Consider the following 111,350-nt stretch of genomic DNA (forward strand, 5'->3'; position numbering starts at 1 on the left):
TGGCGCAAATGCGTGAGCACCGACAACCCGTCCATGCCCGGCAGCAGGATGTCCATCAACACCACGTCGAAGCGCTGATCGCGGGCCATTTGCAGGCCCTGCTGGCCATTCTGGCACCAGGTCACCTGGAAGCCACAGAGGCCCAATTGCTCATGGACATAGGCGCCAAGCACAGGATCGTCTTCAATCGCCAGGATACTGGGTAAGCCAAGTGCTGCGGGATTCATTAGCGTCTGCAAGTCATTCTCAATGACTGATTATTCAAGATTGCCCCCCCATGAGCAACCGCCGCCGGGCGTCCGGCGGCCCAAGGTTTGCCTCAGGTCATTAATTTTGCAAGATTCCCCGCCGCGCAAATGGCTACACTGCGCAGGTGGCGCGGGCCGGATGCCTGCGTGGAATTCGACAACAGTGTGGTAGCAGGAGAGTGGCGTGCTTAAAAGAATGGGGATAAAAGGCCGCGTACTGTTGCTGACCTTATTGCCTACCAGCCTGATGGCGTTGCTGCTGGGCGGGTACTTCACCTGGATGCAGCTTTCGGAGTTGCAGTCGCAGTTGCTGCAACGCGGCGAGATGATCGCCGAGCAACTGGCGCCGCTGGTGGCCCCGGCCCTCGGCACCAGGAACACCGACCTGCTGGAACGCATCGCCACCCAGTCCCTGGAACAAACCGATGTGCGCGCCGTGTCGTTCCTCGGGCCCGACCGCACGCCCCTGGCCCACGCCGGGCCGACCATGCTCAACCAGCCGCCCATCGGCAACAGTTCGCACCTGTTGCAGCGCACCGGCAATGACGCCACCCGTTATCTGCTGCCGGTGTTCGGCCGCCATCGCAACCTCGCCGGTGAACTGATCCCGGATGAATCCGACCGCCTGCTGGGCTGGGTCGAGCTGGAACTGTCCCACAACGGCATGTTGCTGCGTGGCTACCGCAGCCTGTTCGCGAGCCTGCTGCTGATCGCCATCGGCCTGATCTGTACCGCTGCCCTCGCCTTGCGCATCAGCCGTACGATCAACTCACCGATCGGCCTGATCAAACAGGCCGTCGCGCAACTCAAGGACGGCAATCTGGAAACCCGCTTGCCACCCCTGGGTAGCCAGGAGCTGGATCACCTGGCCTCGGGCATCAACCGCATGGCCGAGACCCTGCAAAACGCCCAGGAAGAATTGCAACACAGCATCGACCAGGCCACCGAAGACGTGCGGCAAAACCTCGAAACCATCGAGATCCAGAACATCGAGTTGGACCTGGCCCGCAAGGAAGCCCTGGAAGCCAGCCGCATCAAGTCGGAGTTTCTGGCCAACATGAGCCATGAGATCCGCACGCCGTTGAACGGCATCCTTGGTTTCACCCATTTGTTGCAGAAAAGCGAACTGTCACCGCGCCAACTGGATTACCTGGGCACCATCGAAAAATCCGCCGACAACCTGCTGGGCATCATCAACGAAATCCTCGACTTCTCGAAAATCGAGGCCGGCAAGCTGGTGCTCGACAGCATCCCGTTCAACCTGCGGGACTTGCTGCAAGACACCCTGACCATCCTCGCCCCGGCCGCCCACGCCAAACAGCTGGAGCTGGTGAGCCTGGTCTACCGCGACACGCCGCTCGCCTTGGTGGGTGACCCGCTGCGGCTCAAGCAGATCCTCACGAACCTGGTGAGCAACGCGATCAAGTTCACCCGCGAAGGCACCATCGTTGCCCGCGCCATGATTGAAGACGAACAGGAAGACAGCGTACAACTGCGCATCAGCGTGCAGGACACCGGCATCGGCCTGTCGAACCAGGATGTGCGGGCGCTGTTCCAGGCGTTCAGCCAGGCGGACAATTCGCTGTCACGCCAACCCGGCGGTACCGGCCTTGGGCTGGTGATTTCCAAGCGCCTGATCGAACAGATGGGCGGTGAGATTGGCGTCGACAGCACGCCCGGAGAAGGCTCGGAATTCTGGATCAGCCTGAACCTGCCGAAAACCCGTGACGATATCGAAGACCTGCCCTCCGCGCCGCTGCTGGGCCGGCGCGTGGCGGTGCTGGAAAACCACGAGCTGGCGCGCCAGGCCCTGCAACATCAGCTGGAAGACTGCGGCCTGGAAGTCACCCCGTTCAACAGCCTGGAAAGCCTGACCAACGGCATCACCAGCGCCCACCAGACCGAACAGGCGATTGACCTGGCCGTGCTGGGCATCACCGCCAACGACATTCCGCCGGAGCGTTTGAACCAACACCTGTGGGACCTCGAACACCTGGGCTGCAAGGTACTGGTGTTGTGCCCGACCACCGAACAGCTGCTGTTCAACCCCTCGGTGCCCAACCCCAACAGCCAGTTGCAGGCCAAGCCCGCGTGCACCCGCAAACTGCGTCGCGCCCTGGCCGACCTGATCAGCCCGCGCCCGCTGCGCAGCGAACCCGGCGAGCCCCTGTCCAGCCGCGCGCCGCGGGTGCTGTGTGTCGACGACAACCCGGCCAACCTGCTGCTGGTGCAAACCCTGCTGGAAGACATGGGCGCCAAGGTCCAGGCGGTGGAAAGCGGTTACTCGGCCATCGAGGCAGTGAAGCAGGAAGCCTTCGACCTGGTGCTGATGGACGTGCAGATGCCGGGGATGGACGGTCGCCAGAGCACCGAGGCAATCCGCACGTGGGAAAGCGAACGCCATGGCACACCGCTGCCCATCGTCGCGCTGACGGCCCATGCGATGGCCAACGAAAAACGCGCCCTGCTGCAAAGCGGCATGGATGATTACCTGACCAAACCCATCAGCGAACGGCAACTGGCCCAGGTGGTGTTGAAATGGACCGGGCTGGCCCTGCGCAACCAGGGCCCGGAACGCGGCACCGAAAGTTTCGGGCATGCCACGCAATTGCCGGTGCTGGACCATGAAGAAGGTTTGCGCCTGGCGGCCGGCAAGGCGGATCTGGCGGCAGACATGCTCGCGATGCTGCTGGCCTCGCTGGAAGCGGACCGTGAAGCGATTCGCGTCGCCCGTGACGCCAATGACCGCAACGCCCTGATCGAACGGGTGCACCGCCTGCACGGCGCCACCCGGTATTGCGGCGTGCCGCAACTGCGTGCGGCCTGCCAACGGGCCGAGACCCTGCTCAAGCAGGACGACGCCAAGGCCATGCCGGCCCTGGATGAACTGGACATGGCGATTGCCCGGCTGGCCAGCGAGGCGCGGGTCAGCGCGTAAACTTTCGGGGCAATGTGACGAGGGAGGCTTGCTGTGGCGAGGGAGCTTCCTCACCACAGACAAGCCCCCTCGCCACAAAAGCAGCTTTCCATCATCAAGAAGGAATATTTGATGCGCATCATCCTCTTCAGCAGCCAGACCTACGACCGCGACAGCTTTCTCGCCCAACCGCTGCCCGAAGGCATGCAGTTGCAATTCCAGCCGGCCCGGCTGAACCTCGACACCGTGGCCCTGGCCGAACACCACGAAGTGGTCTGCGCCTTTATCAACGATGACCTCAGCGCTCCGGTGCTGGAGCAGTTGGCCAGCGGCGGCACCCGCCTGATCGCCCTGCGTTCCGCCGGTTACAACCATGTCGACCTGCCCGCCGCCAAGCGCCTGGGCCTGACCATCGTGCGGGTGCCGGCCTACTCGCCCCATGCGGTGGCCGAACATGCGGTCGCGTTGATCCTGGCCCTCAATCGCCGCCTGCACCGCGCCTACAACCGCACCCGCGACGGTGACTTCAGCCTGCACGGCCTGACCGGGTTCGACCTGGTGGGCAAGACCGTCGGCGTGGTCGGCACCGGGCAGATCGGCGCCACATTCGCCAAGATCATGGCCGGGTTCGGCTGCCGGCTGCTGGCGTACGATCCCTACCCCAATCCGCAGGTCGAAGCCCTTGGCGCCCGGTATGTGAGCCTGCCGCAGTTGCTGGGCGAGTCACAGGTCATCAGCCTGCATTGCCCGCTGACGGCGGACAGCAAACACCTGATCAACGCCCAAAGCCTCGCCCATATGCAGCCCGGCGCGATGCTCATCAACACCGGGCGCGGCGGCCTGGTGGACACCCCGGCGCTGATCGACGCACTCAAGGACGGCCAGCTCGGCTATCTGGGGCTGGATGTGTATGAAGAAGAGGCCCAGCTGTTTTTCGAAGACCGCTCGGACCTGCCCCTGCAAGACGACGTATTGGCGCGCCTGCTGACCTTCCCCAATGTGATCATCACCGCGCATCAGGCCTTCCTGACCCGCGAGGCGCTGGGGGCGATTGCCGACACCACCCTGGCCAACATCGCGGCGTGGGCTGGCGGGCAGGCGCAAAACCTCGTCGAAGGATGATCAGCGGTCACATAGCCGCGCCATGATGGGTAGCGGCGCATGATAGGATGCCGCGCCTATTTGGAGGATCCATGGCCGAACACGATTTCCGCTTCAGCTTGCTGAGCCCGCAACACACCCTGATCGAATGCCGCGCCCTGGTGCCGGGCCGTTATCAAGTCACCGGCAACGGTGGCTCGATCAAGAACGGCGACGTTCTGATCGTCACCCTGCGCGGCAGCAAAACCCTGTCGATGCGCCTGACCGTCGAAGGCGATGCGCGCTACTCCATCCGCCCGGCGGGCCAGTGGGTCGCCATGGCCCAGGGGCCGAAATTCGGCGAACTGGAGATTCACACCTGGAAGGTCAACTGCGACAGCTGCGACAACGTGCTGGAGTTTGAATTCGCGGTGGAAACCAAGCTGACCAAGGAACCGCTGCAACCGGCCGCCACTGCACGGGTTACCGAGTTGGGCTGGGCCACCCTGGGTGACAAGCACCGCTGCCCGAAATGCCAGCAGGCCGCGCAATGAAAGCCCTGCTGATGCTGGCCGTGCTGGGTGCAGGCCTTGCGGGCTGCGCCAGCGACGAGGTCAAGCTCAAGCAGGATCACAGCTACGTGGTGGAATGGATCGGTGAGCGGCCGCTGATGGATTACGCCCACCTGACCGTGACCCTCGGCGCCGATGGCCGGGCCTACGGCAATGGTGGCTGCAACCATTGGTTTGCGCCCTACACCCTGGACGGCGACAAGCTGAGCTTCGGCAAGGTCGGCAGCACCCGCAAACTCTGCGCCGAAGCGCTGATGGAGCAGGAGCACCGCTTCTTCCAGGCCCTGCAGGGCGTGCAGCGCTGGGACATTTCGCCGATCGAACAGACCCGCTTCTGGCCGGCGGATGGCAAGCCGTTGCGGTTGTGGCTGGAAGAAGGCTGATCTGTAAGGCGCAGCAGGTCTAAATGTGGGAGCGGGCTTGCTCGCGAAAGCGGTGGATCAGTCGATGTATCCGGTGACTGTCACACCGCATTCGCGAGCAAGCCCGCTCCCACATTTTTTATCCGCGCAACGCCTTGAGCTTGGCCAACACCCCTTCCGCCGTCTGCTCACCCATCAGTTGCTCGCGCACCTTGCCCTTGTCATCGATGATGTAGGTCACCGGCAGGGCTTCACTGCGGGGAATGTCGAAGATCCCGTCCGGGTTCTGCGCCAGTACGGTGAACTTGATGCCCAGCTTCTCGCTGGCGCTCTTGAGCTCTTCACCCTGGACGTTGTCGAAATTTACCCCGAACACCCCCACCGACTGGCCCTTGAGCTGTTCGGCCAAGGCGTTGAGTTCCGGGATTTCGGTACGGCAAGGGCCACACCATTCGGCCCAGTAGTTAACCACCAGCCATTGCTTGTCCAGGCGCTCGGCGGCCACTTTCTGACCATATTGGTCAACGCCATAATCATTGCCACAGCCGCTGAGCAGCAGTGTGCCGATGATTGCCAATGCGCCTAACAGTCGCCTCGTCATGGGGTAATCCTTCGTAAAAATGAACGTTGGCTGCGGCCTATCGCCTCTCATGGTTTAAGGACGCGGCGCAGCGCGGGTAGAATACCCGCCACCTTACGCAAGATGCGACCCGCACATGACCGATCTGACGCTTTATCACAACCCGCGCTGCTCGAAATCCCGCGGTGCGCTCGAACTGCTGGAAGCCCGTGGCCTCACACCGACGGTGGTGCGCTACCTGGAAACCCCGCTCGACGCCGCGCAATTGCAGGCCCTGCTGGGCAAGCTGAACATCAGCGCGCGGCAACTGCTGCGTACCGGCGAGGACGAATATAAAACCCTCAACCTGGCTGACACCAGCCTCAGCGAAGCACAGTTGATCGCTGCCATCGCCGCTCATCCGAAACTGATGGAGCGTCCGATCCTCGCCACCGCCGACAAGGCCGTGATCGGCCGCCCACCGGAGAACATCCTGGAGCTGGTTTCGTGAGTGCGCCGTATGTGCTGGTGTTGTATTACAGCCGCAACGGTTCAGTCAGCGAAATGGCCCGGCAGATTGCCCGGGGCATCGAGCAAGCCGGGCTTGAGGCGCGGCTGCGCACCGTGCCGGCCATCTCCAGTGAATGCGAGGCCGTGGCGCCGGACATTCCGGTCGACGGCCCGCTGTACTGCAGCCTCGACGACCTGAAGAACTGCGCAGGCCTGGCGCTGGGCAGCCCGACCCGTTTCGGCAACATGGCCGCGCCGCTCAAGTACTTTCTCGACGGCACCAGCAACCTGTGGCTGACCGGCGCCCTGGTCGGCAAGCCGGCGGGTGTGTTCACCTCCACCGCCAGCCTGCACGGCGGCCAGGAGACCACGCTGATGTCGATGCTGCTGCCGCTGCTGCACCACGGCATGCTGATCACCGGACTGCCCTACAGTGAACAGGCGCTGCTCGACACCAAGGGCGGCGGTACGCCTTATGGCGCCAGCCACCATTCCGGTGCCGACGGCAAGCGTGCGCTGGATCAACACGAGATCGCCCTGTGCCGCGCCCTCGGCCTGCGCCTGGCGAAGACCGCTGCGCTGCTGGAGAACGGCCGTGGCCAGGAAGCCTAAGGTACTGCCGCCCCAGGCATGGCTGGAGCCACGGGTCAAGGCGATGCGGGCGTTGAGCCTGCTGGCGTTCCTGGGATTGGTGGGGCTGCTGTGTGCCTACTACCTGGCGTTCGCCGATCTGCATGGCGCGCGGCCGTGGGTGATTCTGCTGATCGAGTTGGTGCCGCTGCTGTTGCTGGCGCCGGGGATGATCCTGGGCAGCGCGCGCGGGCATTCATGGATGTGCTTTGTGGTGAACCTGTATTTCATCAAGGGCGCGCTGGCGGCCTATGACCCGAATCGGCAGTGGTTTGGTGTGCTCGAGATGCTGGCGAGCCTGGCGGTGTTCTGCACGGCGTTGATGTATGTGCGGTACCGGCATCAGCTAAATCGGCGGTTGGCGGGGGAAGGATTGCCTGTCTGATGCTTTTGTAGTGCCTGACCTGCCGCTATCGCAGGCAAGCCAGCTCCCACAGAGGAATGCATTCCAAGTGTGGGAGCTGGCTTGCCTGCGATGGCATCAACCCGGTATCAATGATTCACGGTGTAAGCCAGCATCATCGACAACTGGCACATCGGCCGCCCGCTCTCGGCATGCCACTGGTTGAATGCGCCCTGCACCGTGGCCAGGTCCCGCAGGCTGGTGGGCACCTTGTCGACGATCTTCTGCGCATTCAGCGCCGCCACCACGTCATAGCTCGGCACGAACGTGTCCTTGCCCACCATCCGTAAAAAGCGTGGCGCCGACAGCCCGCCCAACTGGTGGCCGTGCTTGCTCAGGTACTTCCACAGGCCGACGATATCGGTCACCGGCCAGTCGGCAATAAACCCGCCGAAGCTGCCTTTTTCCTTCTCGATATCCAGAATCATCTGCGCATTGCGCGGCACGCTCTTGAGCTTGCCCAGGTGACGGATGATGCGCGTGTCCTGCATCAGCCGCTCCAGGTGCTCGGCGCCCATGAGTACGACTTTTTCCGGGTCAAACCCAAAGAACACCTGCTCGAAGGCCGGCCACTTGGCGTCCACCACGCTGTGCTTCAGGCCGGCACGAAACACCCGCAGCGACAGGGTCGACAGGTAGCGGTCATCGCTGATCTTGCGCAGTTTCGCCGGGGTCAGGGGCACAGGCAGGTGGGCTTCCAGCTCGGCCGCCGAACCAAACCGGTTCAGACAATATTCGTGCAGCCACTTGTAATCGCGCATGCCCTCTCCTAAGGATTGAAATGAAAACGGCGCCCAGGAGCGCCGTCTGTCAGAGCGGTGAAAACACTCAGAGGTTCACTACGTTGACGAAGCGCGACGCCGCACTTTCGTCGATACGCAGGCTGGTGAAGTCGAACAGGTTACGGTCGGCCAACTGCGACGGCTGCACGTTCTGCAAGCTGCGGAAGATGCTGTCGACGCGGCCCGGGGTCTTGCGGTCCCAATCCTGGAGCATGTCCTTGACCACCTGGCGCTGCAGGTTTTCCTGGGAGCCGCAGAGGTTGCACGGGATGATCGGGAATTGCTTGAGGTCGGAGTAGGCCTGGATGTCCTTCTCATGGCAGTACGCCAGTGGGCGGATCACCACGTTGCGCCCGTCATCGGCCCGCAGCTTGGGCGGCATGGCCTTGAGGCTGCCGTTGAAGAACATGTTGAGGAAGAAGGTTTCGACGATGTCATCGCGGTGATGACCGAGGGCCATCTTGGTCGCGCCGATTTCGTCGGCAAACGTATAGAGCGTGCCACGGCGCAGGCGCGAGCACAGCGAGCAGGTGGTCTTGCCTTCCGGGACCAGCTCCTTGACCACCGAATAGGTGTCTTTCTCGACGATGTGGTACTCGATCCCCAATTCCTTGAGGTAGGCCGGCAGTACATGCTCGGGAAAACCCGGCTGCTTCTGGTCCATGTTCACGGCAACGATGTCGAACTTGATCGGCGCGACCTTTTGCAGGTGCATCAGCACGTCGAGCATGGTGTAGCTGTCCTTGCCGCCGGACAGGCAGACCATGACCTTGTCGCCCTCTTCGATCATATTGAAATCGGCGACTGCCTCGCCGGCCAGGCGACGCAGGCGTTTTTGCAGTTTGTTCTGGTTGACCGTAAGAGTGCCCATGGCGCTTGGATCCGCGAAAGGTGTGTGACGAAAAGCCGGGTATTTTACCGGGATGGACGACCGAGTTCCAATGTGGGAGCGGGCTTGCTCGCGAACGCGAAGTGTCATTCGCCAGGTGTTTAGCTGACCCACCGCATTCGCGAGCAAGCCCGCTCCCACAGTTGACCGCATTCCAATCAACAGACCCCGCCGCGATTAAGCCCAATGTTTACAGCGCAATTTGCTCTAAAGCCCCACACTTTTTCCGGTCATCACTTCCTATACTGCGACATAAGGTCGCACATATATCCAGACCTTTCAGGCCTATTGGCCCGTGGGCGCTCCGCTGGGGGGCGATGGTAATAACGACAGGAGTGACTGGCATGATCCATCACGTCGTGGGACTTTTCACCCACCCCGATCAGGAATGGCGGGAAATTCGTGGCGATAAAGAAGAAAGCATCGGCCACATGTACCTCACCCACACGCTGATTCTCGCGGCCATCCCCGCTGTCTCAGCCTTTATCGGTACCACTCAGGTGGGTTGGGTTATCGGCAGCCGCGCCCCGGTGATGCTGACGGTGGAAAGCGCGTTGTGGATGACCCTCATGTCCTACGCGGCGATGCTCGGCGGCGTGGCGGTGATGGGCGCGTTCATTCACTGGATGGCCCGCACCTATGACGCCAACCCCAGCATGGCGCGCTGCGTGGCGTTTGCCACCTACACCGCGACACCGCTGTTTATCGGCGGGCTGGCGGCGCTGTACCCGCATATGTGGCTGGGCATGGTGGTGGGCACGGCGGCCATTTGCTACACGGTGTATCTGCTGTACGTGGGGCTGCCGACCTTCATGAACATCCACCCGGACGAGGGCTTCCTGTTTTCCAGCTCGGTACTGGCGGTAGGCCTGGTGGTGCTGGTGGCGATCATGGCCTTTACCGTGATCGTCTGGGGGCTGGGCGTAGGCCCGATCTACACCAACTGACGCGGTTTACCCGCAGGAAAAGCCACCGCAAGGTGGCTTTGTGCGTTATGCATGACCATTCGGCGCCTGACAGATTCGGATACACCCTTGTTTGCGGCATACTGGACGTCTCTGGAGATATGTACAGCATGCCCGAGCAACTCAATACCCGCGTCGAAGATTGTTTCCTGCAAGCCGAATCCTTTTTCAAACGAAGCTTCAAACGCCCCCAGGTCAGCCTCAAGCTGCGGGGCCAGAAGGCCGGTGTCGCGCATTTGCACGAGAACCTGCTGCGCTTCAACCCGCAGCTCTACCGTGAAAACAGCCAACACTTCCTTAAACAGACAGTCGCCCATGAAGTGGCCCACCTGATTGCCCACCAATTGTTCGGCGAGCGCATCCAGCCCCATGGCGAGGAATGGCAGTTGATCATGCGTGGGGTTTACGAACTGCCGCCGGACCGCTGCCACACCTATGAAATCCAGCGGCGGCGCGTCACGCGGTATATCTACCGCTGTCCGTGTGCCGACAGTGACTTCCCGTTTTCGCCCCAGCGTCACGGGTTGGTGGCCCAGGGGCGGCGGTATTTGTGCCGCAGGTGTCGGCAGACTTTGGTGTTTACCGGGGAAACCCGCGTCGAGTGAGGTTTGTGGTGCTTGTATGGCCCTCTTCGCGAGCAAGCCCGCTCCCACATTTGATCGCATTCCAACGATGGAACTCGGTTGAATGTGGGAGCGGGCTTGCTCGCGAAGGGGCCGGCCCAGGCGCTACTGAATCACCTTGGCACGCCGCAAATCATCTATCTGCTGAGCACTGAATCCCAACTCCGCCAACACCTCATCGCTGTGAGCGCCCAATGCCGCCCCGATATGCCTGGCCGCCGGCAAGCCCTCGGAAAACTTCAGCGGGCAGGCCATTTGCGCCTGGCTGGAACCATCGCCCCGCGGCACCTGGCTGACCAGCTCCCGGGCTTTCAACTGCGGGTGTTCAACGGCCTCGCTCAGATTCAGCACCGGCTCGACACACGCATCAATCCCGGCAAACAGCTCACACAGCTCATCAAAGCTGCGTTTCTCGAACTCGACCTGCAGCGCCAGCTTGAGGGCTTTCTGCTGCTCGGGTTTGGGCGATAGGCCCATTGCCGCCAATTCAGGGCAGCCAAGCGCCGTACACAACTGCTGCATAAACGCCGGCTCCAGACTGCCCACCGACAACCAGCGTCCTTCCCGCGATCGGTAATAGTCATAGAAACTGCCGCCATTGAGCACCTGGTTCTCCCATGCCGGCTCCACGCCGCACGCCAGGTAACCGGCACCGGCCATGGCATTCAGGCTGAAGGCGCAGTCGGTCATGCTCACGTCCAGGTATTGCCCCACCCCACTGTGCTGCCGGGCAATCACCGCCGCCAGCAAACCGATCACCGCGTGCAACGAGCCGCCCCCCACATCCGCCAACTGCACACCCAAGGGCAACGGCCCGCTGTCCTGGCGCCCGGTGTAGCTGGCAATGCCTGCCAGGGCCAGATAATTGATGTCATGGCCGGCGCGATCCTTGTAGGGGCCGGTCTGGCCGTAGCCGGTGATGGAGACGTAGATCAGCTTTGGGTTGATCGCCTTCAACGCCTCGTAACCCAGGCCCAGGCGCTCCATGACCCCGGGACGGAATTGCTCGAGGACGATGTCGTAGTCCGCCACCAGTTGCCGCACGATCGCCACCGCCTCGGCCTGTTTGAGGTCCAGGGCCAGGCTGCGTTTGTTGCGGTTCAGATAGGCATGGCTGGCCGACACGCCCTGGTCATGGGGCGGCAGTACTCGCAGCAGGTCCATCCGTGTGGGGGATTCGATGCGCAACACCTCGGCGCCCATGTCGGCCAGCAGCAACGAGGCGAACGGCCCCGGCAGCAAGGTGGAGAAATCCAGTACTTTGAGGGACGCCAAGGGACCTGACATGCGGACTCCGATTCCGATTCGATTGGCCACAGAGTAGGCAAACCCGGCGGCCGGCGGCAATCACATAAACCATCATCCGAAGTGACTGATGCTTCCCGAAGGCATAAAAAAACCCATCCGAAGATGGGTTTTTCACAAACGCTGCAGCCTTACTTGACGGCAGTTGGAGCCGGGCCTTCGGCCACGCCCAGGTCGTCTTCTTCACGGGTGTCGGAGATACCGCGACCACCGGAAGCCAGTTCGACTTTCAGCTTGTCTTCGTCCAGTTCCTTGACCCACTTGGCCACAACCAGGGTTGCAACAGCGTTGCCAACCAGGTTGGTCAGTGCGCGGGCTTCGGACATGAAGCGGTCGATACCCAGGATCAGCGCCAGGCCGGCAACCGGCAGGTGGCCAACAGCCGACAGGGTAGCGGCCAGTACGATGAAGCCACTACCGGTCACGCCAGCAGCGCCCTTGGACGACAGCAGCAGTACCAGCAACAGGGTGATCTGGTGGGTGATGTCCATGTGGGTGTCAGTCGCCTGGGCGATGAACACGGCAGCCATGGTCAGGTAGATCGAAGTACCGTCCAGGTTGAAGGAGTAGCCAGTCGGGATAACCAGGCCGACTACCGACTTCTTGGCGCCCAGGCGTTCCATCTTGATCAGCATGCGTGGCAGTGCGGATTCGGACGAGGAAGTACCCAGTACGATCAGCAGTTCTTCACGGATGTAGCGGATCAGTTTCAGGACGCTGAAGCCGTGTGCGCGGCAGATGGCGCCCAATACCAGCACCACGAACAGGATGCAGGTGATGTAGAAGCAGATCATCAGCTGACCGAGCTGCACCAGCGAACCTACGCCGTAGGCACCGATGGTGAACGCCATGGCGCCCAGGGCACCGAGTGGCGCGAGCTTCATGATCATGTTGATGATGTTGAACATCACGTGGGCGAAACGATCGATGAAGTCCAGCACCGGCTTGCCGTAGGCACCCAGGCGGTGCAGGGCGAAACCGAAGATCACCGAGAACATCAGCACTTGCAGGATGTCACCGGTAGCGAACGCGCCAACGATGGTGTTCGGGATCACGTTCAGCAGGAAGCCAACGATGCTCTGGTCGGCACCGGCAGTCACGTAGGCCGCGACTTTGGAGGCGTCCAGGGTAGCCACGTCGATATGCATGCCGGCGCCCGGTTGCACGACGTTGACCACGACCAGGCCGATCAGCAGGGCGATGGTGGAGACAATTTCGAAGTACAGCAGCGCGTAGCCGCCGGTCTTGCCGACCGATTTCATGCTTTGCATGCCAGCGATGCCGCTGACAACGGTGCAGAAGATGATCGGGGCGATGACCATTTTGATCAGCTTGATAAAGCCGTCACCCAGTGGCTTGAGGGCCACGCCGGTCTGCGGGTAGAAGTGACCGAGCAAAATACCGATAACGATTGCAACGATCACCTGGAAATACAGGGATTTGTACAGTGGCTGACGAGTCGTCATTGCAAAGTTCCTCAATCGTCCCGTGTGGCAAATATCCGCCATTGCCCACGACACTTGAATTGCGAACCCTCCTGCACTGGAGGGATTTGTTGTTTGAGAGCCTGCTCGAGGCGGTCTCCCTGCGCTCTGTATCGCAAGCGTCGTGCCACTTCTGCTGAAACCCCCTGAAGGCCTTTAGACATCAGCGCTCGGGCGATTTCCAGCTTAAGGTTATGCCTACAGACAGTGGCGGATTTCCGCCTGCTCGCCTGATCTCGTCCTACAATTTGGCGGATATCCGCCTTGTTGCACCCGCCCGGGGTGGCTAACATCCGCCACTCAATGGACGAGGCCCCTCATGCGTGAACGAACCATCGCCAGTCACTACGCCCGAGCCGCTCTCGGCGGTGCTCGCCGGGCCGGCTACGATTATTCGGGCCTGCTGCAGCAGGTCGGCATCACTGCGGAACTGCTGAGCGAGCCCCGCGCCCGCATCGCCCCCGAGCAATTCACCCAGTTGTTGCAAATGCTGTGGCTGGCGCTGGATGACGAATACCTGGGCTTCGCCGAAGGCCCGAGCAAGCGCGGCACTTTCGCCATGATGTGCCACGCGCTGATTCACTGCCGCACCCTGGAGAAGGCTCTGGAACGCGGCTTATTATTTTATAGCCTATTCCCGCAGGGTCCGCGCTGGCGTCTGACACGTGAAGGAGAAATGGCCCGCCTGAGCCTGGACGATTCGCAGCTCTGGGACCCGGATCACTTCCTCAGCGAATGCCTGCTGGTGATCTGGCATCGCCTCGGCAGTTGGCTGATTGGCCAGCGCATCCGCCTGCACCAGGCCACCTTCAGCTACCCGACGCCGCCCCACGCCGGTGAGTACGACTTGCTGTTCCCCTGCCCACAGGTATTCGCGGCGCCCACCAGCAGCCTGGTGTTCCCCAGCCGCTACCTGAGCCTGCCGTTGTTGCAGGACGAGCGCACCCTCAAGCATTTCCTCGAACGCTCCCCGGCCGACCTGCTGTCGCGGCCGGATGAAGGCGACAGCCTGAGCAGCCAGTTGCGCCGCCTATTGAGCCGCGACCGCACGCCCTGGCCCGACCTCGAAGCCGTCGCCCAGCACCTGCATATCAGCCCGCAGACCCTGCGTCGGCATTTGCGGGAGGAAGGCACCAGCTTTCAGGCGCTCAAGGATGAGTTGCGCCGGGACATTGCGATCTATCATTTGGGGCGGGCGGATTTGTCGTTGCAGGAGATCGCCGAGCAGCTGGGGTTTTCCGAACCGTCGGCGTTTCATCGGGCGTTCAAGAAGTGGACCGGGTTGACGCCGGGGGCCTATAGAGCACAAGAAACCTAGGTGTGTATTGATGCGACTGGCCTCTTCGCGAGCAAGCCCGCTCCCACATTTGACCGAGTTCCACCTTGGGAATGCCATCGAATGTGGGAGCGGGCTTGCTCGCGAAGAGGCCGGCACAGCCAATAAAGATCAAACAGCCGGGAAGTGGATCTTGAACGCAGCCCCACCCAGCGGTGAATCCCCAAGGGTCAGCCGGGCGCCATAGCTTTCAATGATGTCCTTGACCACCGCCAGGCCAATCCCCTGCCCCGGATGCTGGCGGTCGAGCCGCTCGCCCCGCTGCAGGATGCGCGCACGCTGGTCCGGCGGCACGCCGGGGCCATCGTCTTCGATGCACAACTCGGTGCCCTCCAGGCTTTCCTGCAAGGTGATGCGCACTTCGCTCAGGCACAGGCGGTAGGCGTTCTCCAGCAGGTTGCCGAGCAGTTCCAGCAAGGCGCCCTTCTCGATCGGCACGTCGCATTCGTCCGGCAGTTCAAAGGCGACCTTCACGCCCTTATCGCGATAAACCTTGTCCAGCGTGTCGCACAGGCTTTGCAGCACCGGCTCCAGCCGCACCTGGTGGCGCACCAGGCCGCTTTTACGCAGGCTGGCGCGCTGCAATTGGTAGCTGATCTGCTGGCTCATGCGTTCGATCTGCGATTGCAGTACCCAGGCCTGGTCCCGATCTTCGGGGCGCTGGGCCATGTCTTCACTCACGCCTTGCAACACCGCCAACGGGGTTTTCAGGCTGTGGGCCAGGTCATCCAGGGAATCGCGGTAACGGGTGCGTTGCTCCCGCTCGCTGTGGAGCAACCGGTTCAGGGAGCCGGTCAGGCGCAGCAGCTCGCGCGGGTGTTGCTCGCTGAGGCTTTCCCGGGTACCGCCTTCGATTTCATCCAGTTCCTGGCTCAGCCGGCGCAGCGCCTGCAGGCCCCAGGTCAGGCCCAGCCACAACAGGGTCAGCAGCACCAGCAAGGCGGCGCCGAAGCCCAGGTAGAGGTTTTCCCGCAGGCCTTCGAGGGTCAGTTGGTATTCACGCACCGGTTGCAGGGCGACGATACTGAACGCCGCGCTCTTGCCGCCCAGCAGCTTGACCTCGACGTCATAGACAAAAAATTCCTGGCCGTTGGCCTCGCGGATCCGCGCAAATTCGTTACCGCGCCCGTCATAGCGCGGCTTGTAGTTGATGTTTTCTTCCTGGGTGGCGCGCGACCGCCAGACCAGATGGCCTTCGCGGTCATAGATGTAGCCCAGCAGGCGGCTGTCGGTGAGGTTGAAACGCTCGTCCGGCAGCTGCGCGGGCATCAGCAGGCGATTGTTTTCAACCCGGGCAGCCGAAATCAGCGTGGTGACATCCGACGCCAGGCGCTGCTCGATGGAGTCCTGCAGGGCCAGGCTGAAGGCGCCCTGCATGGCCGGCAACAAGGCCAGCATAAACAGCACGGCCAGGATGGTGGCCGCGAGCATCAAACGTACACGTAGCGAGCGAATCAACGGCAGCGCTCATTGAACAGGTAGCCCAGGCCACGCACGGTGTCGATCGGCTTGAAACCCGCCGGGCCTTCCAGCTTGCGGCGCAGGCGGCCCACCAGCACTTCGATTACGTTCGGATCACGCTCGTCGTCATCGGGGTAGAGCTGTTCCATCAGGCGGTCCTTGGCGACCACTTGCTGGTGATGCCGCATCAGGTATTCGAGGATGCGGTATTCGTAGGCGGTCAGCGCCAGTGGCTGTTCGTCGAGGGACGCCTGCTTGCGATTGAGGTCCAGCAGCAACGGCCCGGCGACGATGGTGGATTGGGTGAAACCGCTGGAGCGGCGCAACAGTGCGTTCATCCGCGCTTCCAGCTCTTCGAACTGGAACGGCTTGACCACGTAGTCGTCGGCACCTGCTGCCAGGCCTTCAACCTTGTCCTGCCAGTTGCCACGGGCGGTCAGGATCAGGATCGGGAAGGTCTTGGCCTGGGCGCGCAATTGGCGGATCAGGTCCAGGCCGCCCATGCCGGGCAGGCCCAAATCGATGATCGCCAGGTCGTGGTTGAATTGCCCGGTCTGGTACAGCGCCTCTTCGGCATTGGCGACGGCCTCGACCACGTGACCGCTGTCGGTAAGGCGGGTCAACAGGTGATGGCGCAGCAACGCCTCATCTTCGACAACCAGCAATTTCATAAAGCTCTCCAAGGCAAATCAACTTTCCAACTGGGGTATATCATAGCGGCCCTGCAGGTCTTGCTGGCGCAATTTACTGCCGTTGAAGTGACCTGACAGGTTTTCGTTGCCCACGCGATAGTCTGACTGCGGGGTGTGCTGGCCCAGGGACTGGCCCCATGGAGCCGCCTGTTCACCGGCATCCTCGAAGCTCACCCGCTGGAGAAGGCTGTAGGGCTTTTTGCTCTTCTCCTTGGAGAAACCCGCGAAACTCGAATCAGAGGCCTGGACGCCAGCGGTGGCGCTGAGCATGGTTAAGGCCAACATCAGCTTCTTGATCGCAGTCATGGTGCTACCTCATACGCTTGGGCTTTGGGTACGGGGCCAGACTACGCAGACGCCCCTGAACTCCCCCTGAACACTCTCTGAACCTGGGCTGAACCGAGGCCGGCTACTGTGTAAAGAGTTATTTACGTATCCCCGGCCGCAGGCTATCCAGCGGCCCTGCAACTCGGCAAAATACCCGGCATGAATTCCCTACCCGCCTGCTGCACCCCACTTGACGCCCATTGGCCGTTGCCCGATGCCTTGCCCGGCACGGTCTTGCTGAGCACCCGTTTTGACCCGGCCCTGCTGGCCATCGGCGATTTCCAGCGCAGCGCCGTGCCGCCACCCGCGAGCATCCAGCGTTCGGTGGCCAAGCGGCAGGCGGAGTTCTTGGCCGGTCGCCTGTGCGCCCGCGCGGCCCTGCAACAGCTGGACGGGCTGGATTGCGTGCCGGCGATCGGCGAGGACCGCGCGCCGGTCTGGCCCGCGCACATCAGCGGTTCGATCACCCACAGCACCGGCCATGCAGCGGCCATCGTCGCCCACAAGTCACAGTGGCGCGGGCTGGGGATGGACCTGGAGAACCTGCTGACCCTGGAGCGGGCGGAACGCCTGGCCGGGGAGATCCTCACACCGGATGAATTGCTGCGCATGGCCGCCGGGCCGCGGGAGCAGGTTGCGCAACTGGTGACGCTGACGTTTTCGGCGAAAGAGAGCCTGTTCAAGGCGCTCTACCCGATCGTGCAGAAGCGCTTTTATTTTGAGCATGCCGAGTTGCTGGAGTGGTCGGATACCGGCCATGCGCGGCTGCGGTTGCTGACGGACTTGTCCGCAGAATGGTGCCATGGTAAGGAACTGGAGGCGCAGTTTGCGGTGGATGAGGGGCAGTTGTTGAGCCTGGTGGCCGTCCAGGCCTAGACCTTCTCCTGATCCCGTGGCCAACTCAGGCTGAAACACGCGCCACCCAGATTGTTGCTCTTGCTGATCAACGCCCGGCCGCCGTGCCAATAGATGATCCGCCGCACAATGGATAACCCCAGGCCGTGCCCACCCGACGCGCGGGTCCGGCTATCATCCAGGCGCAGGAACGGCGTGAAAATCCGCTCCCAGGCACTTTCCGGTACGCCCGGCCCGTCGTCTTCCACGTCGATGCGGCAACGCACCTGGCCCACCTGGTAACTGATCAGCACCTGCCCCTGGGCGTGGCGCATGGCGTTGCTCACCAGGTTTTGCAGGGCACGGTGCAGGTAACGCGGCTCGGCCTCCACCCATGCATCGTCCCAATGCGCCGAGGACAGGCAGATGCCCCGCGCCACGTTGATTTCCGGGCGCAGCGGTGACAGTTCATCAATTACCTGATCCAGCAACGCATTGAGGTCGACCCGCTGGAAATTCAGTGCCGGCGCCCCCTGTTCCAGCCGCGCGTAGGTGAGCATTTCGTCCACCAGGCCATCGAGGTCCTGGATGTCGCTGTCCATGCCCTCCATATACTTGCGCCGCGCTTCAGGCGTGGCCGCGTCGCCGATCATCTCCAGGCCGAACCGCAGGCGCGCCACCGGGGTGCGCAGTTCATGGGACACCGCCCGCACCAGTTCGCGCTGGATCGCCAACAGGCGTTGCAGGTGCTCGGCCATGCCATTGAACGCTGCCGCCAGGCGCCCCACCGAATCGGCGCCGCGGGCCGGCACCCGCACTTCCAGGCTGCCTTTGGCAATGCGCGTGGCGGCGGCTTCCAGGCCACTCAAGCGCCGCTCCAGCTGGCGCACCAATAAATAGACGATCAAGCCGATCAAGGTCAGGCTGATCAGCGCAATCAGGATCAGCCATTGCGCCGGGTACGGATTCATCTGATACAGCGGGCCGATTTCCAGGACCCACGGCGTGCCGACCATGCCGGCAAATACCCGGATCGAATCCCCACCCTTGCCCAGGGCCATCACGGTATCGCCTTCGGACACGCGGCGGCGCTGGTCTTCGTCCATATCAGCCTGATTGAGCATCACCAGGTGCATCTCGAAACCAAAGCCCTTGGCTTCCTTCAGGTCTGCGAGTTTCTGCGGTTGCTCCGCCACCGGGAAACGCACCAGCTCATCGGCCAGCAGGTAAATCGTCGCGCGGGCCAGTTGTTCGCTGATTTGCTGCACTTCACCGGTCAGCAACAGTTGCTCCTGGTCACTGACCAAGCGCAGCACCCTGGCCGCGTGAGGCCCGGTTTGCTCCACCAACACCTGGCCGCGTTGCAGACGGCTACGCTGGGTCAGGTCCAGGTGCGCCTCCGCCACGGTCTGCAATTGCAGCGGGATACCCAGCAAGCGCTCCCACACTGCCAGGGCGCGGCGGCGCTCGATGGCACTCATGGGTTGCAGGTTGTCGCCCATCAGCGCGAAGGTGCCGTGGGCCAGGCGCTCGCGGTACTGGCCGCTGCGCACTTCATTGAGCAGGTGCAAGGCCAGTACGCCAAGCAACGCCACCAGAATCAGCGCCGCGCACATGCCGCCGTAGATGCGCAGGAAGATTGAGTTCACGGCGTCAGGTCAGCCGCGGCTTCGGGGACGAACAGATAGCCTTTGCTGCGAATGGTCTTGATCAGGCGTGGGTGGATCGGGTCGTCGCCGATTTTCGGGCGGATGCGCGAGATGCGCACGTCGATGGAGCGGTCCTGGCCGTCATAGCCAATGCCGCGCAAGGCGGTGAAGATTTCTTCCCGGGACAGGATCCGCCCGGCATTCGCCACCAGCAACCACAGCAGGTCGAATTCGGCGCTGGTCAGTTCGATGCCGCCCTCATGCAGCCAGGCTTCACGCAGGGCGTTGTCCACCACCAGCGGGCCGAATTGCAGGCGCCGCTGTTTTTCGGGGAGTGCCGGCTCGACGCTTTCGCTGCGCCGCAGCAGGGCCTGGATGCGTGCCAGCAACAGGCGTGGACGCACGGGTTTGCACACGTAATCGTCGGCACCCATGTCCAGGCCCAGCACCTGGTCCATGTCGTCGGTGCGCGCGGTCAGCATCAGGATCACCCCGTCGTAGCGCTCGCGCACCTTGCGGCAAATGCTCAGGCCGTCTTCACCGGGCAACATCAGGTCGAGGATCACCAGGTCCGGCTGCTCGGCGATGATCCGCGCCGCCGCGAGGGCGCCATTGCCTTCCACCGACACCCGCAAGCCGTTGCTCTCCAGGTAGTCACGGGTCAACTCGGCCAGTCGCTCGTCGTCCTCGACAATCAATACCTGCCAGGCTTCTTGCTCCATGCGTTACCTCGGTTCTAATTATTGTAGGGGCGGGTTTGCCCGAGAAAACTCGAGGGCGCCGCGTTTATTCAGGTTTCCAGCGTCATCGTTGACGTCCTTCGCGGGCAAGCCCTCTCCTACAGTTGTCATGTAGGCGAGGCATAAACTGTATGGATAACCGCCGATTGTAGCAACGGGCCGGCCCTCTGCCACAAGCGCGCAAATGGGTTCGGACATCGTGTTTTTTTGTGATAGGGTTCGCGCCCGCAAAAATCCAACCGGTTGTTTTTACCTCGGAATATTCGGTGACAAACGGCGCAATCCAGCAGTACTGCGGCCTACACGGCCATTCCACGTTTCATACACATTTTACCCACAGCGTTATCCACAGGTAGTCCGTTGCTAAGCCCTCCAAAACGCATTATCTTGTAGGTCGTCGCCAAAAAAACCCTACATGTAGGGTTTTCAGCGAAAAGACCAAACACAAATCAGACAAGAAACTCAAGCTCTTTCTTGCTCCTGTTTGGTGAACTTAAGCCTTTTTCAGAAGACCAAACCGCGCACGCGGATGGCAGCCGTTTTCTGCCCCGATCAGGCGAAAACGGTACGGGTGTTGCAGTACGAAACTGTCACCCACCAGGAATACGGTAAAGAGCCCCAAGGCTTGTAACCGAAGACTTCGGCATGGAAGCGGCGCGAACAGCTCCCTTCCTCCTGTCCCGAAGTTGTTATGCCAGGCCCGTGGCCTGTTGTAAGTGCTTCAGGACGGAACGGTGGGCACCGTGATGGTGCCCAAATAAATATAGAATGTGGAGACAACCCCCCATGCAAACCGACACAACTCGCGAGAACCCGCAGGGCTCCGTGCCGCAGGCCGCTGATTCGAACCTGGATCTGTCCGCCACCGCGCCCGGCCAATTGCGTGTGATCAAGCGTAACGGCACTGTCGTTCCTTACACCGATGACAAAATCACCGTCGCGATCACCAAAGCGTTTCTTGCAGTTGAAGGCGGCACCGCTGCTGCCTCGTCGCGCATCCACGACACCGTTGCCCGCCTGACCGAACAGGTCACCGCAACCTTCAAGCGTCGCATGCCATCGGGCGGCACCATTCACATCGAAGAAATCCAGGACCAGGTCGAACTGGCCCTGATGCGTGCCGGCGAGCAGAAAGTCGCCCGCGACTACGTGATCTACCGTGACTCGCGCGCCAAGGAACGTGCCGTACGTTCCCCGGCCGAAGAAGCTGCCGTACAAGCTCACCCGTCGATCCGCATCACCCTGGCCGACGGTACGTTTGCACCGCTGGACCTGGGCCGCCTGAACACCATCATCACCGAGGCCTGCGAAGGCCTGGAAGAAGTCGATGGCGACCTGATCCAGCGCGAAACCCTGAAGAACCTGTACGACGGCGTGGCCCTGACCGACGTCAACACCGCACTGGTGATGACCGCCCGTACCCTGGTCGAGCGTGAGCCGAACTACTCGTTCGTCACCGCGCGCCTGCTGATGGACACCCTGCGTGCCGAAGGCCTGGGCTTCCTGAAAGTCGCCGACAGCGCCACCCACCACGAGATGGCCGACCTGTACGCCAAGGCCCTGCCGGCCTACATCGCCAAGGGTATCGAATTCGAATTGCTGAACCCGATTCTGGCCACCTTCGACCTGGAAAAACTCGGCAAGGCGATCAACCACGAGCGCGACCAGCAGTTCACTTACCTGGGCCTGCAAACCCTGTACGACCGTTACTTCATCCACAAGGACGGGATCCGCTTCGAACTGCCGCAAGTGTTCTTCATGCGCGTGGCCATGGGCCTGGCGATCGAAGAGAAGCAGAAAGAAGACCGTGCCATCGAGTTCTACAACCTGTTGTCGTCCTTCGACTACATGTCGTCGACCCCGACCCTGTTCAACGCCGGTACCCTGCGTCCACAGCTGTCCAGCTGCTACCTGACCACCGTGCCGGATGACCTGTCGGGCATCTACCACGCGATCCACGACAACGCCATGCTGTCCAAATTCGCTGGCGGCCTGGGTAACGACTGGACCCCGGTGCGTGCACTGGGTTCGTACATCAAGGGCACCAACGGCAAGTCCCAGGGCGTTGTACCGTTCCTCAAAGTAGTGAACGACACCGCCGTAGCCGTGAACCAGGGTGGCAAGCGCAAGGGCGCTGTATGTGCCTACCTGGAAACCTGGCACATGGACATCGAAGAGTTCATCGAGCTGCGCAAGAACACCGGTGATGACCGTCGTCGTACCCACGACATGAACACCGCCAACTGGATCCCTGACCTGTTCATGAAGCGCGTCTTCGATGACGGCAAGTGGACCCTGTTCTCGCCATCCGAAGTACCGGACCTGCACGACCTGACCGGCAAGGCTTTCGAAGAGCGCTACGAGTACTACGAAGCCCTCACCGAATACCCGGGCAAGGTCAAGCTGTTCAAGACCATCCAGGCCAAAGACCTGTGGCGCAAAATGCTCTCCATGCTGTTTGAAACCGGCCACCCATGGCTGACCTTCAAAGACCCGTGCAACCTGCGCAGCCCGCAGCAGCACGTGGGCGTGGTCCACAGCTCGAACCTGTGCACCGAGATCACCTTGAACACCAACAAGGACGAGATCGCCGTTTGCAACCTGGGCTCGATCAACCTGCCGAACCACATCGTCAACGGCAAGCTGGACACCGCCAAGCTGGAACGCACCGTGAACACCGCCGTTCGCATGCTCGATAACGTTATCGACATCAACTACTACTCGGTACCCCAGGCGCAGAACTCCAACTTCAAGCACCGTCCGGTCGGCCTGGGCATCATGGGCTTCCAGGACGCGCTGTACCTGCAGCACATTCCTTACGGTTCGGACGCTGCAGTCGAGTTCGCCGACAAGTCCATGGAAGCGGTCAGCTACTACGCGATCCAGGCTTCCTGCGACCTGGCCGACGAGCGTGGCGCCTACGAGACGTTCCAGGGTTCGCTGTGGTCCAAAGGCATCCTGCCGCTGGATTCGCAACAGATCCTGATCGAGCAACGTGGCCAGAAGTACATCGACGTTGACCTGAACGAATCCCTGGACTGGGCGCCGGTACGTGCCCGTGTGCAGAAAGGCATTCGTAACTCCAACATCATGGCCATCGCACCGACCGCCACCATCGCCAACATCACTGGCGTGTCGCAGTCGATCGAACCGACCTACCAGAACCTGTATGTGAAATCGAACCTGTCGGGCGAATTCACCGTGATCAACCCGTACCTGGTTCGCGACCTGAAAGCCCGCGGCCTGTGGGACTCGGTCATGATCAACGACCTGAAGTACTACGACGGTTCGGTGCAGCAGATCGAGCGCATCCCGCAAGAACTCAAAGAGCTCTACGCGACTGCCTTCGAAGTGGACACCAAGTGGATCGTCGACGCCGCCAGCCGTCGCCAGAAGTGGATCGACCAGGCTCAGTCGCTGAACCTGTACATCGCCGGCGCATCGGGCAAGAAGCTCGACGTGACCTACCGCATGGCCTGGTACCGTGGCCTGAAAACCACTTACTACCTCCGTGCCCTGGCTGCCACCAGCACCGAGAAGTCGACCATCAACACCGGCAAGCTGAACGCTGTTTCCAGCGGCGGCAACCACGGTGATGATTCGGTTCTCGCCGCACCTGCCGGCCCGGCGCCAGTGCCTAAAGCCTGCGCGATCGACGAGCCGGATTGCGAAGCTTGCCAATAAGCTGAGCACACCCTGGGTCTAACCACCCAAGGTTGAAAAACCCCCGATAGGCCTACGGCGTATCGGGGGTTTTCTTTTGCCTGGAACAACACCGTCGCGATTCGCGCAGGTATTTCACCTCCTTGAAAACATCGGTGGGCTTCTGGCCGACGTGCATCATGGCGGCTTTTATCGCTGAAACAGTGATGCAGTTGCCGCCAGGGCCCTGACTGAATCCGCTCCAGATATCGCCCGGTTGGCCTTGTACCGTTCCGACAGCCGTGTATCCGCCTGTGACGCCCCCACCTATAGGCGTTATCTGAACATCCAAAAAAAAGCCCCTCACGCGAGGGGCTTTTCGGTAAAGCGAGTTAAAGCGACAACATCAGGTCATCTGAATGATGGTCTGCATGATGGTGCTTTGGGTGGAGATGGTCTTGGCGTTCGCCTGATAGTTGCTCTGGGCCTTGATCAGGTCCACCAGCTCGTTGGTCAGGTTGACGTTGGAGTTCTCCAGGGAGTTGGCCACGATCGAACCCAGGGTGCCGACTTGCGGGGTATCAAAACCCGGCTGGCCCGACGCGAAGGTTTCTTTCCAGGTGGTGCCGCCGGCTGGCTGCAGGCCCTGCTCGTTGTTGAAGCTGGCCAGGGAGATCTGGCCGATGGCCTTGCTCTGCTGGTTGCTGAACGTGGCGAACAGTACGCCGCTGCCGTCGATTTTCAGCCCGGTGATTTGCCCGGTGGCGTAGCCATCGGTGGTCGGCGGGTTGCGGTAGGTGGCGGAGTTGTACTGGGTGATGTTCCCCATGTTGACGGCCACGCCGTCTGCGTTGGCGGCCGCACCGTTAGGCGTCCAGACACCATTGACCAGGCCGCCCGGCTTCCAGTCGGAAATGGTCAGGGTGGTATTGGAAGCGGTGGCTGGCGGGGTAACGATCCCGGTCAGCTTGCCGGAGGTATCAAACGACAGCGTCGAGGCGACTGGCGCCTTCACGTCAGTACCGGTGCCGCTGATCGGCGAGCCGTCAGGGTTGCGCCCATCGATCAGGGTGTAGGACTTCCAGGTGTTGGAGTCGGTCTTCACCAGGTACTGCACCATCGGATGCGCGTTGCCCTGCGTATCGTACAGCGTGGTGGAATATTGAGTGGTGAAGCTGTCCGATTTGGTCGGATCAAACGGGTGCGCCGTCTGGTCGATCGCCGTCTCGGAGGAGTTCAGGTTACTGGTGGAATCCACCTTGCTCGAAGCCTTCGGTGGCAGGTACGACAGGTTGAGCTGCAGGTCGGTCAAGCCGCCCTTCTGGATGTTGCCATCGGCATCCGCTGCGTAGCCTTGCAGGCGCGAGGTGCCGGTGTTGTTGGTGATGTAGCCGTCCTTGTCGGCCCGGAACGCACCGTTGCGGGTGTATTCCAGCGAACCGTCGCTGCCCTTCTGCACGAAGAAGCCGCCGCCCTGGATCGCCATGTCGAGCGTGCCGCCGCTGTTGTTGACGTCACCCTGGGTGAACTGCTGGGACACGGCCGCCAGGTTCACGCCATTGCCGATGCTGTTCTGGCCGGTACCCAGCTTGGAAGCCGCGTAGATATCCGCGAATTCCGCACGGGACGACTTGAAGCCGGTGGTCGCGACGTTGGCGATGTTGTTACCCGTCACGTCCAGTTGTTTGTTGGCCGCATAGAGGCCGCTAAGGCCGATGTTAAAAGACATTGTTCTCTCCTTTTGCCGTATTTAGCCGGCTCTATGTACCGATAGTCTGAATTTGCGACAGCTTGATACTGCCCAGGCCGCCCGCCAGGTTCAGCACCATTTCAGCGCCGTTCGTGCCCAGGGTTACGCTGGTCACCGTTGCCGGCAGCGAGGTGGCGAGGGCCACCGAGTCACCCTTGTCATTCTTGGTGGTGGCATTGAAGGTGTAGGTGCCGGGTGGCGCCGTCTCACCCGCATCGGTCTTGCCGTCCCAGACGAAGCTGGAGTTGCCGGCGCTCTGGGCGCCCATGTCGATGGTGCGAACGACGTTGCCATCCTTGTCGGTGATCTTGACGGAGACGTTGCCCGTCGCCGCCGTCACCGCCACGGAACCGGTCATGCTCTTGCTGGTATCCACCATCGCCTTGTCGGTCTGGGTGATGACCGAACGCCCCACCAGCGACGAAGCCTGCAGCGCCTGGGAGGAGCTGAAGTTGCTGGAAATCGCATTCACCGAGTCATTCAGGTTGTTGATGCCTTCCAGACTGCTGAACTGCGCCAACTGTGCGACGAACGCGCCATTGTCCTGGGGCGACAGCGGGTCCTGGTTTTTCAGCTGGGTCACCAGCAATTGCAGGAACGCGTCCTTGCCCATCGCCTGGTTGCCCGTCGCCGACTTGGCGGCGTCACCGACGCTGGTGTTATCTGTCGCCGTCTTGACCTTGGAATTAAAAAGGTCCTGGACTGCCGTGTTCGTCGAACTGTTATCAACAATGGCCATTATTTGGCGCCCCTTATCACTGACCCAGGGTCAGGACCTTCTGCATCATGGTTTTGGCGGTGTTCATCATTTCCGCGTTGGTCTGGAACGAGCGGCTGGCGGAAATCATGTCGGCCATTTCCTCGACCACGTTGACGTTGGGGTAGTACACGTACCCTTTTTCGTTCGCGGCAGGGTGGTTCGGCTCGTAGCGGGCTTCGAGGTTGCTCTGGTCTTCGACCACACCGAGCACCTGCACGCCCTGGCCTGCGGCATCCTGGTTCTGGAACAGCGAATCGCCGCTGCCACTCTGGCCGCCCTGGCCGCCCTGGAACATGGTGGCGAACACCGGGTGCCGGGCGCGGTAGGTCTGGTCGATGCTCGAAGACACGGTCTCGGCGTTGGCGATGTTACTGGCGACGGTGTTGAGGCGCGTGGTCTGCGCACTCATGCCACTACCGGCAATATTGAAAACACTGGCGAGGGACATGGCTTATTCTCCACGCAGGGCTGACATCAGCCCTTTGAATTTGCTGTTGAGCAGGGTGAAGCTGGCCTGGAAGTTCACTGAGTTCTCGGCGTAGGCCGATTGCTCCAACTGGGCGTCCACGGTGTTCTGGTCGATCGACGGTTGCATCGGCGTGCGATACAGCAGCGACTCGTCACCATTGCCCAGGCCTTGCGCCTCGATATGACGGCTGTTGGTCATGTTCAGGGCGAAGGTGCCGTTCTTGGTCTTGTCTTGCTGGGCGGCGAGCACGGCAGAGAAGTCCAGGTCCCGAGCCTTGTAGTTCGGGGTGTCGGCGTTGGCGATGTTGTTGGCCAGGACTTCGGCACGCTGGGCGCGAAAGCCCAGTGCTTGTTCGTGGATACCGAGCGCTTTATCGAAGCTGATGCTCATGGCGGAAACCTTTAGGGGCTGACCTGCTTTTCGTAACAAGGATTTTGCAAGGGCCATGCCAAGTTGCTTGAGCCCCGTAAATCAAGGGTTTGCGAGGGAATTGCCGGCGGCAATGCCAGAAAAGCGGCAAAGGGTTTCCGCGAAACGCCAGTAAAGCGGCAATGAGGGCTTGCCGCTTTGCGGCCATAAAAAAAGGGAGGCCTGTGCAGGCCTCCCTTTTTGTTCAAGCACTCATCACTTGGCCTGGTAAATGATTCCAGGACTGCACTGCACCATCTGGTAATGATCCGGCAAACCGTTCAGCGCCTCGGAAGCCCCCAGGAACAGATAACCGCCACGCTTGAGGGTGCCGTGGATGCGCAACAGAATGTCTTTCTTCACCTCGGCCGAGAAGTAGATCAGCACGTTGCGGCAAAACACCATGTCGAACTTGCCCAGGCTGGCATAACTGTCCAGCAGGTTGAACGAACGAAACTCCACCCGGCTCTTGATCGGCGCCTTGACCGCCCAACGCCCTGCTCCCTTGGGATCGAAGAAACGCTGCAAGCGCTCCTGCGACAACCCGCGCCCCAGCGCCAGGCTGTCGTACTCGCCGGTCTTGCAGTTGGTGAGCATGGTGCCGGACAAATCCGTGGCCACGATTTGCGCCCCGGCCTTCAACTGGCCCATGTTGGTCCGCTCGAACTCATCGATGGCCATCGAAATCGAATACGGTTCCTGTCCCGACGAACAGGCGGCCGACCAGATGCGCAGGCGCTGGCCGGGAGCGGCCTTGATCGCCTCGGGCAGCACCTTGTTCTTGAGCACTTCAAACGGATAGGTATCGCGAAACCACAAGGTTTCGTTGGTGGTCATGGCGTCGACCACCATCTCCTTGAGCCCGCTGCGTGGCTGGCCCTGGATCCGTTGCACCAACTCCCCGAGGGACTTGATGCCTTGCTGCTCCATCAGTTTGTTGAGACGGCTGGATACCAGGTACTGCTTGTTTTCACCGAGCAATATGCCACAGGCCTTTTCCAGGAAGACCCGGAACTGTTCGAAATCCAAATTACCCGTAGACAATGATACCGCCTCTTAAATCGTGTGACCGCCAGGGAAAAGGCCCCTAGCCGTGATCTGCTGCCTTGATCCGGTCGACTACCCGGGATGCCAGGTCATCAGGGCGGAATTTGGCCAGGAAGTCATCGGCACCGACCTTCTTGACCATCGCCTGATTGAATACACCCGACAACGAAGTATGCAGGATGATATGTAGTTTTTGCATGCGTGGGTCGTTGCGTATCTCGGCCGTGAGGGTGTAGCCGTCCATTTCCGGCATCTCGATGTCGGAGATCATCATCAGGAATTCTTCTTCCGGCTTCTTGCCCTCATCCACCAGCTTGCGCAGGTAATCCAGGGCCTGGCGACCGTCATTGAGCGCGACCACTTCGACCCCAACGGTCTGCAGGCAACGGGACACCTGCTTGCGCGCGACCGAAGAGTCGTCCACCGTCAGCACCCGCAGCGAGATCGCCTTGTGCGCGGTTTCGGCGTCTACCACGCCCACCGATATCGCCTCGGAGGTCGGGGCCACTTCGGCGAGGATTTTCTCCACGTCGATGATTTCCACCAACTGGTTGTCGACCCGCGTCACCGCCGTGAGGTAGTGATCGCGACCGGTGCCCTTGGGCGGCGGATGGATCTCTTCCCAGTTCATGTTGACGATGCGCTCCACCGAGCGCACCAGGAAACCCTGGGTCTTGGTGTTGTACTCGGTAATGATCACGAACGGGCTCTCGCGGTCCTGCAACCCCGCCGAACCGGTGGCCATTGCCAGGTCAAGAATCGGGATGGTCGCGCCACGAATGTTCGCCACACCGCAAACCACCGGGCTGGACTTGGGCATTATTGTCAGCTTGGGACACTGCAGCACTTCGCGAACCTTGAAGACATTAATCCCGTACAGCTGCTTGCCGTCCAGACGGAACAACAGCAACTCCAGGCGATTCTGCCCCACCAGCTGTGTGCGCTGGTTCACTGAATCCATTACACCGGCCATGCCCAGACTCCTACGCTAAAACTTAGGGGTACGACGCGTACCCAACACTAAACGGCACGAGCTTTGCTTTTTTATTGGCCATGGACATCAAAACGACAGTTTCCCGACGCCTCCGATCCCCACAGTACCGCAGATTGCTCTGCGTCTCGATGGCGTTGCTTGCCTTGGCTACGGGCCAGCCGGCCCGCGCCGATAACGTCACCTTGCCTGATCTGCTTATCGGCGTCACTCAAGGCTTTCTTGAGTTCACTGTAGAAGATTATCTGGCCACGACGCAGACACCGGGCCGCTACGAAATCCAGGTCAACCAGCTGGATCCGCGCCTGCGCATGCCCATGTGCGACAGAGAATTGACAGCTTCCCTGGAAAGCCCCGCCCAGCCCATCGGGCGCGTGACCGTGAAAGTGCGCTGCGAAGGCGCCTCGCCCTGGACGGTGTTCGTGCCCGCCCAGGTCAAACTGTTTCGCGAAGTGGTGGTGGTGACGCGCCCGCTGAAACGTACCGGAATCATTGGTTATGATGACGTCGCGATGCGCGAGCGCGACATCAGCATGATCACCCAGAGCTACCTCACGTCCCTTGACCAGGCACTCGGGCAGAAACTTACCCGACCAATGGTTGCTGACCAGGTGATTACCCTGGTCCATCTCGAGCAGGCTGAAGTCGTGCGCAAAGGTGACCAGGTGGTGATTTCCGCCAGCAGCGGTGGCCTGAATGTAAAAATGCCGGGGGAAGCCCTGTCCAACGGCGGCATGAGTGAACAGATTCGCGTCAAGAACCTGAATTCCAACCGCGTGATCAAGGCCCGGGTGACTGCGCCGGGGCAGGTTGAGGTGGCTTTATAGATCACTGGCATCGGACGCCAGCTTTTCCTACACTGTGCGCAAAGCGGCATCGCGCATAGGTTTATTGTCAATCGAGCCTAAAGTTTGTCCGGGTATGGCCGAAAACATGGCAAGCGTCCAAATACCCAGAGGTTTTTTTAACATGGTCATCGATTTCAGTCGTTTGAATAACGCCCTGCCAACGCCCGGTTCTTCGCGCACCAACGGTGCCAAAGACAGCGTTGAAGCCAAGTCCCAGCCTCTGCCTGCCAAGACAGAACAGGCCGGTGCGAGCCAAAGCGGGGAATCGGTACACCTGAGCAATGAGGCTCAACAGTTGCAGAAGGTCACTGACTCGCTGAGCGATCAGCCAGTTGTCAATAAAGCCCGTGTGGCCGAATTGAAACAGGCGATTGCCGATGGCAGCTATAAGGTCGACAGCAACCGTGTAGCCAGCAAACTGCTTAACTTCGAAGCCGAGCGCTAGGCAAAGGCCTGCGCCAGGCTTTTGGACGCTTAAACCCCAAGGCCAGCCATGCACGACGAAAACTTGCTACAACTGATCATTGAAGACCTGCCTCCCGCACAGCAGCTGCTGGAGCTCCTTCGAGAAGAATCACTGGCCCTGTACGGCCGGGACATGCGCATGCTGGAAGAAATCCTGGCGCGCAAGCAATCGCTGATCGTCCTGCTGGAACAGCACGGCAAGAAGCGCAGCCAGATTCTGATCAGCCTGGGCCTCACGGCCGACCACAAGGGCCTGGAACAACTCGCCAGCCACTCCACGGTGGGCGACCAGTTGCTGGCCCAGAGCAAAGAACTCAACCAGTTGCTGACCCTGTGCCAGGAAACCAACCTCCTCAACGGCCAGGCCATCCAGCTTCAGCAAGCCACGACCGCCAATCAGTTGCGTATCCTCCACGGCGGCGAGCCTCCGGCTCTCTACAACGCTCAAGGCTCCACCTCACGCCTGGCCAAGCCAAGCACCCGCAGCCAAGCCTGAAACCAGTTTGAGCGCGCCCTATCCAAGTCGCGCCACATACTGGCAAAATGACAGCACTTGCGTGTAGTCGTATTTTGTCTGGAGATGGAAGAACCGTGTTCAACGCCCTTAACGCGGAAGATGCTCCGCAGCCACCCAAGGTACTCACCACGCCGCTGGAAATCGCTGGCACCTTGCGGATGCTGCAAGAAAGCCATGATCCGCTGATCATCACCTTCCATGAACGCAACCAGCGGTTTCAAAGCTACTTGGTGGAAATCGACCGGGACAGCAAGACACTGGCCCTGGACGAAATGGTCCCGCGCGACGGCGAACGCTACCTCGAGAATGGCGAAGCTTTCCGGATCGAAGGTTTTCACGAGGGGGTGCGGGTAGCCTGGGAAAGCAACGGCACCCTGACCCTCGATGAAGCCGGCGGCCACCGCATTTACCGCGGTAGCATGCCTGGCGAGGTGATTTACCATCAGCGTCGCAACGCCTTCCGCGCGGCGCTGAAGCTGGCGCAACTGGTGAGCGTCGAACTGGGCGGCGACAAACTCAAGGCCCCCATCAGTGGCAAGTTGCTGGATATTTCCGCCACCGGCTGCAAATTGCGCTTCGAAGGGGATATTTCCGAGCGCCTGCAACTGGGCCAGGTCTACGACCGATTTATCGCCGCGCTACCCTTTGGCAGCATGACCACCTCGGTAGAACTGCGTTACCTGCACTTCGAAGAAAGGATCAACACCACCTTCGCCGGCCTACGTTTTCATAACATGAGCGGGCTGGTGCAGCGCCAGGTCGAGCGGTTTGTGTATCAACTGCAGCGTGAAGCGCGCCGGTTTGACAAGGACGACGACCTTTAAACAATAAAGGTCGCGACAAAAAAACGGGCAGTCCCTCAAGGGGGCTGCCCGTTTTTGCTTTCAGGGGCGCGCCCTGCTCAAGTCGTGGGGGTGATCATCCGGGTCCGGATGCTCTGGTGGCTCGGTGACAGGCTCCGGCTGATCCAGCTCGGGATCGACTACTGGCTCGGGATCCACAACGGCGGTCTGCATCTGGTCCTGCACCACCTGTTCGTCCACTCGCGGATCGAGGCACGCTACCAGGGGCGAGCTGGACATGCTGTCGGGCATCGCCACGTGATGCAGCGGTGCGTCGTCCACCTGATGCAGGTTGGTGACCGCCTTGGGCCGGATGCGCCACACCAGGATCAATGCGCACACGCTGAAAAACGCATACAGCATATGGCTGCCGAACAGCTTCATCACCACACCGGCCAACAGCGGGCCGACACTGGCGCCGATGCCGTAGGTCACCAGCAACATCGCAGTGAGCGACACCCGGCGATCACCCTCGACGTGGTCGTTGGAAAACGCCACAGCCAGCGGGTACAGGCAGAACTGCACCAGGGAACAGAGAAAGCCCGCGACGAACAGCACTTCCAGTGGTACCTGGGTCATGATCGCCAACGGCAACGCGGCCACCGCCAGGCACAAGGCGAAGCAGCGAATCAACAGCGCGCGGTCATATCGATCGGACAGCCAGCCCAATGGCCACTGCACCAGCAGCCCGGCGAAAATGCAACTACCCATGAACAGGCCGACCTGCTCGGTGGTCAGCCCTTGCTGAGACGCGTACAGCGGCGCCAAACCGTAGAACGAGCCGACGATCAGCCCGGCCCCCAACACCGTACTGAGGGACTGCGGCACCCGCTTGATAAAGAAGCGCGGCTCCATCGGCGCCGGATGCAGCGGCGCCGGGTGAATGCGGCGAGTCATGGCCACCGGCACCAGGCACAGCGCAAAACACAGCGCGACCAGCATCAGCAACTCAAGCCCCAACTGTGGGTGCATCACAAGGATCAACTGGCCCAGCACCAGGCCCAGGTACGAGGCGATCATATAGCCGCTGAACACCGCACCGCGTTGCTTGGCCTCAGCTTGTTCATTAAGCCAGCTCTCGATGACCATGTACTGGCACATCATGCCCAGGCCGACAATCATCCGCAGCACAATCCAGGCTGGCAGCCAGTTGATCAGCCCGTGGCCCAACACCGCCGCGCCGACGATCCCGGCACAGGTGGCGTAGGCCCGGATATGCCCGACGCGGCCAATCAGGCGGTGACCGATCTTGCCCCCCAACACCAGGCCAAAATAGTTGGCGGCCATCAACGCACCGACCCACAGGCTGTCGACGTGATCTGCCGCCAGGCGCAAGGCCAGGTAAGTACTGAGCAGGCCAGAGCCGATCAGCATCATCAGGGAAGCAAAATAAAGGGCTCGAAAAGGTTTCCAGATCTGGCGCATCGGCGTTCCGAGCGGCTCCTTGCTGTGGGTGTCAGGACTACCGGAATGATAGTCCCGGGTCGTCGGGTCCGGACAGCCAAAACATGCGGTTGCCGGGGAATATTTTGCTCATGCCAATTGGCTACGTGTCAGACGCTCGCCAGTCACCCGCGAGGTACAGGATGCAGACGAATACTTGCGCCGCCCCGCTCTTGCCTCCCGTGTGAACCTCAAACGCGGGCAAGGTTCGGTTGGTGTTTGAAAAGACTGCCGCACTCAAACGCCCGGCCACAAAAAAGCCCCGCCAGATAAATCTGATCGGGGCTTGCGGACGTCGAGGCCGCTTGGGCAGCAACGGTGAAGTGGTGTCCCAGGGCCGGTTCGAACGGCCAACCTTCCCCTTAGGAGGGGGATGCTCTATCCAATTGAGCTACTGGGACTAATGACAGCCAACCGGCGATGGGCACGGCGACGGACGGCGTGCATGTTAACGGCGCAGGTGAATTTTGTCATGTCGTCCGTTGGCTTTTTGAGTGTAGGCCCATGCCAGTGACAGCCGGTGGTATTGCGCTCAACGATTACGGACGGTTCTGACCATCGTGCAAAATGCACTCCCCCCAAATGCCATCATTGCAAATTGCAACAGCATGGCAATCTGGACACTATATAAATGTTTGATTTTAAAGGATTTATTGCCAATTAAAGACTGGCACGACACCTGCAATCCTTTATCCTACAAATACAGTCCGGCCCAGCCATCTGCGGAGAACATGCACATGAACAGCGCACTTCTACTAGCCCTCAATACCGTTGCACTGGCTGCGCTGGTGATGTTCCATTTTCAGTCCACCACTTCCGACGACGCCGCACAGGTCAGCCAGGCGATTCCCCACCACCTGCAGCAGCGCCCGCAACTGGCTGTCATGAAGCCGAACATGCAATCCCCACTGCAACTGACCCAGGGCACTCAAGCTGCTCCTGCCACTGAACACTGGGTTTTCTGAACCGCTTACCGGAGCATTCCATGAACAAGTCCGCCTGGCTGTTTCTGACCCTGGCACTGGCCGCCGCCGGCCTCGGCCTGAACGTATTGTCGCAAGACGTACAGACAGTCTCCTTCGTCGCCGCCGGCGTGTTTGGCAGCCTGTGGGTATTGGCAGTCTTCATTGGTCGCCGCATCAAATTCGATCCCGTACTGCGCTGAATCCCCCCGCTCGTCGCCCTCGCTAAAATCGCTGCCACGCCTCGGCTCGTCCGTCCGGACAGCCGACCATATGTCGCTCCGCATTCGTAAATTGGCAATTTGCCACTAATCTTAAAGTTAAGGGCAAAAGGCCATATTGCTATAGGATGTGCGCCCGAAAAGCCTTTTGCGCCCAGGGTCTGCGGGCTCAACACTCATTTGGGTGCGTCCGCGGAAAGTTTTCCAACCAGTCCGCAAATTTTGAAATGAGTACTGGCATAAAGCCGGTAGCCGGTTCAATATTTGTCACAGAATTGACGCCAAGGAACTGGCAAATCTGAGGCATGATGCGGCCTCTTTGCAATTCAGGTTGAACATTTGGCAGCAAACCTTGTCCTAACATGCATCTTGCGGCCAATTCCAAAAACCGCTCCCCTGAACTAACCGGTTAAATATATGCGCCCATTGAAACAGGCAATTTATTCCAGCCGTACGGCTGACAAGTTCGTCGTACGTCTGCCAGACGGAATGCGGGAACGCATTGCCGAGGTGGCTCGCAATCATCACCGCAGCATGAACTCCGAAATCATCGCACGCCTGGAACAAAGCCTGATTCAGGAAGGTGCGCTGGGCGACGAGCTGAGCATGCGCCTGGACAGCCCCGAGCTGTCACTGCACGAACGCGAACTGCTGCAGCGTTTTCGTCAGCTCTCCCACCGCCAGCAAAATGCTCTCGTCTCGCTGATCGCCCACGACGTTGAGGCAGCTGCAGAAGCCAACTGATTGGCAACTGAAAGCTGAAAGCCAGCCATGCGCTGGCTTTTTTTTGCCCGGGATTTGGTCAGGAAAGGATCAAGGGGCAAACGCCCCCGATCCATGGAAGGGATCAAAGCAGGAAGATGGTTGCCAGGCCCAGGAAGATGAAGAAGCCGCCACTGTCGGTCATGGCCGTGATCATCACACTGGCGCCCATCGCCGGGTCTCGTCCAAGGCGCACCAGGGTCATTGGAATCAGAACCCCCATCAACGCTGCCAGCAGCAGGTTAAGCGTCATGGCCGCCGTCATGACCACGCCGAGCGACCAGCTGCCATACAGCAGGTACGCCACGATACCGATGACACCGCCCCACACCAGGCCGTTGATCAGCGCGACCGCAAGCTCCTTGCGCATCAAACGCTTGCCATGCCCGGTCCCCACCTGATCCAGCGCCATGGCGCGGACGATCATGGTGATGGTCTGGTTACCCGAGTTACCGCCAATACCCGCCACAATCGGCATCAGTGCAGCCAGGGCCACGAGCTTCTCGATGGAGCCTTCAAACAGGCCGATCACCCGTGAAGCAATAAACGCGGTAATCAAATTCACCGCCAGCCAGGCCCAGCGGTTACGCAGGGATTTCCAGACCGACGCAAAAATATCCTCTTCTTCCCGCAGACCGGCCATGTTGAGGACTTCGCTTTCGCTCTCCTCACGAATCAGGTCGACCATTTCATCGATGGTCAGACGGCCGATCAGCTTGCCGTTCTTGTCGACCACCGGGGCCGAGATCAAGTCATAACGCTCAAACGCCTGGGCCGCGTCGTAAGCGTCTTCGTCAGGATGGAAACTCACCGGGTCACTGGCCATGACGTCCGCGACTTTCTTGTCCGGATCATTGACCAGCAGGCGCTTGATCGGCAGTACGCCCTTGAGGATCCCTTCGTAGTCGACCACGAACAGCTTGTCGGTGTGGCCTGGCAGCTCTTTCAACCGGCGCAGGTAGCGCAGAACCACTTCCAGGCTGACGTCTTCACGGATGGTGACCATCTCGAAGTCCATCAACGCACCGACCTGCTCCTCGTCGTAGGACAACGCCGAGCGCACACGCTCGCGCTGCTGGCCATCGAGGGTTTCCATCAGCTCATGGACGACGTCACGCGGCAGCTCGGAAGCCAAGTCAGCGAGTTCGTCGGCATCCATGTCCTTGGCGGCCGCCAGGAGCTCGTGATCGTCCATGTCGGCGATCAGGGTTTCACGGACCGAGTCGGATACTTCGAGGAGGATGTCGCCGTCGCGGTCAGCCTTGACCAACTGCCAAAGGGTCAGGCGGTCATTCAGCGGCAAGGCTTCGAGGATGTAGGCAACGTCGGCGGAGTGCAGGTCATCGAGCTTGCGTTGCAGCTCGACAAGGTTTTGCCGGTGGACCAGGTTCTCGACCCGGTCATTGTTCGCGCCTTCCTGGCGATGCGTCAGGTCTTCGACCACGCGCTGGCGCTGCAGCAGCTCGACGACTTGAGCCAGGCGATCCTGCAGGCTTTCTTGTGTTTTCTTTACTTCAACTTCGGTCATAGGCGAACTCCACTCCCAGCAGCGGGGCACGCCGGAAGGATCAATCAGTCAATTCATGATTGGTAAAACGGGGTACTGAGTAACTACTGGGTAAGTCCATGGAGGTGTTCCACAAGCCCCGGCGGGGCTGACGGGCGCAATGATACACCGGGCGGCCGCGTTTAACGTCAAAAAACTGGAAAGAACAAGCGCTTGCGACACAAAGCTGAGCATTGGCCACACATATGAACTGCGACGACGCAGCTTGAAAGGAAAACACATGGGCGAGAGAAAAAGGCGCCCCGGGAAATAAAAACCCCAGACGGCAAAAAGCCCGCACTAGGCGGGCTTTTTGTTGTTTGGTGCACTCGACAGGATTCGAACCTGTGACCGCTCGGTTCGTAGCCGAGTACTCTATCCAGCTGAGCTACGAGTGCAGATTGTGTTTTTAGACCAGATCACAACTGGTTGAAGCCAAGCTACCTGCATTGCTGCAACTAACTCTTAAATGGTGCACTCGACAGGATTCGAACCTGTGACCGCTCGGTTCGTAGCCGAGTACTCTATCCAGCTGAGCTACGAGTGCATTTGTTGCCGCGCATTATAGGCCGTTCAATCTCTATGTAAAGCTATTTTTTCGTTTAGTTTCAACAACTTAGCGAAAAAACCAGATTGCAACGTACTAAGCAAATAATGGCGGAGAACGGGGGATTCGAACCCCCGACACCCTTTTGAGGTGTACTCCCTTAGCAGGGGAGCGCCTTCGGCCACTCGGCCAGCTCTCCGCAACACGGGGCGTATATTAACCAGCTTCATCCCCGTTTGCAAACATAAAAAACGATAAAAATTAATGGCTTGGTTCTTCGTCCTTCTCTTTCTTGATCCGCAGGTAGATTTCCTCGCGGTGGACAGCCACCTCTTTCGGAGCGTTAACCCCGATACGCACTTGATTGCCTTTGACGCCGAGCACGGTCACGGTGATTTCGCCATCACCAATAATCAGGCTTTCTGCGCATCGACGAGTCAGAATCAGCATACCTTTCTCCTCACGCATTTCATTTCGGGAACAACAGTCTGCAAAAAAAAGGCATTCGACCTACAACCAAATGGCCATAGCCCTACACGCCTAAGTATTGTCGAGCGCAGGTAAAAGAACAGGTCTTAACCACACACCCGGCAAAAAAATGAAAGGCGCGGATAACCGCGCCTTCCCGGCAACGCATCACTCGCCCTGTCGGGCCGGAGCGTCCAGCTCAAAAGCGGTATGCAGTGCGCGTACAGCCAGTTCCAGGTACTTCTCTTCGATCACCACCGACACCTTGATTTCCGATGTGGAGATCATCTGGATGTTGATGCTTTCCTTGGCCAGGGCTTCGAACATGCGGCTGGCAACGCCCGCATGGGAACGCATGCCCACACCCACGATCGACACCTTGGCAATCTTCGTATCGCCGACCACTTCACGGGCGCCGATTTCCTTCGCAGTGTTCTGCAGGATCCGCTCCGCCGCATCGTACTCGTTGCGGTGCACGGTGAAGGTGAAATCGGTGGTGTTATCGTGCGAGACGTTCTGCACGATCATGTCGACTTCGATGTTCGCGCCACTGATCGGGCCCAGGATCTTGAAAGCCACGCCCGGGGTGTCTGGCACGCCACGGATAGTCAGCTTGGCTTCATCACGGTTGAAAGCGATACCGGAAATGATCGGCTGTTCCATGGATTCCTCTTCATCAATAGTAATGAGGGTGCCCGGACCCTCCTTGAAGCTGTGCAGTACGCGCAGCGGAACGTTGTATTTGCCGGCGAACTCAACGGCACGGATCTGCAACACCTTGGAACCGAGGCTGGCCATTTCCAGCATCTCTTCGAAGGTGATCTTGTCCAGGCGCTGAGCCACGGACACGACCCGCGGGTCAGTGGTGTAGACGCCATCCACATCGGTGTAGATCTGGCATTCGTCAGCCTTCAGGGCTGCCGCCAGGGCCACGCCAGTGGTGTCGGAACCGCCACGACCGAGGGTGGTGATGTTGCCGTGCTCGTCGACGCCCTGGAAACCGGCGACAACTACCACACGACCGGCTTTCAGGTCAGCGCGAATCTTCTGGTCATCAATCTGCAGGATGCGGGCTTTAGTGTGCGCGCTATCCGTAAGAATGCGGACCTGGTTGCCAGTGTAGGACACCGCCGGCACACCACGCTTGTTCAGCGCCATGGCCAGCAATGCGATGGTCACCTGCTCACCGGTGGAAATGATCACGTCCAGTTCACGGGGAACCGGTTGCTGATCGCCACTGATTTGCTTGGCCAGATCGATCAGGCGATTGGTCTCGCCGCTCATGGCCGACAGCACCACCACCAGGTCATCGCCGGCATCGCGGAATTTCTTAACCTTGTCGGCGACCTGCTCGATTCTTTCGACAGAGCCGACCGAGGTGCCTCCAAATTTCTGTACGATCAAAGCCATTTCTAAGCCGCCTCAGCCCGTAAAGGGGCGCCTGTTATTCAATCAACCAGCACTGACTGAGCCCGCGACTAGACCACGGGCTCATTAACAGCGCCTTAAATACCTGCCTCGACAAACGGCACGGTCAGGGCCAGGGCCGCGTCCAGGGCGCCGGCGTCAACACCACCGCCTTGCGCCATGTCCGGACGACCACCGCCCTTCCCGCCCACTGCCGCGGCGGCTTGCTTCATCAAATCACCGGCCTTGAGTTGGCCAGTCAGGTCTTTGGTTACACCGGCAACCAGAACGACCTTTTCCTCATGGACACTGCCGAGCAGGATCACTGCGCGGCCGAGCTTGTTCTTCAACTGATCGACCAAGGCCAACAGCGCCTTGCCGTCCTGACCGTCCAGGCGTACGGCCAGCACTTTCACACCCTTGACGTCCAGGGCGGAAGCCGACAGATCGTCGCCCGCCGCGCTGGCCGCCTTGGCCTGCAACTGCTCCAGCTGTTTCTCCAGCTGACGGTTGCGCTCCAGTACGCCGGAGAGCTTGTCGATCAGGTTGTCGCGGCTGCCCTTGACTAGGCCGGCCGCTTCCTTGAGTTGTTCTTCTGCCGCATTGAGGTAGGCCAGGGCCGCAGCACCGGTGATCGCTTCAATACGACGTACGCCGGAAGCCACGCCGCCTTCGCTGATGATTTTCAGCAGGCCGATGTCGCCGGTACGGCTGGCGTGAATACCACCACACAGCTCCACCGAGAAGCTGCCGCCCATGCTCAATACGCGCACTTCGTCGCCGTACTTCTCGCCAAACAGCGCCATGGCGCCTTTCTTCCTGGCGCTCTCGATATCGGTTTCTTCGGTTTCCACCGGGGTGTTCTTGCGAATCTCGGCGTTGACGATGTCTTCCAGGGCCTTCAACTGCTCAGGCTTGATCGCCTCGAAATGACTGAAGTCAAAACGCAGGCGCTGGCTATCGACCAACGAACCCTTCTGTTGCACATGCTCACCCAGCACCTGACGCAACGCAGCGTGCAGCAAGTGAGTGGCAGAATGGTTCAAGGCAGTTGCATGCCGTACGTCGGCATCTACCTGAGTGTCCACCGGGGCGCCGACGGTCAGGTTGCCCAGCACCAGCACGCCGTGATGCAGGAACGCACCGCCGGTCTTGGTGGTGTCGCGCACTTCAAAACGACCGGAGGTGGAGCTCAGGAAACCACAGTCGCCAACCTGGCCACCGGATTCAGCGTAGAACGGGGTCTGGTCGAGGACCACAACGCCCTCGTCACCTTCGTTCAGCACGTCGACCGACTTGCCATCCTTATAGATAGCCACGATCTTGGCCGAGCCAACGGTGGCTTCGTAACCAATGAACGAAGTCGCCACATCAACCTTTACCAGGGTGTTGTAGTCCAGGCCAAAGGAGCTGGCGGAACGGGCACGGACGCGCTGGGCTTCCATCTCACGCTCAAACCCGGCCTCGTCGATGGTCAGCTCGCGTTCGCGGGCGATGTCGGCGGTCAGGTCCATCGGGAAACCGTAGGTGTCGTACAGCTTGAACACGACGTCGCCCGGCACCACGGTGCCCTTGAGCTCGACCAGGTCCTGCTCGAGGATCTTCAGGCCGTGCTCCAGGGTCTTGGAGAACTGCTCTTCTTCAGCCTTGAGCACGCGCTCGATGTTGGCTTGCTGCTGCTTGAGTTCCGGGAAGGCATCGCCCATCTCGGCCACCAGCGCGGCAACGATCTTGTAGAAGAAGCTGCCGGTGGCGCCCAGCTTGTTACCGTGACGGCAGGCGCGACGGATGATGCGGCGCAGCACATAGCCACGGCCTTCGTTCGACGGCAGCACGCCATCGGCGATCAGGAAGCCGCAGGAACGGATGTGATCCGAGACCACCTTGAGCGACGACTGGTTGTCGTTGGCACAGCCAATGGCCGCGGCCGAAGCGCTCAGCAGGTTGGTGAACAGGTCGATCTCGTAGTTGGAGTGAACGTGCTGCATCACCGCACTGATCCGCTCCAGGCCCATGCCGGTGTCCACCGACGGCGCTGGCAACGGATGCAACACGCCATCGGCGGTGCGGTTGAACTGCATGAACACGTTGTTCCAGATTTCGATGTAGCGGTCGCCGTCTTCTTCCGGCGAGCCCGGTGGGCCACCCCAGATGTCGGCGCCGTGATCGTAGAAAATCTCGGTGCACGGGCCGCACGGGCCGGTATCGCCCATGGTCCAGAAGTTGTCGGACGCGTAAGGCGCGCCCTTGTTGTCGCCGATGCGAATCATGCGCTCGACCGGCACCCCGATTTGCTGGGTCCAGATGTCGTAGGCTTCGTCATCGGTGGCGTAGACGGTCACCCAGAGTTTTTCCTTCGGCAGCTTCAGCACGCCGGTCAAGAAGGTCCAGGCAAAGGTGATCGCGTCTTTCTTGAAATAGTCGCCGAAGCTGAAGTTACCCAGCATCTCGAAGAATGTGTGGTGGCGGGCGGTGTAGCCCACGTTTTCCAGGTCGCTGTTCTTGCCGCCGGCGCGTACGCACTTCTGGCTGCTGGTGGCGCGGGTGTAGGCGCGCTTTTCCTGGCCCAGGAAGCAGTCCTTGAACTGGTTCATCCCCGCGTTGGTGAACAGCAGGGTTGGGTCATTGCCTGGGATCAAGGAGCTGGAGGCGACACGGGTGTGACCTTGCTCTTCGAAGAAGCGAAGGAAGGCTTCACGGATTTCTGCGCTTTTCATTAGGTTCTTCCACGGAGGCTGCGGCCAAAGGCCAGTGCTAAACGTCATCAGACGGAGCGACGGCAAAGGGCCGCATTATATCGGCCCTTTGCCCGTGGTACAGCGTGTTTATGTGATAGAAACAGTCAATTAGACGGTCTGCACTGTCATTTCCGGGAAAACTCGACAAATGTCGCGAGCACTTGCTCGATCTGCGCCCGGCTGACGTCCAGGTGCGTGACCATGCGCAGGCGCGGCGCCGCGCTCAACTTGATCCCGCGCTCGGCAGCAAACGCCTTCAAGGCCTGGGCTCGATCACCGATGTCGACGTAGACCATATTGGTCTGCACCGGCTCCACCGTATAACCCGCCTTGCGCAGTTCATCCCCCAGCCATTGGGCATTGGCGTGGTCGTCGGCCAGGCGCTGCACCTGGTGATCCAGGGCGTACAGCCCCGCCGCCGCCAGCGAACCGGCCTGGCGCATGCCGCCACCGACCATCTTGCGCAAACGACGGGCCTTGGCGATCAATGCCGTGGAGCCGCACAGCACCGAGCCGATCGGCGCGCCCAGGCCCTTGGACAGGCACACCGACACCGAATCGAAGTGCCGGGCGATCTCCCGTGCATCCACACCCAGCTTGACCGCCGCGTTGTAGAGCCGCGCGCCGTCCAGGTGCAAGGCCAGTCCGTGTTCCCGGGTAAAGGCTCGCGCCGCCGCCAGGTATTGCAGCGGCAGGACCTTGCCCTGCATGGTGTTTTCCAGCGCCAGCAAGCGGGTGCGGGCGAAGTGGAAGTCGTCCGGCTTGATCGCCGCCAGCACGTGCTCCAGGTTCAGGGAACCGTCGGCCTGCACTTCCAGGGGTTGTGGCTGGATCGAGCCGAGAACCGCCGCGCCGCCGCCTTCGTATTTGTAGGTGTGGGCCTGCTGACCGACGATGTATTCCTCGCCACGCTCACAGTGCGCCATCAATGCCAGCAGGTTGCTCATGGTGCCGGTGGGCACGAACAACGCGGCGGCAAAACCCAGGCGCCTGGCCAGTTCGGCTTCCAGGCGATTGACGCTCGGGTCCTCGCCGTAGACGTCGTCGCCGCTGGCGGCCGTGGCCATCGCCTCGAGCATGCCAGGGGTCGGTTGGGTCACTGTGTCGCTGCGCAGGTCAATCACGTTCATCAAACTAGCCTCTAGCGGATTGGAGCGTTTCTTGTGTTGACGATTACTGCGGGCAAACCCGCGGAATATCAAGCCCCGTGCTTGCACAATCGAATACCAACCAAACAAACCGATATAGGTTATCGATAAACCAACCGTGCAGTTTCTGAAAAACCATGATAAAAACTCTCCGCCGCCAGGGTTCTGGCGGCAACGTTCTCAGGGCGGGGTGTAATTCCCCACCGGCGGTAATTGCACGCAACGTGCATAGCCCGCGAGCGCTTGGTGCCTCGAACTGCCTCGGCAGGACGGCGACAAGGTCAGCAGACCCGGTGTGATCCCGGGGCCGACGGTCATAGTCCGGATGAAGAGAGAACGGGATTGGCACCTAAGGGCCGCGCTGACGTCATGTTCACATGAGCCCGCTGTGCGTACCCTTAAATCCCATTCGATTCATAACGCCCTGTTTTTTTCTTAAACAGGAGTCAGAACATGCAACCCACCGCAATCGACAGCAAAAGCAAAAACCATCACGGCGAGCGCGTCGCGTTTATCCAGGCCTGCTGGCACAAGGATATTGTCGACCAATCCCGTAAAGGTTTCCTCGCCGAAATGATCGCCCAGGGCTACCAGGAATCGGACATCGATTTCTTCGAAGTCGGCGGCGCCTTTGAAATGCCCCTGCACGCCAAGCTGCTGGCCAAGTCCGGCCGTTATGCCGGTATCGTCGCGGCCGCCCTGGTGGTGGACGGCGGGATCTACCGTCACGAGTTCGTGGCCCAGTCCGTGGTCAGCGGCCTGATGCAGGTCCAGCTGGAAACCGAAGTGCCGGTGTTCTCGGTATCCCTGACCCCGCACCACTTCCACGCGGGCAGCGAGCACCATACGTTCTTCTATGAGCACTTCGTGCACAAGGGCCAGGAAGCGGCACGCACCTGCGCCGACACCCTGCACAAGGTTCGCGCACTGCGTCGCAATGAGCCACGTGCTCTCGCGGTTTAAGCAACACTGCAAAGCAAATGTGGGAGCGGGCTTGCTCGCGAAAGCGGAGTGTCGGTCAATACATGTCTGACTGATACACCGCCTTCGCGAGCAAGCCCGCTCCCACATTTGACCGAGTCAGTCTCGGGATTCAGGCCAGGCCGGCATCCGTGGTCGGCACAATCAATATCCCTGCTCGCAAGCCATTCTTGACCTTCGGGTTCGGGAAGATGATGCGTGCGCCCTCCTCCTCGATCACCCAGCGGGTCTTGGCAATGTCCTCGGCCAGCAGATAACCCTTCTCCAACTCCGAAAAGTTTTCCACGTCCGCCGGCAAATGCAGGACGAAGGTATCGCTGTGCTTGATCACTTCCCGGGAGACGCTGAACAGCTGCAGGCCATCCAGGCTCTCGGTGGCCGGCTCGTTACCCTCGATGATCTGCGTGAGGCGGGTTTCCAGGCGCGATACGTCCACGCCCTGGTTCTGCCCGAACGGCCGGGCCTTGCCCAACTCCAGGGTGAAGGACTCGGCCTCCAGCTGCTCATAGGTAAACGCCGTGAAGGTGATCGACGTCTTGTTCTGCAACAGCACCGCCTCCAGGCCCGCGGCTCGCAGGCGCGCCAGTTCACGACGTGAATGCTGGCGACCGTCCTTCCACGGGTACAGTGCGAACTGCTCGATCTTCGAGCCACGGATGGCGGTGTGCAGGTCGTAGTGCAAACGGCTACGCCCAGGCACGCTGAAGAAGGTGCGGGCCAACTGTTCAAGCTCGGCGGCGCGCATGGCTTCAGGGCCGATGTTTTGTTCATGACGGCCATTGAACAGCCGGTTGACGTCCAGTTCGAGGTAACGCTCGCCACGGCGCATGGCCTCGGGGTTGCCGAACAGGAACAGGATACGGGTACGGGGCTTGATCTCCCCACGGGCAATGCCCTGCAGCAAGCGATCGGCCAATTCGATTGGCGCGGTTTCGTTGCCATGGATGCCGGACGACAGCAGTACGTCGCAGCCGTTGTCCCGCGCCTCAGGAGGCCGCACTTCCAGCGCGCCCTCACTGAGCCAGCGCAGTTGCACGCCGTCGACAGTCAGTTGAATTTTTTGCGCCGGTTCGCGACCGGCGAGGGTCAGTTCAAGCAGTTTGCCGAGGGCGAGCATACGCAGCTTCCTTAGTGGTTGCAGCCAGGACCGTGGACGTGATCGTCGTCATCACCTTCAACGTCGGCCGGTTCCATTTCCAGTTGCAGGCTCATCAGGTTGGTGGCCAATGGGCGCATCAGCAGGTTGGCGTATTCCGCGTCGCCTTCTTCCACGTCCACGCCGATCAGCAGTTGGCCACGGCCGTCGTGCTGGATCCAGATCTCCTTGCCCTGCCACACCACGGCGACGCGGGTGCAGGAAGTTTCCAGCTGGGTGCCGTCGGTGTCTTCAAGGATCAGTTTCAGGGTGTCGGTGGTCATAAATAGTTCTCAGCCGTGCGGCGTTAATTGATCTGGAAAGGATAAACCGAGCCCAGTTTAAGGATTTGCGTCAGTTCATCCAGTGCCGTCCGGCACTCAAGCAGCAATTGCGGGTCAGCCAGGTCGGTTTCCCGCAGGCTGTCGCGGTAGTGCTTGTCGACCCATTGGGTCAGCGTGTCGTACAACGGCGCCGTCATGATAACCCCTGGGTTGACCGCCGCCAGTTCGGTTTCATTCAGGGCTACACGCAAGCGCAGGCACGCCGGGCCACCGCCGTTCTGCATGCTTTGCTTGAGGTCGAAGACTTTGACTTCACGGATCAGCCCGCCGGAGGACGTCAGGCCTTGCAGGTACTGCCAGACACGCTCGTTGGCGCGGCATTCTTCCGGCACGATCAGCAGCATCGAACCGTCGGCGCGGGTCAGCAGCTGGCTGTTGAACAGGTAGGAACGCACCGCGTCTTCAACCCCCACCTGGGCCCGTGGCACGCAGATCGACTGGAAATTGCCGCCGAGCTTGCCGAGCTTGCCCTGCAATTCACCGAGCATCTGATCGGTATTGAGGAACGCATCCTCGTGATAGAACAGCACCTCGCCATTGCCCACCGCGATCACATCGTTGTGGAACACACCGGCATCGATCACCGCCGGGTTCTGCTGGGCGTAGACCACGCCGTCATCCCGCAGGCCGTGCAGGCGCGCGACCGCCTGGGAAGCTTCAAGAGTCTGGCGTGCCGGGTACTTTTGCGGCGCCGGGTAGCGGGTGTCGAACGCGCTGCGGCCGAACACGAAAAACTCTACGCCCGCCTCGCCATAGTCCCGGCAGAAACGCGTGTGGTTGGCCGCGCCTTCGTCACCGAACTGCGCCACCGCCGGTAATGCGGCGTGGTGGGCGAAGTGCTTCTGGTCAGCGAACATCGCCCCCAGCACGCGGCTGGTGGTCGGGTGTTCGATGCTGCGGTGGTATTTGCAGTTGAGGTTGGCGGCGGTGAAATGCACGCGGCCGTCAAAGGTGTCGGCGCTCGGGCTGACGGTCGCGGCATTGGCCACCCACATGCTCGACGCCGAGCAACTGGCAACCAGCAGCGGCATGGCTTGCTTGGCGGCCTGCTGGATGACTTGTGCGTCGGTGCCGGCAAAACCGAGGTTGCGCAAGGCGGCCACATCCGGACGTTCCTGGGGCGCCAGCACACCTTGCACAAAGCCCATTTCCATCAGGGCCTTCATCTTCGCCAAGCCTTGCAGCGCCGCTTCCTTCGGGTTGGAGGACTGCTGGCTGTTGCTTTGGGACGCGACGTTGCCGTAGGACAAGCCGCCGTAGTTATGGGTCGGCCCCACTAGACCGTCAAAATTGACTTCACAGGATTTCATCGGCGAGGCTCCACGAACATCTGTATTTTTATAGGCATCAAATTACTTGAACACACCACAAATCAAGTGTGGGAGCGGGCTTGCTCGCGAAAGCGGTGGTTCAGTCGCCTGAAATGTTGAATGACACACCGCCTTCGCGAGCAAGCCCGCTCCCACATTTAGATCAGCGTCACACCCGGGGTTAACGTCGCCGGTAACACCAGGCTCGGGGTCTCAAGGGAGGCCACCGGGTACGCGCAATAGTCCGCCGCGTAATAGGCGCTGGCGCGATGGTTGCCCGAAGCCCCTACCCCGCCAAATGGCGCGCTGCTCGCAGCACCCGTCAGCTGTTTGTTCCAGTTGACGATCCCGGCACGGCTTTCCAGCCAGAACTGCTGGTAACGCGCCTCGGAATCCGACAGCAACCCGGCCGCCAAGCCGTATTGAGTGTTGTTGGCCTCGGCAATCGCCGCCTCGAAATCAGCGTAGCGGATCACTTGCAGCAGTGGGCCGAACAGCTCTTCGTCAGCGCGTTCCGTAACCTCGGTCACATCGATAATCCCCGGCGTCAGCAACGCAGCCTGGGCCTGGGGTTGAGTCATTTCCAACAGCGCCACGGCGCCATTGGCCAACAGCAATTCCTGGGCATCCATCAACGCCTTGGCAGCACCGAGGGAAATCACCGAGCCCATGAACGGCGCCGGCGTTTGGTCAAATGCGCCGACTTCGATGGTCGAGCTCACCGCCACCAGGCGTGCGAGCAACGCATCGCCCCAGGCGCCTTCCGGCACCAGCAGGCGACGGGCACAGGTGCAACGCTGGCCAGCGGAGATAAACGCCGACTGGATAATGGTGTACACGGCCGCATCCACATCGGCCACTTCGTCCACCACCAGCGGGTTGTTGCCGCCCATTTCCAGCGCGAGGATCTTGTCCGGGCGCCCGGCGAATTGCTGGTGCAGATGGTTGCCGGTGCGGCTGGAGCCGGTGAAGAACAGACCGTCGATGCCCGGATTCGCCGCCAGGGCGATCCCGGTTTCCCGTGCGCCTTGCAGCAGGTTCAACACGCCCGCCGGCAGGCCGGCGTCGATCCAGCATTGCACGGTCAGCTCGGCGACTTTCGGGGTCAGCTCGCTCGGCTTGAACAGCACGGTGTTACCCGCCAGCAAGGCCGGCACGATATGCCCGTTAGGCAAGTGACCCGGGAAGTTGTAAGGGCCAAACACCGCCACTACACCGTGGGGCTTGTGGCGCAACACGGCAGTGGCGTCGCCCAATGGGCCGCTCTTCTCGCCGGTACGCTCGCGGTAGCTTTGCACCGAGATCGCGACCTTGTTGACCATGCTGGTGACTTCAGTCGCCGATTCCCACAAAGGCTTGCCGGTTTCCTCACCGATGCAGCGGGCGAGTTCGTCAGCACGACTCTTCAGGTTGGCGGCGAAGGCTTCCAGCACGCTCAGGCGCTCTTCCAACGAACGCTTGGCCCAGGCCGGAAACGCCTGGCGTGCGGCCTGGACGGCGGACTCGACCTGCTCGGCGGTGGCGCCATTACCCGACCACACCACCTGCTGGGTCACCGGGTTCAGCGACTCAAACACTTCACCCTGGCCAGCCAGCCATTCACCTGCGATGTATAGCGAATTCATTATTTCGACTCCCGGGCAGCGGACAACGGTACGGCACGCACTTGATCACCGGCGATCAGTTGCAGGCGCTTGGCGGTCTGTTGATCGACCACCAGGGTGCCCGCAGCCAACCGCGCCGGCGCGGCGGTGATGCGGCAATCTTCACGTTTGCGGTTATGGATCAGGAACGGCGTGGCGTCGTCGCCCGGCGTACCAATCGCCAGCACCAGCGCTTCGCTGTCGCGCACGGCGCGGATCTTGGTGGTTTCACACTCCACCGCCGGGCCCGCGTCGAAGATGTCGACGTAGCCCTGGTAGCTGAAACCTTCGCTCTTGAGCATGCTCAAGGCCGGCTCGGTGTCGGTGTGGACCTTGCCGATCACGTTGCGCGCGTCCTCAGACAGGAAGCAGGTGTACAGCGGAAACTTCGGCATCAGCTCGGCGATAAACGCCTTGTTGCCCACGCCAGTGAGGTAGTCGGCCTGGCTGAATTCCATCTTGAAAAAGTGCCGGCCCAGGCTTTCCCAGAACGGCGAGCGCCCGGCTTCGTCGGACATGCCGCGCATCTCGGCGATGATCTTGTTGCCGAACAGCTGCGGGAATTCCGCGATAAACAGCATGCGCGCCTTGGCCAGCATGCGGCCGTTAAGGCCGTTGCGGTAATCGGCGTGCAGGAACAACGAGCACAGCTCGGAGTTGCCGGTCAGGTCGTTGGCCAGAAACAGCGTCGGGATTTCACGGTAGATGTTCAGCTCCTGGGAGGCGCTGACCGTCAGGCCGACCCGGAAGTTGTACCAGGGCTCGCGCAGGCCGACTGCACCGGCGATGGCGGAAATCCCCACCACGCGGCCTTCGTCGTTTTCCAGCACGAACAGGTAGTCCGCATCACCGCGCCCGGCTTCGCCGCGAAAGGTCTTTTCAGCCCAGCCGACCCGATGGGTCAGGCGCTCTTCGTTGGCCGGCAAGGTGGTGAGGCCGGTGCCGGTGCTGCGCGCCAGATCAATCAGGGCCGGTAAATCGCTGCTGCGTACGGGACGAACGATCATGCTATCTCCTCAAACGGGCCGCCTTGCAAGCCACCCGCGAAACTCATTCTTAAACCGCTACCAGTCGAACGCTGGCACCTTCGCCGACGCCCAGGGCTTCGGCGGTTTCCAGGTCCAGGGTCACTGGCTTGCCCGGCGCGTAGTCCAGCTCCAGCATCACCGCGCGGTAATCCTGCAACTGGCCGTTGCTCACCAGGTACTGGCGGCCGACACCCTTGACCATCTCACCGATCTTCACCGGCACCACACGGCTCTGGGCGATCGAGCGAATGCCCGAGACGCGCGCATGCAGGGTTGGGCCGCCGTCGAAGATGTCGATGTAATGGTCGGTCTCGAAGCCTTCGCGCATCAGGATGTCGAAGGTGATCTGCGCCCGCGGGTGCACCTGGCCCATGGCTTCCTGGGCTTCGTCGGGCAACAGCGGCACGTAGATCGGATAGTGCGGCATCAGTTCGGCGAGAAAGGTCCGGCTCTTCAACCCGCACAGGCGCTCGGCAGCGGCGTAGTTGAGGTCGAAGAAGTTGCGGCCGATGGCGTCCCAGAACGGCGAATCACCGTTCTCGTCGCTGTAGCCCACAATCTCGGTGACCACCGAATCGGCGAAGCGCTCCGGGTGGCCGGCCACGAACAGCAGGCGGCCACGGGAGTTGAGCTCCGACCACGGCGAACCCACCAGCTCCGGCACCACGTAGAAGCTGGTCAGGAGGCTGTTGCCGGTGAGGTCATGGCACTGCGAGAGCACGTGGATCTTGTTGTGGATCTTCAGCTCGCGGGAAGCGTGCACGAAGGTTTCGTTGCGGAAGCTGTAGAACGGTTCCGAGTAGCCGGCCGAGGCAACGATGGCCGAACAGCCCACCAGCTTGCCGGCGTCGGTGTCTTCCAGGACGAAGAAATAGCTTTCTTCACCGTTGAAGCTGACCTCGGCGGCGAAGGACGCTTCGCTCGCAGCGATCTTGTCGCTCAGGCGTTCGACATCATCCGGCAAGGAGGTGACACCAATCGGGCTGTCCGCAGCCAGACGCTGTACCTCGCCCAGATCAGCCATTTGCGCGGGGCGCATCACCAGCATGGTGTCACTCCTTAACTCGAAAAACTCACAGGAAAAAATGCCGGACACGATCTTGAAATCAGTGAGGTCAAGTGTGGGAGCGGGCTTGCTCGCGAAAGCGGTGTGTCATTCAACATTTCAGGTGACTGAGCCACTGCATTCGCGAGCAAGCCCGCTCCCACATTTGATCTTCACAGCTTCAACTAAAGAGTCCGGCATACAAAATTTGTGTTGGGCGCCCGACTCGCCGGGCACCCAACGGTCCATCAGGCTTGCGTCAGCTTTTTCACCGCACGTTCGAAGCGGTCCAGACCTTCCTGGATATCGGCATCTTCCACCACCAGGCTCGGGGCGAAACGCACCACATCCGGGCCGGCTTGCAGGATCATCAAGCCTTCGCGCTCGGCGGCGTTGAAGATGTCCTTGGCCTTGCCTTTCCAGGCATCGCTCAGCACGCAACCGAGCAACAGGCCCAGGCCACGCACTTCGGTGAAGATGCCGTATTGCTGGCCAATCTTCTCCAGACGGGAAACGAACAAGTCGTGCTTGGCGTTAACGCCGGCCAGCACTTCTGGCGTGTTGATCACGTCGATCACCGCTTCCGCCACCGCGCACGCCAGCGGGTTGCCGCCGTAGGTGGTGCCGTGGGTGCCGACCACCAGGTGCTTGGCCAGGTCTTCGCGAGTCAGCATGGCGGCGATCGGGAAACCGCCGCCCAGGCTCTTGGCGCTGGTGAGGATGTCCGGCACGACGCCGTAATGCTGATAGGCGAACAACTCGCCGCTGCGGCCCATGCCGGTTTGCACTTCGTCGAACACCAGCAGCGCGTTGTTCGCGTCGCACAGGTCGCGGGCACCTTGCAGGTACGACAGTTCTGCCGGCAGCACGCCGCCTTCGCCCTGGATCGGCTCCAGCACCACGGCGCAGGTCTTGTCCGAGACGGCGGCTTTCAGCGCCTCCAGATCGTTGTAAGGCACGTGGGTGATGCCGACGATCTTCGGACCGAAGCCGTCGGAGTACTTCGACTGGCCACCCACGTTCACGGTGAACAGGGTACGGCCGTGGAAGCTGTTCAGCGCGGCGATGATTTCGTATTTCTCGGTGCCGAAGCGGTCGAACGCGACACGACGGGCCAACTTGAAGGCGGCCTCGTTGGCTTCGGCGCCGGAGTTGCAGAAGAACACACGCTCGGCAAACGTGGCGTCGATCAGCTTATGGGCCAGGCGCAGGGCCGGCTCATTGGTGAAGACGTTGGACACGTGCCACAGCTTGTTGGCCTGTTCGGTCAGTGCACCGACCAGCGCCGGGTGGGCGTGGCCCAATACGTTGACCGCGATGCCGCCGGCAAAGTCGATCAGCTCTCGGCCCGCCTGGTCCCATACGCGCGAACCTGCGCCACGCACGGGGATGAAAGCGGCAGGTGCGTAGTTGGGAACCATGACCTGGTCGAAATCGGCACGTTGCACCGGGGCTTGCTCAACGGACATCGGAGTCTCCTGAAGAGGAACGCCTGCCTGAAACTGGCGGGCGATGCAGGGATTGTAAGGACAGTTTTCAGCGCGGCCTTGCCGCCAAGCGACAACTTCTTATAGCGCCAACCCGCGATTTTCGCGGGTTTACGCCAATGCGACAAATAGCATCGCAATGGCGCAGTTTAAACCGCCCGGGCCGGTTTTGGGCGGTCGGTGAGGCACAACTATCCAATGCCGTCGCCGATGGCCGTTTTGGTCTGCTGTTGATCTCATCCGCGCACAGGAACAGCGCCATGTCTGGAGATGCCGGCCGAGCATTGATGCCTAGCCGCGCTCGGACGGCACCGACGACAATTCGAACGGGCTGCTGCTGCGGCGCTGATTGCGGTCTTCACGAGGGGTGGCGCCGAAGAAGTTGCGGTAGGCGCTGGAGAAGTGCGGCCCCGAGGAGAAGCCGCAGGACAGGCCGATCTGGATGATCGACTTGCTGGTTTGCATGAGCATCTGGCGGGCCTTGTTCAGGCGCAGTTCCAGGTAGTACTGGCTGGGGACGCGATTGAGGTATTGCTTGAAGATCCGCTCGAGCTGTCGTCGGGATACGCACACGTGCTGGGCGATTTCGTCGGTGGTCAGCGGTTCTTCAATGTTGGCTTCCATCAGCAACACGGCCTGGGTCAGCTTTGGATGGCTGGAGCCCAGGCGGTTTTGCAGTGGGATGCGCTGGCGCTCGCCGCCCTCACGGATGCGCTCTACCACCAGCTCTTCCGAGACTGCCCCGGCCAGTTCGGCGCCGTGGTCACGGGCCAGCACCGCCAGTAGCAGGTCGAGTACCGACATGCCACCGCAGGCGGTCAGGCGGTCACGGTCCCAGTCGAACAGATGGCTGGTGGCGATCACCTTGGGGAAACGCTCGGCGAAATCGTCCTGCCAGCGCCAGTGCACAGCGGCGCGATAGCCGTCGAGCAGACCGAGTTGGGCCAACGGATACACACCGGCCGACAGGCCGCCGATCACACACCCGGCACGCACCAGTTGCTTGAGGGCGGTGCTGAGCTGGGAGGCGATGACGGTCGGTGGCTCATCGGCCAGCAGGAACAGCTTTTGGAAACCTTCCAGCTTGCCAGCCCAGGGCTCACCCGGCAGTTGCCAGGCGCCGTCGATTGGCGGTTCGGCCTGCAAAAACGAGAGTTCGTACACCACGTCCGGATGCACCCGCTGAGCAACGCGCAAGGCCTCCTCAGCCAGCGCAAGCGTCAGTGCTTTAGTGCTGGGCCAAATCAGGAAACCAATTCGATGGGCAGTCATGGAGTGCTATCCGAAGCGAGTAACAGTAATGAAGACAAAGGCCAATGCTAGCCGGTAAACCAACACAAATCTCTAAAGCGGGTGAAGATCCAAATGTGGGAGCGGGCTTGCTCGCGAATGCGGTGGATCAGTCACCGGATGTATCAACTGATACACCGCTTTCGCGAGCAAGCCCGCTCCCACAGGGGATTGGGCAACCTCAGGATTGTGAAGCTTGCACTAATTCAGTGCATAAAAGCAGTTCTGTTTACTTCAAGCTGCCGGAAAGAAACTGCTGCAAACGCTCGGACTGTGGGTTGACCAGCACTTCGCGCGGGTTGCCACGCTCTTCGACGATGCCCTTGTGCAGGAACACCAGTTGGTTGGAGACTTCACGGGCAAAGCCCATTTCGTGGGTCACCACCACCATGGTCCGGCCTTCCTGGGCCAGGTCCTGCATCACCTTCAGCACTTCGCCCACCAGCTCCGGGTCGAGGGCCGAAGTGGGTTCGTCGAACAGCATCACCTCAGGCTCCATCGCCAGGGCACGGGCAATCGCCACGCGCTGCTGTTCACCGCCGGACATGTGGCCAGGGAACGCATCCTTACGATGGCCCACGCCGACTTTGGCCAGGTAGTGCTCGGCCTTTTCCCGGGCGTCTTTTTTCGACATGCCCAGAACGTGCACCGGTGCTTCCATGACGTTTTCCAGCGCGGTCATGTGGGACCACAGGTTGAAGTGCTGGAACACCATCGACAGTCGCGAACGCATGCGTTGCAGCTGTTTCGGGTCTGCAGCCTTCATGGCGCCGTCTTTGTTGGCCACCAGTTTCAGCTCTTCGTTATTGAGCAGAATCTTGCCGGCGTGGGGCTGCTCCAGCAGGTTGATGCAGCGCAAAAAGGTACTTTTGCCCGAGCCACTGGACCCGATGATGCTGATCACATCACCGGCCGCGGCGGCCAGGGACACACCTTTGAGCACTTCATGACTGCCATAGCGTTTATGCAGGTCTTGGACTTCAAGTTTGTACATGCGGTCGGTTCTCACAAAAACAGTTGGTCAGTCGTTGAGCAAGCGCCCGTGCCGCAGCGCTTCGCGCCCCGCCACCTTGGCCAGCCAGAAACCCGCTTGGGCATAACGTAGCCGTTCAACGGCAAACAGCACCCCAGGCGTGCCCGCGCAAACAATGCTCACGCGGTCGGACAAGGGATCGATCACTTCAAATATCGGGTCGCCGGCTTCGACTACGTCACCGGCTTTACGCAGGTAGCTGATCACGCCGGCGTGGGGCGCGAACAACAACTCGGTGCCTTCGAAGGGCAGGCCTTCGCAGGGCTCGTGCTGCGGCGCGGGCCATTCACCACGGATCAGGCCTTGCTCGGCGAGGAACGCCAGGATGCCTTCAGCGTGGAAAATCGCTTCGTCACGGCCAGTATCGGCCTGGCCACCCAGCTCCAGAGTCGTCGCCAGGCACGCCAGGGGAATCTGCGCCTCGGGGAACGCCCGGGACAGCCGCAGCCACGGTAGCGAGCAGGCTTCGTCAAACGAACTGCCGCCGGAATCTTCCGCCAGCAGGCCGACCTTCACATTCAGGTGCGCCGACAGCGAACGCCACTGCGGCCAGTGTTGCGGCAGCGCGTACATGTGCAACGCGGCTTCGGCGTCGCAATGCAGGTCGAGGACCACGTCGGCGGTGCAGGCATGGCTCAGCAACACCCGCTGCATGCCTTGCAACTGGCTGCTCGGCGCCGGCAACGCATTGAGCGCATCGCTCATGGCCTGGCGGATCAAGCGCACATTGGCGTGAGGATCATCCCCCAGCTTGCCGTTGAGCAACTCGGTAACCGGCTCGCTCAACTCAACGAAGTCGCGGTTGAAGTTCTTGCCGCTGCCGATCTCGAAACGGCCCTGGTGACTGCCTTGCAGCAGTTGCCCCAGGCCCATCGGATTGGCGACGGGAACCAGCTCGATCACGCCGTTGAGGGCGCCTTGCTGTTCCAGTTCCGTCAGGCGCTTTTTCAGCTCCCAGGCGGCGCGCATGCCGGGCAATTCATCCGCGTGCAGGCTGGCCTGGATATAAGCCTTGCGCTCGCCGCTGCCGAAACGAAACACCGTCAGCTGGCGTTCGCAGCCCAGGTGACCCCAGGGCAACAGGTGATCGATACGTTCCATATCAATGCTTCCGTGGAGCCAGGTAGCTCAGCCAGCGGCCTTCGGCCAACTTGAACAGGCGCACCAGGATGAAGGTCAGGCACAGGTAGAACGCACCCGCAGTGATATAGGCTTCGAACGGCAAGTAGTACTGGGCGTTCACCGTGCGCGCGGCACCGGTGATGTCGATCAGGGTGACGATGGAGGCCAGGCTCGTGGTCTGGAGCATCATGATCACTTCGTTGCTGTATTGCGGCAGCGCCCGGCGCAGGGCCGATGGCAGCAGGATCCGGCGATACAGCTTGTAGCGCGACATGCCCATGGCCTTGGCTGCCTCGATCTCGCCATGGGGCGTGGCCTTGAGGCTGCCGGCGATGATTTCAGCGGTGTAGGCGCTGGTGTTCACGGCAAACGCCAGGCACGCACAGAAGGTCGCACTGGACAGCAGTGGCCACAGGAAGCTTTCACGCACCGCTTCGAACTGGGCCAGGCCGTAGTAGATCAAGAACAGCTGCACCAGCATCGGCGTGCCGCGAATCACATAGGTGTACAGCCAGGCAACACCGTTGACGATCGGCTGCTTGGACACGCGCATCAGGCCCAGGGGCAAGGCCGCGAGCAAACCGAAGAACAGCGAAATGGCCAGCAGTTTCAGGGTGGTCAGCAAGCCGCCGAGGTACAGCGGCATGGCCTCCCAGATGACGTTGTAGTCGAAGATCATAGATCAGCCGCCTTTACGCCTACGGAGTAGCGCTTCTCAAGATGACGCAGGGCCAGCAACGACACGCTGGTGATCACCAGGTACATCGCCGCCACTGCGAGGAAGAAGGTAAAAGGTTCGCGGGTGGCGTCTGCCGCCTGCTTGGCCTTGAACATCATGTCTTGCAGGCCCACCACCGAAATCAATGCGGTGGCCTTGGTCAGTACCAGCCAGTTGTTGGTAAACCCGGGGATCGCCAGCCGAATCATCTGCGGCACCATCACCCGGAAAAACACCTGGAACGGGCTCATGCCATACGCCAGGCCGGCTTCGGCCTGGCCCTTGGGAATGGCCATGAAGGCGCCACGGAAGGTTTCCGAAAGGTAGGCGCCAAAGATGAAACCCAGGGTGCCGATACCGGCGGCCAAGGGGTTCAAGTCAATGTAGTCGTTGTAGCCGAGCAACGGCGCAACGCGGTTAAGCAGGTCCTGACCGCCGTAGAAAATCAGCAGGATCAGCACCAGGTCGGGGATCCCGCGGATCACCGTGGAGTACAGGTCGCCCAGCCAGGCCAACCAGCGCACCGGCGAGAGGCGCAACGCGACCCCGATCAGACCCAGAACAATGGCCAGGGCCATGGACGACAAGGCGAGCTGAAGCGTCAACCAAGCGCCATCGAGGATGACAGCCCCGTAGCCTTTCAACATGATTCAGGTCCTCGAAAAGGGGGATGAAAAAATGGCGCAAACTTCAGAGATCCTGGTGCTTGCGCCATTCTGGACAGACAGCTGCGACGGTTTACTTGGCTTCTGGGCCGTAAATGTCGAAGTTGAAGTACTTGTCCTGGATTGCCTTGTACTTGCCGTTGGCACGGATCGCAGCGATTGCAGCGTTGATGCGGTCCAGGTTTTCCTTGTCGCCTTTACGTACCGCGATGCCGATGCCGTCGCCGAAGTACTTGGCGTCGGTGAAGGCCGGGCCGGTGAACGCGTAGCCTTTACCGGCTGGCGTGTCGAGGAAGCCTTCCTGCAACAGGGTGGCGTCGGCCACGGTGCCATCAAGGCGACCGGCTTCTACGTCCAGGTAGATTTCGTTCTGCGAGCTGTAAGGAACAATGGTGGCGCCTTTGGGAGCCAGCACTTCCTTGGCGAAACGGTCGTGGATCGAACCGCGCTGCACGCCGATTTTCTTGCCTTTCAATTCATCCAGGCTGTCGCTGACGGCAGTGCCTTCCTTCAATACCAGACGAGCCGGAGTCAGGTAATAGCGGTTGGTGAAGTCCACGGACTTCTTGCGATCGTCGGTGATGGACATCGAGGACAGGATGGCGTCGATCTTGCGCACTTTCAGCGCCGGGATCAGGCCGTCGAATTCCTGCTCGACCCAGGTGCACTTGACCTGCATCTGCTCACACAGGGCGTTGCCGATGTCGTAGTCAAAACCGACGATGCTGCCATCCGGTGCCTTGGAGGCAAACGGAGGGTAAGCCGCTTCAATACCAATCTTCAGTGGCTTGCCTTCGGCGAAAGCCTGCATGGACAGCACGGACAGCGCCAGGGCGCCCAACAGCACGAGTTTCTTCATCTTGGGACTCCATCGGTATAGGGCAAAACAGCAGTATGAGCCAGGGCCCACGATGCGAATGAGTGAAACCGAATAGCGGTGCTGCGTCCTGCGCCAGTTCAGCATCGGCGACGACGAGCGAGTGATCGGCATTCTAACGACAGGCCGGAAGCCGATATTTCCTCAATGCGACAACAATTTACAGAAGCACCGAGAAAGCGGTTCCAGCACATTGACAGCCTCTTGATTTTATGCAGAGGCAAAAGATATTAAACCTGTTAACGCTGCAAGTTGCGGGCCTATTATTCGCAAACCCTTCTAGCACGGCAAGTGTAGCGTTGGATCTAATTTTTCAGGGCGTCTAAGACGCGGGTTTTCGGGGCAACGGCGTAGCACTTTGCCTCATGTTTGGGCGTGGGGTTACACATTTGCCGGGCTCGGTAACATTCAGAAACTTCCTACAACACAATCCGATATTTATTGGCTTTGTGTAAGTCGCCCCACCGGATGACCAGCCTTGGAATGCAATCTAAATGTGGGAGCGGGCTTGCTCGCGAAGGCGGCGTGTCAGCCAGCACACCACTAACTGATACACCGCCTTCGCGAGCAAGCCCGCTCCCACAGGGGTTATAGGTCGCCTGTCCGATCGCACAAAAAAGCCCCATCCGGCCTACGCCGAATGGGGCTTCGTCCCACAAACCCGCCTTACGCGACGTTCATGGTCTTGTGCGTCTCGATCAAATGCGCCACCACACTCGGATCCGCCAGGGTGGAGATATCGCCCAACCCGTCGTATTCAGCGGTGGCAATCTTGCGCAGGATCCGGCGCATGATTTTCCCCGAACGGGTCTTCGGCAAGCCCGGTGCCCACTGGATCACATCCGGTGAAGCAATCGGCCCGATCTCTTTACGCACCCAGTTTTTCAACTCCAGGCGCAACGCTTCATTCGGCTCTTCGCCGTTTTTCAGCGTGACATACACATAGATGCCCTGGCCCTTGATGTCATGAGGCACACCCACCACCGCCGCTTCCGCGACTTTCGGGTGCGCAACCATGGCGCTCTCAATCTCGGCGGTGCCCATGCGGTGGCCGGAGACGTTCAGCACGTCGTCCACCCGACCGGTGATCCAGTAGTAGCCATCCTCGTCACGGCGCGCACCGTCACCGGTGAAGTACATGCCACGGAAGGTCTTGAAGTAGGTGTCCACAAACCGGTCATGGTCGCCATACAGCGTACGTGCCTGGCCCGGCCACGAATCCAGGATCACCAGGTTACCCTCGGCCACGCCTTCAATCAGGTTGCCGAGGTTATCCACCAGCGCCGGTACCACCCCAAAGAATGGGCGCGCCGCCGAACCCGGCTTGAGCGCATGGGCGCCCGGCAGCGGGCTCATCATGTTGCCGCCGGTCTCGGTCTGCCACCAGGTATCGACGATCGGGCAACGGGATTGGCCGACGTTCTTGTAGTACCAGTCCCACGCTTCCGGGTTAATTGGCTCACCCACCGAACCCAGCAGGCGCAAGCTGCTGCCATCGGCGCCTTCGCAGGCGGCGGTGCCGGAAGCCATCATGGCGCGGATCGCGGTCGGTGCGGTGTAGAGGATGTTCACTTTGTGCTTGTCGACGATCTTCGCCACCCGGGTGATGTCCGGATAGTTCGGCACGCCTTCGAACATCAGCGTGGTCGCGCCGTTGGCCAGTGGGCCATAGACGATATAGGTGTGGCCGGTGACCCAGCCGACGTCGGCGGTGCACCAGTAGATTTCGCCCGGGCGGTAGTCAAACACGCGCTCGTGGGTCAGGGCTGCGTACAACAGGTAGCCGCCGGTGGTGTGCTGCACGCCCTTCGGCTTGCCGGTGGAGCCGGAGGTGTAAAGGATGAACAGCGCTTCTTCGGCGCCCATCTCTTTCGGCGCACACACGGTGCCCGCCACTTTCATCAGGTCTTCGTACCAGATGTCGCGATGCTGGTTCCACTTGATGTTGCCACCGGTGCGCTTGCACACGATGACTTTCTGGATGCTGCTGGTTTCCGGGTTGGTCAGGGCGTCGTCGACGTTGGCCTTCAGGGAAATCTTCTTGCCGGCACGAATGCCTTCGTCGGCGGTGATCACCACCTTGGATTTGCAGTCGATGATCCGACCGGCCAGGGCCTCTGGCGAGAACCCGCCAAACACCACCGAGTGAATCGCACCGATCCGGGCACAGGCCAGCATGGCGACCGCGGCTTCGGGAATCATCGGCATATAGATAGTCACCACGTCGCCGCGGTGCACATCCTGGCCGCGCAGGGCGTTGGCGAACTTGCAGACTTCTTCATGCAGCTCGCGGTAGGTGATGGTGCGGCTTTCGGCAGGGTCGTCGCCCTCCCAGATGATTGCTGGCTGGTCGCCACGCTCGGCGAGGTGGCGGTCCAGGCAGTTGTAGGAAACGTTGAGGGTGCCGTCGGCAAACCATTTGATGTCGACATGGTGATCGTCGAAGGAGGTCTGCTTCACCGTGGTGAAAGGCTTGATCCAGTCAAGGCGCTTGGCTTGCTCGCGCCAGAAACCGTCGGGGTTGACCACCGACTGCTGGTACATGGCCTTGTAGGTCGCCTCATCGGTCAGCGTATTGGCTGCTACTTCGGGGCGAACGGGGTACAGAGAAGCCGCACTCATCTTTCTTACCTCGGTGACATAGTTGTTGTTGTATGGCCCTGTTGTAGCCGGGCCGGACCTATAGAACCATTCGACGATGGTAGTAACAAGCCCCTACAAATTGCCCACCTATCCCCTGGCAGCGCTCTGGCCCGCGGCCCGTGGCGCTTTGCAGGTTTCTGAAAAAACCTTCATTTCGCGATTGTTACAAAAACCACCAATAGTGTTTATCAAAAGCACGGGTATATGAATATAACTCGGACGCCTAAAATCAACCTCGCCATCAAGGCACTGTGATTAACAACGTAACAGCCCCCACGAAGGCAACGTTAATCCGAACTTCCCAATCAAGTTACACACGTGGCCTCACAAGGGCCCCGTGACCCCTTTCGACCGCCAAAAGGTAAATAGTCAAATGAAAGCGTTATTAGTTATGGCCCTTAGCAGCTTGTGCGCCACCGCCGCCCTGGCCGACGAAGCCCCGACTGACGTAGCCAGCCAGAGCACCCCGATTGTTGAGGATTACACTTACAGCACCCATCTGGACGTCGCCAAAGTAGTGTCCATGAGTGAAGTCCCGGATGTATGCCAAGTAGTACCGGTAAAGATGGAATATGAAGACTCACAAGGTCAGCGTCATATTCTTCAATATCAGGTCATGGGTAACGGTTGCTCTAACGGATAATAACTTCGTTAGTTTGAACTGAACCTGATCTTATTCGCCGCAAGAAATCGTTCTTGCGGCAAAGAGCCGGCTTATCCCCTACCGCTTGAATCGAATGCTACGATTGTGGCGCCGCCACCTCACCTGCAAGGCAGGATGCATTCATGCGAGCCAGTTTCGAAAAAATCCCCACCGAGGCGAACACCTCTTGGACCCTGCTGAACAGGCGTCTACCGGAAGCGATTCCGTTTGAATGGCATCACCATCCCGAATACGAACTGACCCTGACCCTCAACAGCCGCGGGCACCGCTATATCAGCAACGATGTGGCGCTGTACGATGACGGCGACCTGGTGCTGGTGGGCCCGAACGTGCCCCATAGCTGGTCTTCCGCCGAGCTGATCGACCCCGCCAAACCGCACATTGCCCTGGTCATCTGGTTTTCCGAGGCCTGGGCGGACTCGCTGGTGCAACTGTTTCCGGAGATGGGGTCGACGCGCGCGCTATTGGCTGCTGCGCGACAGGCGTTGAGTTTCAGTGATGCTACGTCCCGGGCGCTGCGCCCGGTGATCGAAGCCATGGTCGAGCAAGACGCTTCCCAGCGACTGATCTCGTTGCTTACCGTGCTCAACACATTGTCCCGGGATATCGCCGCGCAGCGCATCGCGACGGAAAACGCCGCCCCTCACATCGTTGAAGACGCGCGCATCCGCCGCGTCCTGGACTACCTGCACGGCCACTATGCGCAACCTGTCGGCATTCCCGAGCTGGCGCAAATGGCCTGCGTCAGCGTTTCAGCCTTCCATCGCATGTTCCGCAAACACACACGCTGCACGGCGCTGGACTACATCGCCCGGCTACGCATCGGACATGCTTGCGCTTTATTGATGCGGGGCAACCTGGCGGTCAGCGCGATTTCCGAACAGGTCGGCTATGCCTCCCAGGCGTTGTTCAATCGGCAGTTCAAGGCGCACAAGGGCATGACGCCGTCACAGTTTCGGCTTCAACACGGGCATCACTTTCAATAAGCCGATTCTTCTATACGCCTCGAAACAAACGCCACAATCGTACTGCCAAACGCTGCAAACCAGGCTGCCCCCCAGACGGGCCGAGGTGATTCCATACCTGTATGCACAACAACAATACAGGTCACCCAATGAGCAATTACCACGCCTTCGAATGTGCCGAGCTGCCGGACGACTACAAGCGCAGCATCGTCGCCATGAAAAAGGCCCTGCGCGCGCAGATCGGCGACGTGCCTGCGCTGTTCGCCGAGGTCAGCGAGTTCATCAGGGCTGAAATCGCCTCGATCAAGGCCCAGCAGTCTGCCTGGCCCGAACTCGACTTTGAAACCATCGCCACCGGCCAGGTCACCGAAGCACAACGAGCCCTCATCAAACGCCGGGGCTGCCTGGTGATCCGCAACCACTTCCCCAGGGAACAGGTGCTGGCGTGGGACAAGAGCCTGCTGGACTACCTCGACCACAACCTTTTCGACGAGGTGTATCGCGGCCCGGCTGACAACTTCTTCGGCAACCTCGAAGCCTCACGCCCGGAGATATTCCCCATCTATTGGTCCGACGCCCAGATGCAAGTGCGCCAACACGAACGCATGGGCGCTGCACAGTCGTTCCTGAATCGCCTGTGGACCATCAATTCCCAAGGCCGGCAATGGTTCGACCCAGACATCAATGCGTTGTACCCCGACCGCGTCCGCCGCCGCCCACCCGGCACCACCTCCAAAGGGCTTGGCCCGCACACCGACTCGGGCGCCCTGGAACGCTGGCTGCACCCCGCCTACCTAAAGGTGTTCGACAAGATCTACCGCAACGATTTCAAGTCCTACGACCCCTGGGACGCTGCAAATCGCACAGAAGTCGATGAATACGCCTACAAGGACACGGTGAAATGCTCGGCCTTCCGTACCTTCCAGGGCTGGACCGCACTGTGCGACATGCAGGCCGACCAGGGCGTGCTGCATACCTTGCCGATCCCCAAGGCGATGGCCTACATGCTGCTGCGCCCGCTGCTGGACGACGTCCCCGAAGATGAGTTGTGCGGCGTTGCGCCGGGCAAGGTGCTGCCAGTTTCAGAGAAATGGCATCCGCTGCTGGTCCAGGGCATGACCCCGATTCCGAACGTGCAGGCCGGCGATTCGGTGTGGTGGCACTGCGACGTAATCCACAGCGTCGCCCCCGTCGAAAACCAGCAAGGCTGGGGCAACGTGATGTACGTGCCCGCCGCGCCCATGTGCCCGAAAAACCTGCGGTACGCCAAGGATGTGCTCAGGGCGTTCGAGCAAGGGGCCTCACCGGATGATTTCGCCCGGGAGGACTACGAGAAAGAGTGGAAAGACCGCTTCATGACGCCGCAACTGAACACCCTCGGCCGCAAAGGGCTGGGGCTGGAATAAGCACCGCTCCCCAAAACAACAAAAAGGGTTATCCCACATGAAAATCCCCCATCGCCTTGCCGTTGCCATCTCCCTCGCCAGCCTTTGCACGTTCGCCGCTCACGCAGCCGACAGCAAAGGCACTGTTGAAGTCGTCCACTACTGGACCTCGGGCGGGGAAGCCAAGTCTGTACAGGTGCTGCAACAACTGATCGAGAAAGACGGCTTCATCTGGCAAAACAGTGCCGTGGCCGGCGGCGGTGGCGCTGCTGCCATGACCGTCCTCAAGAGCCGCGCCGTCTCCGGCAACCCGCCCTCTGCCGCGCAGATCAAAGCTCCGGACATTCAGGAGTGGGGCAAGCTGGGCCTGCTGACCAGCGTCGACGACGTCGCCAAGGCCAATCAATGGGACAGCCTGCTGCCCGAAAGCATTGCGCAACTGATGAAATTCGACGGCCACTACGTCGCCGTACCGCTCAACATCCACCGCATCAACTGGTTATGGATCAACCCCGAGGTGCTCAAGAAAGCCGGCGTGTCCAAAGCCCCGGCCACCCTGGAAGAACTCTACGCCGCCGGCGACAAACTCAAGGCCGCCGGCTATATCGCCATCGCCCACGGCGGCCAACCCTGGCAGGACACCACCGTATTTGAAGGCCTGGTGCTCAGCATCCTGGGCGCCGATGGCTTCCAGAAAGCCTTTATCGACAACGACGAAGCCACCTTCACCGGCCCCAAAATGACCGAAGTCTTTGTCGCGCTGCGCAAGTTGAAGACCTACATGGACCCCAATGGCGCAGGTCAGGACTGGAACATGGAAACCGCCAAAGTCATCAATGGCCAGGCCGGCATGCAAATCATGGGGGACTGGGCCAAGAGTGAGTGGACCGCGGCGGGTAAAAAAGCCGGGGCCGATTATGAATGCGTGCCCTTCCCCGGCTCACAAGGCATTTATAGCTACACCATCGACTCACTGGCCATGTTCAAACCGTCCAGTAAAAATGATACGCCGAGCAACAACGCGGCTCGCGACGACCTGGCCAAGATCGCCCTGGAGCCGCAATTCCAGAGCGTGTTCAACCAGAACAAAGGCTCCATCCCGGTGATCAAGGGCCTGGACATGAGCCAGTTCGACAGCTGTGCCCAGGCTTCCGCCAAGGACTTCGCCGAAGCCGAGAACGCCGGCACGCTGGAGCCGAGCATGGCCTTCAACATGTCCACGTCCCAGGCGGTGCAAGGGGCGGTGTTTGATGTGGTCAGCAACTTCATGAGCAATAAAGACGCGGACCCCGCCAAGGCTGGCAAGCAGATGTTTGCCAGCATCAAAGCCGCAGCCCAGTAACCCCCCGCGACCCGTTCTTGCGCCAAACGGCGCAAGAACTTCCAGACCGAATCTGCCCCAGTTCGGCGCGCTGAAACAAACGCCTACCGCCCGTCAAAAAAATCCAAGCCAGGCAAAGCCTTGTAAACCCGGACCTTGGCTGCAAACACCACCATTTTGGCCGCTCACCGAGACCATCCGCCGCAACACAAAGTCGAATTTTTCCCTATAATGCGCGGGTAAATCGGGCCTGCAATATCCCTTTACATGGGGACGAAGAGCCAGACCTGAGGCCCCCGCTGGAGCCAGTAAGCATTGCTCCGCCCCTCAAGCCTCAAGCAGAACACCCGTAACCCTGATTCCGTTTAATGCGTGCGCTAGCTGCAACAAACGATTCCTTAAGATCCACCGCGGCCTTTGGGCCGTGTGAACACCCAACCATCCGGTTTCACACGGGCACCTTAGAGCCCTCACGCAGGAGACGACACGTCATGCTGAGCTGGGACGAGTTCGACAAAGAAGAAGACGGCGAAGTAGTTGCCAAAGGCGCCAACGCCGGCCACGCCACCGAAGCCAACATGGACCGCCTCGACGGCGCCGGCGCTGCTGCCGCCATCGAAGCCCGCGCCGTCACCGCCGCTGACTCCGCCGCCATCGTGCGCGCCAAGGCCGCCCTCGACAAACTCGACGTCGCCGAAGGCCTCGCCGAACTCGAAGGCTCCGCCGCCCGCGTGGCCGTTGACGAAAAGCGCATGATCAACTGCCGCGCCGACCTCAACCAACTCGTACCCTTCAAGTACGACTGGGCCTGGCAGAAATACCTCGACGGCTGCGCCAACCACTGGATGCCGCAAGAGGTCAACATGACCGCCGACATCGCCTTGTGGAAAAACCCCGAAGGCCTGACCGACGACGAACGTCGCATCGTGATGCGCAACCTCGGCTTCTTCTCCACTGCGGATTCGTTGGTCGCTAACAACCTGGTACTGGCCGTGTACCGCCTGATCACCAACCCGGAGTGCCGCCAGTACATCCTGCGCCAGGCCTTCGAAGAAGCGATCCACACCCACGCCTACCAGTACTGCATCGAATCGCTGGCCATGGATGAAGGCGAGATCTTCAACATGTACCACGAGATTCCATCGGTCGCCAAAAAGGCTGCCTGGGGCTTGAAGTACACCCGTTCGATCTCCGATCCGAAGTTCGAAACCGGTACCGTTGAGACTGACAAAGAGCTGCTGCGCAACCTGGTGGCCTACTACTGCGTACTGGAAGGCATCTTCTTCTACTGCGGCTTTACCCAGATTTTGTCCATGGGCCGTCGCAACAAAATGACCGGCGTGGCCGAGCAGTTCCAGTACATCTTGCGGGATGAGTCGATGCACCTGAACTTCGGTATCGATGTGATCAACCAGATCAAAATCGAAAACCCGCACCTGTGGGATGCCGAGATGAAGGAAGAAGCGACCCAGATGATCCTGCAAGGGACTCAGCTGGAGATCGAATACGCGCGTGACACCATGCCGCGTGGGGTGTTGGGCATGAATGCGGCGATGATGGAGGACTACCTCAAGTTCATCGCGAACCGTCGTCTGTCGCAGATTGGTTTGAAAGAAGAATACCCAGGCACCACCAACCCGTTCCCGTGGATGAGCGAGATCATGGACTTGAAGAAAGAGAAGAATTTCTTTGAGACTCGTGTGATCGAGTATCAGACTGGTGGCGCGCTGAGCTGGGATTGATTCCTTAGCCAACTGAAAAGCCCTGACTTGTTCAGGGCTTTTTTGTATTTGCAGAGTGCCAAATCCTACAGTCTCGTAGGAAATTTCGTAGACGTGCTAGTGGCCACTCAGTATCGTCCGAGGACTTTCTACCCTCGGCGACTGTATGGATATTACAAAAGACAGCATCGACTGGAGCGACGAGGAATTAGCCGCGGCAGTCGAGACCTACTTGAAGATGTTGGCGTTGGAGAAGAGCGGCCAACCCTTTAATAAAGCCCATGAAAACCGATTGCTACGTCAGGGACCAATCGCAGGTCGTACAGAAGGCTCCATCGAGTTTCGCATGCAGAATATCTCTGCGGTTCTGGTCCAAATGGGCCTGTATCGGATCAAGGGGTACAAACCTGCAAATAACGTGGGCTCGGGAGTAGAACAACAGATTCGCAAAGCCCTCACTGCCCTTCGTATATTTGAATCAGATGAAACAGCGCAAACTGCAGATGAACAAATCCTCGTCCGCCGAGCCTCCAAGCTACTGCAGCAGCCCATCGAGAAGGTGCCGGACGGAATTGCGAAGCCACAGAAAGTGTCCATTGTCGGTACGGCTTTTGTTCGCGATCCCAAAGTACGCGCTTGGGTATTGAATGAGGCCAATGGCATTTGCGAAGGCTGCGGTTCAAACGCTCCCTTCGAAGTGGATGGCCTGCCATTTCTTGAAGTACATCACGTCAAGCACCTCGCCCAGAAGGGTTCGGATCGCATCACCAATGCTGTAGCCTTGTGCCCGAATTGCCATCAGCGTTGTCACCGATCAAGTGACCGCGGTGACTTCACCAAAGGGCTTTACTCGAAAATCGAAAGATTGAAAGAAGAGTAAACTTCTGTGGTCACAACTGATGTATTACCAAAATTACGAGATAGGACCGAGACCCGCCCGTGAACCCAGACATGCTCGAATCCGGCCCCTTGGATGCCAAAGTGCTCTCCGTCTTTGACTTCGACGGCACCCTGACCCACCACGACAGCTTCGTGCCGTTCCTGAAGTTCGCCTTTGGTAAAGGCGAGTTCATGCGCAGGATGGTGAAGCTGGCGGTGCCTGGCGCGCAGTTTGTGTTGCGCGTCATCAGCCGTGATGAGCTCAAGGCACAGTTGATCCGAACCTTTATGACCGGCGTGGACAAGGCGTGGGTTCAGCAGAAAGCTGAAGCGTATTGCCAGGCGTATTGGAACAAGTTGATGCGGCCAACCGGGCTGCAATCGGTGGCCGATGAGGTGAAGTCCGGGGCGGTGGTGACGCTGTGTTCGGCATCGCCAGCGTTGGTGTTGCAGCCGTTTGCGGATCGGCTTGGGATCAAGTTGATAGGCACTGAGCTTGAGGTGGTTGACGGAGTATTGACGGGCAAGCTCACCGGGAATAATTGCCGGTGTGAGAATAAGGTGCTTCGGCTTGAGGCGGTTTATGGGGATCTGGGGGAGTATCGGCTCAGGGCCTGGGGTGATACGCGCGGGGATCGGGAGTTGTTGGCGGCGGCGCAGGATGCGCATTTTCGGCATTTTCATGCGAAGAAGAAACGAATCAAGCAACGCTGAATCGCCTGGACGACCTATCTGTGTGCGCTGGATTGACTGCCTTAGGCGGCGATCCAGTTTTCCACGATCAAGCCATTCACTCGCTTGAACTCACCTTCGTTGTTAGTCACCAAGACCAATCCTGAGCTTCTGGCGTGGCCCGCGATGTGCAGGTCATTTACGCCGATTGGAGTGCCCTTCTTTTCGAGATCGGAGCGGATCGAGCCGTAGTGAAAAGCGGCCTTGTCATCGTAGTGAATGACGTCAAGCCGGGAGATGAAGTCCTCCACCGCCCGAGTATTTTTCTCAACAAACTGGCTTTTTTCGGCCCCGTGCATCAATTCCGCAAGGGTGATCGAAGAGATCACCATACGACCTACATTCGCATTGAATTTTTCCAGTATTTCCATAGGCCGACGCTTGATGATGTAGATCACGATGTTCGTATCAAGCATGTACTTAATCATCAAAGGACTCTCGCTCTTGCTGGGTTTGGTCGGCGCGCTCCTCCATAAAATCATCAGATACCGATTCGCTTGCAAGGAAAAAGCTGTCCCAAGTGTTTTCAACCGGCGAAATAATCAGTTCGCGCCCCACGGCACGCACCTCTACAGTTTTCACCCCAGCGGGAAAACGCATGTCAGCAGGGATGCGGATATTTTGTGTACGGTTATTGGTGAAGATCGTTCCAGTAGACATAAGGAACACCTCTCTAGGCATGGGAAGACAGGTAAGAATGATAGTTTGCAGGTGCTCTATTGCATAGCTCTATAGCAGCTACCCGACGAGCGTAGCCGAACAGTAGCTGTTGGTAGCGGCGCAGGAAGCGCATTTTCATGCGAAGAAGAAGTTGGGCAAGTTGCGGCGGTGATGCGGGTGGATAGGGTCTGCGGGTAGACCGAGTTGATCCCATCGCAGCCTCGCTGGGGCTCGACAGCTCCCACAGGGGATCTCTGTAGGTTCTTAGGGTGGTGGGAATTCGTTAGATTGGCGCTTTGAGATCCACGCCGAGTGCCGTTGCGAAGGCTTTGACCAGCGGGCTTCGTGGGGCGTTGTGGCGCAGGATGAGGTTGAACGGTGTGCTCAGGTGGATCTGCTCCGGGCATAACACGCGTAGGCGCCCTTCCCTCACCAGCGGCGCGGCGTAGTGTTCGGGGAGGAAGCCCAGGAAGCGGCCGGTGAGGATGAGGATGGCGACGGCTTCTACCTGTGAGGCCGAGGCGGACTGGCTGTCGTAGCTGACGAAGTTGGCCTTGTCGCTGTGGATCGCGTAACGATGGTTGACCACTTCATGCTGGCGCAACACATCTGCGTTGATGTCACTCGCTTCAAACAGCGGATGCCCGACGGCGCAGTACGCGTGGGACTTTTCTTCGTATAGCGGGAAATAATCGAATTCTTCCCGCCGCTGGTACACCGGGACGATGCCGACAATCAGCCGCCCTTCCACCACGCCCCGTTCAACTTCGTCCAGTTGCGAGGCATGTAGACGTAATCTTATTTTTGGCGACTCTGTATGTAATCTTCCCAGCGCGTTAATCAATGGTGAATTAACGTCGGAGACGGTGTTATCAATAACGCCCACACTAAGGTCGCCGATCAGTTCATTCTGTGCCGAACTAAGCTTGTCTCTGAAACTGTCTACCGAGGCAAATAATTCAATGGACGCTTGATAGACTAATTTGCCTTCTTCGGTCAGGCCAAACCCTTCCCGCCCTCGCGTACACAGGCGCATGCCGATGCGAATTTCCAGGTCGGAAATCTGCTTGCTGATCGCCGCCAAGCCCACATTCAGCTCGTTCTGCGCCGCGCTGAAGCCGCCCGCTTCGACCACAGCCTTGAACACCCGCAGCAATTTGAAATCCAGGCCGCTGAGTTGCAGGGGCGGTCTTGTGCCGGGTTTTGGCGGTATGTTTCCAGAATTGGAAAGTGGGGTTTCCATAATACGTGTTGACCTCAAGTGCCATATTCAACAGGCTTTGACCTACTCCATGAACATCGCCGGGCGGCAATAATGAACATACTTAACCGCCCTTGGCAACCTTGAATATAGCGGGTTGAACAGCTTTTACCGGCTGATTTAACGCCCATAAAAACCTGACACTACGATCAGGACTTTTCGTTTTGCTACTGCCCTCCGAATCCATAAGGCCAAGCCACGTCCATCGGGCTTGTCACTTCTAAAAACAAGCGTGAGGAACACCATGTCTCAGCCCACCGATCGCCTATGGGGTGCTCGTTTCAAGTCCGGCCCGTCTGCTGCTTTGGCGGCGCTGTCCCGTTGCCCCGAGCGCTATTTTCGCCTGACGCCCTACGACCTCGCCGGCTCCCGGGCCCATGCCCGTGAGTTGCAGCGCGCCGGGTTGCTGGATGAGTCGGAAACCTTGCGCACCCTGGAAGCGCTGGACCGCATCGGTGAGGACTTTGCCGCTGGCCGCCTGCACCCGACGCTGGATGACGAGGATGTGCACACCTTCATCGAGCGGGTGTTGACCGAGCGTTTGGGCGCCCTGGGCGGCAAGTTGCGCGCCGGACGTTCGCGCAATGACCAGACGGCCAACGATTTGCGCCTGTTCCTGCGAGACCACGCGCGCACCATCACCACCGAGGTGTTGGGCTTGCAGCAGGCGCTGGTGGACCAGGCCGAGCAGCATATCGAGAGCATCTGCCCGGGCTTCACCCATTTGCAGCAGGCGCAGCCGATTGTGTTCGCCCATCACTTGCTGGCTCATGCGCAGTCAATGCTGCGGGACGTGCAGCGCCTGGTGGATTGGGATGCGCGTACGGCGTTGTCGCCGTTGGGTGCTGCGGCGATGGCGGGCTCGGCGATTGCGCGCCAGCCGGAGCATTCGGCCAAGGAGATGGGTTACACCGGGCCGTGCGAAAACTCTATCGACGCTGTAGCCAGTCGTGACCACGTGGCGGAGTTTCTGTTTGTGGCGGGCATGCTCGGGGTGAATATTTCGCGGCTGTCGGAGGAGTTTTGCCTGTGGTCGTCGCGGCAGTTTCGCTGGGTGCAGTTGGACGATGCCTACGCCACCGGTAGCTCGATCATGCCGCAGAAGAAGAACCCGGACATTGCCGAACTGGCGCGGGGTAAAGCCGGGCGATTGATTGGCAACCTGACCGGGTTGATGTCGACGCTCAAGTCCTTGCCGCTGTCGTACAACCGCGATTTGAGTGAAGACAAGCACAGTGTGTTGGACAGCGTGGATACGTTGCTGCTGGTGCTGCCGGCGATGGCCGGGATGGTCGCGACGATGAAGGTGCAGGTGGAAGAGCTGCGGCGTCAGGCGCCGATGGGTTTCACATTGGCAACTGAGGTGGCGGATTGGCTGGCCACTCGTGGTGTGCCGTTCAAGGAGGCCCATGAGATTACCGGTGCCTTGGTGCAGGCCTGTGAGAAGCATGAAATTGAATTGTGGGAAGCCTCGCCGGCGTTGTTGGCAGAGGTGGATACGCGGCTGACGCCGCAAGTGCGTGAGTGCCTGACCCTGGAAGCGGCGATTGCGGCGCGCAGTGGTTGGGGCGGTACGGCGCCGGATCGGGTGCGGGAGCAGATTGGGCGGTTGAAGGTGGCCCTGGCTGCGCAACAGAAGTGGGCAGAAAACTACACCGGCTTTCGAATTTAAAGATTGTTCCCACGCTCTGCGTGGGAATGCCTCTTGTGACGATCCGCGTCACGCTTTGGGGACGCAGAGCATCCCTTGCTGCATTCCCACGCAGAGCGTGGGAACGATCAGTGTATTCAGTTGTTTTGGAGAGTCACCATGAAACAAACCCCGGCAGAGCGCTTGCAAGCCGAGCGCCAGCAGACCGAGAACCAGTTCGATATCACCCAGTACGAGCATGTGCCGCGTCGCTATTACGGGCGGATGTTTTTTGCCACGTTGATCGTGATCGCACTGGCTGCCTTGCTGCGTGCATTCGCCAACGGCCAGATCGAATGGTCCTACATCGGTCAGTTCCTCACGTCCGAGGCGATCATCTGGGGCCTGGTGAACACCATCATCATGTCGATCCTGGCCATGGCGCTGGGCGTGGTGATCGGGGTGATCACGGCGATCATGCGCATGTCGGCCAACCCGATCCTGCGCTACGTGGCCATCACCTACACCTGGCTGTTCCGGGGTACGCCGCTGATTCTGCAACTGCTGTTGTGGTTCAACCTGGCGCTGATTTTCCCGGTGATCGCGATTCCCGGCCTGTTCAGCATCGACACCGTGGACCTGATGACGCCGTTCGTGGCCGCCCTCCTCGGCCTGAGCATCAACCAGGGTGCCTACACCGCTGAAGTGGTGCGCGCCGGCCTGTTGTCGGTGGACACCGGTCAGTACGAAGCCGCCAAGTCGATCGGCATGCCGAGCCTTCAGGCGCTGCGTAGGGTGATTCTGCCCCAGGCGATGCGGGTGATCATTCCGCCTGTAGGCAACGAGTTCATCAGCATGGTGAAAATGACCAGCCTGGCGAGTGTGATCCAGTACTCGGAGCTGCTGCACAACGCGCAAAACATCTACTACGCCAACGCCCGGGTCATGGAGCTGCTGATTGTTGCCGGCATCTGGTACCTGGCGGTGGTGACTGTTCTTTCATTCGGTCAGAGCCGCCTCGAGCGTCGTTTTGCCCGCGGCGCCGGCAAGCGCTCGTAAGCCCTGACTGAGGAGATTTGCCCATGAGAAGCATCGTCAAGGCCGTGAACCTGAACAAGTATTACGACCAGTATCACGCGTTGCAGGACATCAACCTGGAAGTCGAACAAGGCGAAGTGCTGTGCATCATCGGCCCGTCCGGTTCCGGCAAAAGTACCCTGCTGCGCTGCGTCAATCAGCTGGAAAAAATCGACAAGGGCGGCCTGTGGGTCGACGGCGAACTGGTGGGTTACCGGGTCGTCGGCAACAAGCTGCACGAATTGAATGAATCACAGATCGCCCGTCAGCGGTTGGCCACCGGCATGGTGTTTCAGCGCTTCAATCTGTTCCCGCACATGACCGTGTTGCAGAACATCATCGAGGGCCCGTGCCAGGTGCTCAAGCGCTCGCCCAAGGAAGCCACCGAGGACGCGCTGGAGTTGCTGGCCCGCGTCGGCCTGGCGGACAAACGCAATGCCTACCCGGTGGAGTTGTCCGGCGGCCAGCAACAACGTGTGGCAATTGCCCGTGCGCTGGCGATGCGCCCCAAGCTGATGTTGTTTGACGAACCCACGTCAGCCCTCGACCCGGAGCTGGTAGGAGAAGTGCTGTCGGTGATGCGCGATTTGGCCACCACCGGCATGACCATGATTGTGGTCACCCATGAGTTGGGCTTCGCCCGCGAAGTGTCCAACCGCATGGTGTTTATGGATGCCGGCCAGATTGTGGAAGCCGGCAGCCCGGAAGAAATTCTAATAAGCCCACAAAACCCGCGTACCCAAAGCTTTATTTCTGCCGTTCGCACTTAACTAAAAAACTAACGAGAACGCCCCCATGAAAAATCTGTTTCTTCCAAGTTTGCTCGTAGGCCTGATGGCCTCCACTTCGGTTTTGGCGGCATTGCCGGCAGCGATCAAGGACAAGGGTGAGATCAGCGCGGCCATAGTGCCGAACTACCCGCCGATGGATTTCAAGGACACCGCCACCAACAAACTCACCGGCCTGGACTTTGACCTGGGCAACGCCCTGGCCGAGCGCCTGGGGGTGAAGATCAAGTGGCAGGAAACCGGCTTCGAACAGATGCTCAGCGGCCTGACCACCAAGCGTGTGGACATTGTGCTGTCGGGCATGAGCGACACCGCCGAGCGCCAGAAGTCGGTGACCTTCATCGATTACTTCACCAGCGGCCCGCAGTTGTACACCCTGGCCAAGCGTGAAGACCTCAAGGAATTGACTGACCTGTGCGGTAAAAAAGTCGGCACCAGCCGACGTACCACCTGGCCGTCGGAAATTGCCGCGTGGAGCAAGGAAAACTGCGAAAAGGCCGGTAAGCCAGCCATCGTGGTGATTGGCACCGAGGGCTCGGCGGATGCGCGGGCACAGTTGCAGCAGAACCGTCTGGATGCGGCGATGCAGGGCAGTGAAACCATTCCTTACCTGATGTCGCTGGACAAGGGTAAGTACAAGCCGGTGGGCCTGGCGATTTCCAAGCAGTTCACGGGGCTTGGGATTGAGAAGAGCAATACTGAGTTGGTCACGGCCATCAGTGAGGCGTTGCAGGGCATGATTGATGATGGGACGTATGGCAAGATTCTGAAGAAGTGGGATCTGGAGCAGGGTGCGGTGGAAAAAATCAGCATCAATGCCGGCCAGTAACTCGATCTAAATGTGGGAGCGGGCTTGCTCGCGAATGCGGTGGATCAGCCAGTACAGTTGGCACTGACACACCGCATTCGCGAGCAAGCCCGCTCCCACACTGGATCTTCATCGTCTTGAAAAAAGAATAAGGACATCCGCCCCACCGTGGCCACGTACTCCCTGGTAATCCGCCGCCTGATGATCTGCTCGGTGACCATCGTCGTCAGCCGCGCCATGACCAGCCCATTGCTCGCCCTGTTGCTGAGCACCCGCCTGGGCCTCAACCAGCAAGACATCGGCTTGCTGATGGGCATCGCCGTGTTCATCGCCACCCTGCTGGGCCTATATGGTGGCTACATCATCGACCGCCTGGAAAAGCGCAAGCTGCTGATCCTGGCGATGCTTTCCAGCTCCATCGGTTTTCTGTTGCTGACCTTTGCCAGCAACCTGTACCTGACCACCCTGACCCTGGTGATCACCGAAGCCGCTTCGGCACTGTTCCTGATCGGCTCCAAGGCGATCATCAGCGAGAACCTGCCGGTGGGCCAGCGGGCCAAGGTGTTTTCCCTGCGCTACACCCTGACCAATGTCGGCTATGCCACCGGCCCGATGCTCGGCGTGGTGATTGCCGGGCAGATGCCCCTGGCACCGTTCCTGATCGCCAGCGCGATTGCCTTTGGCAGCCTGTTCCTGATGATCGGCATCCCACCGACCCAGCGCGACGACAGCAACAAACCCTTAAGTTTTCTCAGCACCCTGAGGACGCTGCGCAGCGATCGCACCTTGATCCTGTTTACCAGCGGCAGCCTGTTGAGCACCATTGTCCACGGGCGCTACACCCTCTATCTGTCGCAATTTCTGCTGGTGGCCTACAAGCCGGAGAACGCGCTGAAAATTCTCTCTGCGGTGCTGGCGTGCAACGCCATCACGGTGATCCTGATGCAGTACCAGATCGGCCGCTTCCTCAAGCGTGAACAACTGCGCTACTGGATCGTGCTCGGCACCTCACTGTTTATTGCCGGGTTGATCGGCTTCAGCATGGCGGACGGCCTGGTGTCGTGGTGTGTCGCGATGTTTGTGTTCACCCTCGGGGAGATGATCATCTACCCGTCCGAGTTCCTGTTTATCGACACCATCGCCCCGGACGCCCTGCGCGGCAGTTATTACGGCGCACAAAACCTGGCGGCATTTGGCGGGGCGCTGAGCCCGGTGATCTGCGGCTACCTGCTGATCAACGCATCCCCCGCCTCTATGTTCTATGTACTCAGCGGGCTGACGGCGGTGGGTGGCACCTTGTGTTTCCTGAGTGGCCGGCGTGTGGTGGTCCGTGCGTAATTTCTACTGATATTTACTCGATATCCCGCTATTAATAGCGAAACCTCTCACGGACCCGAGCCCCATGAAATTCGACACGGCCTACAGCCTGAGTCTCGACGACAAGCTGTCGATCTATGACGTGCGCGACCTGAATTTCGACGAAACCGCCGCCTTCGATTCCGACAAGGACAGTTTCCTGTGCCCCAACGACGAATGCCGGGCGGCGTTTGCGGCGGGCAATGTGTTGGGCACGTTCAATGCAAAAAACGTCAATTACCTGCGTATGCCCCACTTCAAGAACATCCCCAGCACCCGGCATATTGAAGGTTGCCGGTACGCCAGTCGCCCTGCCGGAAAAGGCGAATCTGAGGATGGGCCGGAGGAAAACTTTCCGTCGGAATTTGTCCTGACGCGGCGCCAGTACGAACGCAAAACGCCGGTCATCGGTGCTGAGGCTGGCACCGCACAAGAGCCGCCGAAAACGCCGGCAACCCGCAACGCCTTGTCTCACAGCTCAAGCGACACCACCCCGGACAAGACCAGCGTCTTTGCCCACCCAGTGGAATGCTACGTGTCGAATATCGGCGACAAGGACAAGCTCAAAAGCATGCCCTTGAAGATCGGTGATCACAGCGCGACCTACTGGACGTTTTTCAAGAAGATCGAATACCTGCAGGACAACAAAGGCCTGATCTACTGGGGCAGGATCAAGGAGATCAAGGACTACACCAGCAGCTTTCGCATCGACTTCGAAAAGAAAGCCTGGCTCGACAAAAAGCCCTATTCCATCAACGTTTACCTGAGCAAAAAACTGATCGAGAACTACCGCAAGCGCAAGGCGTTCCTGGAGCAGATCAAGGCCGCGGTGGACAGTGATCGAGCGCTGTATTGCTTCTTCTACGGGGTGACACCGGAGCTGAAACAGGTGCCAAGCAAGAAAAACCCCGAGCAGACGTTCGGGGTGTTCAGTGCCAATATCGAGAACCTCGATCACCTGATTATTCGCGAGGCGCCGGGGTTGGGAGAACGGTAATGCGATTCCAGGTCAGGCCCTTCGGCTGAATAAACGGTACTTTTCACGTGCAAGTGCGGCGCCCGCAGGGTCCAAGCCGCCTACCGTGACCAACCAGTGAATCAGCATTTCCTCATCCGGTAAATGAAGCCCCTTCACATCTTTCAAGCTTCGAGGCGTATGGTTGATTCGAGCGTCGTAATGCAGAGCGCTCCAAGGCATTGCAACAAGATCCACGCCTTCTGCGTCCATCTCAAAACTCCGCAATATTTCGTTGATTTGAGTCTGCGCACTCCGATCACCCCGCTGCTGTAGAGAGTACGACTCGACCAAACTGACAAATTGCTGCTCAGGCACAGACGGATCAACCAAATCCAAAACATCAGACTTCAAGGCGAGATCCAAAACACCACTCATCCACCGATTAATAAAGGTGCGCACGAAGCCATCGGCGTCGGCTTTTTTCATATCAAAAAACAGCATGCAATAGCGGGTTTTCAGATGTATCGCCAACAGCACATGTTTACGTTGCACCGTCGCGGCATGGACCAGCCACTGATGAGGGTCGGCGTACAGGTCATCGCCCTGGCGCTCTTGTGTCGGCAGTTTTTGAACCGGGGTAATTTTTTTGCCTTTGTGAACCCGGCTAAAAAAATTACCAGCCGCCTGCGTACAATTAAAACTAAGCATCAAGATATTTCCTGAACATTCTGACTGAAGTCTAAGACAAGACTCAGTCGCCTTGTACGTGTGCAGCAACCCACTCGATTTCGTAACGCTGCCTGACCGCGTAGCCGATAGCGCTCAATGTCTCTTCGCTTAATACCGACAACTCTGAATCACTCAACAAATCATGCCTGATCATTTGCGCAAGGCTCTCGCGGGCTTTCGAACGACTGTAGAGATCAAACATTCGGACGACATCGTTATCGCGATCCCTGGTGAGGCTATACAGCGTCCTGTACCGAGCCTCGGCAGAAAGCGTTTCGCGCTCGCTGATGGTCTTTGCATCAGCCAGTACGCCTAGGTAAAAGCGTTCAAGCGCCAATGCCCTGAGGACTTTGAACTTCTGCCAATCGCTTTCGGAAATGGACATGACATTCCCCCGGTCACTTTCTTTTGAATAGAGAAGTAACCCTAGCCTGCGGCTAAAAGAACGCAAAATCCACTTGCGTCAGACCAGCATGCTCACCATCACCACGCCCAACAACCCGATATACACCCGCGCATGCAGTGCATCCGGGATGCGACCGATCCACGGCGTGGCCAGGCGAATGCCCAGCAGCGAGCCCAGGGTGAGGATGGCGAACGCCAGCAAATCGACATAGCCGACAAACCACGCGCCCAATTGCACCTTGGCGAATCCCGCCATGAGCATGTAGGTAAATGTACCGGCCAGCGCCACCGGCACGCTCAGCGGATTAGCCATGGACGTGGACTGGGACATGCTCAAGCCACAACGGCGCAACAGCGGCACGGTCATCACGCTGCCGCCCACCCCCAGGAAGGTCGCGATCAGGCCAATGGCGATGCCGCCGCCCGTCACTTCCATGCCGCTCAGGCGTCGTGGCTGGAGCCTGTCGTCCTGGCTGAGAAAGCCCCTGCGCAACAGACAATCGACGATGGTGATGGCCAGGTAGGCGATAAAGGCGTACCGCATGAAATCGCCGCTGGCGAACATTGCAGCCCCTGCCCCCAGCACGGCGCCAACCCCGATGTACCCGCCCAACGGCCACAGGTAGTGGCGAATCAGATTACCTTTGCGACGGTGTTTTCCAGTGGCGATCAGCGCGTTGACGATCATCACGCAGGTCGAGGTGGCGACCGCGATATGCATCGCTGATTCACTCACGCCCGCGTCGTGGCTGAGCTTGAGCATGCCGTACAGCAACGGCACCACCACGAACCCGCCACCGAAGCCGAACAGCACAGCGGTTACGCCGGTGATGCAGCCGAACAGTGCCAGTAATAGATAGAACATCGAGAATCGCCTTCAGTATCAGGGAGAGCTGTCGACGATAGAGATTCAAGGCTTGGCCCGCTTGCGCATGTCGGCCAATAATGTGCGAGATATTGCCACTTCCGGGATCAGCTCCATGCGCAACGTTTCCATCGCTCAGCTCGACCTGACCCCGCGAACGGTCGTGGCAATCGGCACCGACTATCCCCACGGCTATCTGCTCAAGCACCACAGCCATCGGCGCGGCCAGTTGTTGTATGGCGCCACCGGGGTGATGCAAGTCAGCACCCAGCAAGGCAACTGGGTTGTGCCGCCCCAGCGCGCGGTGTGGATTCCCTCCCAAGTGCCCCATGAAGTGCTGATGCTCGGCGTGTCGACGCGCAGCCTGTATATCGAACCGCACGCCGTCACCGACTTGGGCACCGACTGCCACGTCATCAACGTTTCCCCCCTGATGCGCCAGCTGCTGATGGAGGCGGTGGAGCTGCCGCTGGAATACGACGAGGCCGGGCGCGACGGTGCGCTGGTCAGCCTGCTGTTGTATGAACTGGCACGCGCCACGCACTTGCCCCTGCATATCCCGCTGCCGGAGGACCCTCGCCTGCTTGCTCTGTGCCTGACGTTTCTGCAGCGGCCGGACGTGCACCAGTCACCGGTTCAATGGGCGCAACAATCGCACCTGAGCCTGCGCACCTTCAGCCGGCATTTCCGCCAACAAACCGGCCTGAGCTTCGTGCAGTGGCGCCAGCGAGCCTGTGTTGTGCAGGCCTTGGCGCGGTTGGCCAGCGGTGCAAGCGTCACCCGGATCGCCCTGGACCTGGGCTATGAAAACCCGGCGGCATTTTCCAGCATGTTCCGCCGGGTGCTTGGGCAGTCACCGAGCACCTACCTGGAAGGGGCGAAATAGAGCGGCGGCAGCGCTATCGGAAAATCCAGTTGATGAGCGGTCAAAACAACTGTACAAAAACACAGTATAGTTTGCCCTCCCCCGTCGAACCTGGAGAAAGTCCATGTCCTCTCTGGCAATGAGCAGCACTGTAGAACAGCAGATCGTCCTTCATCAATTCACCCCACGGCACAGCGTCCAGGCCCGCCTGATGCTGGGCTGGAGCCGGGAAGACCTGGCCCGGGAAGCGGATGTGGAAGTGGACGCCCTTCAACGTTTTGAAAGCCATGGCGATGTGGACGATGCTGTCCGCCTGAGTGTGGCGTTTCGCCTGGAGGCTGAAGGGTTGGTGTTTTTCCCGGGCTTTGCGCCGGGGTGGGGGATGAATGTGCGGGGCTCTTTGCCACTGTCGTCAGAGCATTCAGTGCTTGAAACGGTTGAGTAAGATTTCTCTTCGCGCTGACGCTTATCCCTATTTAGGTATATCCTCTCATGAGTTCATGGAAGCCACTCCTCTGGGTGGGCGGTAGCAAGAAAGATCTGCAGCAAATGCCTGGGCCTGTTCAAGATGTGTTTGGCTTTGCGCTCCACCTCGCCCAAGGAGGAGGCAAGCACTCACAGACCAAGGCATTGAAAGGGTTTGGCGGTAACGCGGTACTTGAGGTGGTGGAGGATTTCGACAGCAACACTTATCGTGGTGTGTATACCGTCCGTTTCGACTCAGCTGTTTATGTCCTTCATTGCTTCCAGAAAAAGTCGACGAAAGGCATCGCTACAGCACAGCACGACATACAACTGATCAAACAGCGACTCAAGGCGGCGCAGGATCATGCACAAGCATCACAACGCGATTGAGATCGAAGAAAGCACCGGCAATGTCTATGAAGACATCGGGCAGCCCGACGCCAGTGAAATGCAGGTCAAGGCACAGCTGGCGACGAAGATTGGTGAGATTCTCAAGGCACGTAGCCTCACTCAGGCACAAGCCTCCGTCATTCTCGGTTTATCCCAACCCAAGGTGTCTGAAATGCTGCGTGGCAGGTTTCGGGGTATCAGTGAAGCCAAAATGCTTGAGTGTTTGTCGCGCCTGGGGCGCGATGTGCAAATCGTTATTACGGCTGCGCCAGCTTCACGTACTCAAGGACGTATTGAAGTGCTATTCGCCTGAGTTGCCCTAGGTTCTGGCTCCCGCAAGTTCACGCCTGCAACTGCAACGCCCGACGGATCATTTGTGGCGGTTGGCCAAACGCTCGCAGGAAGGCTCGACGCATGCGCTCCGGGTCACCGAAGCCCGTCTCCCGGGCGACAACGTCGATGGAGTGGCTGCCGGATTCGAGCATCAACCGGGCGGCTTCAATGCGCAGGTGTTCTACCGCCTTGGCCGGCGATTGCCCGGTTTCGGCGCGGAACAGTCGGCTGAACTGACGCGGGCTGAGGTGTGCCGCTTGCGCCAGTTGTTCTACCGAGAGGTCCTCGTGCAAGTGCCCTTTGGCCCACGCCAGGGCGGTTTGTACGCGGTCGGACTTTGGGTCCAGTTCCAGCAACGCCGAGAACTGCGACTGGCCACCGGCACGGCGATGGTAAACCACCAGTTTTTTCGCCACGTCGCGGGCCACTTCCACGCCCAAATCGTGCTCGACCAGGGCCAGGGCCAGGTCGATGCAGGCGGTCATCCCGGCAGAGGTCCAGAGCGGGCCATCGACGGTGAAGATCCGGTCTTCCTCCAGCTTCACGTTGGGGTAGCGCTGGCGAAACGTCATGGCGTGGTACCAGTGGGTGGTTGCCTTGCGCCCTTCCAACAGGCCGGCCGCTGCCAGGTGGAACGAACCGGTGCAGGCCGATGTAACCCGGCGCGACGCCGTCAACGACGCTTGCAGGTACTCCACCATGCCAGGAGTGGGCTTAAGTAGTTCGTTGTCCCCCAGCACCAGGATCGTGTCGTAGACCTGCTGCCCGAACGCCAGGCTATCAATGGCAAAGCCCATGGAGCTTTTTATCGGCCCGCCATGCTCCGACAACAAGTCCACGCGGTAGAACGGTCGCCCCACCACGAAGTTGGCAAACTCGAACACGCTGCTGGTGGACAGGCTGAGCACCTGGAAACCGGGAAAAAGCAGGATACCGACGGACACCATGGCCAAACCTCATGTCTCTAAAGGAGGGATATACGACATTGCAGCCACCACATTACACCCATAATCTTGGTTCCAACAAGGCCGACCCCCTCCCCGGCCCATTTGGAGCAACTGCCATGTCGCAACACAAAGGTTATGCCCTGATTACCGGTGCCTCGTCAGGAATTGGTGCGGTGTATGCCGACCGCCTGGCCCGTGCCGGCTACGATCTGATTCTGGTGGCCCGCAACCAGCAACGTCTGGAGCAGTTGGCAACACGCTTGAAAGCCAATACCCAGCGTGACGTGCAGGTGATAGCGGCCGATCTCAATCTGCCAGCCGACTTGGCGCGAATCGCCCGGATCGCGCACGAAGACAGCCGTATCAGCCTGCTGGTGAATAACGCCGGTGTGGGCGCCACGGCTTCGCTGCTGGAGTCGGATGCCGACAAAATGGACGCGATGATTCTGCTGAACGTGCTGGCGCTGACCCGCCTGGCCAAAGCCGCGGCAACCAACTTTGTCGCCCAAGGGCGTGGCACGATTATCAATATCGGCTCGATTGTCGCCCTCGCTCCCAAAGTGCTGAACGGCGTGTATGGCGGTACCAAAGCGTTCGTGCAGGCGTTCAGCGAATCGCTGCAGCATGAGCTGAGTGACAAGGGCGTGGTGGTCCAGGTGGTGCTGCCAGGCGCTACCGCAACGGAGTTCTGGGACATCGCCGGCCTGCCTGTGAACAACCTGCCGGAAGCCATGGTGATGACCACCGAAAACCTGGTGGACGCCGCCCTGGCAGGCCTTGCCCAGGGCGAAGCCGTGACGATTCCGTCCCTGCCGGACAGCGCCGATTGGGACACCTACGAAAGCGCACGCCTCGCCCTGGGCCCGAACCTGTCGCACCGTGAACCCGCCGCTCGTTATGGGTTGAAGTAATCCGGACTAGCGCAGGCCGGGTGTAAACGCAGGCTTCCTGATTGCATGGGAGGCCTGCTCATACCCGTAGGCGACCGACAGCAACGTGGCTTCGCTCAAATTTGCCCCATAAAAGTGAACGGCCGTTGGCATCCCTTCATCGTCCATTCCCGATGGCATGGAGATACCGGGATAACCGGCCACTGCCGAGTAGTAGTAACTGTACGAGTGAAAATTGGACACTATTGCATCAAGCTTATGCTCGGCCAGTGGCTTATCGATGGTGCTTTTGAAAATCGGGCCGATGGCAGCCCATAACTCATTGCGCGCCTCATCACTGATATCCATCCCGTTGATCATGGTGAGCATCTGTTGATCCGGCACACCCGGACCGCTGTTGCGCTCGTTGAATTCAATCAGCTCAGCCAGCGACTTCACCGGCAAGCCTGCCCGTCCGGCCAGGTAGGCTTCAAGCTGGTGTTTAACGTCCGATAACAACGCGTCGTTATATTGTTCATGGGTTTCGTACGGGACGCCCTCACCCAGTTGACCCACGGGTACCAATGTCGCGCCCTTGCCCCGCAGCAACGTAATGGCATCCTCGAAGTGCTGCCTGTCGGCTATTTTCGCCGGGTCGTTGGCATCTTCTGCTGATAACTCAGGCAACGGCGTATAGCCGATGCGCTTGCCCACCAAGGCGTCAGGCTTGATTCCCTGGGTGTAGCGGTTGGTATCCGTCATCGCATCCAGTGCTTGCGCCGCATCACGCACGTTACGGGTGAAGGTGCCCACCGTGTCCTGGCGGGAACTGGTCATCACCCCTTCAGTGCTCACTAACCCTTCGGTCGGTTTGAAACCAATAACACCGTTGTAAGCCGCCGGCGTAATGATTGAACCATTGGTTTCGACCCCCAATGCCAAGGGCACAATCCCTTGAGCAACGGCTACCGCAGAGCCCGTACTCGAGCCCGCCGCCTGGCCATCCAGCCGATGCGGGTTGAGGGTCAAGCCGCCCCTGGAGCTCCAGCCATCAATCGGCGCCTCAGAGCGAAAATTGGACAATTCGCTCATGTTGGTTTTTCCAATAATCACAACGCCAGCCTTCAGCAGGTTGTCCACCACCTTGGCGTTCCTTGAAGCGGGCCTGCCCACCAGCGCCATGGAGCCACCGCTGGTCTGCATCTTGTCGCCGGTTTCGAACACATCCTTGAGCGCTATCGGAACGCCATGCAAAGGCCCGCGCACTTTGCCTTCGGCCCGTTCCAGATCCAGCGCACGGGCTTTCACACGAGCGTCAGGATTGATTTCAATGAACGCATTGCCGCCCTGCAAGCCCTTGTCCATGTTGGCGATCAGCTTCAGCGAATCCCTCACCACCGAATCGGAACTGGCCCCATTGGGCCGGGTCATGGCCGCCGCCAAATCGTCGGCACTCCTGTAGGCCTGTGGCGGGTTCACCACTGCATCGAAAAGCCCCGCTGCCCATCCCGCGCCCAAACCTGGTCCGATCATAAATACTCCCCGCCTGCCTGAATGTTGGGAATACCGTTCGATATCCCTGCCTCAGTCTAAGAAGCGAAATACTCGATGACTCGGGGGCAACTCTTACCGCGGCGTACGATCACTCTCCCCATGGCGTAGGCCCTTAAAGCCGCCCTAGAACCTGCTGACAACCTCGCACCAACGCCGCCAGACGATCTCTGGACCAGTGCGCACCATAGAACCAGACGACCCTCGACACCCCGTCGACGTCGGTGCCCGCGGGCACGCTGAAGCGTGGGTTATCGGCAGTCGCTGCTTTGTGGAAAGCAACACCTTGCGCATCCGCCACCACCCCATCCAGGCGGTTTTCCGTGACCCGGTCGTTAATCTCATTGCCGGGGTCCAGGGTGAAGTGACGTGTGTCATCGGTCACCCGCGCCGTCACAGGCACCAATTGCGCACCGGCTGCACGCAGTACGTCCAGTACCCGGGCAAAGTCCGGGCTGTGTTTGGCGGGTTTGCGCACATCACCGGTAACGTACTCGCTGGCAAAACCAATACGGCTGCCAGCCAGGGGCGGTGTGTTGATCAGATGACCCGGATCAGCGACGGGTGGAATCTCCACCATCACCCGCCCCTCAGGGTCGACACCGCTGAGGGCAATCAGTGATAACGCGGGATCGCGCACGCTGTGCATCATGGGACCAGGGAGGTCGAGCCTGGGGCCGTAACCGCCCGTGGAGCCGAACTCCAGGCCGCCCTGGTGAGTGGCCGAATTGACGATCGTACCGGCCGCATGACTGCCAAACACGACGCCCTGGCTGGCAGTGGGGGCGCAAGGCTGGGGAGTACAACTGTCCACCGATCCTGAAGGCTTGAACAGGCAGCGCACGCCCGGCCCCGTGACCTTCCTACTCTTATCGTCCATACACTCCCACGCCCCGGAATAAAGTTTCGAGGCGTGATTGCATCCCTTAAGCGAGGTGGATGTCTGTCGGAAATGGCTGGTTATGGCTCGTTCAAAATCCCTGAGCGCACGATCAGACGGTGATTATCCGCTGACGTGCGCTTCACTGCCCTGATGCTCGACTTCCAGCCACCAGGCCTGCCCGCGCTCCGGCTGGTTGAGCATGAACGCCTGCCCCATCGCCGGTGTGGTGATCGACACGTTACGCTCCCATGCCAGCGCCATGATGCGGTCGAAGGGTTCGTGCCATGCATGAAACGCCAGGTCGAACGTGCCGTTATGGATCGGCAGCAGCCAGCGGCCCTTCAAGTCGATGTGCGCCTGCAGGGTTTCTTCCGGTTGCATGTGCACGTGGGGCCAGTCGACGTTGTAGGCACCCGTCTCCATCAGGGTCAGGTCAAACGGGCCGTACTGCTCGCCGATACGCTTGAAGCCCTCGAAATAGCCGGTATCACCGCTGAAGAAAATTCGCCGTGAGCCGTCGATCATCACCCACGAACACCACAGCGTCTGGTTGCCATCGAACAGGCCGCGCCCGGAAAAGTGCTGGGCCGGCGTGGACACAAAACGAATCCCGTCCACTTCAGTGCCCTGCCACCAATCCAGTTGCCGCACCTTGCTGGCATCCACGCCCCACTTGATCAGCGTATCGCCCACACCCAGCGGCGCGAGGAAATAGCGGGTCTTGTCCGCCAGTTGCACCACCGCCTTGTGGTCCAGATGGTCGTAGTGGTTGTGGGAAAGAATCACCGCCTCGATCGGCGGCAGGTCCTCAAGGCTGATCGGCGGCTGATGGAAACGCTTGGGGCCCGCCCAACTGAACGGCGAAGCACGCTCGGCGAACACCGGGTCGGTCAGCCAGAACTTGCCGCGCATTTTCAGCAGCACGGTGGAATGGCCGAGGCGGAAAACGCTATGGTCCGGGGCGGCAAACAGTTGCTCGCGAGTCAGCGGCTGCACCGGGATCTCACCCACCGGGCGCGTGCTGCGGGGCTTCTGGAAGAGCATCTTCCACATGATGCCCAGGGTCTTGCCCAAGCCGCCATGCTGGATGGGCTTCTGATTGGTGAAGTGACCTTGATGCTGTTCGGAAGACTTGGGCGCTGTAGAAGAACTGTCGAGACGGGTTGAGATCGTGGCCATTACCGAGGAACTCCTGCAGACTGCTCTAAAAATTACACTGCACAGTGTAGTTTCTAGATTGCAACAAAACCGGGAGCAAGTAAACTACCGAGTGTAAGTTTCCCTTCAGAGCCGAACTCCCACCATGACTGTACCCCTGCGCCTCACCGACCGTAAACGCGAAGCCATCGTGGCAGCCGCCATTGCCGAGTTTCGTGACAACGGGTTCGAGGTCACCAGCATGGACAAGATTGCCGCCACGGCGGGGGTTTCCAAGCGCACGGTGTACAACCACTTCCCGAGCAAGGAAGAGCTGTTTGCCGAGATCCTGCATCAACTGTGGGCCAGCAGTGTTGCGCAACTGGACGTCAGCTACGCCAGCGACCGCCCGCTGCGAGAGCAACTGCGCGGGTTGCTGCAGGCCAAGATGACGATGATGTCGGACGCCAACTTCCTCGACCTGGCCCGGGTCGCGATTGCCGCCACCATCCACTCGCCGGAACGTGCCCAGGACATGGTCAACCGCCTGAGCAAGCGTGAAGAAGGCTTCACCCAATGGGTGCGCGCCGCCCAGGAAGACGGCCGGCTGAGCTGCACCGACCCATGCTTCGCCGCCCACCAGGTGCAAAGCCTGCTCAAGGCCTTTGCCTTCTGGCCACAGATCACCCTCGGCCAGCCGACCCTGGACGCCGACGCCCAAGCGAACGTCATCGAGTCGGCCATCGACCTGTTCCTCGCAGGCTATGAGGTCGTGCCGCAGCACTGACCTGTTGCAGGAACGACATCCAAGGTCGTTTTTATCTGATTCGCCGCGTGTCCTTTGCAAATGGCCTGGAAGGACACTGATTATTCCCACGCGAATAACTGACAATATTCACACGTATTATCCGACCAGTGGTTTTCCCGATCACGTGTGCCGTCGTACCTGCAAAAAAAGAATCGACCCAGGAATCTATGGAAAACCAACGAGGCAAAGGGCTGTCATTTGCCAGACGTATCTACAGGCCAAGGATCATCGGCCTGGGCATCGGCTGCATCAGCGTCATCGCCGCGCTCTACCCACTGCAAATGCCAGGCTGGGTCTGGGCGTTGCTGCTGTTCAATGGTTTTGGCTGGGCGCACCTGGCCTATCAACTTTCGACCCGCTCCGATTTCCCCTACAAGGCGGAACGGCGAAACCTGCTCTACGACTCGCTGCTCGGCGGGTTCTGGGCGGCGACTACACAGTTCACGCCACTGACGGCCGTGACAATCCTGTCGATGATGACCATGAACAACGTCGCCGCCGGCGGCAAACGCCTGTTCCTCCACGGCATCGTGGCGCAACTGGCAGGTATCGGCGTGTCCTGGCTGCTGTTTGGCATCCACTTCAATCCCGACGTCAGCCTGGTCCAGGTCTACGCCTGCCTGCCGATGCTGACCCTGTATCCCATGGCGCTGGGCATGGTCTGCTACCGCCTGGCGATCAAATTGTCGGAACACAAACGCGCCCTGAGCGCCCTGAGCCGCACCGACAGCCTCACCGGCCTGCTCAACCACGGTTCTTGGAAAGACCTGCTGCACCTGAAGTTTCACAAGTGCCAGCAACAACATGGGAACGCCACCATCGCACTGATCGACATCGACCATTTCAAGCAGATCAACGACAGCTATGGGCACATCATCGGTGACCAGGTTCTGCGCCAACTAAGCCTGGAACTTCGACGCAACCTGCGGGCAAACGACCTGGCCGGGCGATACGGCGGCGACGAGTTCTGTGTGATTCTTCCGGACATGCCCATGGAACAGGCCGCGCAAGTCATGGAACGCATGCGCGAGGTGTTCAGCAATTACCGCAACCCGGAAATCCCCGAGCTGCGGGTCAGCCTGAGCATTGGCCTGGCGTCTTTCCAGAGCACCTTCACCGACGCGGCCATGTGGCTCAACGCAGCGGACCGCGCGCTGTACGCGGCCAAGGACACCGGCCGTAACCGAGTCAATATCAGCGACTACGTGGTCGCCCATTCCGCCTGAATCCCGCCCTCTGCATCTCGTCTGAATTAAACGCGCCCGTCGCCGACCGATAGCATAATGCCGCCATTGGTCGACTGGCATAGAACTTCTTGCCGGCCATACGACTCAGAACCCGCTGTTCCACCCCGCTGTCAGCACAAGGAAGCTGGCAATGAGCACGTTTGCCGTATGGCCAGGCCTTACGGTGGCAGGCGCCCCCATGGATACCCCTGACGCTTGCTTCCCCCGAGCACACGACCATGCTATTCAACGCCCATAAAAAAACCATCAGTACCCTGCAAGCCACCCTTGCCCAGCAAGCCAGCCTTCTCGACGCCATCGACCGCTCCATGGCGGTGATTGAATTTGATCTGCAAGGCACGGTCCTGCGGGCCAACGAGAATTTCCTCAAGGTCATGGGCTACACCGCCGACCAAGTCGTGGGCCAGTCCCACCGCCTGTTCTGCACCCCGGCCTTTGCCCGCAGCGCCGAGTACGGCCAACTGTGGACGCAATTGCGCAACGGCCAATTCCAGTCCGGGACCTTCGAACGGGTGACCAGCGGCGGCCAGCCGATCTGGCTGGAGGCCAGCTACAACCCGGTGCGCGACGAGTCCGGCAGCGTGGTGAAAGTGGTGAAGTACGCCATGGACGTCACCCCGAAAATGCAGGCCGAGAGTGAAGCCAACGCCAAGTTGCAGGCCATCGACCGCGCCATGGCGGTGATCGAGTTCAACCTCGACGGCACCATCATCAGCGCCAACCAGAATTTCCTGCAGCGCATGGGCTACAACCTGGCGCAGGTGCAGGGCAAGCATCACCGCATGTTCTGCACACCGGAGCTGGCCAACAGCAGCGCCTACAGCGATTTCTGGCGACGGCTGAACCAGGGTGAGCTGTTCAACGGCCAGTTCGAACGCATCGACAAAAACGGCCAGGTGGTGTGGCTGGAAGCCAACTACAACCCGGTGTACGACGCCAGCGGGCGCCTGTGCAAGGTGGTGAAATACGCCTCCGACGTCACGGCCATGGTGGAGAAACACGCGGCCGACGCGCAAAGCGCCACTCAGGCTTATCACATCTCGCTGCAAACCCGGGACATCGCCGAAAAAGGCGCCGAGGTGATCCAGCAGACCGCCACCGGCATGCGTGAGATTGCCGCCAATATCGACGGTTCTTCCGCGCTGATCGCCAAGCTGGGCGAGCGTTCGCAGCAGATCACCGCCATCGTCAACACCATTCGCGGGATTGCCGACCAGACCAACCTGCTGGCATTGAACGCTGCCATCGAAGCCGCACGCGCCGGCGAACAAGGGCGTGGCTTTGCGGTGGTGGCCGATGAAGTGCGGCAATTGGCGGCGCGCACCAGCGGTTCAACGGCCGAGATTTCGTCGATGATCGAGATGATCCAGACCGAAACCCGCCAGGCCATCGACAGCATGGACGGTACCCGCGACCGCGCCGCCCAGGGCGTGGACCTGGCCAACCAGGCCGGCACGGTGATCCTGCAGATTCGCGAAGGCGCCAGCGAGGCGGTGCAGGCTGTGAGTGCGTTTGCCAATGAACGGGGCAACAGGTAAGCGACAGGCTTCTTCATGAGCCAGGCCGAGGGCTCGGTCTATAGTGGTGGCTTGTCTTACGCCACGGATTCGAGCCCGCCATGACACCGGATAAACCTGAAGCCAACGTTGACCACCTGCGCTTTCATCGTAAACACGCCCATCTCGCGCCGACCTTTGGCAACGACACCTTTGCGTTGAAAGCCGAAGCCTTCGCGCGCTTCTTTGGCACCCCGACGTTCCTGGGGGCGCAAACGGCAATCGTGATTCTGTGGGTCGTGCTCAACATGACCGGCATCACGCACTTTGACGTCTACCCGTTCATCCTCTTGAACCTGGCGTTCAGCCTGCAATCGGCCTATGCCGCCCCCTTGATTTTGCTCGCCCAGACCCGCCAGGCCGCACGGGACAAGGCCCAATCCGACGCCGACGCCCAGCACCGCGAAGCCCTGGCCGTGGCCAACACCGAACGCCAGGCCCAGGCGGCGCAGACCACCAAGCAACTGCTGGAACTGTTGGAGCAGAACACCAAGCTCACCGAGATGACCAAACAACTGACCGAACGCATCGAAGGGCTGACCAGCGAAATGCACGACCAATTCGTGCGCAAGACCTGACCCTCCCACGCATCCCGTGTGGGAGCTGGCTTGTCTGCGATTGCATCACCGCGGTATGCCTGATGCACCACAGCGCCTGTATCGCAGGCAAGCCAGCCCACAGTTATCTCACCGGCAAGCGCACATGCTGGCCCAACTGATCAAATAACGTCACCACCGAGCGCAAGGCCCGGCAATCGGGGCGCGTCAGCAGCCACAGGGCGGTGTCGTGCCCCACCAGCGGCGGGCTCAACGGTTGCAGGCCCGCGCCCAGCAGGTAATCCGGCAACGCGGCCACGCCGAGTCCCGCGCGCACCAGTTCGGTTACCGAAACCATGCTGTTGCAGCGATAGGCTGGCATCACTCCCGGCAAGTGCTGGCGCCGCCAGGTGACGGTGGGGTGATCCGGCAGGAAGTCATCCGGCGCGATCCAGTTCAGGGCCGCCAGTTCCTCCCCCGCATGCTGGCGGGCATAGTCGGCACTGGCGCACACCCGATACGACACCGTGCCCAGGCAACGTCCTACCAGATGCTCGGGCGGTGCCTTGGTCAGGCGCAGGGCGATATCCGCATCGCGGCGACTGAGGTTGGCGAAGTCATTGGACGTGCTCAGCTCCAGGGTCAGCGCCGGGTAACCCGGCATGAACTGCGCCAGGGCCGGCAGCAACAGTGACTGCAATACCGAGTCCGTGCACGTCAGGCGCACCGTACCGCTGATCACTTCACCGCCCTGCTCCACTCCCACCCGTGCTGCCTCCAGCGCCTGTTCGGCACGTTCGGCCTGCTCGGCGAGGGTGGTGGCCAAGGTGGTGGGCAGGTAGCCGGCGCGGCTCTTTTCGAACAGCGTCTGGCCCAGTGCCGTCTCCAGCCGCCGCACCGCGCGAAACACCGTAGACACATCCACCCGCAGCAACGCCGCCGCCCGCGCGAGCGTGCCGCCGCGCACCAGGGCGAGGATCAGGGAAAGGTCTGGGTAGTCGATCTGATAGTGCGCCGCTGCATTGAACATGTGTGTTAACGCCAATATTGATTGCGTGAACGCCAATCTATAGTGAGCGCCAGGACTCAACAAGCCACGGATACCCTCGATGAATAAAACCACCCTGCACCTGGCCCTGATCGGCGACTACGATGCACAGGTCACCGCCCACCAGGCCATTCCCCTGGCGTTGCAACAGGCCGGCGCGGCGCTGGGCCTGACGGTGCGGTTCGACTGGCTGGCCACCGACACGATCAAATCCACCGAACAACTGCAGCACTACGACGGCTTCTGGTGCGTCCCCGCCAGCCCTTACCGTGATCTGGACGGCGCCCTGCTGGCCATCCGTTATGCCCGTGAACAGCGGCGCCCTTTCCTCGGCACCTGCGGCGGTTTTCAACACGCGGTGCTGGAATATGCCCGCAACGTGCTGGGCTGGGCCGACGCAGAACACGGCGAACTGGCTCCCGATTCGCCCCGTGCAGTACTCACGCCCCTGACCTGTGCGCTGGTGGAAGCGACCGACACCATCCGCTTGATGGCCTATACCCGCATCGCCGAGGCCTACGCCACCCTGGATATCCATGAAGGCTACCGTTGCCGCTATGGCATCAATCCAGACTTCGAAAGCGCATTGCTGGAAGCCGACCTGATTGCCAGCGGCCATGACTCGGCGGGTGACCTGCGGGCGGTGGAGTTGCTGGGCCATCCGTTTTTTGTCGCCACCCTGTTCCAGCCGGAACGTGCGGCGCTTAAAGACGTCACCCCGCCGCTGGCCATTGCGCTGCTGAAGGCCTGCGCATGATCGCCAAGACACCCAAACCGCCGTACTACGCCGTGGTGTTCAGTTCATTGCGCACTGAAGGTGACAACGGTTACGGACAAGCCGCCGACCGCATGCTGGAACTGGCCCGGCAACAACCCGGTTTTCTCGGCGTGGAATCGGCGCGCGGGGACGACGGGCTGGGTATCACGGTGTCCTACTGGAGCAGCGAAGCTGCGATCCTGGCCTGGAAGCAGCACGCCGAACACACTGAGGTGCGCGAACAGGGCCGCGCCACCTGGTACTCGGCGTGCCATACGCGGGTGTGCAAGGTGGAGCGGTCTTACGCGTTCGAGCGCTGAAACCTCAGCCCGTGTAAAACACTTAATGTGGACAAGGGAGGCTCTGTGGTGAGGGCGCTTGCTGTAGTGAGGGAGCTCCCTCACCACAGCAAGCCTCCTGCCACAGCAAGCTCCCTAGCCACAAAAAGCGCTCCAGCCGCAGGGCTATGCGGCACTCAACTGACCAGACTGCGCACCGCACTGATCTGTGGAATCTCCACCCGACGCATGTACACCCGCAGCGGTTCCGTGATGTTGATGCGATCGTCGATGTTCTGGTCCAGCAACAACTGGATCCGCTCGCGGGACAAGGTCATGGCCTGCCCGTCGACCGGCAGCCAGACAAACTCGGCGGTTGGGATAATGCCGTCATCGGCCACGTCCATGCCGAAGGAGTCTTCGCTGAAACGGACGATGTACTGGCCAGTCTTGCGGTTCAGGCCGACAAAACCCTGGAGTTGGTCGGCGGCCTGGCAGATAAGCTCGGAGGTGATGCGCATGGTAAACCTCACTGAAAAGTCCTACTTGGACTGGAAAGATGGTTTACACGCGTGGCAGGAAAATCTGCCCTCTGATGGGGCAATTCAAGGCAAGAGTACTGCATCGCACCGCACAAAAGTGCAGAAAAATGGCCGGTGAACACGTTAATGTCGGTTTGGTGATAGCGCCATTCGCAAGCAATTGTTAAAAAGGAGCCCTTCTCAAAGTTACCTCCACGAAAGGACTTCGCATATGCCTGTCACGTTTACCAAGAGTGCCCTGCTGCTGGCCCTGATGCTGGGCCTTGGCCACGCACAGGCGGCAAGCCCGATCAGCCCTACCGAATTGGCCACCAACGAAGGCATTCCGCACCCCGCCGTGATTGCCCACCGTGGCGCCTCCTTCGATGCACCGGAATCCACCGCCGCCGCCTACAAAGTCGCGCGCGACCTGGGTGCCGACTACCTGGAGATGGACCTGCAGCGCAGCAAGGACGGCGTACTCTTCGCCCTGCATGACAACAACCTGCAACGCACCACCGACGTCGCCACCAAGTTCCCGGAGCGCAAGGACAGCCCGGCCAACGAATTCACCTGGGCCGAGCTTAAAACCCTGGACGCCGGCAGCTGGTTCAACGCCGCCTACCCGGACCGTGCCCGCCCGGGCTTCGTCGGCCTGAAAATTCTCAGCCTGGACGAAATCATCAAGATCGCCGAAGGCAACCCGCAGCACAAACCCGGCCTGTACATCGAAACCAAAGAGCCGAAGCAATTCCCGGGCATCGAGGCCGACCTGAAGAACAAGCTGCTGGATAAAGGCTGGTTGAGCTCCACCGGCTCCAACCAGGCCCAGAAAAACATCGGCGTCGGCCAGGGCAAGGGCCGCGTGGTGCTGCAAACCTTTGAGAAAGACAGCCTGAAAGAACTGCAAAAAGAGATGCCCAACACCCCGAAAATCCTGCTGTTGTGGGTAGGTGAAGGCAGCATCGAACCGAAATCCAAGGTGCCCTTCGCCGAGTCCGGCGAGCCGAGCAAAGCCGCCTACTACGCCAAGCAGGAGCCGAAGGACGCCGCCGAGTTCGAAAAATGGATCGACGAGGCCAAGAGCCTGGGCGCCATCGGTACCGGCCCTTCGGCACAGCTGACCAACCTGGGCGACCAGAGCTATTCCGACCTGGTCAAACCCGAGATGAACCAGTTGACCCACGACAAGGGCTTGCTGGTGCACGTGTACACCGTGGATGAGCCGGTGGACTTCGACAAGGTCATGAAAGCCGGCGTCGATGGCATCTTCACCAACCGCGCTGCCGAACTGCTGAAGTACTACAAGCGCTGGCCGTCCTCGAGTGTGGCCGACCTGCTGCAGGACAACGGTTACTGAGTGAGCCCCGAATGGTCAGGTCGCCTGTGGCTGGGGCCTGACTACGGGCTGATCCAGGGCATACCGGGGCGCACCGCGTCCCATGCACACTATGCCCATCAGCTGATGTTCTCCGCGGGCGGGCCGGTCACGGCCAGCCTCGATGGCCGTGCCATCACGGCCCATCGCCTGTTTATCCCGTCCAGAATGCCCCACGCCATCCTCCACTCCCACGGTGAGGTGTTGATGGTGTATGCCGAACCCGGCGCCTTTGACTTCGACTCTTTGCAGGCCGCCCTGGCCGACAGTGAACGGTCCCTGGAAGCACTCGAGCGCACGCTGCGCCAATTGCCGAGACGCGCACTGGAAGATGCCAGGGTGGGGCGCGCGCTGTCGGCGCTGGATCAGCAACTGAGTGGCAAGGTCTCGGCCCAAGCCCTGGCGCAGGCGGCGCACGTTTCGTTAAGCCAGCTGGAACGTTTGTTCGCCAACCAACTGGGTTTGCCGGTACGTCGCCTGGTGTTGTGGCGGCGCTTGCGAGTGGCGCTGGGACTGGCGCTCGGCGGCAGCCCCCTGACCGAGGCTGCACATGGCGCCGGGTTCGCCGATTCGGCGCACTTTTCCCGGACCATGAAGCAACTATTTGGCGTCACGGCCGGGGCGTCGTTGCGCAACCTGAACGTACGAATCCTCGACTAGACCCGCGGGAACCGGCGGCTCCTTGCTCAATTGCACCGTCCTGAACGGGTCGCGCAACTGCGCCACATACTCCCGCGGAAAATCCGGCCGGCTGCCAATCCCCAAGTCGCCCTGCCCCATTCGATAGTCATGGCTGTAAAACGCCGTGCCCAAGAGCCAATCCCACAGATTGAAAAACAAGCCGAAATTCACATCCCCAGCCCGGCCATATTTCATGTGATGAAAACGATGCACCGGCGCCCAGGCGAACACCCAGCGCAGCGGCCCCAGGCGCATGTCGACATTGGAATGCTGCAACAGCAGCTGCACGGCAATCGCCAGGGCCAGCAGCAGCGCCACCTCCGTGGGAATGCCCAGCAGGATCAACGGCGTCAACCCGGCCGTGGCTTCCAGCATCTGGTGCAACGGATGCTTCATCAAGCCATTGAAGCCATACAGCCGTTGCACGCTGTGGTGCACCGCGTGCAGGCGCCACAAGGCAGCGACTCGGTGGCTGGCGTAATGCATCAGGGTGATGCCCGCATCGGCAATGAAGATCGCCAGCAGCAATTGCGCCCAGAGCGGCCACGCCCGCGGCCATACACCGTCGACGGCCAACAGCGCGGTCAGCACCGGCAAGATCAACAAGCCCGCCGCATTGAGGCCCTCATTGACCAACGCGTGAATCAAGTCGCGACGACGATCACCCTGGTTGCGATTCCACTGCGGCTCATAGGGCAACCACCACTCGGCGATAAACGACACCGCCACCGCCAGAACAAATACCAGCCCCAGCCACTGCAGCGCATCCCTCTGCACCAGCCACAGCGCCCACCCGATAAACCCCGCCCAGAACAAGGGCGCATACACCCAGGCCATTAACTGTTTCATCTGTGCCTCCCGTAAGTGAGACGCCAGCATGAAACCCCGCACTCGCCGCCGATTGAACAAACGGCGCAATCTTAAGGGTGAGTTAAGTTGCGCTGGTTAACCTGATCCCACTTAAACAGCTCACCCCAAAGGATCACACCATGAAAAACCTGACCGCTCTGTTCGCTGCTGCCGCCTTGACCCTTACCGCCGGTTTGGCCCAGGCCGATGTTCGCCCGGACCAGATTCCGAGCCTGCTCAAGTCCGGTGCCGTGATGGATTTTGAAAAGCTCAACGCCAAGGCCGTGGCCCAGCACAAAGGCGCCACCATCGTTGACACCGAACTGGAAGACAAAGCCGGCCGCCTGGTCTACGAGACCGAACTGCGTGACACCAGCAACGTGAAGTGGGACGTGAAGCTGGATGCCAAGACCGGCGAAGTCCTGGAAAACAAGCAAGACACTTGAGTTGAACCGCAAAAACGCCGCGCCGCCTTCGGGCCGCGCGGCTTTTTTATGCGCGCTCGTCGCCCAGAAGAGCAATTAGTCTAATTAGCGTGAACGAATTTGTACCTTACGCCGCCAAGCTCGCTAGAATCCCAACCATCAGCCAAGGCACAACGCCAGCAGCATCAGGACCGGAACCGTTCGCCATGGGGCAAAAAGCCGTCGACATTGCCACCATTGGCAGAATCAGCGCCGTCCCGGCGATTCTCCAGGTAGTCAGCGAGATGACCGGCTTGCGTTTTGCGGCCGTGGCCCGGGTCACCGACGATTCCTGGACCGCCTGCGCCGTGCGCGACCAACTGGACTTTGGCCTGCCCGTGGGTGGCGAGCTGGACCTGACCACCACCCTGTGCCACGAAATACGCGACTCCCACGTCTCGATCGTGATCGACAAAGCCAGCGAAGACCCGCTGTACCGCGACCACCACACGCCGCGCATCTACCACTTTGAAAGCTACATCTCGGTGCCGGTGTTCCGCACCGACGGGCGTTTCTTCGGAACCATCTGTGCCCTGGACCCGAACCCGGCGCAACTGCGCAGCAGCACCATCCAGTCGACCATGGAGTCGTTTGCCCGGGTGCTGTCGCTGCAGATCGAAGCCGAAGAAAGCCTCCAGCAGACCGAAGCCGACCTGCAGCAGGAGCGGGAAACCGCCGAACTGCGCGAACAATTCATCGCCGTGCTCGGCCACGACCTGCGCAACCCGCTGTTCGCCATCAACGTCGGCGCCGAACGCCTGCTGCGCAAACACCCGGACCCGGCCACCGACACCCTGGTGCGGCACATGCTGGCCAGCGGCCGCCGCGCCTCGCAACTGGTGGAGGACGTACTGGACTTTGCCCGCGGGCGAATGGGCAGCGGCATCCCGGTGAACATCAGTGAATGCACTGGGCTTGAAGACACTTTGCAGCATGTGGTGGAAGAGGTGCAGCACGTCCATCCAAAGCGGCTGATTCACGCCCGCATCGGCAATCTCAAGGGTGTGAAAGGCGACCGCGAGCGGCTGGCGCAACTGCTCTCCAACCTGGTGGCCAACGCCATCAGCCACGGCAGTCCCGAAGGGCCGGTTGAGGTCAGTGCGCAGGTCAACGCCGGCACGTTTGAGTTAACGGTGAAAAACCTTGGGCTGATCAGTGAGCAAGCCATGCCGCTGCTGTTCCAGCCCTACTCCCGACCGACGGGCGCCTTGCCCCAGGCCGGGCTGGGCCTGGGTTTGTACATCGTCAAACAGATTGCCGACGCCCATGGCGGGCGGCTGGAAGTGTCTTCGAGCGAGCAGGGCGGCACGGTGTTCAGCTTCAGTTTGCCCGCAGGCGATTGACGGCCACCTCAAACCGTCACAAAACCGTCAAATCCTGTTGCCATGATGCGCTCAAGTGAACCTGTGAAATTTCCTACAGGCACTTTCCCTGCGAGCCTCCATGAACCACAGCATCGACCACAGCCACCAGGACTCAGACCTGTTTGGCTTGCTCTACGGTTTTCGTTTCCGCCCCGGTGAAAAGGGCGAACAGATAGATTCAGCCACTGCCCTTGCGGCCTTGCAGCAACCCGGAGACCCCAACGAATTTCTCTGGCTGCATTTGAACCTGGCCCACGCCGCCTGTGAGCGCTGGATGCAGGCGCACCTGAACCTGCCGGAAGAATTCTTCGAAGCCTTGCACGAAGGCTCACGCTCCACCCGCATCGAACACGTGGACTCAGCCTTGCTGGCGGTGGTCAACGACGTGGTCTTCAACTTCAGCAGCATGGTGTCTTCAGACATTTCCACCTTATGGGTGTGCGCCCGCAGTCGGCTGCTGATCAGCGCGCGCCTGCAACCGCTGCATTCGGTGGACAAGCTGCGCTCGTCGGTTAAGGCCGGTGAACACTTTCGCTCGCCGCTGGAACTGTTGGTGCATTTGCTGCGGGACCAGGGCGAGGTGCTGACACAGATCGTGCGCAAGACCAGCCTCAGCGTCGACCAGATCGAGGACCAGTTGCTGTCGTCACGCCTGTCCACCAACCGCGCCGAACTGGGTGCCGCGCGCCGGGTGCTGGTGCGCCTGCAACGGTTGCTGGCGCTGGAGCCCGGCTCGTTGCTGCGGCTGCTCAATCGTCCGCCCCAGTGGCTGCAGAAGGAAGACGTGAAAGAGCTGCGCAAATCCACCGAGGAGTTTGCGCTGATCATCAACGACCTGATGGCGTTGGGTGAGCGCATCAAGCTGCTGCAGGAAGAGATCGCCGCCAACCTCAACGAACAGAGCAACCGCACGTTGTTCACCCTGACCGTGGTCACGGTGCTGGCGTTGCCGATCAACATCATTGCCGGTTTTTTTGGCATGAACGTTGGTGGTGTGCCGCTTTCTACAGACCCTGAAGGCTTCTGGATTCTGGTGGCGCTGGTGGCAACATTCACCCTGATTGCCGGACGCTGGGCGTTTCGCAAGCGCAAGGATTATTGAATTTGAAATGCGATCAAGTGTGGGAGCTGGCTTGCCTGCGATAGCGGTGGTGACTGATACACCGCTATCGCAGGCAAGCCAGCTCCCACATTTTATCGGCGGTGTTTTATAGACCGGCGGCAACTTCAATTCCCTAAACACTGATTTGCCGCAGCATCTCTGTAACATTCTGCAACGATCATGACGGATATCCTCCCTCAACACTGGATGTTCCGGCATGGCAACCCCTTCGCTGACCGCCTCCACCGCCTCCGTCACCAACGATCCCAAACCGCGCCTGGACAAAAAACCGGGCCTGGTGACGGTGATCATTTTCTTCGCCGTACTCGCCATGGGCCTGTTGTTCACCGCCTACAGCCTGATGCACGACATGCACGAGCTGGGCACGGTGGTCACCACCTGGACGCCGTTCCTGCTGCTGGGCGTGGCGCTGTTGATCGCCCTGGGCTTCGAGTTCGTCAACGGCTTCCACGACACCGCCAACGCGGTGGCCACGGTGATTTACACCAACTCATTGCCACCGCATTTCGCGGTGGTGTGGTCGGGCTTTTTCAACTTCCTCGGCGTGCTGCTATCCAGCGGCGCGGTGGCGTTCGGCATCATCGCCCTGCTGCCGGTAGAGCTGATTTTGCAGGTCGGCTCCTCCGCCGGCTTTGCGATGATCTTCGCGCTGTTGATCGCCGCGATCCTGTGGAACCTCGGCACCTGGTGGCTGGGGTTGCCGGCGTCGTCGTCCCACACCTTGATCGGCTCGATCATCGGCGTGGGCGTGGCCAACGCCCTGATGCATGGCCGCGACGGCACCAGCGGTGTGGACTGGGGCCAGGCGATCAAGATCGGTTATGCGCTGCTGCTGTCGCCGCTGATCGGCTTCGCCTTCGCCGCCCTGCTGTTGCTGGCGCTGCGGGCCTTCGTGAAAAATCGCTCGCTGTACAAAGCGCCGAAAGGCGATACCCCGCCGCCTTGGTGGATTCGCGGCATGCTGATCGCCACCTGCACCGGTGTGTCGTTTGCCCATGGTTCCAACGATGGCCAGAAGGGCATGGGCCTGATCATGTTGATCCTGGTGGGCACCCTGCCGATGGCCTACGCGTTGAACCGCACCATGCCGGCCGGTGAGTCGTTGCAGTTTGCCGCGGTGGCCGAAGTCACCCAGGCCGCCCTGGTAAAAGCGGCGCCGCAACTGGCCCCCGCCGACTCTCGCGGCACCTTGTCGACCTACGTACGCACCAAGGAAGCCACCCCGGAACTGGTGCCCGCCCTGGCCGCCATCACCGGGCATATCGGTGAGGAAGTGAAGAGCTACGGCTCCCTGGCCGCCGTACCGGCCGAGGCCGTGGGCAACGTGCGTAACGACATGTACCTGACCAGCGAAACCATCCGCCTGATGGACAAGGGCAAGGTCGGCAACTTCGATGCCGACACCCAGAACAAGCTGCAACTGTTCAAGCAACAGATCGACAACGCCACACGATTTATCCCGCTGTGGGTCAAGATCGCCGTGGCCATCGCCCTCGGGCTCGGCACCATGGTCGGCTGGAAACGTATCGTGGTGACCGTGGGCGAGAAGATCGGCAAGACTCACCTGACCTACGCCCAGGGCGCATCCGCCGAGATGGTGGCGATGCTGACCATCGGCGCGGCAGACATGTATGGCTTGCCGGTGTCCACCACCCATGTGTTGTCGTCGGGTGTGGCCGGGACCATGGTGGCGAACGGCGGTGGCTTGCAGATGAAGACCATCCGCAACTTGCTGATGGCCTGGGTGCTGACCTTGCCGGCGGCGATTCTGTTATCGGGCAGCCTGTACTGGCTATTCACCCAATTGTTCTGACACAACCCGATAAAAATGTGGGAGCGGGCTTGCTCGCGAATGCGGTGGCTCAGTCACAGACTTATTGACTGACACTCCGCTTTCGCGAGCAAGCCCGCTCCCACATTGGGTTCAGTGGTGAGTTCAGGTGCTAAACAACCCACCCATCACCTTCAGCCGCTTCTTGTACACCCGCCGCGCCTCCAACGCTTCCTCCAGCGTCACCGCCACAAACCCCGCCCGCTGGTTCGGTTGCATCTGCCCGATCAGATCCAGGTCGGCACTGATCACCGTGCCAATCATCGCGTAGCCCCCGCCCGACACCGCGTCCCGGTGCAGCACGATCGGCTCCAGGCCCGCCGGCACCTGGATCGAACCGATGGGGTAGCAACTGTCGACGATGTTCGACGGATCGGACCCGGCGCCAAACGGCTGTTCCCGTGGCTGAAAGCTCAAGGCATTGCCGCCCTTGAAGCGATAGCCGATGCGGTCGGCCTCCGACCCTACCGTCCAGGGCTCGGCAAAAAAGCTGCTCTTGGCGGCGGGCGTCAGGCGCTCGTAATACAGCCCTGGCACCACCCGCAGGGTCACGTCCCCACCCACCGATTGGCGCAACGCCATGGGCAAACTGTTCCCCGCCCGGCCTTTGCCGCTGGCTTCGCCCACGGGCAGTTCATCACCCTCCACCAGCCGCCGCCCGTGAAACCCGCCCAACGCACCCAGGGTGTAAGTGGACCGGCTGCCCAATACCAGCGGCACGTCAATACCACCAGCCACCGCGAGGTAAGTCCGTGCGCCGGCCTTGGGAAATTCAAAGCGCAGCACTTGCCCGGCCCGCACTTCAAACGCGGTGTCCTGATGCACCACCACGCCGTCCAGGCGCGGCGACATCAGCGCCCCGCACAACGCCACCAGGGCATCCTGCTGAAACTCCAGCTCCGGCCCGATCAACGTGCATTCCAGCCCGGCAGCGCCGATGGGGTTGCCCACCAGGTGGTTGGCCGCGCTCAACGCGTATTGGTCCAGGGCGCCGGATGGCGGGATGCCGAGGTGGTAATAACCTTCGCGGCCAAGATCCTGCACGGAGGTGGCGAGGCCGGGTTTGAGTACCTTGATCATGCCAGCGCCTCCTGCAGGGTTTTCGGGTAGCCGATGGGGTCGGCGAGAAAGGCGTCGAGGGAAAACTCCACCGGGCGGATGCGCAGGTCGAAGCGCCCTGCGTCCACTTCTGCCACGGCCAGGTCATAGGCGTCGCGGTCCATGGGTTTGAACTGCACGATGTCGCCGGGGCGGAAGAACACCATGTGCTCTTTCAGGTAAGCCAGTTGCTGTTGCGGGTCGTAGATCGGCGCCGGGGTGACGCCGAACATCTGGTAACCGCCGGCGCCGCGTACCGAATAGATACAGCCGAAGCAGCCGCCGTGGCCGAGGGTCAATTTCGGCGTGTCGGTGCGTGGGCGCAGGTACTTGGGCACCTGCAACTGCCGCTCGCGTTCCACCATCTGGAACATGAACGGCAAGCCCGCCACAAACCCCACCATCGAGACAAACCACGGCGCGCCACTGTGGGCCGCGATAAACGCGTCCACATCCGCCAGGCCGTTGATCCGCGCTGCGTATTCCAGGTCGGTACCGGTCGGGTCCTGATGACGGTCGCGAAAGCGCATCAGGGTTTCATGGGTCCAGGGGTCGTTGTACAGCACCGGGATTTCGATGATGCGGGTGTGCAAGGTGCGTTCGGCCACGGCCTGGGCTTCGGCGCTTTGTACCGCGTCGAGCAACACGTGGGGCGCGATGCGGTCCGGGTCGAAACGAATCTGGAACGAGGCATTTGCCAGGCAGACGTCCAGCACACCGTCCAGGGCCAGGCGTTCCACCGCACGGGTGACGGCCATGCCCTTGAAGAAAGCCTCCAGGGACATGCTCTCGCTGACCTCGGCAAACAGGTGTTCATCACCGCCAAAGCTGTAGCGGATCGGGGAAGATTCAGCCATGTCTGTTCCTCTTGGAATCATTGTAGAAAGGCAGGCAAAAAATCAGTCAGACCCGGTGTCTGGGCACCGGTGTCGGTCAGCGGGGTGTGCGCACTTCGATGCCTGCCTGATCCAGCGCTTCACGGGTGGCTTCCACCAGTTCAAGGGCGCCGGGGGTGTCGCTGTGCAGGCAAATGGAATCAAATTCGATAAACAGGTCTTCGCCTTCAACCGTGCGCACCAGGCCGGTCTGGCAGGCACGCAGGACACGCGCCGCAACCGTCGCCGGATCCAGCGCCCGCACATTGCGGGTAAACACGATGGAGCCGGTGAGATCGTACTCACGGTCGGCATAAAACTCCCGCACCACCGGCTGGCCGAGTTCTTTGGCAATGCGCCAGATCACCGAGTTGGGCATGCAGTACAGCAACAGCGTGGGTTCCAGGCGTTGCAGGTTTTCCACCAACAGCCGCGCCGCTTCTTCGTCCCGCGCCAGATGCATGTACAACGCGCCGTGGGGCTTGATGTGTTGCAGCGTGAGGCCCTGCACCCGGGCGATTTCCCGCAGGGCGCCGAGTTGATAGAGCATGTCGTCCACCAGCTCCTGGGCCGGGGCGTTGATATGGCGTCGGCCGAAACCTACGAGGTCGCGAAAACCCGGGTGCGCGCCAATCGCCACGCCCAACTGCTTGGCGCGTTCGACGGTACGGCGCATGGTGCCCGGGTCGCCGGCGTGAAAGCCGGTGGCGATGTTGGCCGAGCTGATGTAGGCCATCAGTTCGCTGTCGACGCCGTCGCCGATGGTCCAGGGGCCGAAGCCTTCGCCCATGTCCGAATTGAAATCCACTGCCTGCATCGGGGTCGCTCCGTTGAAGTTCTTGCGATGGAAATTAGGCTGCCCCTTGACCCCTTGGGAAGATCTATTATCAGATGCCCCATCTTCTGAAAATCAGATACCCGATACTGATCGTTCCCACGCTCCGCGTGGGAATGCCGCCCTGGACGCTCTGCGTCCGCCTTTGAAATCGTGACGCAGAGCGTCACAGGATGCGTTCCCACGCAGAGCGTGGGAGCGAGCGGAGAAACCAATGTCCCTGACCCTGCGCCAAATCCGCTACTTCGTCGCCACCGCCGAAATCGGCCAGATCTCCCAGGCGGCGATTCACCTGAACATCTCCCAATCGGCGGTGACCACCGCGATCAAGGAGCTGGAAGCGATGCTCGGCGCGCAGCTATTCGTGCGCTCGGCCCAGGGCATGAGCCTGACCGACGCCGGGCGGCATTTCCTCAACCGGGCGTATGTGATTGTGCGCAGCGTCGACGATGCCCTGAACAGCCCGCTGCCGGACTACCGCGCCAGCGGCGTATTGCGGGTGGCCGCCAGCTACACCGTGCTCGGTTACTTCCTGCCGCACCACTTGCAGCGCATGGAACACTGGCACCCGGACGTGACCATCGAGGTGTTCGAACAGGAACGCCAGGCCATCGAACACGGCCTGCTCAACGGCCAGTTCGACATGGCCGTGGTGCTCACCGCCAACCTCACCCACGCCGATATCGTCTCGGAAATCCTCTTCAACTCCGAACGCCGCCTGTGGCTGCCCAGCCATCACCCGTTGTGCGAACGCCCCGCCGTGAGCCTCGCCGATGTGGCCAGGGAGCCGTACATTTTCCTCACCGTCGACGAAGCCGAACAAAGCGCCATGCGCTACTGGGAACAGGCCGGGCAAACCCCCAAGGTGCGGCTGCGCACCAGTTCGGTGGAGGCAGTGCGCAGCATGGTCGCCAACGGCAGCGGCGTGGCGATCTTGTCAGACCTGGTGCATCGCCCGTGGTCACTGGAAGGCAAACGCATCGAAACCGTGAGCGTCACCGACAAGGTCACGCCCATGAGCGTCGGCCTGGCCTGGCACCGCGAGCGCGATTTCACTCCGGCGATGCAGGCGTTTCGGGATTACTTCCATGATGCATTCCTGGCGCCGCAGCAGTTGTCTGCCCGGCGTTGAAAGCAGCCTGCAAGGTGGCGGCCAGCCAATCCATGAACACCCGCACCCGCAGCGGCAAATGCCGTTGGCCGGCGTACAGCAGGGACACGTCCAGTGCCGGCGCCGGATAGTCCGGCAGCACCGCCACCAACTCGCCGCTGGCCAGTTGATCGTGAATGCCCAGGGCGGGCACCTGGGTCAGGCCAAAGCCACCGATGCACGCCGCCCGGTAAGCGTCGGTGCTGTTGACCGTGACGCGCCCGGCCATGGGAATCCGCTGCACCTTGTTGCCTTGTACGTATTCAAACCCTGGGGAGCGTGAGCCCAGCGGGCGTACGTAATGCACCAGTTGATGGTGAGCCAAATCAGCGAGCGTCCTGGGTACGCCGTGGCGCTTCAGGTACGCAGCACTGGCGCAGTTGATCATCGGCATGCTGCACAACAAGCGGGCTACCACCGACTGGTCCGGCTGCGCACCGACGCGCAAGACGCAGTCGAAACCTTCCGCCAGCAAATCAACCTGGCGGTCGGTGCTGCTGATTTCCAGCTCGATCAGCGGGTGCAGGTCCATGAACTCGGGCAGGCGCGGCAGGATCAATTCCCGGGCCATGACATTGGGCATGTCCACCCGAATGCGCCCCGCCAGCTGCGCTTCATCCTGGCGAAACAAGCCTTCCAGCTCTTCCATGTGCGACAGCAAATCCTTGCTGCGCTCATACAGCACGCGCCCGTCCTGGGTCGCCTGAACCTTGCGCGTGGTGCGCTGCAACAGGCGCGCGCCCAGCAACTCTTCCAGCGCCTGCACATGCTCGGAAACCGTGGAGCGCGGCAAGCCCAGGCTCTCGCCCGCCTGGGTGAAACTCGACAGTTCGGCAACGCGCACGAAGGTACGCAGCAACTCTAGTTTGTTCATGGGATTGTTCGCCTTATCCGGCCAGTGATTCCGGCATAGCTCTGTTTATCACGTTACGGCCGGACAAATACACTCAGTCCCACTAACCATCACACGCCCCGAGGACTTCACCATGACCCGTAAAATCGCACTCATCACCGGCGCCAGCCGCGGCCTGGGCAAAAGCGCTGCGCTGCACCTGGCGGCACAAGGCGTCGACATTATCGGTACCTACAACAGCGCGGCGGACGAAGCCCAGGCCGTGGTCGCCCAAGTCGAAGCGCTGGGCGGCAAGGCGGCCATGCTGCAACTGGACGTCAGCCAGAGTTCCACCTTCGAGGCGTTCACCGCCCAGGTCGGCTCGGTATTGAAGGACGTGTTCGGCCAGGCGCACTTCAACTTCCTGATCAACAACGCCGGGATCGGCGCCCACGCCAGCTTCGCCGACACCACCGAAGCGCAGTTCGACCAACTGGTGGCGATCCACTTCAAGGGCCCGTTTTTCCTGACCCAGAAACTGCTGCCGCTGATCAGCGACGGTGGCCGCATCATCAATATCTCCAGCGGCCTGGCGCGCTTCAGCCTGCCGGGTTATTCGGCCTATGCCTCGATGAAAGGCGCGGTGGAAGTGCTGACCCGCTACCAGGCCAAGGAACTGGGTGCCCGTGGCATCACCGTGAACACCCTGGCCCCCGGCGCGATTGCCACCGACTTCAGCGGCGGCGTGGTGCGCGACAATCCGGACGTGAACGCGATGGTCGCCAACAACACCGCCCTCGGTCGCGCAGGCTTGCCGGATGATATCGGCGGGGCGATTTCCACCCTGCTGGCCGACGGCAGCAACTGGATCACCGGGCAACGGGTCGAGGCCTCGGGCGGGATGTTTCTGTAACGCTCTCGGATTCTCCGCTAGCATCAATGCTTTCGGATACCTGACAGGCAATCACCCATGAGTTTTGATCCAGGACTGGCCGGTGGCATGGGCGTACTGGCCGCCGTGGTCGACAGCGGCAGTTTCGCCCGCGCCGCCGACAGCCTGGAGATGACGCCTTCGGGGGTCAGCCGGGCTATTTCGCGGCTGGAAAAACGCTTGGGCATCCGCCTGTTCGACCGCACTACCCGCTCGGTGCAATTGACCGACGAGGGCCGGCGTTTCTACCAGGAAATCGCCCCCCTGCTGGCCGGCCTGGAAGAAGCCGCCAGCTCGGCGGCCGACAGCGCCCTGACGGTGCGCGGGCGGTTGCGGGTGAACATCGACCCGTACTTTTCGCGGCTGGTGCTGGGGCCGGTGCTGGGTGAATTCATGAGCCAATACCCGCAGCTGCAGTTGGACCTGCACACGCGGGATCAACTCGGGGACCTGGTGGCGGATGGCTTTGACCTGGCCATCCGTTTTGGCATTCCGCAATCGTCCTCGCTGATCGCCCGCAAGCTGATGGAAGTGCGGGTGCTGACGTTGGCCTCGCCAGCTTATCTCGAGCGGCATGGTCGCCCTTCACACCCCAAGGACCTGGAAGACGGCCAGCACGTGTGCATCGACTTTCGCGACTCCCAGACCGGCCGGCCGTTTGGCTGGGAATTCCACCGGCCGGGCGAGCAGGTCAACATCGCCACCAGCGGGCGGCTGGTGGTCAACGATGCCGGGACCTTGTACAGCGTGTGCGAACACGGCCATGCAGTGGCGCAAATGCTCGACCTTGGGCTGGCACCGGCGCTGAAATCCGGCGCGTTGATCGAGTTGTTTCCCGACTGGCCCGACGAGCGTTTCCCGTTGTATGCCTTCTACCCGTCGCGGCATTTGCCGGCGGCCAAGGTGCGGGCATTCCTCGATTTTGTGGCCGCCCTACAACCCCTGTAGGAGCTGGCTTGCCGGCGATGACGTATCCAAAATCGCCATCGCCGGCAAGCCGGACTCCTACGCGGTGCGCATCCGTTTCTGCATAATCCGCTCCCGCGCGGCGTCATACGCCCAGTGATACACGTAGGTGTATGGCAGGAAAAACAGCAACACGCCGATGTCGAGGATAAACGCCTGCATCAGGCTGATGTCCAGCCACCAGGCAATCAACGGCACACAGATCGCCACCAGCCCGCCTTCAAACATCAACGCATGCAGCACGCGGGTCCACACCCCGCCGGACAGTTGCAGGCGCGCCTTGAGACGGTCGAACAGGCCGTTGAAAATCACGTTCCAGGCCAGTGCCATAAGGCTGATGGCCAAGGTCACGACGCCCATCTCCAGGGCCGGTTTATCCATGATCCACGCCAGCAGCGGTGTACAGATCAACAAGGCCAATCCTTCAAAACCAATGGCCTGCCAAACGCGTTCAGTAATCGACTTGGTGGGTGTCATGACCCGTTCTCCGTGAGTGACGATGGTTGCCATCATTACCCTTTGACTCGATACTTCATAACCAGTAACCATCGATCAAGGCGATAGTCATGGCATCCCACGAAGTGCTTCAGGCGTTTGTGCAGGCGGCGACCCACGGTTCGTTTTCAGCGGCGGCGCGCAAGCTGGGCAAGAGCCAGTCCACCGTCAGCGCGGCGGTGGCCAGCCTGGAGATTGACCTGGATGTGGTGCTGTTTGATCGCAGCAGCCGCAAGCCGACGCTGACCCCGGCCGGGCATGTGCTGCTGCAACGCGCCGAGCAGGTGTTGGAAGCCAGCAGCCGCCTGGAGTTGGCGGCCAGTCAGTTATCCCAGGGATTGGAGCCGAAGCTGAGTATCGCGATGTCCGATACGTACCAGTCGGACCGTTTCGAAACCGCCCTCAGTGCCTTCGAGCAGCGCTACCCGGACTTGGAGCTGGAATGCCTGATCGCCGAATGCGAGGACTTGATCGCCCTGGTGCAAAGTGGCCGGGCGCAGATTGCGTTTATCGAGATGCAGGAGGTTTACCCGCCGGACCTCACCAGCACCACCGTGGAAGAGCGCACGGAAATCGCGCTGTTTGTCTCACCCAGACATCCGCTGGCGAACCTTGCGGACATCGACCAGCACACCCTGGAACAACACCGCGAACTGCGCCTGGCGAGCATCATCAACCCGAATGAAACCCGCGGCCTGGGCCGAGTGTGGTCAGCGCCCAGTTACCTGATGCTGATGGAAATGGCGCAGCTGGGTTTTGGCTGGGCACCGCTGCCGCGCTGGCTGGTGGAGCGGTTTGGCGGCGACCACCTGTGTGAAATCAAGGCCCGGGGCTGGCCGCGCTCGGTGGCGGTGGACGCGTTGTGGTCACGCCAGCATCCGCCCGGCCCGGCCGGCAGTTGGTTGCTGGGCAAGATGCTGGAATAACGCCGGAACACACTATTCGCAACGATGAAGATCAAATGTGGGAGCTGGCTTGCCTGCGATAGCGGTGTGTCAGTCACCACCGCTATCGCAGGCAAGCCAGCTCCTACATTGAATTTGCGGTGCATTCAAAGGCGCCGTCAGGCGGCTTCAATCTGCGGCGGGCGGTTGTTCTGGAAATACTCATGCAAGGCCCGCAACGCCGGCAACTCCAGGGCCTGGGCGGCAAAGCACAAGCCCACCCGGCGCGTGGGTGCCGGCAGGTGCCAGGGGCGAATCACCACTCCGGCCCGTTCCGCCGCCAGCGACTGCGGCAACATCGCCACGCCGACACCGGCCGCCACCATGTGCAACGCCTGGGTCAACGAACCGGCATGCCCGGCCACCGCCTGGGGCGAGCGGCCGTACAAGGCCATCAGCCGTTGGTGGGAATCATGCTGCGGGCAGGTGATCCAGTCTTCGATCGGCGCCCAGGCCTGCTCCTTGCCGCCCGCCGCCATCGGGTGCGCAATCGGCAGTGCCATCACGTAGGACTCTTCCCAAAGCGGCAGGAATAATTCGTCCTCGCAGCACATTTCCTCTACCGCCAGGCGCCCCTCTCCTTCGCAGCCTTCCTGCAAGGTCAGCAGCAAACCCGGCAGGCCCTGGTGCGCCATGCGCAGGAAAGTTTCGATCTGGCTGTCGGCAATATCCCCTTCCACCCCCAGTTCCAGGGCGATGCGGTTTTCGCGCCCGCGAAACAAGCGGCTCAATGCGTCGGCCTCGGCCACCATGCGCCGGGCTTGCGGGTACAGCACCCGCGCCTCGTCACTGACCTCGACCCCACGAGGCTGGCGCAGAAACAGCGCCACGCCCAGTTCTTCTTCCAGTTGCTTGATAGTCACCGACAACGTCGGCTGGCTGATGAACAGGCGCTGGGCGGCGGCGGTGATATTGCGTTCCTCGAATACCGCGAGAAACGCCTTGAGATGACGCACATCCATAGTTAATACCGATGACAGACAGAGGAATAAGGCATTTTTCAGCCAGTCGAGGGCTAAATATACTGCGCGCCACGTTCAGTTATTTGTTTTTCTTATTTCAGGAGTTCCATCATGAGCAAGCCATTGATCATCATCACCGGCGCCAGTTCGGGCATTGGCGAAGCCACCGCGCGCTTGCTGTCGGCCGCCGGCCACCCGCTGTTGCTGCTGGCCCGCCGCATCGACCGGCTGAATGCGCTGGAGTTGCCGAACACCTTGTGTCGCGGTGTCGACATCACCGATCGCGCTGCGCTGGTGGCGGCGGTGAAGGAAGCCGAAGCGCAATTCGGCCCGGCCGATGCACTCATCAACAATGCCGGCGTGATGCTGCTGGGCGCGGTCAGCGAACAGGACCCGGCACAGTGGGAGCAGATGCTCGACGTCAACGTGAAAGGCCTGCTGAACGGCATCCATGCGGTGGCTGGCAGCATGGTCAAGCGCAAGGGCGGCACCATCATCAACGTCAGCTCGGTAGCCGGGCGCAAGACCTTCCCCAACCACGTCGCCTATGTAGGCACCAAGTTCGCCGTGCATGGAATTTCGGAAAACCTGCGGGAAGAAATGTCGCCGCACAATGTGCGTGTGATCACCATTGCGCCGGGCGCGGTGGAAACCGAACTGCTGAGCCACACCACCGACGAAGCCATCAAGACCGGCTACCAGGCGTGGAAACAGGACATGGGCGGCACCGTGCTGAGCGCCGATGATGTGGCTTCGGCGATTGCCTATGCCTACCAGCAGCCGCAGCATGTGTGCATTCGCGAGATCGTGTTGGCGGCGACGCGTCAGCAGCCGTAACTCATTCATCAAGACAACATCGAACAAATGTGGGAGCGGGCTTGCTCGCGAATGCGGTGGATCAGTCACTGAAATGTTGACTGACACACCGCATTCGCGAGCAAGCCCGCTCCCACATTTGGATCTCCGGCGCCTGCACTATTTGAGTTCGGCCAAACGCCGCTCGATAAAGCGCTTTTCGGGCACTTGCTGGGTCAATGCCAGCGCCCGTTCAAACGCTCGCCGCGCGTCCTCCACTCGCCCCAATCGCCGACAAAACTCGCCCCGCGCCGAGTACGCCAGGTGATAGTCCACCAACTCCCCCCGCGCCAGAATGCCGTCCACCAATTGCAAACCGGCCTGCGCTCCATCGCGCATCGCAACGGCCACCGCGCGATTCAGCTCGATCACCGGCGATGGCATCGCTCCAAGCAACACGTCATACAGCCCGACGATCTGCGGCCAATCAGTCTCATCGGCGCTCACGGCTTCAGCGTGTACCGCCGCAATCGCTGCCTGCAGGCTGTAGGGCCCGAAGCGGCGTGTGGTCAGGGATTTCTCCACCAGGGCGCATCCTTCAGCAATCAACGACGCATCCCACAGCGAACGGTCCTGCTCATCCAGCAACACCAACTCACCGCCGGCCGAAGTGCGTGCCGGGCGCCGGGATTGGTGGAGCAACATCAGCGCC

General features: G+C 60.5%; 112 protein-coding genes, 4 tRNA genes and 1 riboswitch (2 of these 117 only partly in view). Of the genes, 55 read left to right on the top strand and 61 right to left on the bottom strand.

Features of this window, described 5'->3' with window-relative positions; genetic code table 11:
• Positions 1-227 carry the 5' portion of a response regulator transcription factor gene (locus tag C0058_RS24265; protein ID WP_004371371.1) on the bottom strand. It extends 502 nt beyond the left edge of the window, so the window shows 227 of its 729 coding nt (coding positions 1-227); it begins with the start codon at positions 225-227; the stop codon falls past the left edge of the window.
• Positions 228-432: 205 nt separating this feature from the next.
• On the opposite strand from C0058_RS24265, the gene C0058_RS24270 reads away from it, so the two are divergent.
• From C0058_RS24270 to C0058_RS24285, 4 genes are all read left to right on the top strand, one after another.
• Positions 433-3,186, top strand: a complete 2,754-nt coding sequence (locus C0058_RS24270; RefSeq protein WP_102369709.1) for a response regulator — start codon at positions 433-435, stop codon at positions 3,184-3,186.
• A 111-nt stretch (positions 3,187-3,297) separates the two neighbouring features.
• Complete coding sequence (locus tag C0058_RS24275; protein WP_102369710.1) at positions 3,298-4,287, top strand: 2-hydroxyacid dehydrogenase; 990 nt, start codon at positions 3,298-3,300, stop codon at positions 4,285-4,287.
• Between the two features lie 71 nt (positions 4,288-4,358).
• Positions 4,359-4,799, top strand: coding sequence for a hypothetical protein (locus C0058_RS24280; protein WP_004371378.1), 441 nt, complete (start codon positions 4,359-4,361; stop codon positions 4,797-4,799).
• Positions 4,796-5,200 carry an META domain-containing protein gene (locus tag C0058_RS24285; protein WP_004371380.1) on the top strand — a complete coding sequence of 135 codons (405 nt, stop codon included), beginning with the start codon at positions 4,796-4,798 and terminating at the stop codon, positions 5,198-5,200. Before C0058_RS24280 ends, C0058_RS24285 begins: the two co-directional genes overlap by 4 nt.
• A 118-nt stretch (positions 5,201-5,318) precedes the next feature.
• Here the strand turns inward: C0058_RS24285 and C0058_RS24290 are convergent, their stop codons facing one another.
• Positions 5,319-5,780 (bottom strand): TlpA disulfide reductase family protein, encoded by a 462-nt coding sequence (locus tag C0058_RS24290; protein WP_004371382.1) that lies wholly within the window; start codon positions 5,778-5,780, stop codon positions 5,319-5,321.
• Positions 5,781-5,895: 115 nt separating this feature from the next.
• Between C0058_RS24290 and arsC the strand changes: the two genes are divergently transcribed.
• The 3 genes from arsC to C0058_RS24305 are packed head-to-tail and all read left to right on the top strand — an operon-like array spanning position 5,896 to position 7,263.
• On the top strand, positions 5,896-6,249 hold the full coding sequence (arsC, locus tag C0058_RS24295; RefSeq protein WP_004371385.1) for an arsenate reductase (glutaredoxin): 354 nt from the start codon (positions 5,896-5,898) through the stop codon (positions 6,247-6,249).
• Positions 6,246-6,860 (top strand): NAD(P)H:quinone oxidoreductase, encoded by a 615-nt coding sequence (gene wrbA, locus C0058_RS24300; protein ID WP_004371390.1) that lies wholly within the window; start codon positions 6,246-6,248, stop codon positions 6,858-6,860. Before arsC ends, wrbA begins: the two co-directional genes overlap by 4 nt.
• Complete coding sequence (locus C0058_RS24305) at positions 6,844-7,263, top strand: DUF2069 domain-containing protein (protein WP_102369711.1); 420 nt, start codon at positions 6,844-6,846, stop codon at positions 7,261-7,263. The genes wrbA and C0058_RS24305 overlap by 17 nt, the downstream gene beginning before the upstream one ends.
• Positions 7,264-7,370: 107 nt before the next feature.
• Here the strand turns inward: C0058_RS24305 and C0058_RS24310 are convergent, their stop codons facing one another.
• The gene (locus C0058_RS24310) at positions 7,371-8,042 is read right to left on the bottom strand and encodes a DNA-3-methyladenine glycosylase I (RefSeq protein ID WP_004371396.1); all 672 of its coding nucleotides are present in this window, start codon (positions 8,040-8,042) and stop codon (positions 7,371-7,373) included.
• A gap of 67 nt (positions 8,043-8,109) precedes the next feature.
• The gene (ttcA, locus tag C0058_RS24315; RefSeq protein WP_008435321.1) at positions 8,110-8,934 is read right to left on the bottom strand and encodes a tRNA 2-thiocytidine(32) synthetase TtcA; all 825 of its coding nucleotides are present in this window, start codon (positions 8,932-8,934) and stop codon (positions 8,110-8,112) included.
• 362 nt (positions 8,935-9,296) lie between these two features.
• On the opposite strand from ttcA, the gene C0058_RS24320 reads away from it, so the two are divergent.
• Together C0058_RS24320 and C0058_RS24325 are read left to right on the top strand one after the other, a co-directional pair.
• The gene (locus C0058_RS24320) at positions 9,297-9,899 is read left to right on the top strand and encodes a Yip1 family protein (RefSeq protein ID WP_004371402.1); all 603 of its coding nucleotides are present in this window, start codon (positions 9,297-9,299) and stop codon (positions 9,897-9,899) included.
• A 128-nt stretch (positions 9,900-10,027) separates the two neighbouring features.
• On the top strand, positions 10,028-10,522 hold the full coding sequence (locus tag C0058_RS24325) for a SprT family zinc-dependent metalloprotease (RefSeq protein ID WP_102370295.1): 495 nt from the start codon (positions 10,028-10,030) through the stop codon (positions 10,520-10,522).
• A gap of 123 nt (positions 10,523-10,645) precedes the next feature.
• On the opposite strand, the gene C0058_RS24330 is transcribed toward C0058_RS24325, so the two are convergent.
• Together C0058_RS24330 and C0058_RS24335 are read right to left on the bottom strand one after the other, a co-directional pair.
• On the bottom strand, positions 10,646-11,827 hold the full coding sequence (locus C0058_RS24330) for a CaiB/BaiF CoA-transferase family protein (RefSeq protein ID WP_102369712.1): 1,182 nt from the start codon (positions 11,825-11,827) through the stop codon (positions 10,646-10,648).
• Positions 11,828-11,976: 149 nt separating this feature from the next.
• Positions 11,977-13,311 carry a dicarboxylate/amino acid:cation symporter gene (locus C0058_RS24335; protein ID WP_008435307.1) on the bottom strand — a complete coding sequence of 445 codons (1,335 nt, stop codon included), beginning with the start codon at positions 13,309-13,311 and terminating at the stop codon, positions 11,977-11,979.
• Between the two features lie 337 nt (positions 13,312-13,648).
• On the opposite strand from C0058_RS24335, the gene C0058_RS24345 reads away from it, so the two are divergent.
• Complete coding sequence (locus C0058_RS24345) at positions 13,649-14,647, top strand: AraC family transcriptional regulator (RefSeq protein ID WP_003214223.1); 999 nt, start codon at positions 13,649-13,651, stop codon at positions 14,645-14,647.
• A 129-nt stretch (positions 14,648-14,776) separates the two neighbouring features.
• Here the strand turns inward: C0058_RS24345 and C0058_RS24350 are convergent, their stop codons facing one another.
• From C0058_RS24350 to C0058_RS24360, 3 genes are read right to left on the bottom strand one after another with little or no spacing between them, the layout of a single operon-like run.
• Positions 14,777-16,123, bottom strand: coding sequence for an ATP-binding protein (locus tag C0058_RS24350; RefSeq protein WP_023659245.1), 1,347 nt, complete (start codon positions 16,121-16,123; stop codon positions 14,777-14,779).
• Positions 16,120-16,797 (bottom strand): response regulator transcription factor, encoded by a 678-nt coding sequence (locus C0058_RS24355; protein ID WP_003214228.1) that lies wholly within the window; start codon positions 16,795-16,797, stop codon positions 16,120-16,122. Before C0058_RS24355 ends, C0058_RS24350 begins: the two co-directional genes overlap by 4 nt.
• Positions 16,798-16,815: 18 nt before the next feature.
• A complete protein-coding gene (locus tag C0058_RS24360) occupies positions 16,816-17,124 on the bottom strand; it encodes a hypothetical protein (protein WP_003214230.1) in 309 nt (102 codons plus the stop codon).
• A 180-nt stretch (positions 17,125-17,304) separates the two neighbouring features.
• On the opposite strand from C0058_RS24360, the gene C0058_RS24365 reads away from it, so the two are divergent.
• Positions 17,305-18,021: a 4'-phosphopantetheinyl transferase gene (locus C0058_RS24365; protein ID WP_102369713.1), complete on the top strand. Its 717-nt coding sequence runs from the start codon at positions 17,305-17,307 to the stop codon at positions 18,019-18,021.
• On the opposite strand, the gene C0058_RS24370 is transcribed toward C0058_RS24365, so the two are convergent.
• Together C0058_RS24370 and C0058_RS24375 are read right to left on the bottom strand one after the other, a co-directional pair.
• Complete coding sequence (locus tag C0058_RS24370; protein ID WP_003214234.1) at positions 18,018-19,628, bottom strand: ATP-binding protein; 1,611 nt, start codon at positions 19,626-19,628, stop codon at positions 18,018-18,020. The genes C0058_RS24365 and C0058_RS24370 overlap by 4 nt on opposite strands.
• Entirely contained in the window at positions 19,625-20,350 is a 726-nt protein-coding gene (locus C0058_RS24375; protein ID WP_008435295.1) for a response regulator, read from the bottom strand. Before C0058_RS24375 ends, C0058_RS24370 begins: the two co-directional genes overlap by 4 nt.
• 804 nt (positions 20,351-21,154) lie before the next feature.
• Here C0058_RS24375 and C0058_RS24385 point away from each other — a divergent pair.
• On the top strand, positions 21,155-24,052 hold the full coding sequence (locus C0058_RS24385; RefSeq protein WP_008435294.1) for a ribonucleoside-diphosphate reductase subunit alpha: 2,898 nt from the start codon (positions 21,155-21,157) through the stop codon (positions 24,050-24,052).
• 364 nt (positions 24,053-24,416) lie between these two features.
• Here the strand turns inward: C0058_RS24385 and flgE are convergent, their stop codons facing one another.
• The 6 genes from flgE to C0058_RS24420 all read right to left on the bottom strand — a co-directional run bounded on the left by flgE (position 24,417) and on the right by C0058_RS24420 (position 29,417).
• Positions 24,417-25,739, bottom strand: a complete 1,323-nt coding sequence (flgE, locus tag C0058_RS24395) for a flagellar hook protein FlgE (protein ID WP_003214240.1) — start codon at positions 25,737-25,739, stop codon at positions 24,417-24,419.
• Positions 25,740-25,770: 31 nt separating this feature from the next.
• Entirely contained in the window at positions 25,771-26,499 is a 729-nt protein-coding gene (gene flgD / locus C0058_RS24400) for a flagellar hook assembly protein FlgD (protein ID WP_003214242.1), read from the bottom strand.
• 16 nt (positions 26,500-26,515) lie between these two features.
• Positions 26,516-26,968 carry a flagellar basal body rod protein FlgC gene (gene flgC, locus C0058_RS24405; RefSeq protein ID WP_003214244.1) on the bottom strand — a complete coding sequence of 151 codons (453 nt, stop codon included), beginning with the start codon at positions 26,966-26,968 and terminating at the stop codon, positions 26,516-26,518.
• A gap of 3 nt (positions 26,969-26,971) precedes the next feature.
• The gene (gene flgB, locus C0058_RS24410; RefSeq protein WP_003214246.1) at positions 26,972-27,379 is read right to left on the bottom strand and encodes a flagellar basal body rod protein FlgB; all 408 of its coding nucleotides are present in this window, start codon (positions 27,377-27,379) and stop codon (positions 26,972-26,974) included.
• A gap of 234 nt (positions 27,380-27,613) precedes the next feature.
• A complete protein-coding gene (gene cheR / locus C0058_RS24415) occupies positions 27,614-28,441 on the bottom strand; it encodes a protein-glutamate O-methyltransferase CheR (protein ID WP_003214248.1) in 828 nt (275 codons plus the stop codon).
• 43 nt (positions 28,442-28,484) lie between these two features.
• Positions 28,485-29,417, bottom strand: coding sequence for a chemotaxis protein CheV (locus C0058_RS24420; RefSeq protein ID WP_003214250.1), 933 nt, complete (start codon positions 29,415-29,417; stop codon positions 28,485-28,487).
• 80 nt (positions 29,418-29,497) lie between these two features.
• On the opposite strand from C0058_RS24420, the gene flgA reads away from it, so the two are divergent.
• The 4 genes from flgA (at position 29,498) to C0058_RS24440 (ending at position 32,089) form a co-directional block, all read left to right on the top strand.
• Positions 29,498-30,262 carry a flagellar basal body P-ring formation chaperone FlgA gene (flgA, locus tag C0058_RS24425; protein WP_032899382.1) on the top strand — a complete coding sequence of 255 codons (765 nt, stop codon included), beginning with the start codon at positions 29,498-29,500 and terminating at the stop codon, positions 30,260-30,262.
• A 142-nt stretch (positions 30,263-30,404) separates the two neighbouring features.
• Positions 30,405-30,728, top strand: a complete 324-nt coding sequence (gene flgM, locus C0058_RS24430) for a flagellar biosynthesis anti-sigma factor FlgM (RefSeq protein WP_003214254.1) — start codon at positions 30,405-30,407, stop codon at positions 30,726-30,728.
• Positions 30,729-30,776: 48 nt separating this feature from the next.
• Positions 30,777-31,244: a flagellar protein FlgN gene (gene flgN / locus C0058_RS24435; RefSeq protein WP_003214256.1), complete on the top strand. Its 468-nt coding sequence runs from the start codon at positions 30,777-30,779 to the stop codon at positions 31,242-31,244.
• Positions 31,245-31,339: 95 nt separating this feature from the next.
• Complete coding sequence (locus tag C0058_RS24440) at positions 31,340-32,089, top strand: flagellar brake protein (protein ID WP_087694479.1); 750 nt, start codon at positions 31,340-31,342, stop codon at positions 32,087-32,089.
• 60 nt (positions 32,090-32,149) lie between these two features.
• Here the strand turns inward: C0058_RS24440 and C0058_RS24445 are convergent, their stop codons facing one another.
• Both C0058_RS24445 and C0058_RS24450 read right to left on the bottom strand, forming a co-directional pair.
• Positions 32,150-33,532, bottom strand: a complete 1,383-nt coding sequence (locus tag C0058_RS24445; protein ID WP_102369716.1) for an MFS transporter — start codon at positions 33,530-33,532, stop codon at positions 32,150-32,152.
• 342 nt (positions 33,533-33,874) lie between these two features.
• Positions 33,875-33,951, bottom strand: a tRNA-Arg gene (locus C0058_RS24450).
• A gap of 336 nt (positions 33,952-34,287) precedes the next feature.
• Between C0058_RS24450 and C0058_RS24455 the strand changes: the two genes are divergently transcribed.
• The 3 genes from C0058_RS24455 (at position 34,288) to C0058_RS24465 (ending at position 35,477) form a co-directional block, all read left to right on the top strand.
• Positions 34,288-34,515 carry a hypothetical protein gene (locus C0058_RS24455; protein WP_003214261.1) on the top strand — a complete coding sequence of 76 codons (228 nt, stop codon included), beginning with the start codon at positions 34,288-34,290 and terminating at the stop codon, positions 34,513-34,515.
• 20 nt (positions 34,516-34,535) lie between these two features.
• On the top strand, positions 34,536-34,715 hold the full coding sequence (locus tag C0058_RS24460; RefSeq protein WP_003214263.1) for a PA3371 family protein: 180 nt from the start codon (positions 34,536-34,538) through the stop codon (positions 34,713-34,715).
• 435 nt (positions 34,716-35,150) lie between these two features.
• Positions 35,151-35,477, top strand: a complete 327-nt coding sequence (locus C0058_RS24465) for an Arc family DNA-binding protein (RefSeq protein ID WP_003175643.1) — start codon at positions 35,151-35,153, stop codon at positions 35,475-35,477.
• Positions 35,478-35,580: 103 nt separating this feature from the next.
• On the opposite strand, the gene mgtE is transcribed toward C0058_RS24465, so the two are convergent.
• The 8 genes from mgtE to ltaE form a co-directional block, all read right to left on the bottom strand.
• A complete protein-coding gene (mgtE, locus tag C0058_RS24470) occupies positions 35,581-37,023 on the bottom strand; it encodes a magnesium transporter (protein WP_003214265.1) in 1,443 nt (480 codons plus the stop codon).
• A 339-nt stretch (positions 37,024-37,362) separates the two neighbouring features.
• Positions 37,363-37,439, bottom strand: a tRNA-Arg gene (locus C0058_RS24475).
• A gap of 72 nt (positions 37,440-37,511) precedes the next feature.
• Positions 37,512-37,588, bottom strand: a tRNA-Arg gene (locus C0058_RS24480).
• Positions 37,589-37,696: 108 nt separating this feature from the next.
• A tRNA-Ser gene (locus C0058_RS24485) sits at positions 37,697-37,787 on the bottom strand.
• 62 nt (positions 37,788-37,849) lie between these two features.
• Positions 37,850-38,038, bottom strand: a complete 189-nt coding sequence (csrA, locus tag C0058_RS24490) for a carbon storage regulator CsrA (RefSeq protein WP_002554426.1) — start codon at positions 38,036-38,038, stop codon at positions 37,850-37,852.
• 186 nt (positions 38,039-38,224) lie between these two features.
• On the bottom strand, positions 38,225-39,466 hold the full coding sequence (locus tag C0058_RS24495; protein WP_003214308.1) for an aspartate kinase: 1,242 nt from the start codon (positions 39,464-39,466) through the stop codon (positions 38,225-38,227).
• A 95-nt stretch (positions 39,467-39,561) separates the two neighbouring features.
• Positions 39,562-42,180: an alanine--tRNA ligase gene (gene alaS, locus C0058_RS24500; RefSeq protein WP_102369717.1), complete on the bottom strand. Its 2,619-nt coding sequence runs from the start codon at positions 42,178-42,180 to the stop codon at positions 39,562-39,564.
• Between the two features lie 146 nt (positions 42,181-42,326).
• On the bottom strand, positions 42,327-43,331 hold the full coding sequence (ltaE, locus tag C0058_RS24505) for a low-specificity L-threonine aldolase (RefSeq protein ID WP_102369718.1): 1,005 nt from the start codon (positions 43,329-43,331) through the stop codon (positions 42,327-42,329).
• A gap of 190 nt (positions 43,332-43,521) precedes the next feature.
• Positions 43,522-43,691, top strand: a riboswitch (FMN riboswitch).
• 111 nt (positions 43,692-43,802) lie between these two features.
• Between ltaE and C0058_RS24510 the strand changes: the two genes are divergently transcribed.
• Positions 43,803-44,312, top strand: a complete 510-nt coding sequence (locus C0058_RS24510) for a 6,7-dimethyl-8-ribityllumazine synthase (protein ID WP_003214313.1) — start codon at positions 43,803-43,805, stop codon at positions 44,310-44,312.
• Between the two features lie 130 nt (positions 44,313-44,442).
• Here C0058_RS24510 and astE read toward each other — a convergent pair whose 3' ends face one another.
• The 14 genes from astE to acs form a co-directional block, all read right to left on the bottom strand.
• A complete protein-coding gene (gene astE / locus C0058_RS24515) occupies positions 44,443-45,447 on the bottom strand; it encodes a succinylglutamate desuccinylase (protein ID WP_102369719.1) in 1,005 nt (334 codons plus the stop codon).
• 11 nt (positions 45,448-45,458) lie between these two features.
• Entirely contained in the window at positions 45,459-45,749 is a 291-nt protein-coding gene (locus C0058_RS24520; protein WP_003214319.1) for a hypothetical protein, read from the bottom strand.
• A gap of 23 nt (positions 45,750-45,772) precedes the next feature.
• On the bottom strand, positions 45,773-47,119 hold the full coding sequence (gene astB, locus C0058_RS24525; RefSeq protein WP_102369720.1) for an N-succinylarginine dihydrolase: 1,347 nt from the start codon (positions 47,117-47,119) through the stop codon (positions 45,773-45,775).
• A 158-nt stretch (positions 47,120-47,277) separates the two neighbouring features.
• The gene (gene astD / locus C0058_RS24530) at positions 47,278-48,747 is read right to left on the bottom strand and encodes a succinylglutamate-semialdehyde dehydrogenase (protein ID WP_168197533.1); all 1,470 of its coding nucleotides are present in this window, start codon (positions 48,745-48,747) and stop codon (positions 47,278-47,280) included.
• A complete protein-coding gene (gene astA / locus C0058_RS24535) occupies positions 48,744-49,769 on the bottom strand; it encodes an arginine N-succinyltransferase (protein WP_003214325.1) in 1,026 nt (341 codons plus the stop codon). The genes astD and astA overlap by 4 nt, the downstream gene beginning before the upstream one ends.
• A 49-nt stretch (positions 49,770-49,818) precedes the next feature.
• Positions 49,819-50,838: an arginine/ornithine succinyltransferase subunit alpha gene (gene aruF / locus C0058_RS24540; RefSeq protein WP_003214328.1), complete on the bottom strand. Its 1,020-nt coding sequence runs from the start codon at positions 50,836-50,838 to the stop codon at positions 49,819-49,821.
• A gap of 245 nt (positions 50,839-51,083) precedes the next feature.
• Complete coding sequence (locus tag C0058_RS24545) at positions 51,084-52,304, bottom strand: aspartate aminotransferase family protein (protein WP_003214332.1); 1,221 nt, start codon at positions 52,302-52,304, stop codon at positions 51,084-51,086.
• Positions 52,305-52,613: 309 nt separating this feature from the next.
• On the bottom strand, positions 52,614-53,594 hold the full coding sequence (locus tag C0058_RS24550; protein ID WP_003214334.1) for a GlxA family transcriptional regulator: 981 nt from the start codon (positions 53,592-53,594) through the stop codon (positions 52,614-52,616).
• 247 nt (positions 53,595-53,841) lie between these two features.
• Positions 53,842-54,606: an ABC transporter ATP-binding protein gene (locus tag C0058_RS24560; RefSeq protein ID WP_003214336.1), complete on the bottom strand. Its 765-nt coding sequence runs from the start codon at positions 54,604-54,606 to the stop codon at positions 53,842-53,844.
• Positions 54,607-54,633: 27 nt separating this feature from the next.
• Entirely contained in the window at positions 54,634-55,746 is a 1,113-nt protein-coding gene (locus C0058_RS24565; protein WP_008435255.1) for a succinylglutamate desuccinylase/aspartoacylase family protein, read from the bottom strand.
• A gap of 1 nt (position 55,747) precedes the next feature.
• Positions 55,748-56,446 carry an ABC transporter permease gene (locus C0058_RS24570; protein ID WP_010165618.1) on the bottom strand — a complete coding sequence of 233 codons (699 nt, stop codon included), beginning with the start codon at positions 56,444-56,446 and terminating at the stop codon, positions 55,748-55,750.
• On the bottom strand, positions 56,443-57,132 hold the full coding sequence (locus C0058_RS24575; RefSeq protein ID WP_003214341.1) for an ABC transporter permease: 690 nt from the start codon (positions 57,130-57,132) through the stop codon (positions 56,443-56,445). The genes C0058_RS24570 and C0058_RS24575 overlap by 4 nt, the downstream gene beginning before the upstream one ends.
• A 91-nt stretch (positions 57,133-57,223) precedes the next feature.
• Positions 57,224-58,009, bottom strand: coding sequence for an ABC transporter substrate-binding protein (locus C0058_RS24580; protein WP_003214343.1), 786 nt, complete (start codon positions 58,007-58,009; stop codon positions 57,224-57,226).
• A 684-nt stretch (positions 58,010-58,693) separates the two neighbouring features.
• On the bottom strand, positions 58,694-60,649 hold the full coding sequence (gene acs, locus C0058_RS24590) for an acetate--CoA ligase (RefSeq protein WP_003214346.1): 1,956 nt from the start codon (positions 60,647-60,649) through the stop codon (positions 58,694-58,696).
• 394 nt (positions 60,650-61,043) lie between these two features.
• On the opposite strand from acs, the gene C0058_RS24595 reads away from it, so the two are divergent.
• From C0058_RS24595 to C0058_RS24625, 7 genes are all read left to right on the top strand, one after another.
• Positions 61,044-61,313, top strand: coding sequence for a DUF2790 domain-containing protein (locus C0058_RS24595; RefSeq protein ID WP_003214348.1), 270 nt, complete (start codon positions 61,044-61,046; stop codon positions 61,311-61,313).
• Positions 61,314-61,456: 143 nt separating this feature from the next.
• Positions 61,457-62,320 carry an AraC family transcriptional regulator gene (locus tag C0058_RS24600; RefSeq protein ID WP_102369723.1) on the top strand — a complete coding sequence of 288 codons (864 nt, stop codon included), beginning with the start codon at positions 61,457-61,459 and terminating at the stop codon, positions 62,318-62,320.
• A gap of 128 nt (positions 62,321-62,448) precedes the next feature.
• Positions 62,449-63,705 (top strand): DUF1479 domain-containing protein, encoded by a 1,257-nt coding sequence (locus C0058_RS24605; RefSeq protein ID WP_102369724.1) that lies wholly within the window; start codon positions 62,449-62,451, stop codon positions 63,703-63,705.
• A gap of 37 nt (positions 63,706-63,742) precedes the next feature.
• Positions 63,743-65,026, top strand: a complete 1,284-nt coding sequence (locus C0058_RS24610; protein WP_102369725.1) for an ABC transporter substrate-binding protein — start codon at positions 63,743-63,745, stop codon at positions 65,024-65,026.
• A 470-nt stretch (positions 65,027-65,496) separates the two neighbouring features.
• Positions 65,497-66,747: a ribonucleotide-diphosphate reductase subunit beta gene (locus C0058_RS24615; protein ID WP_023659243.1), complete on the top strand. Its 1,251-nt coding sequence runs from the start codon at positions 65,497-65,499 to the stop codon at positions 66,745-66,747.
• A 145-nt stretch (positions 66,748-66,892) separates the two neighbouring features.
• Positions 66,893-67,606: an HNH endonuclease signature motif containing protein gene (locus tag C0058_RS24620; protein ID WP_003211515.1), complete on the top strand. Its 714-nt coding sequence runs from the start codon at positions 66,893-66,895 to the stop codon at positions 67,604-67,606.
• Positions 67,607-67,677: 71 nt separating this feature from the next.
• The gene (locus tag C0058_RS24625; protein WP_102369726.1) at positions 67,678-68,319 is read left to right on the top strand and encodes an HAD-IB family hydrolase; all 642 of its coding nucleotides are present in this window, start codon (positions 67,678-67,680) and stop codon (positions 68,317-68,319) included.
• Positions 68,320-68,360: 41 nt separating this feature from the next.
• Here the strand turns inward: C0058_RS24625 and C0058_RS24630 are convergent, their stop codons facing one another.
• The 3 genes from C0058_RS24630 to C0058_RS24640 all read right to left on the bottom strand — a co-directional run bounded on the left by C0058_RS24630 (position 68,361) and on the right by C0058_RS24640 (position 70,240).
• The gene (locus tag C0058_RS24630) at positions 68,361-68,765 is read right to left on the bottom strand and encodes a type II toxin-antitoxin system VapC family toxin (RefSeq protein WP_026077784.1); all 405 of its coding nucleotides are present in this window, start codon (positions 68,763-68,765) and stop codon (positions 68,361-68,363) included.
• Positions 68,758-68,997, bottom strand: a complete 240-nt coding sequence (vapB, locus tag C0058_RS24635; protein ID WP_008432930.1) for a type II toxin-antitoxin system VapB family antitoxin — start codon at positions 68,995-68,997, stop codon at positions 68,758-68,760. Before vapB ends, C0058_RS24630 begins: the two co-directional genes overlap by 8 nt.
• 283 nt (positions 68,998-69,280) lie before the next feature.
• Complete coding sequence (locus tag C0058_RS24640; RefSeq protein ID WP_102369727.1) at positions 69,281-70,240, bottom strand: LysR family transcriptional regulator; 960 nt, start codon at positions 70,238-70,240, stop codon at positions 69,281-69,283.
• A gap of 262 nt (positions 70,241-70,502) precedes the next feature.
• On the opposite strand from C0058_RS24640, the gene argH reads away from it, so the two are divergent.
• The 6 genes from argH to C0058_RS24670 all read left to right on the top strand — a co-directional run bounded on the left by argH (position 70,503) and on the right by C0058_RS24670 (position 76,914).
• Positions 70,503-71,930: an argininosuccinate lyase gene (gene argH, locus C0058_RS24645; protein ID WP_102369728.1), complete on the top strand. Its 1,428-nt coding sequence runs from the start codon at positions 70,503-70,505 to the stop codon at positions 71,928-71,930.
• 138 nt (positions 71,931-72,068) lie between these two features.
• Positions 72,069-72,947 (top strand): amino acid ABC transporter permease, encoded by an 879-nt coding sequence (locus C0058_RS24650; RefSeq protein WP_003211504.1) that lies wholly within the window; start codon positions 72,069-72,071, stop codon positions 72,945-72,947.
• 23 nt (positions 72,948-72,970) lie between these two features.
• The gene (locus tag C0058_RS24655) at positions 72,971-73,735 is read left to right on the top strand and encodes an amino acid ABC transporter ATP-binding protein (protein WP_003211502.1); all 765 of its coding nucleotides are present in this window, start codon (positions 72,971-72,973) and stop codon (positions 73,733-73,735) included.
• Between the two features lie 25 nt (positions 73,736-73,760).
• Positions 73,761-74,582: an ABC transporter substrate-binding protein gene (locus C0058_RS24660; protein ID WP_087693114.1), complete on the top strand. Its 822-nt coding sequence runs from the start codon at positions 73,761-73,763 to the stop codon at positions 74,580-74,582.
• A gap of 147 nt (positions 74,583-74,729) precedes the next feature.
• Entirely contained in the window at positions 74,730-75,899 is a 1,170-nt protein-coding gene (locus tag C0058_RS24665) for an MFS transporter (protein ID WP_003211499.1), read from the top strand.
• Positions 75,900-75,963: 64 nt separating this feature from the next.
• On the top strand, positions 75,964-76,914 hold the full coding sequence (locus tag C0058_RS24670; RefSeq protein WP_102369729.1) for a hypothetical protein: 951 nt from the start codon (positions 75,964-75,966) through the stop codon (positions 76,912-76,914).
• Between the two features lie 12 nt (positions 76,915-76,926).
• Here the strand turns inward: C0058_RS24670 and C0058_RS24675 are convergent, their stop codons facing one another.
• The 3 genes from C0058_RS24675 to C0058_RS24685 all read right to left on the bottom strand — a co-directional run bounded on the left by C0058_RS24675 (position 76,927) and on the right by C0058_RS24685 (position 78,874).
• The gene (locus C0058_RS24675) at positions 76,927-77,583 is read right to left on the bottom strand and encodes a hypothetical protein (protein ID WP_102369730.1); all 657 of its coding nucleotides are present in this window, start codon (positions 77,581-77,583) and stop codon (positions 76,927-76,929) included.
• Positions 77,584-77,626: 43 nt separating this feature from the next.
• The gene (locus C0058_RS24680; RefSeq protein ID WP_003211495.1) at positions 77,627-77,989 is read right to left on the bottom strand and encodes a hypothetical protein; all 363 of its coding nucleotides are present in this window, start codon (positions 77,987-77,989) and stop codon (positions 77,627-77,629) included.
• Positions 77,990-78,067: 78 nt separating this feature from the next.
• Positions 78,068-78,874, bottom strand: a complete 807-nt coding sequence (locus C0058_RS24685) for a sulfite exporter TauE/SafE family protein (RefSeq protein WP_102369731.1) — start codon at positions 78,872-78,874, stop codon at positions 78,068-78,070.
• A 115-nt stretch (positions 78,875-78,989) separates the two neighbouring features.
• Between C0058_RS24685 and C0058_RS24690 the strand changes: the two genes are divergently transcribed.
• From C0058_RS24690 to C0058_RS24705, 4 genes are all read left to right on the top strand, one after another.
• A complete protein-coding gene (locus tag C0058_RS24690; RefSeq protein WP_102370296.1) occupies positions 78,990-79,760 on the top strand; it encodes a helix-turn-helix transcriptional regulator in 771 nt (256 codons plus the stop codon).
• Between the two features lie 103 nt (positions 79,761-79,863).
• Entirely contained in the window at positions 79,864-80,184 is a 321-nt protein-coding gene (locus C0058_RS24695) for a helix-turn-helix transcriptional regulator (RefSeq protein WP_023659239.1), read from the top strand.
• A gap of 47 nt (positions 80,185-80,231) precedes the next feature.
• Complete coding sequence (locus C0058_RS24700) at positions 80,232-80,594, top strand: type II toxin-antitoxin system RelE/ParE family toxin (protein ID WP_003211487.1); 363 nt, start codon at positions 80,232-80,234, stop codon at positions 80,592-80,594.
• A complete protein-coding gene (locus C0058_RS24705) occupies positions 80,569-80,907 on the top strand; it encodes a helix-turn-helix domain-containing protein (protein ID WP_003211485.1) in 339 nt (112 codons plus the stop codon). Before C0058_RS24700 ends, C0058_RS24705 begins: the two co-directional genes overlap by 26 nt.
• 28 nt (positions 80,908-80,935) lie before the next feature.
• On the opposite strand, the gene C0058_RS24710 is transcribed toward C0058_RS24705, so the two are convergent.
• Positions 80,936-81,874, bottom strand: a complete 939-nt coding sequence (locus tag C0058_RS24710) for a GlxA family transcriptional regulator (RefSeq protein WP_102369732.1) — start codon at positions 81,872-81,874, stop codon at positions 80,936-80,938.
• Positions 81,875-81,990: 116 nt separating this feature from the next.
• On the opposite strand from C0058_RS24710, the gene C0058_RS24715 reads away from it, so the two are divergent.
• Positions 81,991-82,785 carry an SDR family oxidoreductase gene (locus C0058_RS24715; RefSeq protein WP_008432939.1) on the top strand — a complete coding sequence of 265 codons (795 nt, stop codon included), beginning with the start codon at positions 81,991-81,993 and terminating at the stop codon, positions 82,783-82,785.
• Positions 82,786-82,791: 6 nt separating this feature from the next.
• On the opposite strand, the gene C0058_RS24720 is transcribed toward C0058_RS24715, so the two are convergent.
• The 3 genes from C0058_RS24720 to C0058_RS24730 all read right to left on the bottom strand — a co-directional run bounded on the left by C0058_RS24720 (position 82,792) and on the right by C0058_RS24730 (position 86,356).
• Entirely contained in the window at positions 82,792-84,174 is a 1,383-nt protein-coding gene (locus C0058_RS24720; protein WP_256579636.1) for an amidase family protein, read from the bottom strand.
• Positions 84,175-84,409: 235 nt separating this feature from the next.
• Positions 84,410-85,174 (bottom strand): hypothetical protein, encoded by a 765-nt coding sequence (locus C0058_RS24725; RefSeq protein WP_102369734.1) that lies wholly within the window; start codon positions 85,172-85,174, stop codon positions 84,410-84,412.
• Positions 85,175-85,297: 123 nt separating this feature from the next.
• Positions 85,298-86,356, bottom strand: coding sequence for an MBL fold metallo-hydrolase (locus C0058_RS24730; protein ID WP_102369735.1), 1,059 nt, complete (start codon positions 86,354-86,356; stop codon positions 85,298-85,300).
• Between the two features lie 124 nt (positions 86,357-86,480).
• On the opposite strand from C0058_RS24730, the gene C0058_RS24735 reads away from it, so the two are divergent.
• The 4 genes from C0058_RS24735 to C0058_RS24750 all read left to right on the top strand — a co-directional run bounded on the left by C0058_RS24735 (position 86,481) and on the right by C0058_RS24750 (position 90,503).
• A complete protein-coding gene (locus tag C0058_RS24735; RefSeq protein ID WP_003211473.1) occupies positions 86,481-87,101 on the top strand; it encodes a TetR/AcrR family transcriptional regulator in 621 nt (206 codons plus the stop codon).
• Positions 87,102-87,289: 188 nt separating this feature from the next.
• Positions 87,290-88,348: a diguanylate cyclase gene (locus tag C0058_RS24740; protein ID WP_003211472.1), complete on the top strand. Its 1,059-nt coding sequence runs from the start codon at positions 87,290-87,292 to the stop codon at positions 88,346-88,348.
• A 239-nt stretch (positions 88,349-88,587) separates the two neighbouring features.
• Entirely contained in the window at positions 88,588-89,907 is a 1,320-nt protein-coding gene (locus tag C0058_RS24745) for a PAS domain-containing methyl-accepting chemotaxis protein (RefSeq protein ID WP_003211470.1), read from the top strand.
• Between the two features lie 80 nt (positions 89,908-89,987).
• Positions 89,988-90,503, top strand: a complete 516-nt coding sequence (locus C0058_RS24750) for a DUF1003 domain-containing protein (protein WP_003211469.1) — start codon at positions 89,988-89,990, stop codon at positions 90,501-90,503.
• 103 nt (positions 90,504-90,606) lie between these two features.
• Here C0058_RS24750 and C0058_RS24755 read toward each other — a convergent pair whose 3' ends face one another.
• On the bottom strand, positions 90,607-91,491 hold the full coding sequence (locus C0058_RS24755) for a LysR family transcriptional regulator (RefSeq protein ID WP_102369736.1): 885 nt from the start codon (positions 91,489-91,491) through the stop codon (positions 90,607-90,609).
• Positions 91,492-91,570: 79 nt separating this feature from the next.
• Here C0058_RS24755 and C0058_RS24760 point away from each other — a divergent pair, with 79 nt between their 5' ends.
• Positions 91,571-92,266 (top strand): CTP synthase, encoded by a 696-nt coding sequence (locus C0058_RS24760; protein ID WP_102369737.1) that lies wholly within the window; start codon positions 91,571-91,573, stop codon positions 92,264-92,266.
• The gene (locus C0058_RS24765; RefSeq protein WP_003211463.1) at positions 92,263-92,586 is read left to right on the top strand and encodes an antibiotic biosynthesis monooxygenase; all 324 of its coding nucleotides are present in this window, start codon (positions 92,263-92,265) and stop codon (positions 92,584-92,586) included. The genes C0058_RS24760 and C0058_RS24765 overlap by 4 nt, the downstream gene beginning before the upstream one ends.
• Before the next feature lie 155 nt (positions 92,587-92,741).
• On the opposite strand, the gene C0058_RS24770 is transcribed toward C0058_RS24765, so the two are convergent.
• The gene (locus tag C0058_RS24770) at positions 92,742-93,065 is read right to left on the bottom strand and encodes a DUF2025 family protein (protein WP_008432956.1); all 324 of its coding nucleotides are present in this window, start codon (positions 93,063-93,065) and stop codon (positions 92,742-92,744) included.
• 232 nt (positions 93,066-93,297) lie between these two features.
• On the opposite strand from C0058_RS24770, the gene C0058_RS24775 reads away from it, so the two are divergent.
• Positions 93,298-94,425 carry a glycerophosphodiester phosphodiesterase gene (locus C0058_RS24775; protein WP_008432958.1) on the top strand — a complete coding sequence of 376 codons (1,128 nt, stop codon included), beginning with the start codon at positions 93,298-93,300 and terminating at the stop codon, positions 94,423-94,425.
• Entirely contained in the window at positions 94,426-95,103 is a 678-nt protein-coding gene (locus tag C0058_RS24780; RefSeq protein WP_102369738.1) for an AraC family transcriptional regulator, read from the top strand.
• Here the strand turns inward: C0058_RS24780 and C0058_RS24785 are convergent.
• Positions 95,044-95,973, bottom strand: a complete 930-nt coding sequence (locus C0058_RS24785; protein ID WP_102369739.1) for a sterol desaturase family protein — start codon at positions 95,971-95,973, stop codon at positions 95,044-95,046. The two genes, C0058_RS24780 and C0058_RS24785, sit on opposite strands and share 60 nt — an antisense overlap.
• A gap of 140 nt (positions 95,974-96,113) precedes the next feature.
• On the opposite strand from C0058_RS24785, the gene C0058_RS24790 reads away from it, so the two are divergent.
• The 4 genes from C0058_RS24790 (at position 96,114) to C0058_RS24805 (ending at position 100,737) form a co-directional block, all read left to right on the top strand.
• Positions 96,114-96,419 carry a PepSY domain-containing protein gene (locus C0058_RS24790; RefSeq protein WP_003211453.1) on the top strand — a complete coding sequence of 102 codons (306 nt, stop codon included), beginning with the start codon at positions 96,114-96,116 and terminating at the stop codon, positions 96,417-96,419.
• Positions 96,420-96,604: 185 nt separating this feature from the next.
• Positions 96,605-97,780: a GAF domain-containing sensor histidine kinase gene (locus C0058_RS24795; protein ID WP_102369740.1), complete on the top strand. Its 1,176-nt coding sequence runs from the start codon at positions 96,605-96,607 to the stop codon at positions 97,778-97,780.
• Positions 97,781-97,880: 100 nt separating this feature from the next.
• Positions 97,881-98,903 (top strand): transporter, encoded by a 1,023-nt coding sequence (locus tag C0058_RS24800; RefSeq protein WP_102369741.1) that lies wholly within the window; start codon positions 97,881-97,883, stop codon positions 98,901-98,903.
• Between the two features lie 217 nt (positions 98,904-99,120).
• Complete coding sequence (locus tag C0058_RS24805) at positions 99,121-100,737, top strand: inorganic phosphate transporter (protein ID WP_008432964.1); 1,617 nt, start codon at positions 99,121-99,123, stop codon at positions 100,735-100,737.
• A gap of 123 nt (positions 100,738-100,860) precedes the next feature.
• Here C0058_RS24805 and C0058_RS24810 read toward each other — a convergent pair whose 3' ends face one another.
• From C0058_RS24810 to C0058_RS24820, 3 genes are all read right to left on the bottom strand, one after another.
• A complete protein-coding gene (locus tag C0058_RS24810) occupies positions 100,861-101,835 on the bottom strand; it encodes a biotin-dependent carboxyltransferase family protein (protein ID WP_102369742.1) in 975 nt (324 codons plus the stop codon).
• Complete coding sequence (locus tag C0058_RS24815) at positions 101,832-102,710, bottom strand: allophanate hydrolase subunit 1 (protein WP_008432967.1); 879 nt, start codon at positions 102,708-102,710, stop codon at positions 101,832-101,834. Before C0058_RS24815 ends, C0058_RS24810 begins: the two co-directional genes overlap by 4 nt.
• Before the next feature lie 76 nt (positions 102,711-102,786).
• Positions 102,787-103,545: a 5-oxoprolinase subunit PxpA gene (locus C0058_RS24820; RefSeq protein WP_003211441.1), complete on the bottom strand. Its 759-nt coding sequence runs from the start codon at positions 103,543-103,545 to the stop codon at positions 102,787-102,789.
• Between the two features lie 232 nt (positions 103,546-103,777).
• Here C0058_RS24820 and C0058_RS24825 point away from each other — a divergent pair, with 232 nt between their 5' ends.
• The gene (locus tag C0058_RS24825; protein WP_003211439.1) at positions 103,778-104,695 is read left to right on the top strand and encodes a LysR family transcriptional regulator; all 918 of its coding nucleotides are present in this window, start codon (positions 103,778-103,780) and stop codon (positions 104,693-104,695) included.
• On the opposite strand, the gene C0058_RS24830 is transcribed toward C0058_RS24825, so the two are convergent.
• Positions 104,616-105,587 (bottom strand): LysR family transcriptional regulator, encoded by a 972-nt coding sequence (locus C0058_RS24830; RefSeq protein WP_102369743.1) that lies wholly within the window; start codon positions 105,585-105,587, stop codon positions 104,616-104,618. The genes C0058_RS24825 and C0058_RS24830 overlap by 80 nt on opposite strands.
• 112 nt (positions 105,588-105,699) lie before the next feature.
• Between C0058_RS24830 and C0058_RS24835 the strand changes: the two genes are divergently transcribed.
• Positions 105,700-106,458 carry an SDR family NAD(P)-dependent oxidoreductase gene (locus tag C0058_RS24835; RefSeq protein WP_003211435.1) on the top strand — a complete coding sequence of 253 codons (759 nt, stop codon included), beginning with the start codon at positions 105,700-105,702 and terminating at the stop codon, positions 106,456-106,458.
• A 57-nt stretch (positions 106,459-106,515) separates the two neighbouring features.
• Positions 106,516-107,424: a LysR family transcriptional regulator gene (locus tag C0058_RS24840; RefSeq protein WP_003211434.1), complete on the top strand. Its 909-nt coding sequence runs from the start codon at positions 106,516-106,518 to the stop codon at positions 107,422-107,424.
• A 57-nt stretch (positions 107,425-107,481) separates the two neighbouring features.
• Here the strand turns inward: C0058_RS24840 and C0058_RS24845 are convergent, their stop codons facing one another.
• Positions 107,482-107,919 (bottom strand): multidrug/biocide efflux PACE transporter, encoded by a 438-nt coding sequence (locus C0058_RS24845; protein WP_008432974.1) that lies wholly within the window; start codon positions 107,917-107,919, stop codon positions 107,482-107,484.
• Positions 107,920-108,008: 89 nt separating this feature from the next.
• On the opposite strand from C0058_RS24845, the gene C0058_RS24850 reads away from it, so the two are divergent.
• Positions 108,009-108,863 carry a LysR family transcriptional regulator gene (locus tag C0058_RS24850; RefSeq protein WP_102369744.1) on the top strand — a complete coding sequence of 285 codons (855 nt, stop codon included), beginning with the start codon at positions 108,009-108,011 and terminating at the stop codon, positions 108,861-108,863.
• A 137-nt stretch (positions 108,864-109,000) separates the two neighbouring features.
• Here the strand turns inward: C0058_RS24850 and C0058_RS24855 are convergent, their stop codons facing one another.
• Positions 109,001-109,843 (bottom strand): LysR family transcriptional regulator, encoded by an 843-nt coding sequence (locus C0058_RS24855; protein ID WP_003211429.1) that lies wholly within the window; start codon positions 109,841-109,843, stop codon positions 109,001-109,003.
• A gap of 111 nt (positions 109,844-109,954) precedes the next feature.
• On the opposite strand from C0058_RS24855, the gene C0058_RS24860 reads away from it, so the two are divergent.
• Entirely contained in the window at positions 109,955-110,680 is a 726-nt protein-coding gene (locus tag C0058_RS24860; protein WP_102369745.1) for an SDR family oxidoreductase, read from the top strand.
• 138 nt (positions 110,681-110,818) lie between these two features.
• Here C0058_RS24860 and C0058_RS24865 read toward each other — a convergent pair whose 3' ends face one another.
• Positions 110,819-111,350, bottom strand: partial view of an RNA polymerase sigma factor gene (locus C0058_RS24865; protein WP_102370297.1) — the 3' end only. The gene runs 680 nt beyond the window's last position; only the last 532 of its 1,212 coding nucleotides appear in the window; the start codon falls outside the window, past its right edge; the stop codon is at positions 110,819-110,821.

The organism is Pseudomonas sp. NC02, from assembly GCF_002874965.1.
GTDB lineage: Bacteria > Pseudomonadota > Gammaproteobacteria > Pseudomonadales > Pseudomonadaceae > Aquipseudomonas.

Bases quoted from the DNA above. Each gene is read 5' to 3' on its own strand.
- C0058_RS24275 (WP_102369710.1), top strand. From the start codon at position 3,298: ATGCGCATCATCCTCTTCAGCAGCCAGACCTACGACCGCGACAGCTTT.
- C0058_RS24280 (WP_004371378.1), top strand. From the start codon at position 4,359: ATGGCCGAACACGATTTCCGCTTCAGCTTGCTGAGCCCGCAACACACC.
- C0058_RS24285 (WP_004371380.1), top strand. From the start codon at position 4,796: ATGAAAGCCCTGCTGATGCTGGCCGTGCTGGGTGCAGGCCTTGCGGGC.
- C0058_RS24290 (WP_004371382.1), bottom strand. From the start codon at position 5,780: ATGACGAGGCGACTGTTAGGCGCATTGGCAATCATCGGCACACTGCTG.
- arsC (WP_004371385.1), top strand. From the start codon at position 5,896: ATGACCGATCTGACGCTTTATCACAACCCGCGCTGCTCGAAATCCCGC.
- C0058_RS24310 (WP_004371396.1), bottom strand. From the start codon at position 8,042: ATGCGCGATTACAAGTGGCTGCACGAATATTGTCTGAACCGGTTTGGT.
- ttcA (WP_008435321.1), bottom strand. From the start codon at position 8,934: ATGGGCACTCTTACGGTCAACCAGAACAAACTGCAAAAACGCCTGCGT.
- C0058_RS24320 (WP_004371402.1), top strand. From the start codon at position 9,297: ATGATCCATCACGTCGTGGGACTTTTCACCCACCCCGATCAGGAATGG.
- C0058_RS24325 (WP_102370295.1), top strand. From the start codon at position 10,028: ATGCCCGAGCAACTCAATACCCGCGTCGAAGATTGTTTCCTGCAAGCC.
- C0058_RS24330 (WP_102369712.1), bottom strand. From the start codon at position 11,827: ATGTCAGGTCCCTTGGCGTCCCTCAAAGTACTGGATTTCTCCACCTTG.
- C0058_RS24335 (WP_008435307.1), bottom strand. From the start codon at position 13,311: ATGACGACTCGTCAGCCACTGTACAAATCCCTGTATTTCCAGGTGATC.
- C0058_RS24345 (WP_003214223.1), top strand. From the start codon at position 13,649: ATGCGTGAACGAACCATCGCCAGTCACTACGCCCGAGCCGCTCTCGGC.
- C0058_RS24355 (WP_003214228.1), bottom strand. From the start codon at position 16,797: ATGAAATTGCTGGTTGTCGAAGATGAGGCGTTGCTGCGCCATCACCTG.
- C0058_RS24360 (WP_003214230.1), bottom strand. From the start codon at position 17,124: ATGACTGCGATCAAGAAGCTGATGTTGGCCTTAACCATGCTCAGCGCC.
- C0058_RS24365 (WP_102369713.1), top strand. From the start codon at position 17,305: ATGAATTCCCTACCCGCCTGCTGCACCCCACTTGACGCCCATTGGCCG.
- C0058_RS24375 (WP_008435295.1), bottom strand. From the start codon at position 20,350: ATGGAGCAAGAAGCCTGGCAGGTATTGATTGTCGAGGACGACGAGCGA.
- C0058_RS24385 (WP_008435294.1), top strand. From the start codon at position 21,155: ATGCAAACCGACACAACTCGCGAGAACCCGCAGGGCTCCGTGCCGCAG.
- flgE (WP_003214240.1), bottom strand. From the start codon at position 25,739: ATGTCTTTTAACATCGGCCTTAGCGGCCTCTATGCGGCCAACAAACAA.
- flgD (WP_003214242.1), bottom strand. From the start codon at position 26,499: ATGGCCATTGTTGATAACAGTTCGACGAACACGGCAGTCCAGGACCTT.
- flgC (WP_003214244.1), bottom strand. From the start codon at position 26,968: ATGTCCCTCGCCAGTGTTTTCAATATTGCCGGTAGTGGCATGAGTGCG.
- flgB (WP_003214246.1), bottom strand. From the start codon at position 27,379: ATGAGCATCAGCTTCGATAAAGCGCTCGGTATCCACGAACAAGCACTG.
- C0058_RS24420 (WP_003214250.1), bottom strand. From the start codon at position 29,417: ATGGCCGGTGTAATGGATTCAGTGAACCAGCGCACACAGCTGGTGGGG.
- flgA (WP_032899382.1), top strand. From the start codon at position 29,498: ATGGACATCAAAACGACAGTTTCCCGACGCCTCCGATCCCCACAGTAC.
- flgM (WP_003214254.1), top strand. From the start codon at position 30,405: ATGGTCATCGATTTCAGTCGTTTGAATAACGCCCTGCCAACGCCCGGT.
- flgN (WP_003214256.1), top strand. From the start codon at position 30,777: ATGCACGACGAAAACTTGCTACAACTGATCATTGAAGACCTGCCTCCC.
- C0058_RS24445 (WP_102369716.1), bottom strand. From the start codon at position 33,532: ATGCGCCAGATCTGGAAACCTTTTCGAGCCCTTTATTTTGCTTCCCTG.
- C0058_RS24455 (WP_003214261.1), top strand. From the start codon at position 34,288: ATGAACAGCGCACTTCTACTAGCCCTCAATACCGTTGCACTGGCTGCG.
- C0058_RS24460 (WP_003214263.1), top strand. From the start codon at position 34,536: ATGAACAAGTCCGCCTGGCTGTTTCTGACCCTGGCACTGGCCGCCGCC.
- C0058_RS24465 (WP_003175643.1), top strand. From the start codon at position 35,151: ATGCGCCCATTGAAACAGGCAATTTATTCCAGCCGTACGGCTGACAAG.
- mgtE (WP_003214265.1), bottom strand. From the start codon at position 37,023: ATGACCGAAGTTGAAGTAAAGAAAACACAAGAAAGCCTGCAGGATCGC.
- csrA (WP_002554426.1), bottom strand. From the start codon at position 38,038: ATGCTGATTCTGACTCGTCGATGCGCAGAAAGCCTGATTATTGGTGAT.
- C0058_RS24495 (WP_003214308.1), bottom strand. From the start codon at position 39,466: ATGGCTTTGATCGTACAGAAATTTGGAGGCACCTCGGTCGGCTCTGTC.
- alaS (WP_102369717.1), bottom strand. From the start codon at position 42,180: ATGAAAAGCGCAGAAATCCGTGAAGCCTTCCTTCGCTTCTTCGAAGAG.
- ltaE (WP_102369718.1), bottom strand. From the start codon at position 43,331: ATGAACGTGATTGACCTGCGCAGCGACACAGTGACCCAACCGACCCCT.
- C0058_RS24510 (WP_003214313.1), top strand. From the start codon at position 43,803: ATGCAACCCACCGCAATCGACAGCAAAAGCAAAAACCATCACGGCGAG.
- astE (WP_102369719.1), bottom strand. From the start codon at position 45,447: ATGCTCGCCCTCGGCAAACTGCTTGAACTGACCCTCGCCGGTCGCGAA.
- C0058_RS24520 (WP_003214319.1), bottom strand. From the start codon at position 45,749: ATGACCACCGACACCCTGAAACTGATCCTTGAAGACACCGACGGCACC.
- astB (WP_102369720.1), bottom strand. From the start codon at position 47,119: ATGAAATCCTGTGAAGTCAATTTTGACGGTCTAGTGGGGCCGACCCAT.
- astA (WP_003214325.1), bottom strand. From the start codon at position 49,769: ATGATCGTTCGTCCCGTACGCAGCAGCGATTTACCGGCCCTGATTGAT.
- aruF (WP_003214328.1), bottom strand. From the start codon at position 50,838: ATGCTGGTGATGCGCCCCGCGCAAATGGCTGATCTGGGCGAGGTACAG.
- C0058_RS24545 (WP_003214332.1), bottom strand. From the start codon at position 52,304: ATGTCCGTTGAGCAAGCCCCGGTGCAACGTGCCGATTTCGACCAGGTC.
- C0058_RS24550 (WP_003214334.1), bottom strand. From the start codon at position 53,594: ATGACTGCCCATCGAATTGGTTTCCTGATTTGGCCCAGCACTAAAGCA.
- C0058_RS24560 (WP_003214336.1), bottom strand. From the start codon at position 54,606: ATGTACAAACTTGAAGTCCAAGACCTGCATAAACGCTATGGCAGTCAT.
- C0058_RS24565 (WP_008435255.1), bottom strand. From the start codon at position 55,746: ATGGAACGTATCGATCACCTGTTGCCCTGGGGTCACCTGGGCTGCGAA.
- C0058_RS24570 (WP_010165618.1), bottom strand. From the start codon at position 56,446: ATGATCTTCGACTACAACGTCATCTGGGAGGCCATGCCGCTGTACCTC.
- C0058_RS24575 (WP_003214341.1), bottom strand. From the start codon at position 57,132: ATGTTGAAAGGCTACGGGGCTGTCATCCTCGATGGCGCTTGGTTGACG.
- C0058_RS24580 (WP_003214343.1), bottom strand. From the start codon at position 58,009: ATGAAGAAACTCGTGCTGTTGGGCGCCCTGGCGCTGTCCGTGCTGTCC.
- acs (WP_003214346.1), bottom strand. From the start codon at position 60,649: ATGAGTGCGGCTTCTCTGTACCCCGTTCGCCCCGAAGTAGCAGCCAAT.
- C0058_RS24595 (WP_003214348.1), top strand. From the start codon at position 61,044: ATGAAAGCGTTATTAGTTATGGCCCTTAGCAGCTTGTGCGCCACCGCC.
- C0058_RS24600 (WP_102369723.1), top strand. From the start codon at position 61,457: ATGCGAGCCAGTTTCGAAAAAATCCCCACCGAGGCGAACACCTCTTGG.
- C0058_RS24605 (WP_102369724.1), top strand. From the start codon at position 62,449: ATGAGCAATTACCACGCCTTCGAATGTGCCGAGCTGCCGGACGACTAC.
- C0058_RS24610 (WP_102369725.1), top strand. From the start codon at position 63,743: ATGAAAATCCCCCATCGCCTTGCCGTTGCCATCTCCCTCGCCAGCCTT.
- C0058_RS24615 (WP_023659243.1), top strand. From the start codon at position 65,497: ATGCTGAGCTGGGACGAGTTCGACAAAGAAGAAGACGGCGAAGTAGTT.
- C0058_RS24620 (WP_003211515.1), top strand. From the start codon at position 66,893: ATGGATATTACAAAAGACAGCATCGACTGGAGCGACGAGGAATTAGCC.
- C0058_RS24625 (WP_102369726.1), top strand. From the start codon at position 67,678: ATGCTCGAATCCGGCCCCTTGGATGCCAAAGTGCTCTCCGTCTTTGAC.
- C0058_RS24630 (WP_026077784.1), bottom strand. From the start codon at position 68,765: ATGATTAAGTACATGCTTGATACGAACATCGTGATCTACATCATCAAG.
- vapB (WP_008432930.1), bottom strand. From the start codon at position 68,997: ATGTCTACTGGAACGATCTTCACCAATAACCGTACACAAAATATCCGC.
- C0058_RS24640 (WP_102369727.1), bottom strand. From the start codon at position 70,240: ATGGAAACCCCACTTTCCAATTCTGGAAACATACCGCCAAAACCCGGC.
- argH (WP_102369728.1), top strand. From the start codon at position 70,503: ATGTCTCAGCCCACCGATCGCCTATGGGGTGCTCGTTTCAAGTCCGGC.
- C0058_RS24650 (WP_003211504.1), top strand. From the start codon at position 72,069: ATGAAACAAACCCCGGCAGAGCGCTTGCAAGCCGAGCGCCAGCAGACC.
- C0058_RS24655 (WP_003211502.1), top strand. From the start codon at position 72,971: ATGAGAAGCATCGTCAAGGCCGTGAACCTGAACAAGTATTACGACCAG.
- C0058_RS24660 (WP_087693114.1), top strand. From the start codon at position 73,761: ATGAAAAATCTGTTTCTTCCAAGTTTGCTCGTAGGCCTGATGGCCTCC.
- C0058_RS24670 (WP_102369729.1), top strand. From the start codon at position 75,964: ATGAAATTCGACACGGCCTACAGCCTGAGTCTCGACGACAAGCTGTCG.
- C0058_RS24675 (WP_102369730.1), bottom strand. From the start codon at position 77,583: ATGCTTAGTTTTAATTGTACGCAGGCGGCTGGTAATTTTTTTAGCCGG.
- C0058_RS24680 (WP_003211495.1), bottom strand. From the start codon at position 77,989: ATGTCCATTTCCGAAAGCGATTGGCAGAAGTTCAAAGTCCTCAGGGCA.
- C0058_RS24685 (WP_102369731.1), bottom strand. From the start codon at position 78,874: ATGTTCTATCTATTACTGGCACTGTTCGGCTGCATCACCGGCGTAACC.
- C0058_RS24690 (WP_102370296.1), top strand. From the start codon at position 78,990: ATGCGCAACGTTTCCATCGCTCAGCTCGACCTGACCCCGCGAACGGTC.
- C0058_RS24695 (WP_023659239.1), top strand. From the start codon at position 79,864: ATGTCCTCTCTGGCAATGAGCAGCACTGTAGAACAGCAGATCGTCCTT.
- C0058_RS24700 (WP_003211487.1), top strand. From the start codon at position 80,232: ATGAGTTCATGGAAGCCACTCCTCTGGGTGGGCGGTAGCAAGAAAGAT.
- C0058_RS24705 (WP_003211485.1), top strand. From the start codon at position 80,569: ATGCACAAGCATCACAACGCGATTGAGATCGAAGAAAGCACCGGCAAT.
- C0058_RS24710 (WP_102369732.1), bottom strand. From the start codon at position 81,874: ATGGTGTCCGTCGGTATCCTGCTTTTTCCCGGTTTCCAGGTGCTCAGC.
- C0058_RS24715 (WP_008432939.1), top strand. From the start codon at position 81,991: ATGTCGCAACACAAAGGTTATGCCCTGATTACCGGTGCCTCGTCAGGA.
- C0058_RS24720 (WP_256579636.1), bottom strand. From the start codon at position 84,174: ATGACCCGGCCCAATGGGGCCAGTTCCGATTCGGTGGTGAGGGATTCG.
- C0058_RS24725 (WP_102369734.1), bottom strand. From the start codon at position 85,174: ATGGACGATAAGAGTAGGAAGGTCACGGGGCCGGGCGTGCGCTGCCTG.
- C0058_RS24730 (WP_102369735.1), bottom strand. From the start codon at position 86,356: ATGGCCACGATCTCAACCCGTCTCGACAGTTCTTCTACAGCGCCCAAG.
- C0058_RS24735 (WP_003211473.1), top strand. From the start codon at position 86,481: ATGACTGTACCCCTGCGCCTCACCGACCGTAAACGCGAAGCCATCGTG.
- C0058_RS24740 (WP_003211472.1), top strand. From the start codon at position 87,290: ATGGAAAACCAACGAGGCAAAGGGCTGTCATTTGCCAGACGTATCTAC.
- C0058_RS24745 (WP_003211470.1), top strand. From the start codon at position 88,588: ATGCTATTCAACGCCCATAAAAAAACCATCAGTACCCTGCAAGCCACC.
- C0058_RS24750 (WP_003211469.1), top strand. From the start codon at position 89,988: ATGACACCGGATAAACCTGAAGCCAACGTTGACCACCTGCGCTTTCAT.
- C0058_RS24755 (WP_102369736.1), bottom strand. From the start codon at position 91,491: ATGTTCAATGCAGCGGCGCACTATCAGATCGACTACCCAGACCTTTCC.
- C0058_RS24760 (WP_102369737.1), top strand. From the start codon at position 91,571: ATGAATAAAACCACCCTGCACCTGGCCCTGATCGGCGACTACGATGCA.
- C0058_RS24765 (WP_003211463.1), top strand. From the start codon at position 92,263: ATGATCGCCAAGACACCCAAACCGCCGTACTACGCCGTGGTGTTCAGT.
- C0058_RS24770 (WP_008432956.1), bottom strand. From the start codon at position 93,065: ATGCGCATCACCTCCGAGCTTATCTGCCAGGCCGCCGACCAACTCCAG.
- C0058_RS24775 (WP_008432958.1), top strand. From the start codon at position 93,298: ATGCCTGTCACGTTTACCAAGAGTGCCCTGCTGCTGGCCCTGATGCTG.
- C0058_RS24785 (WP_102369739.1), bottom strand. From the start codon at position 95,973: ATGAAACAGTTAATGGCCTGGGTGTATGCGCCCTTGTTCTGGGCGGGG.
- C0058_RS24790 (WP_003211453.1), top strand. From the start codon at position 96,114: ATGAAAAACCTGACCGCTCTGTTCGCTGCTGCCGCCTTGACCCTTACC.
- C0058_RS24795 (WP_102369740.1), top strand. From the start codon at position 96,605: ATGGGGCAAAAAGCCGTCGACATTGCCACCATTGGCAGAATCAGCGCC.
- C0058_RS24800 (WP_102369741.1), top strand. From the start codon at position 97,881: ATGAACCACAGCATCGACCACAGCCACCAGGACTCAGACCTGTTTGGC.
- C0058_RS24805 (WP_008432964.1), top strand. From the start codon at position 99,121: ATGGCAACCCCTTCGCTGACCGCCTCCACCGCCTCCGTCACCAACGAT.
- C0058_RS24810 (WP_102369742.1), bottom strand. From the start codon at position 101,835: ATGATCAAGGTACTCAAACCCGGCCTCGCCACCTCCGTGCAGGATCTT.
- C0058_RS24815 (WP_008432967.1), bottom strand. From the start codon at position 102,710: ATGGCTGAATCTTCCCCGATCCGCTACAGCTTTGGCGGTGATGAACAC.
- C0058_RS24820 (WP_003211441.1), bottom strand. From the start codon at position 103,545: ATGCAGGCAGTGGATTTCAATTCGGACATGGGCGAAGGCTTCGGCCCC.
- C0058_RS24825 (WP_003211439.1), top strand. From the start codon at position 103,778: ATGTCCCTGACCCTGCGCCAAATCCGCTACTTCGTCGCCACCGCCGAA.
- C0058_RS24830 (WP_102369743.1), bottom strand. From the start codon at position 105,587: ATGAACAAACTAGAGTTGCTGCGTACCTTCGTGCGCGTTGCCGAACTG.
- C0058_RS24835 (WP_003211435.1), top strand. From the start codon at position 105,700: ATGACCCGTAAAATCGCACTCATCACCGGCGCCAGCCGCGGCCTGGGC.
- C0058_RS24840 (WP_003211434.1), top strand. From the start codon at position 106,516: ATGAGTTTTGATCCAGGACTGGCCGGTGGCATGGGCGTACTGGCCGCC.
- C0058_RS24845 (WP_008432974.1), bottom strand. From the start codon at position 107,919: ATGACACCCACCAAGTCGATTACTGAACGCGTTTGGCAGGCCATTGGT.
- C0058_RS24850 (WP_102369744.1), top strand. From the start codon at position 108,009: ATGGCATCCCACGAAGTGCTTCAGGCGTTTGTGCAGGCGGCGACCCAC.
- C0058_RS24855 (WP_003211429.1), bottom strand. From the start codon at position 109,843: ATGGATGTGCGTCATCTCAAGGCGTTTCTCGCGGTATTCGAGGAACGC.
- C0058_RS24860 (WP_102369745.1), top strand. From the start codon at position 109,955: ATGAGCAAGCCATTGATCATCATCACCGGCGCCAGTTCGGGCATTGGC.